This is a genomic window from Rhodococcus sp. MEB064 (assembly GCF_000834565.1).
Lineage (GTDB): Bacteria > Actinomycetota > Actinomycetes > Mycobacteriales > Mycobacteriaceae > Rhodococcoides.
This window is the reverse complement of sequence record NZ_JXQS01000016.1, coordinates 1-115343: the sequence shown is the minus strand read 5'-3', so window position 1 is coordinate 115343 and position 115343 is coordinate 1. Positions and strand designations below refer to the sequence as shown.

118 protein-coding genes and 2 riboswitches (1 of these 120 running past the window's edge) are annotated in these 115343 nt (G+C 67.8%); of the genes, 76 read left to right on the top strand and 42 right to left on the bottom strand.

What is annotated here, in order from left to right; translation table 11 throughout:
- Positions 1–3351 carry the 5' portion of a Pls/PosA family non-ribosomal peptide synthetase gene (locus RU01_RS09200; RefSeq protein WP_156148853.1) on the bottom strand. It extends 510 nt beyond the left edge of the window, so only the first 3351 of its 3861 coding nucleotides appear in the window; it begins with the start codon at positions 3349–3351; the stop codon falls past the left edge of the window.
- Between the two features lie 154 nt (positions 3352–3505).
- Positions 3506–3622: riboswitch (SAM riboswitch) on the top strand.
- Between the two features lie 56 nt (positions 3623–3678).
- On the opposite strand from RU01_RS09200, the gene RU01_RS09195 reads away from it, so the two are divergent.
- Complete coding sequence (locus RU01_RS09195; RefSeq protein WP_042574222.1) at positions 3679–4929, top strand: aminotransferase class V-fold PLP-dependent enzyme; 1251 nt, start codon at positions 3679–3681, stop codon at positions 4927–4929.
- Between the two features lie 123 nt (positions 4930–5052).
- Positions 5053–5493 (top strand): hypothetical protein, encoded by a 441-nt coding sequence (locus RU01_RS09190; protein ID WP_052493193.1) that lies wholly within the window; start codon positions 5053–5055, stop codon positions 5491–5493.
- Here RU01_RS09190 and RU01_RS09185 read toward each other — a convergent pair whose 3' ends face one another.
- Positions 5494–5976 (bottom strand): YbaK/EbsC family protein, encoded by a 483-nt coding sequence (locus tag RU01_RS09185; RefSeq protein WP_042574221.1) that lies wholly within the window; start codon positions 5974–5976, stop codon positions 5494–5496. It lies immediately after the preceding gene.
- 72 nt (positions 5977–6048) lie between these two features.
- On the opposite strand from RU01_RS09185, the gene RU01_RS09180 reads away from it, so the two are divergent.
- Positions 6049–6900 (top strand): crotonase/enoyl-CoA hydratase family protein, encoded by an 852-nt coding sequence (locus RU01_RS09180; protein WP_042574220.1) that lies wholly within the window; start codon positions 6049–6051, stop codon positions 6898–6900.
- Positions 6901–6936: 36 nt separating this feature from the next.
- On the opposite strand, the gene RU01_RS09175 is transcribed toward RU01_RS09180, so the two are convergent.
- Both RU01_RS09175 and RU01_RS09170 read right to left on the bottom strand, forming a co-directional pair.
- Positions 6937–7389 carry a histidine kinase gene (locus tag RU01_RS09175; protein ID WP_042574219.1) on the bottom strand — a complete coding sequence of 151 codons (453 nt, stop codon included), beginning with the start codon at positions 7387–7389 and terminating at the stop codon, positions 6937–6939.
- A gap of 163 nt (positions 7390–7552) precedes the next feature.
- Positions 7553–8044: an inorganic diphosphatase gene (locus RU01_RS09170; protein ID WP_042574218.1), complete on the bottom strand. Its 492-nt coding sequence runs from the start codon at positions 8042–8044 to the stop codon at positions 7553–7555.
- Positions 8045–8190: 146 nt separating this feature from the next.
- On the opposite strand from RU01_RS09170, the gene dacB reads away from it, so the two are divergent.
- The 23 genes from dacB (at position 8191) to RU01_RS09055 (ending at position 31143) form a co-directional block, all read left to right on the top strand.
- The gene (dacB, locus tag RU01_RS09165; RefSeq protein WP_042574217.1) at positions 8191–9585 is read left to right on the top strand and encodes a D-alanyl-D-alanine carboxypeptidase/D-alanyl-D-alanine endopeptidase; all 1395 of its coding nucleotides are present in this window, start codon (positions 8191–8193) and stop codon (positions 9583–9585) included.
- A gap of 35 nt (positions 9586–9620) precedes the next feature.
- Complete coding sequence (locus RU01_RS09160; protein WP_042574216.1) at positions 9621–10652, top strand: zinc-dependent metalloprotease; 1032 nt, start codon at positions 9621–9623, stop codon at positions 10650–10652.
- Positions 10649–11647, top strand: a complete 999-nt coding sequence (tilS, locus tag RU01_RS09155; protein ID WP_042574215.1) for a tRNA lysidine(34) synthetase TilS — start codon at positions 10649–10651, stop codon at positions 11645–11647. The genes RU01_RS09160 and tilS overlap by 4 nt, the downstream gene beginning before the upstream one ends.
- A gap of 10 nt (positions 11648–11657) precedes the next feature.
- Positions 11658–12212 (top strand): hypoxanthine phosphoribosyltransferase, encoded by a 555-nt coding sequence (gene hpt / locus RU01_RS09150; RefSeq protein ID WP_042574214.1) that lies wholly within the window; start codon positions 11658–11660, stop codon positions 12210–12212.
- 5 nt (positions 12213–12217) lie between these two features.
- Positions 12218–13564 carry an amidase gene (locus RU01_RS09145; RefSeq protein ID WP_042574213.1) on the top strand — a complete coding sequence of 449 codons (1347 nt, stop codon included), beginning with the start codon at positions 12218–12220 and terminating at the stop codon, positions 13562–13564.
- A 228-nt stretch (positions 13565–13792) separates the two neighbouring features.
- Positions 13793–16411, top strand: a complete 2619-nt coding sequence (gene ftsH / locus RU01_RS09140; RefSeq protein WP_042574212.1) for an ATP-dependent zinc metalloprotease FtsH — start codon at positions 13793–13795, stop codon at positions 16409–16411.
- A 113-nt stretch (positions 16412–16524) separates the two neighbouring features.
- A complete protein-coding gene (gene folE / locus RU01_RS09135) occupies positions 16525–17103 on the top strand; it encodes a GTP cyclohydrolase I FolE (protein WP_042574283.1) in 579 nt (192 codons plus the stop codon).
- 47 nt (positions 17104–17150) lie between these two features.
- Complete coding sequence (folP, locus tag RU01_RS09130) at positions 17151–17978, top strand: dihydropteroate synthase (protein ID WP_042574282.1); 828 nt, start codon at positions 17151–17153, stop codon at positions 17976–17978.
- Entirely contained in the window at positions 17975–18340 is a 366-nt protein-coding gene (gene folB, locus RU01_RS09125; RefSeq protein ID WP_042574211.1) for a dihydroneopterin aldolase, read from the top strand. Before folP ends, folB begins: the two co-directional genes overlap by 4 nt.
- Positions 18337–18825: a 2-amino-4-hydroxy-6-hydroxymethyldihydropteridine diphosphokinase gene (folK, locus tag RU01_RS09120; RefSeq protein WP_042574210.1), complete on the top strand. Its 489-nt coding sequence runs from the start codon at positions 18337–18339 to the stop codon at positions 18823–18825. Before folB ends, folK begins: the two co-directional genes overlap by 4 nt.
- Entirely contained in the window at positions 18822–19289 is a 468-nt protein-coding gene (locus tag RU01_RS09115; RefSeq protein WP_042574209.1) for a DUF3180 domain-containing protein, read from the top strand. Before folK ends, RU01_RS09115 begins: the two co-directional genes overlap by 4 nt.
- A gap of 59 nt (positions 19290–19348) precedes the next feature.
- Positions 19349–20527, top strand: a complete 1179-nt coding sequence (locus RU01_RS09110; protein WP_042574208.1) for a DUF6779 domain-containing protein — start codon at positions 19349–19351, stop codon at positions 20525–20527.
- 114 nt (positions 20528–20641) lie between these two features.
- Positions 20642–21556, top strand: coding sequence for a Rossmann-like and DUF2520 domain-containing protein (locus RU01_RS09105; RefSeq protein ID WP_042574281.1), 915 nt, complete (start codon positions 20642–20644; stop codon positions 21554–21556).
- Complete coding sequence (panC, locus tag RU01_RS09100; protein WP_042574207.1) at positions 21553–22482, top strand: pantoate--beta-alanine ligase; 930 nt, start codon at positions 21553–21555, stop codon at positions 22480–22482. The genes RU01_RS09105 and panC overlap by 4 nt, the downstream gene beginning before the upstream one ends.
- Before the next feature lie 28 nt (positions 22483–22510).
- On the top strand, positions 22511–22951 hold the full coding sequence (gene panD / locus RU01_RS09095) for an aspartate 1-decarboxylase (RefSeq protein WP_042574206.1): 441 nt from the start codon (positions 22511–22513) through the stop codon (positions 22949–22951).
- The gene (locus RU01_RS09090) at positions 22951–23745 is read left to right on the top strand and encodes a type III pantothenate kinase (protein ID WP_042574205.1); all 795 of its coding nucleotides are present in this window, start codon (positions 22951–22953) and stop codon (positions 23743–23745) included. Before panD ends, RU01_RS09090 begins: the two co-directional genes overlap by 1 nt.
- 137 nt (positions 23746–23882) lie before the next feature.
- Positions 23883–24431: a cysteine dioxygenase gene (locus tag RU01_RS09085; protein ID WP_231568649.1), complete on the top strand. Its 549-nt coding sequence runs from the start codon at positions 23883–23885 to the stop codon at positions 24429–24431.
- An 11-nt stretch (positions 24432–24442) separates the two neighbouring features.
- The gene (locus RU01_RS09080; protein ID WP_042574279.1) at positions 24443–24865 is read left to right on the top strand and encodes a rhodanese-like domain-containing protein; all 423 of its coding nucleotides are present in this window, start codon (positions 24443–24445) and stop codon (positions 24863–24865) included.
- A 47-nt stretch (positions 24866–24912) separates the two neighbouring features.
- The gene (gene lysS / locus RU01_RS09075; RefSeq protein WP_042574204.1) at positions 24913–26430 is read left to right on the top strand and encodes a lysine--tRNA ligase; all 1518 of its coding nucleotides are present in this window, start codon (positions 24913–24915) and stop codon (positions 26428–26430) included.
- A 110-nt stretch (positions 26431–26540) separates the two neighbouring features.
- The gene (locus tag RU01_RS09070) at positions 26541–26894 is read left to right on the top strand and encodes a histone-like nucleoid-structuring protein Lsr2 (RefSeq protein ID WP_042574278.1); all 354 of its coding nucleotides are present in this window, start codon (positions 26541–26543) and stop codon (positions 26892–26894) included.
- Between the two features lie 357 nt (positions 26895–27251).
- Positions 27252–29786, top strand: a complete 2535-nt coding sequence (locus RU01_RS09065; RefSeq protein WP_042574203.1) for an ATP-dependent Clp protease ATP-binding subunit — start codon at positions 27252–27254, stop codon at positions 29784–29786.
- Positions 29787–29889: 103 nt separating this feature from the next.
- Entirely contained in the window at positions 29890–30639 is a 750-nt protein-coding gene (locus tag RU01_RS09060) for a VOC family protein (RefSeq protein ID WP_042574202.1), read from the top strand.
- A gap of 66 nt (positions 30640–30705) precedes the next feature.
- Complete coding sequence (locus tag RU01_RS09055; protein ID WP_042574201.1) at positions 30706–31143, top strand: OsmC family protein; 438 nt, start codon at positions 30706–30708, stop codon at positions 31141–31143.
- Here the strand turns inward: RU01_RS09055 and RU01_RS09050 are convergent.
- A complete protein-coding gene (locus RU01_RS09050; RefSeq protein ID WP_156148848.1) occupies positions 31140–32528 on the bottom strand; it encodes a serine hydrolase in 1389 nt (462 codons plus the stop codon). The genes RU01_RS09055 and RU01_RS09050 overlap by 4 nt on opposite strands.
- Before the next feature lie 118 nt (positions 32529–32646).
- Positions 32647–32958 carry an antibiotic biosynthesis monooxygenase family protein gene (locus RU01_RS09045; RefSeq protein ID WP_042574200.1) on the bottom strand — a complete coding sequence of 104 codons (312 nt, stop codon included), beginning with the start codon at positions 32956–32958 and terminating at the stop codon, positions 32647–32649.
- Between the two features lie 40 nt (positions 32959–32998).
- On the opposite strand from RU01_RS09045, the gene RU01_RS09040 reads away from it, so the two are divergent.
- Positions 32999–33790, top strand: a complete 792-nt coding sequence (locus RU01_RS09040; protein ID WP_042574276.1) for an alpha/beta fold hydrolase — start codon at positions 32999–33001, stop codon at positions 33788–33790.
- Here the strand turns inward: RU01_RS09040 and RU01_RS09035 are convergent.
- Positions 33719–34591: an A/G-specific adenine glycosylase gene (locus tag RU01_RS09035; protein ID WP_042574199.1), complete on the bottom strand. Its 873-nt coding sequence runs from the start codon at positions 34589–34591 to the stop codon at positions 33719–33721. The genes RU01_RS09040 and RU01_RS09035 overlap by 72 nt on opposite strands.
- A gap of 70 nt (positions 34592–34661) precedes the next feature.
- Here RU01_RS09035 and RU01_RS09030 point away from each other — a divergent pair, with 70 nt between their 5' ends.
- Positions 34662–35354, top strand: coding sequence for a carbonic anhydrase (locus RU01_RS09030; RefSeq protein ID WP_042574198.1), 693 nt, complete (start codon positions 34662–34664; stop codon positions 35352–35354).
- Positions 35355–35396: 42 nt separating this feature from the next.
- On the top strand, positions 35397–36107 hold the full coding sequence (locus tag RU01_RS09025) for a hypothetical protein (RefSeq protein ID WP_042574197.1): 711 nt from the start codon (positions 35397–35399) through the stop codon (positions 36105–36107).
- A gap of 471 nt (positions 36108–36578) precedes the next feature.
- Here RU01_RS09025 and disA read toward each other — a convergent pair whose 3' ends face one another.
- The 3 genes from disA to RU01_RS09010 all read right to left on the bottom strand — a co-directional run bounded on the left by disA (position 36579) and on the right by RU01_RS09010 (position 39830).
- Positions 36579–37673: a DNA integrity scanning diadenylate cyclase DisA gene (disA, locus tag RU01_RS09020; RefSeq protein WP_042574275.1), complete on the bottom strand. Its 1095-nt coding sequence runs from the start codon at positions 37671–37673 to the stop codon at positions 36579–36581.
- Positions 37674–37749: 76 nt separating this feature from the next.
- On the bottom strand, positions 37750–39192 hold the full coding sequence (radA, locus tag RU01_RS09015; protein ID WP_042574196.1) for a DNA repair protein RadA: 1443 nt from the start codon (positions 39190–39192) through the stop codon (positions 37750–37752).
- 56 nt (positions 39193–39248) lie between these two features.
- Complete coding sequence (locus RU01_RS09010; protein WP_042574274.1) at positions 39249–39830, bottom strand: hypothetical protein; 582 nt, start codon at positions 39828–39830, stop codon at positions 39249–39251.
- Positions 39831–40090: 260 nt separating this feature from the next.
- On the opposite strand from RU01_RS09010, the gene RU01_RS09005 reads away from it, so the two are divergent.
- The 8 genes from RU01_RS09005 to RU01_RS08970 all read left to right on the top strand — a co-directional run bounded on the left by RU01_RS09005 (position 40091) and on the right by RU01_RS08970 (position 46401).
- Positions 40091–40579 carry a CarD family transcriptional regulator gene (locus RU01_RS09005; protein WP_042574195.1) on the top strand — a complete coding sequence of 163 codons (489 nt, stop codon included), beginning with the start codon at positions 40091–40093 and terminating at the stop codon, positions 40577–40579.
- A gap of 45 nt (positions 40580–40624) precedes the next feature.
- Complete coding sequence (ispD, locus tag RU01_RS09000) at positions 40625–41260, top strand: 2-C-methyl-D-erythritol 4-phosphate cytidylyltransferase (protein WP_042574273.1); 636 nt, start codon at positions 40625–40627, stop codon at positions 41258–41260.
- An 11-nt stretch (positions 41261–41271) separates the two neighbouring features.
- Positions 41272–41766, top strand: a complete 495-nt coding sequence (gene ispF / locus RU01_RS08995) for a 2-C-methyl-D-erythritol 2,4-cyclodiphosphate synthase (RefSeq protein WP_042574194.1) — start codon at positions 41272–41274, stop codon at positions 41764–41766.
- Positions 41767–41777: 11 nt separating this feature from the next.
- A complete protein-coding gene (gene cysS, locus RU01_RS08990; protein WP_042574193.1) occupies positions 41778–43184 on the top strand; it encodes a cysteine--tRNA ligase in 1407 nt (468 codons plus the stop codon).
- On the top strand, positions 43184–44167 hold the full coding sequence (gene rlmB, locus RU01_RS08985; protein WP_042574192.1) for a 23S rRNA (guanosine(2251)-2'-O)-methyltransferase RlmB: 984 nt from the start codon (positions 43184–43186) through the stop codon (positions 44165–44167). Before cysS ends, rlmB begins: the two co-directional genes overlap by 1 nt.
- Before the next feature lie 150 nt (positions 44168–44317).
- A complete protein-coding gene (locus tag RU01_RS08980; protein ID WP_042574272.1) occupies positions 44318–44866 on the top strand; it encodes a dihydrofolate reductase family protein in 549 nt (182 codons plus the stop codon).
- Positions 44867–44885: 19 nt separating this feature from the next.
- A complete protein-coding gene (locus RU01_RS08975; RefSeq protein WP_042574191.1) occupies positions 44886–45722 on the top strand; it encodes a DUF4436 family protein in 837 nt (278 codons plus the stop codon).
- Positions 45723–45771: 49 nt separating this feature from the next.
- Positions 45772–46401, top strand: coding sequence for an SOUL family heme-binding protein (locus RU01_RS08970; protein WP_042574190.1), 630 nt, complete (start codon positions 45772–45774; stop codon positions 46399–46401).
- Here RU01_RS08970 and RU01_RS08965 read toward each other — a convergent pair whose 3' ends face one another.
- The 7 genes from RU01_RS08965 to RU01_RS08935 form a co-directional block, all read right to left on the bottom strand.
- Entirely contained in the window at positions 46402–47247 is an 846-nt protein-coding gene (locus RU01_RS08965; protein WP_042574189.1) for a biotin-dependent carboxyltransferase family protein, read from the bottom strand.
- A complete protein-coding gene (locus tag RU01_RS08960) occupies positions 47247–47834 on the bottom strand; it encodes a 5-oxoprolinase subunit B family protein (protein ID WP_442970484.1) in 588 nt (195 codons plus the stop codon). The genes RU01_RS08965 and RU01_RS08960 overlap by 1 nt, the downstream gene beginning before the upstream one ends.
- A 2-nt stretch (positions 47835–47836) precedes the next feature.
- The gene (locus RU01_RS08955; protein WP_042574187.1) at positions 47837–48595 is read right to left on the bottom strand and encodes a LamB/YcsF family protein; all 759 of its coding nucleotides are present in this window, start codon (positions 48593–48595) and stop codon (positions 47837–47839) included.
- A gap of 90 nt (positions 48596–48685) precedes the next feature.
- Complete coding sequence (locus RU01_RS08950) at positions 48686–49780, bottom strand: Fic family protein (protein ID WP_042574186.1); 1095 nt, start codon at positions 49778–49780, stop codon at positions 48686–48688.
- A 104-nt stretch (positions 49781–49884) separates the two neighbouring features.
- The gene (locus RU01_RS08945) at positions 49885–50754 is read right to left on the bottom strand and encodes a metal ABC transporter permease (protein ID WP_042574185.1); all 870 of its coding nucleotides are present in this window, start codon (positions 50752–50754) and stop codon (positions 49885–49887) included.
- A gap of 5 nt (positions 50755–50759) precedes the next feature.
- Entirely contained in the window at positions 50760–51569 is an 810-nt protein-coding gene (locus RU01_RS08940; RefSeq protein WP_042574184.1) for a metal ABC transporter ATP-binding protein, read from the bottom strand.
- A gap of 13 nt (positions 51570–51582) precedes the next feature.
- A complete protein-coding gene (locus tag RU01_RS08935) occupies positions 51583–52497 on the bottom strand; it encodes a metal ABC transporter solute-binding protein, Zn/Mn family (RefSeq protein WP_042574271.1) in 915 nt (304 codons plus the stop codon).
- A gap of 184 nt (positions 52498–52681) precedes the next feature.
- Between RU01_RS08935 and RU01_RS08930 the strand changes: the two genes are divergently transcribed.
- Complete coding sequence (locus RU01_RS08930; RefSeq protein ID WP_042574183.1) at positions 52682–53770, top strand: LacI family DNA-binding transcriptional regulator; 1089 nt, start codon at positions 52682–52684, stop codon at positions 53768–53770.
- Here the strand turns inward: RU01_RS08930 and otsB are convergent.
- Positions 53767–56319 carry a trehalose-phosphatase gene (gene otsB, locus RU01_RS08925; protein WP_042574182.1) on the bottom strand — a complete coding sequence of 851 codons (2553 nt, stop codon included), beginning with the start codon at positions 56317–56319 and terminating at the stop codon, positions 53767–53769. The genes RU01_RS08930 and otsB overlap by 4 nt on opposite strands.
- Positions 56320–56613: 294 nt before the next feature.
- On the opposite strand from otsB, the gene RU01_RS22440 reads away from it, so the two are divergent.
- Positions 56614–56907 carry a WhiB family transcriptional regulator gene (locus RU01_RS22440; protein WP_042574181.1) on the top strand — a complete coding sequence of 98 codons (294 nt, stop codon included), beginning with the start codon at positions 56614–56616 and terminating at the stop codon, positions 56905–56907.
- A 129-nt stretch (positions 56908–57036) separates the two neighbouring features.
- On the top strand, positions 57037–57294 hold the full coding sequence (locus RU01_RS08915; protein WP_042574180.1) for a DUF2277 domain-containing protein: 258 nt from the start codon (positions 57037–57039) through the stop codon (positions 57292–57294).
- 7 nt (positions 57295–57301) lie between these two features.
- Here the strand turns inward: RU01_RS08915 and RU01_RS08910 are convergent, their stop codons facing one another.
- Complete coding sequence (locus RU01_RS08910; protein WP_042574179.1) at positions 57302–58468, bottom strand: globin domain-containing protein; 1167 nt, start codon at positions 58466–58468, stop codon at positions 57302–57304.
- Between the two features lie 193 nt (positions 58469–58661).
- On the opposite strand from RU01_RS08910, the gene clpB reads away from it, so the two are divergent.
- Complete coding sequence (gene clpB / locus RU01_RS08905) at positions 58662–61208, top strand: ATP-dependent chaperone ClpB (protein WP_042574178.1); 2547 nt, start codon at positions 58662–58664, stop codon at positions 61206–61208.
- Position 61209: 1 nt separating this feature from the next.
- Here the strand turns inward: clpB and RU01_RS08900 are convergent, their stop codons facing one another.
- Genes RU01_RS08900 through RU01_RS08890 form a run of 3 tightly spaced genes read right to left on the bottom strand, consistent with a single transcriptional unit; the run spans position 61210 to position 65843 of the window.
- Positions 61210–62382 (bottom strand): GTP-binding protein, encoded by a 1173-nt coding sequence (locus RU01_RS08900; protein ID WP_042574177.1) that lies wholly within the window; start codon positions 62380–62382, stop codon positions 61210–61212.
- Positions 62383–62404: 22 nt separating this feature from the next.
- Complete coding sequence (locus RU01_RS08895) at positions 62405–64192, bottom strand: EAL domain-containing protein (protein WP_052493191.1); 1788 nt, start codon at positions 64190–64192, stop codon at positions 62405–62407.
- A gap of 46 nt (positions 64193–64238) precedes the next feature.
- Positions 64239–65843 carry an MFS transporter gene (locus RU01_RS08890; RefSeq protein ID WP_042574176.1) on the bottom strand — a complete coding sequence of 535 codons (1605 nt, stop codon included), beginning with the start codon at positions 65841–65843 and terminating at the stop codon, positions 64239–64241.
- Between the two features lie 129 nt (positions 65844–65972).
- On the opposite strand from RU01_RS08890, the gene RU01_RS08885 reads away from it, so the two are divergent.
- Positions 65973–66539, top strand: coding sequence for a TetR/AcrR family transcriptional regulator (locus RU01_RS08885; RefSeq protein ID WP_042574175.1), 567 nt, complete (start codon positions 65973–65975; stop codon positions 66537–66539).
- A 752-nt stretch (positions 66540–67291) separates the two neighbouring features.
- Here the strand turns inward: RU01_RS08885 and RU01_RS08880 are convergent.
- Positions 67292–68698: an amino acid permease gene (locus RU01_RS08880; RefSeq protein ID WP_042574174.1), complete on the bottom strand. Its 1407-nt coding sequence runs from the start codon at positions 68696–68698 to the stop codon at positions 67292–67294.
- A 136-nt stretch (positions 68699–68834) separates the two neighbouring features.
- Between RU01_RS08880 and RU01_RS08875 the strand changes: the two genes are divergently transcribed.
- Entirely contained in the window at positions 68835–69683 is an 849-nt protein-coding gene (locus tag RU01_RS08875; RefSeq protein ID WP_052493190.1) for a DUF5666 domain-containing protein, read from the top strand.
- A gap of 48 nt (positions 69684–69731) precedes the next feature.
- Here RU01_RS08875 and RU01_RS08870 read toward each other — a convergent pair whose 3' ends face one another.
- Complete coding sequence (locus RU01_RS08870) at positions 69732–75197, bottom strand: ATP-binding protein (protein WP_042574173.1); 5466 nt, start codon at positions 75195–75197, stop codon at positions 69732–69734.
- A 214-nt stretch (positions 75198–75411) separates the two neighbouring features.
- On the opposite strand from RU01_RS08870, the gene RU01_RS08865 reads away from it, so the two are divergent.
- From RU01_RS08865 to pyrE, 4 genes are all read left to right on the top strand, one after another.
- The gene (locus tag RU01_RS08865) at positions 75412–76041 is read left to right on the top strand and encodes a hypothetical protein (RefSeq protein ID WP_042574268.1); all 630 of its coding nucleotides are present in this window, start codon (positions 75412–75414) and stop codon (positions 76039–76041) included.
- Between the two features lie 55 nt (positions 76042–76096).
- A complete protein-coding gene (locus RU01_RS08860; RefSeq protein WP_042574172.1) occupies positions 76097–76894 on the top strand; it encodes an SDR family NAD(P)-dependent oxidoreductase in 798 nt (265 codons plus the stop codon).
- A 69-nt stretch (positions 76895–76963) separates the two neighbouring features.
- A complete protein-coding gene (locus RU01_RS08855) occupies positions 76964–77548 on the top strand; it encodes a hypothetical protein (protein ID WP_042574171.1) in 585 nt (194 codons plus the stop codon).
- Positions 77549–77558: 10 nt separating this feature from the next.
- Complete coding sequence (gene pyrE, locus RU01_RS08850) at positions 77559–78095, top strand: orotate phosphoribosyltransferase (RefSeq protein ID WP_042574170.1); 537 nt, start codon at positions 77559–77561, stop codon at positions 78093–78095.
- Positions 78096–78098: 3 nt separating this feature from the next.
- Here the strand turns inward: pyrE and thiD are convergent, their stop codons facing one another.
- From thiD to RU01_RS08820, 6 genes are all read right to left on the bottom strand, one after another.
- Positions 78099–78887 carry a bifunctional hydroxymethylpyrimidine kinase/phosphomethylpyrimidine kinase gene (gene thiD, locus RU01_RS08845; RefSeq protein ID WP_042574169.1) on the bottom strand — a complete coding sequence of 263 codons (789 nt, stop codon included), beginning with the start codon at positions 78885–78887 and terminating at the stop codon, positions 78099–78101.
- A 68-nt stretch (positions 78888–78955) separates the two neighbouring features.
- Positions 78956–80410: a hypothetical protein gene (locus RU01_RS08840; protein ID WP_042574168.1), complete on the bottom strand. Its 1455-nt coding sequence runs from the start codon at positions 80408–80410 to the stop codon at positions 78956–78958.
- Between the two features lie 190 nt (positions 80411–80600).
- On the bottom strand, positions 80601–81209 hold the full coding sequence (locus RU01_RS08835) for a class F sortase (RefSeq protein ID WP_042574167.1): 609 nt from the start codon (positions 81207–81209) through the stop codon (positions 80601–80603).
- Entirely contained in the window at positions 81196–83037 is a 1842-nt protein-coding gene (locus tag RU01_RS08830) for a hypothetical protein (protein WP_042574166.1), read from the bottom strand. Before RU01_RS08830 ends, RU01_RS08835 begins: the two co-directional genes overlap by 14 nt.
- Before the next feature lie 154 nt (positions 83038–83191).
- Positions 83192–84439, bottom strand: coding sequence for an MFS transporter (locus tag RU01_RS08825; RefSeq protein ID WP_042574165.1), 1248 nt, complete (start codon positions 84437–84439; stop codon positions 83192–83194).
- Positions 84436–84891, bottom strand: coding sequence for a MarR family winged helix-turn-helix transcriptional regulator (locus tag RU01_RS08820; RefSeq protein WP_042574164.1), 456 nt, complete (start codon positions 84889–84891; stop codon positions 84436–84438). The genes RU01_RS08825 and RU01_RS08820 overlap by 4 nt, the downstream gene beginning before the upstream one ends.
- A gap of 62 nt (positions 84892–84953) precedes the next feature.
- Between RU01_RS08820 and RU01_RS08815 the strand changes: the two genes are divergently transcribed.
- Positions 84954–85580: a lysoplasmalogenase gene (locus tag RU01_RS08815; protein WP_042574163.1), complete on the top strand. Its 627-nt coding sequence runs from the start codon at positions 84954–84956 to the stop codon at positions 85578–85580.
- Here RU01_RS08815 and RU01_RS08810 read toward each other — a convergent pair.
- Together RU01_RS08810 and RU01_RS08805 are read right to left on the bottom strand one after the other, a co-directional pair.
- Complete coding sequence (locus RU01_RS08810; RefSeq protein WP_442970482.1) at positions 85564–86067, bottom strand: methylated-DNA--[protein]-cysteine S-methyltransferase; 504 nt, start codon at positions 86065–86067, stop codon at positions 85564–85566. The genes RU01_RS08815 and RU01_RS08810 overlap by 17 nt on opposite strands.
- Positions 86064–86489 (bottom strand): hypothetical protein, encoded by a 426-nt coding sequence (locus RU01_RS08805; RefSeq protein WP_042574161.1) that lies wholly within the window; start codon positions 86487–86489, stop codon positions 86064–86066. The genes RU01_RS08810 and RU01_RS08805 overlap by 4 nt, the downstream gene beginning before the upstream one ends.
- A 98-nt stretch (positions 86490–86587) precedes the next feature.
- On the opposite strand from RU01_RS08805, the gene RU01_RS08800 reads away from it, so the two are divergent.
- Genes RU01_RS08800 through RU01_RS08790 form a run of 3 tightly spaced genes read left to right on the top strand, consistent with a single transcriptional unit; the run spans position 86588 to position 89194 of the window.
- Positions 86588–87376 (top strand): SDR family oxidoreductase, encoded by a 789-nt coding sequence (locus tag RU01_RS08800; RefSeq protein WP_042574160.1) that lies wholly within the window; start codon positions 86588–86590, stop codon positions 87374–87376.
- Position 87377: 1 nt separating this feature from the next.
- Positions 87378–88052: a TrmH family RNA methyltransferase gene (locus RU01_RS08795; RefSeq protein WP_042574159.1), complete on the top strand. Its 675-nt coding sequence runs from the start codon at positions 87378–87380 to the stop codon at positions 88050–88052.
- 32 nt (positions 88053–88084) lie between these two features.
- Complete coding sequence (locus tag RU01_RS08790) at positions 88085–89194, top strand: glycoside hydrolase family 76 protein (RefSeq protein WP_042574158.1); 1110 nt, start codon at positions 88085–88087, stop codon at positions 89192–89194.
- Here RU01_RS08790 and RU01_RS08785 read toward each other — a convergent pair.
- Together RU01_RS08785 and RU01_RS08780 are read right to left on the bottom strand one after the other, a co-directional pair.
- Entirely contained in the window at positions 89191–89868 is a 678-nt protein-coding gene (locus tag RU01_RS08785; protein WP_082042992.1) for a DedA family protein, read from the bottom strand. The genes RU01_RS08790 and RU01_RS08785 overlap by 4 nt on opposite strands.
- Positions 89869–89882: 14 nt before the next feature.
- Entirely contained in the window at positions 89883–90644 is a 762-nt protein-coding gene (locus tag RU01_RS08780) for a VTT domain-containing protein (RefSeq protein ID WP_231568647.1), read from the bottom strand.
- Between the two features lie 169 nt (positions 90645–90813).
- Between RU01_RS08780 and fbaA the strand changes: the two genes are divergently transcribed.
- Positions 90814–91854, top strand: coding sequence for a class II fructose-bisphosphate aldolase (fbaA, locus tag RU01_RS08775; protein ID WP_042574156.1), 1041 nt, complete (start codon positions 90814–90816; stop codon positions 91852–91854).
- Positions 91855–91863: 9 nt separating this feature from the next.
- Here the strand turns inward: fbaA and RU01_RS08770 are convergent, their stop codons facing one another.
- Positions 91864–92391 (bottom strand): Rv0361 family membrane protein, encoded by a 528-nt coding sequence (locus RU01_RS08770; RefSeq protein ID WP_042574266.1) that lies wholly within the window; start codon positions 92389–92391, stop codon positions 91864–91866.
- A gap of 58 nt (positions 92392–92449) precedes the next feature.
- On the opposite strand from RU01_RS08770, the gene RU01_RS08765 reads away from it, so the two are divergent.
- The 8 genes from RU01_RS08765 to RU01_RS08730 all read left to right on the top strand — a co-directional run bounded on the left by RU01_RS08765 (position 92450) and on the right by RU01_RS08730 (position 98870).
- The gene (locus tag RU01_RS08765) at positions 92450–92866 is read left to right on the top strand and encodes a DUF3151 domain-containing protein (protein ID WP_042574155.1); all 417 of its coding nucleotides are present in this window, start codon (positions 92450–92452) and stop codon (positions 92864–92866) included.
- 15 nt (positions 92867–92881) lie between these two features.
- The gene (locus tag RU01_RS08760) at positions 92882–94054 is read left to right on the top strand and encodes an FUSC family protein (RefSeq protein WP_082042991.1); all 1173 of its coding nucleotides are present in this window, start codon (positions 92882–92884) and stop codon (positions 94052–94054) included.
- A 155-nt stretch (positions 94055–94209) separates the two neighbouring features.
- On the top strand, positions 94210–95082 hold the full coding sequence (locus tag RU01_RS08755) for a hypothetical protein (protein WP_042574154.1): 873 nt from the start codon (positions 94210–94212) through the stop codon (positions 95080–95082).
- A 103-nt stretch (positions 95083–95185) separates the two neighbouring features.
- Positions 95186–96097, top strand: a complete 912-nt coding sequence (locus RU01_RS08750; RefSeq protein ID WP_042574153.1) for a cation diffusion facilitator family transporter — start codon at positions 95186–95188, stop codon at positions 96095–96097.
- Positions 96098–96103: 6 nt separating this feature from the next.
- Positions 96104–96242: riboswitch (cobalamin riboswitch) on the top strand.
- A gap of 30 nt (positions 96243–96272) precedes the next feature.
- The gene (locus tag RU01_RS08745) at positions 96273–96956 is read left to right on the top strand and encodes an energy-coupling factor ABC transporter permease (protein WP_042574152.1); all 684 of its coding nucleotides are present in this window, start codon (positions 96273–96275) and stop codon (positions 96954–96956) included.
- Positions 96949–97275, top strand: a complete 327-nt coding sequence (locus RU01_RS08740; RefSeq protein WP_042574151.1) for an energy-coupling factor ABC transporter substrate-binding protein — start codon at positions 96949–96951, stop codon at positions 97273–97275. The genes RU01_RS08745 and RU01_RS08740 overlap by 8 nt, the downstream gene beginning before the upstream one ends.
- Entirely contained in the window at positions 97276–98028 is a 753-nt protein-coding gene (cbiQ, locus tag RU01_RS08735) for a cobalt ECF transporter T component CbiQ (protein WP_042574150.1), read from the top strand. It abuts the gene before it with no gap.
- Positions 98025–98870 (top strand): energy-coupling factor ABC transporter ATP-binding protein, encoded by an 846-nt coding sequence (locus RU01_RS08730; RefSeq protein ID WP_042574149.1) that lies wholly within the window; start codon positions 98025–98027, stop codon positions 98868–98870. The genes cbiQ and RU01_RS08730 overlap by 4 nt, the downstream gene beginning before the upstream one ends.
- A 1-nt stretch (position 98871) precedes the next feature.
- Here RU01_RS08730 and RU01_RS08725 read toward each other — a convergent pair whose 3' ends face one another.
- On the bottom strand, positions 98872–99534 hold the full coding sequence (locus RU01_RS08725; protein ID WP_042574148.1) for a hypothetical protein: 663 nt from the start codon (positions 99532–99534) through the stop codon (positions 98872–98874).
- 292 nt (positions 99535–99826) lie between these two features.
- On the opposite strand from RU01_RS08725, the gene RU01_RS08720 reads away from it, so the two are divergent.
- The 3 genes from RU01_RS08720 (at position 99827) to yczR (ending at position 103095) form a co-directional block, all read left to right on the top strand.
- Positions 99827–101116, top strand: coding sequence for an adenylosuccinate synthase (locus RU01_RS08720; RefSeq protein ID WP_042574264.1), 1290 nt, complete (start codon positions 99827–99829; stop codon positions 101114–101116).
- A gap of 137 nt (positions 101117–101253) precedes the next feature.
- Positions 101254–101616 (top strand): LGFP repeat-containing protein, encoded by a 363-nt coding sequence (locus RU01_RS08715; protein WP_042574263.1) that lies wholly within the window; start codon positions 101254–101256, stop codon positions 101614–101616.
- A 15-nt stretch (positions 101617–101631) separates the two neighbouring features.
- Complete coding sequence (yczR, locus tag RU01_RS08710) at positions 101632–103095, top strand: MocR-like transcription factor YczR (RefSeq protein WP_042574147.1); 1464 nt, start codon at positions 101632–101634, stop codon at positions 103093–103095.
- 26 nt (positions 103096–103121) lie between these two features.
- Here yczR and RU01_RS22810 read toward each other — a convergent pair whose 3' ends face one another.
- Complete coding sequence (locus RU01_RS22810) at positions 103122–103271, bottom strand: hypothetical protein (protein WP_156148847.1); 150 nt, start codon at positions 103269–103271, stop codon at positions 103122–103124.
- Positions 103272–103460: 189 nt separating this feature from the next.
- Here RU01_RS22810 and RU01_RS08705 point away from each other — a divergent pair, with 189 nt between their 5' ends.
- On the top strand, positions 103461–103688 hold the full coding sequence (locus RU01_RS08705; protein ID WP_042574262.1) for a DUF3072 domain-containing protein: 228 nt from the start codon (positions 103461–103463) through the stop codon (positions 103686–103688).
- On the opposite strand, the gene RU01_RS08700 is transcribed toward RU01_RS08705, so the two are convergent.
- Positions 103685–104074: a winged helix-turn-helix transcriptional regulator gene (locus tag RU01_RS08700; protein WP_042574146.1), complete on the bottom strand. Its 390-nt coding sequence runs from the start codon at positions 104072–104074 to the stop codon at positions 103685–103687. The genes RU01_RS08705 and RU01_RS08700 overlap by 4 nt on opposite strands.
- Before the next feature lie 129 nt (positions 104075–104203).
- Between RU01_RS08700 and RU01_RS08695 the strand changes: the two genes are divergently transcribed.
- Positions 104204–105061 (top strand): SDR family oxidoreductase, encoded by an 858-nt coding sequence (locus RU01_RS08695; RefSeq protein ID WP_042574145.1) that lies wholly within the window; start codon positions 104204–104206, stop codon positions 105059–105061.
- Positions 105062–105260: 199 nt separating this feature from the next.
- Positions 105261–105599: an STAS domain-containing protein gene (locus RU01_RS08690; RefSeq protein ID WP_042574144.1), complete on the top strand. Its 339-nt coding sequence runs from the start codon at positions 105261–105263 to the stop codon at positions 105597–105599.
- On the opposite strand, the gene RU01_RS08685 is transcribed toward RU01_RS08690, so the two are convergent.
- Genes RU01_RS08685 through RU01_RS08675 form a run of 3 tightly spaced genes read right to left on the bottom strand, consistent with a single transcriptional unit; the run spans position 105583 to position 108789 of the window.
- Complete coding sequence (locus RU01_RS08685) at positions 105583–106764, bottom strand: zinc-dependent alcohol dehydrogenase (protein ID WP_042574143.1); 1182 nt, start codon at positions 106762–106764, stop codon at positions 105583–105585. The genes RU01_RS08690 and RU01_RS08685 overlap by 17 nt on opposite strands.
- Before the next feature lie 12 nt (positions 106765–106776).
- Entirely contained in the window at positions 106777–107691 is a 915-nt protein-coding gene (locus RU01_RS08680) for a glucose 1-dehydrogenase (RefSeq protein WP_042574261.1), read from the bottom strand.
- 39 nt (positions 107692–107730) lie between these two features.
- Positions 107731–108789 (bottom strand): NAD(P)H-binding protein, encoded by a 1059-nt coding sequence (locus RU01_RS08675; RefSeq protein WP_052493188.1) that lies wholly within the window; start codon positions 108787–108789, stop codon positions 107731–107733.
- A 136-nt stretch (positions 108790–108925) separates the two neighbouring features.
- Here RU01_RS08675 and RU01_RS08670 point away from each other — a divergent pair, with 136 nt between their 5' ends.
- Entirely contained in the window at positions 108926–109630 is a 705-nt protein-coding gene (locus RU01_RS08670; RefSeq protein WP_052493198.1) for a GAF and ANTAR domain-containing protein, read from the top strand.
- On the opposite strand, the gene RU01_RS08665 is transcribed toward RU01_RS08670, so the two are convergent.
- Entirely contained in the window at positions 109631–110569 is a 939-nt protein-coding gene (locus RU01_RS08665) for a DAPG hydrolase family protein (RefSeq protein ID WP_231568646.1), read from the bottom strand.
- 127 nt (positions 110570–110696) lie between these two features.
- Here RU01_RS08665 and RU01_RS22080 point away from each other — a divergent pair, with 127 nt between their 5' ends.
- The 9 genes from RU01_RS22080 (at position 110697) to RU01_RS08620 (ending at position 115229) form a co-directional block, all read left to right on the top strand.
- Positions 110697–111269 (top strand): TetR/AcrR family transcriptional regulator, encoded by a 573-nt coding sequence (locus tag RU01_RS22080; RefSeq protein WP_162245376.1) that lies wholly within the window; start codon positions 110697–110699, stop codon positions 111267–111269.
- A 132-nt stretch (positions 111270–111401) separates the two neighbouring features.
- Positions 111402–112049 (top strand): methyltransferase, encoded by a 648-nt coding sequence (locus RU01_RS08655; protein ID WP_197074722.1) that lies wholly within the window; start codon positions 111402–111404, stop codon positions 112047–112049.
- A gap of 25 nt (positions 112050–112074) precedes the next feature.
- Positions 112075–112257 carry a CDGSH iron-sulfur domain-containing protein gene (locus tag RU01_RS08650; RefSeq protein ID WP_042574141.1) on the top strand — a complete coding sequence of 61 codons (183 nt, stop codon included), beginning with the start codon at positions 112075–112077 and terminating at the stop codon, positions 112255–112257.
- 47 nt (positions 112258–112304) lie between these two features.
- Entirely contained in the window at positions 112305–112775 is a 471-nt protein-coding gene (locus tag RU01_RS08645; protein WP_042574140.1) for a Fur family transcriptional regulator, read from the top strand.
- Positions 112772–113209 carry a hypothetical protein gene (locus RU01_RS08640; RefSeq protein ID WP_042574139.1) on the top strand — a complete coding sequence of 146 codons (438 nt, stop codon included), beginning with the start codon at positions 112772–112774 and terminating at the stop codon, positions 113207–113209. The genes RU01_RS08645 and RU01_RS08640 overlap by 4 nt, the downstream gene beginning before the upstream one ends.
- A 26-nt stretch (positions 113210–113235) precedes the next feature.
- On the top strand, positions 113236–113460 hold the full coding sequence (locus RU01_RS08635; protein WP_042574138.1) for a hypothetical protein: 225 nt from the start codon (positions 113236–113238) through the stop codon (positions 113458–113460).
- Positions 113461–113559: 99 nt separating this feature from the next.
- Positions 113560–114162: a hypothetical protein gene (locus RU01_RS08630; RefSeq protein ID WP_156148845.1), complete on the top strand. Its 603-nt coding sequence runs from the start codon at positions 113560–113562 to the stop codon at positions 114160–114162.
- A gap of 48 nt (positions 114163–114210) precedes the next feature.
- Positions 114211–114657 (top strand): phage holin family protein, encoded by a 447-nt coding sequence (locus RU01_RS08625; protein ID WP_042574137.1) that lies wholly within the window; start codon positions 114211–114213, stop codon positions 114655–114657.
- Entirely contained in the window at positions 114654–115229 is a 576-nt protein-coding gene (locus tag RU01_RS08620; protein WP_042574136.1) for a DUF3618 domain-containing protein, read from the top strand. The genes RU01_RS08625 and RU01_RS08620 overlap by 4 nt, the downstream gene beginning before the upstream one ends.
- The last annotated feature ends 114 nt before the right edge of the window (positions 115230–115343 follow it).

Below are 115343 nucleotides of genomic sequence, written 5' to 3'. Positions count from 1 at the left end.
AGCTCCCGCCACCAGTAGGACAACGCCGCTGAGGAGCGCGGCCGCCCAGTAACCGATCTCGCCGGCAATGGCGGTGAGGGCCGCGAGGACGCCGAAGCCGACGGCGAACGACACGACGACCGGGACGAGGCGACATGTCTCGACGACGGCGCGCGCGATCTTCAGCTTCCGCGGCGGATCGAAGGTGCGCGTGGTGTCCGACGAGTTGGGGGCGCGGCGCAGGCGTACGGGCGGGCTGCCCAGCCACGACGAACCGGACTTCGCCTTGGCCGGCGCCGCGGACAGCACCGCGACCAGACCGTTCTTGGGCACTCGACGTCCGGCGGCCGCCATCCCCGAGTTGCCGAGGAACGCACGCTTGCCCACCTTGGCTTCACCGAGGTGCATCCATCCGCCACCGAGTTCGTAGCTGGCGATCATCGTGTCGTCGGCAAGGAAGGCGCCGTCTCCGACGGTGGTGAACTTGGGAACCATCAGCACCGTCGACGCTTCGACGTCCTTGCCGATGTCGGCACCCAGCAGTCGCAGCCATCCCGGTGTCAGCAGGCTCGCATACAGCGGGAACAGGAACGTCCGAGCGGAGTCCATCAGGCGTTCCGTCGCCCACACCTGCCACCCGATCCGGCTGCGGACCGCGTGGTGCCCCGGTACGAGTCCGATGGACAGCAACCGGACCGATGCCAGAGTGATCGCCGCGAACACGATCAGCGAGATCAGGGCCGCCGGAGCGACGAGCGCGAATCCGAGACCGACGGCCCCGAGTCCCGTTCTGGCGTCCGAAATCCCGACGACGACGAGCAACAGACCCACAGCGATCGACACCAGAGGCAGTCCCGACAGCAGCAGCGAGGTCAGTCCGTAGACCGGCACCCATCCCCGTCCGCGCGGGGGCGCCGCGTCGGGCCACGGATGGGTGGCCTTGCCGACCTTCGCGGCCGGGGATCCCGACCACTGCTGACCGGCCTTGACCTTGCCCGAGACGGCGGACCCGGCGGTGATCTCGGCGTTGCGGCCGATGCGCGCCCCGGGCAGAAGTGTCGAACGCGCCCCGACCGTCGCGCCGGCTCCGACCTCGATCGAGCCGATGTGGACGACGTCGCCGTCGATCCAGTACCCCGACAGGTCGACCTCCGGTTCGAGCGCGCACCCGTCACCGAGAGTGAGCATGCCCGTCACCGGGGGCAACGTGTGCAGGTCGACGTCGCGCCCGACCGTCGCACCGAGAGCCCTTGCGTAGTAGACCATCCACGGTGCCCCGGACAGGTTCGATGCGCCGCTGGCGTCGGTGAGGCGATTGGCCGCCCACAACCTGAGGTGGACGCTCCCGCCGCGCGGGTGCGAACCCTCGGTCACGCCGCGCATGAGCGCGCGAGATCCGACGACGGACACAGCCATGCGTCCGACCGGGGTGACGAACAGCAGGAAGCCGAGTGCCAGCCACCACCACGACAGGGTGGGCAACCACGCGTGCGGGGAGACAGCCGACGCGAGGTTGGCCACGACGCCGAGCCAGGTGACCCATTGCAGCCCGGTCAGCGTCGTCAACGGCAGGGTGGCCAGTACCTGCGCGAGTTGCGCCGACCGCGGGGTCGGCGTCACGATCCGCTTCTCCGTCACGGGTGGCGGAACCAGTGAGTCGAGCAGCGCCACCAGCGAACCCAGCCGCGGGTGGTCGTAGAGTTGGGCCACGGTGATCTCGGGGAACCGCTCGCGCAGGCGAGTCACGAGCAGAGCCGCGGACAGCGAGCCGCCACCTGCTGCGAAGAAGTCGGCGTCCAGTGACCCGATCTCGGAGCCGAGCACGTCGCTCCACAACTCGGCCACCCATCCGGCCGTTCCGGCGAGAGCCGAGTCCTCGACGGGACCTCCGCGTCGGGGTAGCGGCCAGGGGAGCGCGGCGCGGTCCACCTTGCCGGACGTCCGCGTCGGCAGCTCGTCCACCAGTGCCAGTCGCGGAACCATCGCGGCCGGAAGTTGCTCTGCCAGAAGCTCTCGCGCGCGGACGGTGTCGAAGTCGGGGTCCGTGCTGACGAGGTACCCGACCAGGACAGGCGTGCCCGATCCGGTGGTGCGTACCGCTGCCGCCGCGCCGCTCACGCCGGGCAGGGACTGCAGCGCGTTGTCCACCTCACCCAACTCGATGCGTCGTCCGCCGACCTTCACCTGGTCGTCGGCACGGCCTTGGAACAGCAGCCCCTCCAGCTCGAGGCGCACGAGATCGCCACTGCGGTAGGCGCGTTCCCAGCCGAGGGACTCCATGGGTGCATACTTCTCGGCATCCTTCACCGGATCGAGGTAGCGGGCGAGCCCGACACCTCCGATCACGAGTTCGCCGACATCGCCGATCTGCACGGGTCGATCGTCGGGACCGACGACCGCCAGATCCCAACCGTCGAGGGGCAGGCCGATGCGGACCGGGCCGACGCCGTCCATCAGGGCGGCGCACGCGACGACGGTCGCCTCGGTGGGGCCGTACGTGTTCCACACTTCACGACCCGGAACAGCAAGGCGCTCAGCAAGATCGGGTGGGCAGGCCTCACCGCCGAAGATCAGCAGTCGAACGTCCTCCAATGCCTCGCGTGGCCACAGTGCGGCCAGCGTGGGCACCGTCGACACGACGCTGATGTCGCGGGCGACCAGCCACGGGCCGAGGTCCATGCCGCTGCGCACGAGCGAGCGGGGCGCGGGCACCAGGCAGGCGCCACTACGCCACGCCAGCCACATCTCTTCGCACGACGCATCGAAGGCCACCGAGAGCCCGGCCAGGACGCGGTCACCCGGACCCATCGGTCGATCCTGGAGGAACAGCCGTGCCTCGGCGTCGACGAAGGCAGCGGCATTGCGGTTGCTCACCGCGACGCCCTTGGGCTTACCCGTCGACCCCGAGGTGAAGATGACCCACGCATCGTCGTCGGGAGTGGGACGACCGACGTCGCGACCGGTACTCGGCGCGCCGGTGCTGGTGACTCCACCGGCGGAGATGATGGCCGTGACGCCCGCCTCGGAGAACACCATCTCGGCGCGCTCGTCCGGATCGTCGACATCGACGGGCACGTACGCGGCACCGGCGGCGATCACCGACAGGATCGCCGCGTACAGGGAGTAGCTACCCGACGGCATCCGCACGCCGACGCGGTCCCCGGCGCAGACGCCGTGCCGAGACAGCCAGCCCGCACCCTCGTCGATGTTGTCCATGAGTTCGGCGTAGCTGACCGTGGTCGTGCCGTCGTCGAGTGCAGGCGCATCGGGCCAGGAACGCGCGGTGGCCTCCAGGATGTCCACGAGGGTGCGCTCCGGCGCGGCCAGATGGGAGCGGACGTACTCCTCGGGAATGCTGATCTGCAGGGACAAGTCGGGCGGCCTCTCGGGGTGAACAGCACTTCTCACATTCGTGACGACACGTTATTGCACGGCTAGTTTGCGGGTTGGTGAACAACTCCGCTGTACGGCCGACACGACGAGAAGGAGTTGACAACTCTCGCTCCGCTTTGCCATTCTGCTTTCAGGTCACGAGTACCAGCATCAAGCCCCGGCTAGCTGGTCGGCAACCCTCCTCCGCGGTGGGGTGCTCCGGGTGACGACCAGGCTGCGTTCCGAGCACGGAACGCCGCAAGCGCGGATCGACGCTCACCTACTCGGCTATCGCCGTGCGTCGATCCCTCGACGGAGGGATTTCTCATGACCAGCACCCTGCAACGCCCGATCGCGTCGATCCACGGCAGCGAGCACGAGGTCACATGCACCGACGGACGTGTCGTCCGCTGTGCGGACTTCGATTACGCGGCGAGCGCGCCCGCACTGGACAGCGTCGTCGATCGAGTGCGAGAAGTGTTGCCCTACTGCGCAAGTGTGCATCGAGGTGCCGGATACAAGTCGCGTGTCTGCACCGCGGAGTACGAGGCCGCTCGGAACACCGTGCACGCGTTCTGCGGAGCGGACGACGACGATGTCGTGGTGTTCACCCGCAACACGACCGACGCCCTGAACTTGTTGGCGCGCTGTGTCCCCGGTGACACGGTGGTGCTGGACATCGAGCACCACGCGAACCTTCTTCCCTGGCGCAATCGCCGTGTCGTGCGGTCCGCGACCACGGTCCGCGAAACCCTCGACCGGTTGCGAGTCGAGTTGGCAACGAAACCCGCTGCGCTGCTGGCGATCACCGGCGCGTCCAACGTGACCGGAGAAGTGCTCCCGCTGGCGGAACTGGCGTCGCTCGCGCATTCGTTCGGCGCACGGATTCTCGTCGACGGTGCTCAGTTGGTTCCGCACCGTCCGGTCGACCTCACCGCGACCGGAATCGACTACCTCGCCTTCAGCGGCCACAAGCTGTACGCACCGTTCGGTGCCGGAGTGCTTGTGGGCCGCCGTGATTGGCTCGACCGTGCCGAGCCCTACCTGGCGGGTGGGGGAGCGACGCAGCACGTCGGAATCGACGACGGCCGCGAGAGCGTCGACATCCGGTGGGCCCCGTCGCCGGCGCGACACGAGGGCGGCACGCCGAATCTGCTGGGAGCGGTAGCGCTCGCCGCAGCGTGCGACGAGATCGTGCGCCTCGGTTTCGACGCCGTCGCCGACCACGATCACGAGTGCACCGAGGCGCTGATCCGCGGCTTGAGCGCGGTGGACGGGGTGCAGGTTCTGCGTGTCTGGTCCGACTCGGAGGACATCGTCGGCATCGTCTCCTTCGCAGTGGCCGGTGTCGATCCATCCGTTCTGGCCACGGCGCTCGCCGACGATCACGGCATCGCGGTGCGAGCCGGCAAGTTCTGCGCGCATCCGTTGCTGGATCGTCTCGGTGTCTCCGGCGGCGCCGTCCGCGCGAGCATCGGCCTGGGTACGACGCAGGGAGACGTCGACCGGCTCGTCGAGGCGGTCGCTGTGACGTGCCTCTCACTGCGGCGCCGCGTCACCACGGGCTCGTTAGCATGAGCAGCGTGATGAGAGGTGGGTTGTGGCATCGGCGACACGTCGACTACTGCCGCGCCACATCGAGTGCGTGTCCGGTCCGCTGACCACCCGACACGCTCGCCTCATCGACTGACTGGATCTCTCATGACCACCGTTCCACTCGACGCCCTCGTCGCCCTCGACCCGTCCGTAGCCGCGCAGGGCGCCGACATCGCTCCGCTGCAGTCGGACATCGTGCGCTTCTCGGCGGCGGACCTGTCCGAGGCACAGAACAAGTACGCCCGTCTGAAGGCGGACCACCCCGACTCGCGCGTGTTCGTCGATCTCGACGTCCACATCGCACCCGACGCCCGTACGGCCCGTCGAGACGTACTCGCGTCGGAGACGAAGCCCCGCGACGGCGTGCTGCAGTACGTCGGAACCGCGTCCGGGCTCGCAGGTCTCATCGCGGACATCGTGGCGGTCGACGTCGCGGACGGCGTGATCCTGCGGCCGATCGTCGATCGGTCGGCCGATGATGTCTTGCGGTCCATCGACACCGATGTCGTTCCCGCACTGGCGATCCGGCGCGTCCGAGCGTCCTGATCAGACGTCCGGGCCGACGTCCACGGCCAGCCCGGCGGTGATGCGCAGCAACTCCGAGTACGTCGTACGGAACGTCGTGTTCGGGTGGCCCGCTGCCGCCCACAACTGAGGGAACGCCGCGAGGGCCGTGTCGACGTAGGTGGGCAGATTGGTGGGGTGACCCACCGGAGCGATACCGCCGACGGGTTGACCGGTGGCGTCCTCGGCCACATCGCGAGGTGCGCGGGTGAGGATGCCCTCGACTCGTCGGCCCGTGGCGTCGAGGTCGACGTTGTGGGCGCCGGACACCAGGAACAGCACCGGATCGTCGTCGAGAAGCATCACCAGTGACTTGGTCACGGCACCCAGCTCGATCCCGCTCGCCGCAGCCGCCTGACGTGCGGTGTGCATCGGTTCCGGCCGGGTCACGACGACGCCGTGGTGACCGCGCGATATCAGAACGTCCGCGACGTGGGCCGCGCCGGGATGAGGAATCCGGGTCATGGTCGAAGGATATCGGCCGCGGCGGCTCGTCACCGGGTACTGGCTGTCCTGTGTGCTGACTATCCTTCGAGGATGACTACTGCCTATTCGACAGCCCCGTCCGGTGACGCGTGGAAAGCCTTCACCGTGACGGCCGAGAACCACGTCGCGACGGTGACACTCGTCGGTCCCGGCAAGGGCAACGCGATGGGGCCCGACTTCTGGTCCGAGCTACCGCTGATCTTCTCCGCGATCGATGCCGATCCGGAGGTTCGTGCAGTCGTACTCGCGGGATCGGGACGCAACTTCAGCTACGGCCTCGACCTGCCCGCCATGGCCGGCGACTTCGGAGCCGTCATGGGTGACAAGGCTCAGGCCGGTCCGCGCAGCACGTTCCACGACATGATCAAGCGGATGCAGGCGTCGATCAACGCTGTCGCCGATTGCCGCAAGCCCGTCGTCGCCGCCGTGCAGGGTTGGTGCATCGGAGGTGGCATCGACCTGATCTCGGCAGCCGACATCCGATACGCCAGTGCAGATGCGAAGTTCAGTGTCCGCGAGGTCAAGGTGGCCATCGTCGCCGACATGGGGTCCTTCGCGCGGCTGCCCGCCATCATCGGCGACGGTCATCTGCGGGAGCTGGCACTGACGGGCCGCGACATCGATGCGGCGCGCGCACTGCACATCGGCCTGGTCAACGACGTCTTCGACGACGCCGACGCGATGCTGGAGTATGCTCGTCGCACCGCTGCCGAGATCGCCGCGAACCCGCCCCTGGTCGTGCACGGGATCAAGTCGGTATTGGACCACAATCGCGTTGCGGCCGTGGATGATTCGTTGCGATACGTCGCAGCGTGGAACGCCGCGTTCCTGCCGTCCGAGGACCTGGCCGAAGCGATCACGTCCGTCTTCGAGAAGCGCCCCCCGACGTTCCAGGGCAAATAGAGCGGCCAGGGCAAGTAGACGGCCGGAACGGCCCGATCAGCGGAAGGCGCTCTTCGGGTCGTTCCACAGCTGGTCGGTGAAGTCCTCGAGAACGACCAGCACGACGGAATCCTCCGCGCGACGCAGGATCGACTTGCTGGCGCGCACCTGCAGGATGTCGCCCTTCGAATCGCTCATGCGCCACAGCGAATCCGCGCGGGTAGCGACGGTGGTCAGAAAGGTCTCGGCGATGTTGACGCCGAGCGGCTCGCTCGCCGGGAAGATGTCCTGGAGCGACAGTGCGTCGTCCGAGCGAGGGTTCTCCTCGTCGAAGCCCATGAGCTCGTCGAAGGCCTCGTTGGCGAACACCACGGAACCGCCGGGCTCAACTGCCAGCACCGGGACGGGAATGCGGTCCAGCACCACGGTGACCGGCAGTGACGGGAACTGAGTAGGGGTGGAGATAGCCTCCGAAGTGGAGTTTCTCCGGTCGCTGACAGCGTCACTCATCGCTCGTACCGCACCCTATCGTCGTCGATCGCGTCGTCGGTGTATCCGTCGATGTCTCTCGTGCACATCTCCACCGGAGACGTCCGGGAGCGATGCTATCAGCGGAGCATGCAACCCGGACCGAAGAACAGCCAGGGTCCGGGTTGCCTGCGCGAACGGTGGATCAGTGGGCGCCGTTGTTCTTCAGACGCTCGATCGACGCGGTGACTTCGGCTTCGGCTTCCGCGCGGCCGACCCAGTCGGATCCGGTGACGTGCTTGTTGGGCTCGAGGTCCTTGTAGTGCACGAAGAAGTGCTCGATGGCGTCGAGTTCGAACTTCGAGACGTCCGACAGATCCTGGATGTGATCCCACCGCGGGTCTCCCGCGGGAACGCACAGCACCTTGTCGTCGCCGCCGGCTTCGTCCACCATCTTGAACATCGCGACCGGGCGGGCCTCGACCAGGACACCGGGGAAGACCGACTCGGGCAGCAGGACGAAGGCGTCCAGCGGATCGCCGTCCTCACCCAGGGTGTTCTCGATGAATCCGTAGTCCGCGGGATATCCCATCGCCGTGTAGAGGTAGCGGTCCAGGCGCAGGCGCCCGGATTCGTGATCGACCTCGTACTTGTTGCGCTGACCCTTGGGGATCTCGATGGTCACGTCGAACTTCACGTGCTCTGTCCTTTGCTCGGTGGCCACGTTCGTCTGGCGGCGCCCTGTTCACAGGCACCGGTGGTCAGACAGTAACCGTCCGCCCAGTCTCGGTTCGAGTGAAGGGTCGATAGGCTGCAGCGAGTGACCGACGAGCGAGGAGTGACGTGAGTTCAGGTAAGCGTCCCACCGGGCCGAGGCTCCGCACGCGGATCGGACTGGTCGTCGCGGCGCTCGCGATCCTCGTCGCGGCCGTGGTGGGCGTCGCTCTGATCACCCCGACGTTCATCGACGACACCGGTACCGACGTGGCGCTCGCGCCGGAACCGGCGCCGATCCTCCCCGCTCCCGCGGTGGTTCCCGTGTCGCCGGACGCTCCCGCGCCGAGTCCTGCGGGACTGCAAGCCGTGCTGACGCCGGCATTGCAGAATCCGGACCTCGGCCGCTTCACCGGCACCGTGGCCGACGCCGCCACCGGGCAGGTGCTGTGGAGCGTCGATGCGGACTCCCCGATGACTCCGGCGTCGACGACGAAGATCCTGACCGCCGCCGCAGCGATGATGGCCCTACCCGCCGATCACCGTGTCACCACCAAAGTCGTTGCCGGAGAAGCGCCCGGTCAGGTCGTCCTCACCGGCGAAGGAGATCCGACACTCACCGCGGAGCCTGTCGGCCGACCCGGTTTCTACGACGGCGGTGCGCGTATCGACGATCTGGCCGAGCAGATTCGCAAGACCGGGACGGCGGTCACCTCGATCGCCGTCGACGGCAGCGCGTACAGCGGGCCGTCGTCCGCACAGGGCTGGTTCCCGGCAGACGTCGCTGCGGGATACATCGCTCCCATCGAGCCCGTCACGCTCGACGGCGGACGCAGCGTTCCCACCGTGGACGAATCGCCGCGCAGCGCGACTCCCGGTCTCGATGCGGGCCGAGCGCTCGCGCGCGCCCTGGGCCTCGACCCCGCGATCGTGACGGACGGGCGGGCTCAGCAGGGGGCCGGATCGCTCGCGACCGTGCAGTCGGCGCCGCTGCGGCAGCGGCTCTCCCAGATGCTCGGGTTCTCCGACAACGTCCTCGCCGAGGCCGTCGGCCGCGAGGTGGCGGAGTCGCAGGGCGGCCCGGCCTCGTTCGACGGCGCGACGGCAGCCGTGCTGAGCGTGCTGACGAAGAACGGCGTGGACGTGTCGGGTGTGGTCCTCGAGGACACCAGCGGTCTGTCCGTCGACAATCTGATCCCCTCGCGCGTCCTCGGGCAGATCGTCACGACGGCAGCCGGCGGCGGCGGCGAGCAGACTCTGCGTCCGATGCTCGACTACCTCCCCGTGGCCGGCGCCACCGGCACTCTCGCCGCCCGGTACGCCTCCGGCGACCGCACCGCGGCCGGCTGGTTGCGGGCCAAGACGGGAACGCTCTCGACCGCCAGTGCGTTGGCCGGATACGTCGTCGATCAGAGTGGTCGCGTCCTGACCTTCGCTCTCATGTCCAACGATCGGCCACCCGAGGTCGGTCGACCCGCGCTCGACGCGCTCGCGTCGACGCTCAGGTCGTGTGGATGTACGTGAGCGAGCAGGCGATCCGAAGAGGGTAGGTACGCGGTATGGGTGATTCCGGTGTGATCGATTGGGGTTTCGCCGCGCGGTCGGGAGCCCGGTTGGCTCCGAGCGGTCCGAAGATGACGCGGTACACCGAGGACGCCGCGCTGGCCGAGTTGGCCGACGCGTCCGTTCGAGCGGAGGGCCCTGTCCGTGAGGTCACCGGACTGGCCGACGGCCTGCCCGTTCCCGCTGCTCGGGTCATCGACCGGCCGGAGTGGATCGAGGCGGCGTCGGAGTCGATGAGGCACCTGGTGAGCGTCTCCGACGATGGGTCCGACGAGGGCTCGTCCTTCCTCGGTGGCAAGCCCGGCGGACTTCAGGCAGGTGCGATGCTGGCCTTCCTGTCGACGGCGATCCTGGGGCAGTACGACCCGTTCACCGGTCCCGACGGCACGCTGCTGCTGGTGGCGCCGAACATCGTCGCGGTCGAACGATCCCTGCGACTGCGACCCAGCGACTTCCGCCTGTGGGTGTGCCTGCACGAGGTGACGCACCGCGTCCAGTTCTCGTCCTCGCCCTGGTTGGCGACGTACATGAAGGACACCGTCGGAGTGCTCCAGGACGGTGCCGACGAGCCCATGTCCGATGTCGTCGCACGGTTGACCGAGGCGGTGCGCGCCCGAGGTCGCAGCGGCGATGACGGCGGCATCATCGGGCTGCTCCGCGCGACGCAGGCACCGGCGCAGCAGGAGGCTCTCGACCGGCTTCTGGTGCTCGGAACGTTGCTCGAGGGCCATGCCGACCACGTCATGGATGCTGTCGGTCCCGCCGTCGTGCCGTCGGTGACGGCGATCCGGCAGGCCTTCGACCGCCGGCGGACCCGCAAGCAGAACCCGGTGCAGCGCATCCTTCGCGCCCTCCTGGGTATGGACGCCAAGATGGCGCAGTACGTGCGCGGCAAGGCGTTCGTGGACGCCGTGGTCGAGCAGGTCGGCATGGAGCAGTTCAACACGATCTGGACCGATGCCGACACGCTGCCGTTGATGTCGGAGATCGAGTCTCCCGAGCGGTGGACGGCGCGCGTACTGGGATGACAGGGCAGCCGCCGCACTTCCCGGAGGGGCCGAATCTGCTGCTCGTGCGGCACGCAGTCCGGTCGTGGATCACTGATCGATCCGTGAACGACACTGTGTGCGTGGGTCTCTCGGGAGGGGCGGATTCTCTGGCGCTGACTGCCGCGTGCGTCGCGGAGGCTCTTCGAGTGCGCGCCGTGGTGGTGGATCACGCTCTGCAACCCGGGTCGGCCGACGTCGCGGAGGCCGCCGCGGAGCGAGCGCGCGACCTGGGATGCGACTCCGCGGAGGTCGTGACCGTCGTCGTCGACGGTCCCGGCGGACCCGAGGCCGCCGCGCGACGGGCGCGGTATGCGGCGCTGGACTCCGTTCGCGGCGAGTTGCCGGTCCTTCTAGGACACACGCTCGACGACCAGGCCGAAACGGTTCTCCTCGGTCTCGCCCGCGGATCCGGTCCGCGCTCTCTGCGCGGGATGGCCCCGTGGGACGCGCCCTACGGCCGCCCCCTGCTCGGAGTGCGGCGGAGTGCCACGGTCGGTGCGTGCGCGGAGCTGGGACTCGACCCGTGGCAGGACCCGCAGAACACCGACCCCTCGTTCACCAGGGTCCGGCTGCGTCACGAGGTGCTCCCGTTGCTGGAGGACGTGCTCCGTGGCGGGGTCGCCGACGCGCTGGCCAGAACCGCCGAGCAGCTGCGGGAGGACGGTGACGTGCTCGACGCGCGAGCTGCCGAGCTGCTGGACCTGACCGTCGACCACGGGGCGCTGGAACTGGCGCCGTTGTCCGACGTTCCGGCCGCGATACGCCGTCGTGTCGTACGCGAGTGGTTGGGTACTCATGGAGTGCCGGTGCGCAGCGACGGACAGCTGCGAGCGGTGGACGATCTGATCGGGCGGTGGCGCGGGCAGGGCGGCGTCGCGGTGGCCGGCGGCACTCACGGCGAGAGGTTGGTTGCGGTGAGGCGACGTGGCAAGCTCCACCTTGTCCGGCAGACAGACCGAACCAGGCTCGAATGAAGGGACACCCGTGTACGAGGGCGACATCGCATCGATCCTGATCTCCGAAGAGGAGATCGAAACGCGTATCGCCGAGCTGGCCGAGGAGATCGCCCAGCGCTATCCCGTCGGTGGGCCCGAAGGCGATCTGTTGCTCGTCGGAGTCCTCAAGGGCGCCATCATGTTCATGACGGATTTCGCACGCGCCCTTCCCATTCCGAGCCAGCTCGAATTCATGGCGGTCAGCTCGTACGGGTCGTCGACGTCGTCGTCGGGCGTCGTGCGGATCCTCAAGGATCTCGACCGCGACATCCACGGACGCAACGTGCTCATCGTCGAGGACATCATCGACTCCGGGCTCACGCTGTCCTGGCTGATGAAGAACCTCACCACCCGGCAGCCCGCCTCCCTCGAGGTGGTCACCCTGCTGCGCAAGCCCGACGCGGTCAAGGTCGACGTCGAGGTCGCCAACGTCGGCTTCGACATTCCCAACGAGTTCGTCGTCGGCTACGGCCTCGACTACGACGAGCGGTATCGCGACCTTCCCTACATCGGACTACTGGAACCGCGGGTCTACGGAGGCTGACTGCCATGGTGGCGACAGGTGGAGCACGGACGGCGACCGAGATCGCGGGGGACGTCAGGTCCGGCCGCGTCCAACCGGCTGCCGTCGCGCAGCAGGCGCTCGACGCCATCGCCTCTCGCGACGGCGCGATCGGAGCGTTCGTCGAGGTCCGGCCCGACGAGGTTCTCCGTGAGGCCGACGCCGTCGCGGTCCGGGCCGATCTGCAGTCGCTCCCGTTGGCCGGTGTGCCCGTCGCGATCAAGGACAACGTCTCCGTCACCGGCTACCCGATGCGCAACGGATCCGTTGCCACCTCACCGGATGCCGCGACGTCGGACCACCCCGTCGTGGCACGCCTGCGCGCGGCCGGCGCCGTCGTCGTCGGACTGACGTCGGTCCCGGAACTCTGCCTCTGGGGCGCGACGGACGCCGCGGGCCGTATCACCCGGAACCCGTGGAACCTCGACCTCACACCCGGCGGATCGTCCGGTGGTGCCGGCGCCGCGGTGGCGTCGGGAATGGTGCCGATCGCGCACGGGAACGACGGTATGGGCTCCGTCCGCATCCCCGCCGCGAACTGCGGCCTCGTCGGTATCAAGCCCGGGCGCGGGGTGGTCCCGTCGCAGCTGGGGCGCAACTCGTGGTTCGGGATGTCCGAGAACGGTCCGCTGACCACGACGGTCGCCGACGCGGCCCTGATGCTGTCGGTGATGGCCGACGATCCGTCGTTGGCCTACGTGGACCGGCCGGAGTCCGTCCGGATCGGTGTCGCGGCCGGCTCACCGTCCCCGGTGGTCCGGGTCGACGAACACTTCCGCCGGGCAACCCTGGACACCGCACGACTCCTCGACGGCGACGGTCACCGCACGACGACCGCGGAGCTCCCGTATCCGGCGAGCCCGCTCGGTCAGATCGCGAGATGGACCGCCGGCGGCGCCGACGACGCGACAGGACTCGACCGCTCGGCCCTGCAGAAGCGGACGCGTCGTCACATCGCGGTGGGGCGCCGGTTGGAACGGTTCGTGAAGCCGTCGCAGATCGCATCTCTGGAACGGCACATGCGGACGTACTTCACGGACGTCGACGTGGTCCTGACGCCCGCGCTGGCGACACCGCCCATCCGTGCGATCGATTGGAGCACCCGCGGCTGGCTCGCCAACATGGCGGCCAACATCCGGTACGCGCCGTTCGCCGCTCCCTGGAACCTGCTCGGGTGGCCGGCGATCAGCGTTCCTGCCGGTATCCACCCGGAGTCGGGCACTCCTCTCGCCGTGCAACTCGCGGGGCCGCCGGGGTCGGAGCGCCTGTTGCTGGCGTTGGCCGCGCAGATCGAGCTGGCCCGTCCGTGGCCACGGACCGCCCCTGTGAGGTAGCAGTCACAACGCCTGCGACATGGTCGCGGCGGGAACCGAGGGGGCTCCCCGGTCGTTGTCCGCATATCGCGCTCCGCCGAGCCGTCCGCATCCGCGGTAACCTGGCTTGTCCGGTGCGCAGTCGGCGTGCGGCTCTGCCGCGTTCGTCGACGTCCACAGTTCGATCCGAATATTCGACTACGACTAACACCTGTTCGTGAGTCCTACTGCCATCGAGGGCGACGCTGTATGAATCGCAAGACTTTGTTCCGCAACCTGGCGATAGTCGCCGGCATCCTGCTGGTGATCTTCGCCTTCAGTTACTTCGGCGACGACACCCGTGGCTGGAAGGGCGTCGACACCTCTGTCGCGATCGCGCAGCTCGACGACCAGAACGTGTCGTCGGCGCAAATCGACGACCGTGAGCAGCAGGTCCGCCTGACGCTGAAGAGCGGCAACGCGGCCACGGACAACTCGACGCAGATCATCGCGCAGTACCCCGATGCGGTGTCCCAGCAGGTCTTCGACAAGGTCGCTCAGTCCGGTGCCGAGAGCTACGACACCCAGGTCACCCAGGAGAGCTGGTTCACCTCGATCCTGGTGTTCCTGCTGCCGATGATCATCCTGCTCGGCATCTTCGTGTTCGTCATGTCCCGCATGCAGGGCGGCGGTCGAGGCGGTGTCATGGGCTTCGGCAAGTCCAAGGCCAAGCAGCTCACCAAGGACATGCCCAAGACGACGTTCGCCGACGTGGCAGGGGCGAACGAGGCCGTCGAGGAGCTCTACGAGATCAAGGACTTCCTGCAGAACCCGGCTCGCTACCAGGCTCTCGGTGCCAAGATCCCGCGCGGCGTGCTGCTCTACGGCCCTCCCGGAACCGGTAAGACGCTGCTCGCCCGCGCTGTCGCCGGTGAGGCCGGTGTCCCCTTCTTCACCATCTCCGGCTCCGACTTCGTCGAGATGTTCGTCGGTGTCGGTGCGTCGCGTGTGCGTGACCTCTTCGAGCAGGCCAAGCAGAACAGCCCGTGCATCATCTTCGTCGACGAGATCGACGCCGTCGGACGTCAGCGTGGCGCCGGTCTCGGTGGTGGCCACGACGAGCGTGAGCAGACCCTCAACCAGCTGCTCGTCGAGATGGACGGGTTCGGTGAGCGCACCGGCGTCATCCTGATCGCCGCGACCAACCGTCCCGATATCCTCGACCCCGCGCTGCTGCGCCCCGGCCGCTTCGACCGACAGATTCCCGTCGGCGCTCCCGACCTCGCAGGACGCCGCGCGATCCTCGCGGTGCACTCGAAGGGCAAGCCGATCGCGCAGGACGCCGACCTCGAAGGTCTGGCGAAGCGCACCGTCGGTATGTCGGGCGCGGACCTCGCGAACGTCATCAACGAGGCCGCACTGCTGACCGCTCGCGAGAACGGCACCGTGGTCACCGAGGCTGCTCTCGAGGAGTCGGTGGATCGCGTCATCGGCGGACCTCGCCGCAAGAGCCGCATCATCAGCGAGCACGAGCGCAAGATCACCGCGTACCACGAGGGTGGTCACACCCTCGCTGCGTGGGCGATGCCCGACATCGAGCCGATCTACAAGGTCACCATCCTCGCCCGCGGCCGCACGGGTGGACACGCGATGACGGTGCCGGAGGACGACAAGGGCCTGATGACGCGATCCGAGATGATCGCTCGACTCGTCATGGCGATGGGTGGCCGCGCCGCCGAGGAGCTCGTCTTCCACGAGCCCACCACGGGAGCATCGTCCGACATCGATCAGGCGACGAAGATCGCTCGCGCGATGGTCACCGAGTACGGCATGAGCAGCAAGCTCGGCGCCGTCCGCTACGGCCAAGAGCAGGGCGATCCTTTCCTGGGCCGGTCGATGGGCGTGCAGTCCGACTACTCGCACGAGGTCGCTCGCGAGATCGACGGCGAGGTGCGCAACCTCATCGAAGCCGCGCACACCGAGGCGTGGGCCATCCTGAACGACTACCGCGACGTCCTCGACATCCTGGCCACCGAGCTGCTCGAGCGCGAGACACTCACCCGCAAGGACCTCGAGAAGATCTTCACCGGCGTCGAGAAGCGTCCCCGCATCACCGCGTTCAACGACTTCGGTGATCGAGTTCCGTCGTCCAAGCCGCCGGTGAAGACGCCGCGTGAGCTCGCGACCGAACGCGGCGAGCCGTGGCCGCCCGTCTCGACGGTGAAGCAGCCCAGCTACGCCGGCAACGGTCAGGGCAGCTCGGAGCCCGACGCGCACGCGCGCAACGGGTCCAACGGTCACGGACAGAACGGCCATGGCCAGAACGGACACGGTCAGAACGGTCAGGGTCAGAACGGTCAGGGCGGTGCTCACCGCGGTGGGCGTCCGGGCCCGTCGCTCCCCGACTACGGCGCACCCGCAGGGTGGTCCGCACCCGGTTGGCCTCCGCGTGAGAACGACGCTCCGCACTACCCCGAGCCGCAGGGCTACGGCCAGCCCCAGCCCTACGGGCAGCCGCAGGGGTACGGGCAGCCGCAAGGCTATGGCCAGCCGCAGGGCTACGGGGAACCGCAGGGGTACGGGCAGCCGCAGGGCTACTCGGAGCCGCGCTACCCGGAGCCGAGGCCGTACCAGGAGCCGGAGCCGCAGCCCTATCAGGAGCCGTTCGGCCAGCAGCCCGATCAGGGCTACGACAATCCGGGCTACGACAACCAGGGTTACGGGAACCAGGGATACGGAACCCCGGCCCAGCCCGAGCCCCGGTACCGCAACCCTCAGAATCCCGAGGGCCAGTACCAGCCTCCGCGTGGAGAGTCCGAGGATCCTCAGCCTCCGCAGGAGAACCGACCTCCCGAGACCCAGCGGTGGGAAGGGCCCGACGCGCGCTAAGGTCTGCGCTCGTTCCTTCCCGACAACCATCGCGCCTCCCCGAAGGGACCCCCGTGTCCGTCAACCATGCCGATCAGACCGATGCACCCACGAATTCCGAGCCGCTGTCGGTCATGTCGGGTCGAGCATTCGACCAGGCGCGCGCCGAAGCAGCCGTGCGTGAGTTGCTGCTCGCGGTAGGTGAAGACCCCGAGCGCGAGGGACTGCGCGACACACCCGCTCGTGTCGCCCGCGCGTACAAGGAAGTCTTCGGCGGATTGTTCGTGGATCCGGACGAGGTCCTCGGCACCACGTTCGACGAGTCGCACCGTGAACTCGTCCTCGTCCGCGACATCCCCATGTACTCGACGTGCGAACACCACCTGGTGTCGTTCCACGGCGTCGCGCACGTGGGCTACATCCCCGGCAAGTCCGGCCGGGTGACGGGCCTGTCCAAGCTGGCGCGCGTCGTCGACCTGTACGCCAAGCGTCCCCAGGTTCAGGAGCGACTCACCTCCCAGGTCGCGGACGCGATGATGCGCAAATTGGAGCCACGAGGTGTCATCGTCGTGATGGAGGCCGAGCACCTGTGCATGGCCATGCGAGGCATCCGGAAGCCGGGCGCCAGCACCACCACGTCCGCGGTGCGCGGTGTGTTCCAGTCCAGCGCGGTCTCACGGTCCGAAGCGCTGGATCTCATCCTCCGTAAGTAGGACGTCGGCACGTGTTCACGCTTCCGCGTCGCGACGGCCCCGTCGTCATGGGCGTCGTCAACGTCACCGCTGATTCCTTCTCCGACGGTGGCCGCTACCTCGACGTACACGCAGCGGTGCAGCACGGCCTCGACCTGCATGCCGCCGGTGTCGACATCGTCGATGTGGGCGGCGAGTCGACAAGGCCCGGCGCGGATCGCGTCGACCCGGTCGTCGAAGCGCGACGTGTCGCACCGGTGATCGCGGAACTCGCGGCACAGGGCGTGTGCGTGAGCGTCGACACGATGCGAGCGTCGGTCGCGAAGTCCGCGATCGAGGCCGGGGTGTCCATCGTGAACGACGTGTCCGGTGGGCGGGCCGATCCGAACATGGCGGGAACTGTCGCCGACGGCGGTGTCGCGTGGGTGCTGATGCACTGGCGGTCGAACGTCGACTGGACTCACCGGCCCGGTGCGGCCGAGGAACACGACTACGGCGACATCGTCGAGGACGTGCGGGCCGGTCTGCTGCACCAAGTCGACGCAGCCGTCGCGGCAGGAGTCGACAGTGAGCGCATCGTGCTCGACCCGGGCCTGGGATTCGCGAAGAACGCCCATCACAACTGGGCTCTGCTCGGTCGGCTCGACAGGCTGATCGACACCGGGATACCGGTCCTCGTCGGGGCGTCGCGGAAGAGATTCCTGGGCACCCTGCTGCAGGAGGACGGGGTACCGAGACCTCCGCACGAACGAGATGCCGCGACCGCCGCCATCTCCCTGCTCTCGGCCGAGGCCGGCGCGTGGGGAGTCCGGGTGCACGATGCGCGGAGCACACTGGACGCACTGGCCGTCCATCGCCGGTGGCACACCGCGACCAGGAAGGAAGGCACGACATGACGGATCGGATAGAGCTGCGCGGCTTGACAGTTCGCGGCAATCACGGTGTCTTCGATCATGAGAAGCGCGACGGACAGGACTTCGTCGTGGACCTGGTGGTGCACATGGATCTGGCGCCCGCCGCGTCCTCGGACGACCTCGCCGACACGGCGCACTACGGCGAATTGGCGGAGGCTGCTGCCGCTGTCATCGCGGGACCGACGCGCGATCTCATCGAGACCGTGGCGGGTGAGATCGCCGACGGTGTCCTGAAGGATCCACGCGTCGAACGCGTCGAGGTCACGCTCCACAAGCCGTCCGCGCCGATCCCGTTGACGTTCGCGGACGTCGCGGTGGTGCTGACGCGGTCGAGGCCGGCGTGAGTCGGGCAGTGCTGTCGATCGGCAGCAACATCGGCGATCGTGAAAGTCACCTCCGCGGCGTGGTCGACTCGCTCGGCGACGCCGTCGTCGGTGTGTCGTCCCTGTACTCCACCGCGCCGTGGGGTGGTATCGATCAGCAGGACTTCCTCAACGCGGTCGTCGTCGTCGACGATCCGGACCTGGACTGCTGGGGCTGGCTGCTGGCCGGCCAGGAACTCGAGCGCATCGCCCACCGCGAGCGGATCGTGCGGTGGGGTCCGCGGACCGTGGATGTCGATGTGATCGTGTGCGACGACGTGTGCAGCGACGATCCCGAGTTGATACTTCCGCATCCCCGCGCTCACGAACGGGCCTTCGTCCTGGTTCCCTGGCTCGACGTCGAACCCGATGCGACTCTCGGTGACACGCCCGTCCGCGAGCTGCTGGAGAAGTTGCCGGAGTCCGAACGCGTCGGCGTTCATCCGACGGACCTGCGCCTGACGTGACGGCTACACGCGTGCGAGACCTGCTGGCTCTCGCGGTCCTCGCCGGGGTGGCGACCTGGATCCTCGTCTCGACCTTCTACGGGTCGGTCCCGCCGGTGTCACCGTTCGCGGGGGCGTCGCTGTATCCCGTCGCCGCGCTGCTGGTCGGAGTCGGACTCCTGGTCCGATCGCGCGTTCGCGGTCGACGGGTCGGCCCCGGCCCCGGTCAGCTGCATCCGATCACGGTGGCGCGTGCCGCTGCCCTCGCGAAAGCCGCAGCACTGGTCGGCGCTGCTGCCGCCGGAGTGTGGGCCGGTTTCCTCGTCCACCTGCTGCCGCTGCGGTCGACATTGCGCGCTGCGAGCGAGGACACACCGGGTGCGGTCGTCGGTTTGGTGGCCGGTATCGCGGCCGTCGCCGCCGCGCTCTGGCTCGAACACAGCTGCCGGACACCCGACGACACACCCGACGAACCTGCACAGTGAGACACCCCGGTCATGCTTGGTGAAGTGCGACAGCACGTCGAGCCGTTACCCTGGGAATCATGACGGACACAGGGCGACCCAAGGCCAACCGTCGCACGAAGCGCGGCGAGAACCACACAGCGCTCGCCGGTCTGGTGCTTCTCGGTGTCATCGCCAGCGTCCTGCTCATTCTCAGTGACAGTGTTCCGCTTCTGCGAGTAGGTATCGTCGCCGCCCTCTGGGCCGCGATCCTCGGTGCGTTCGCGATGACCAAGTACCGACGCGACGCCGCCGTCGACCAGATGAAGGCCCGCGATCTCCAGACCGTGTACGAACTCCAGCTCGAGCGCGAGATCGCCGCCCGCCGCGAGTACGAGCTGGGTGTCGAATCACGCGTGCGCGGTGAGATCGGTGCGGATGCGGACGAGATGCGCGCTCTCCGTGCGGAATTGGCGTCGTTGCGGCGCAGCCTCGAGATGCTGTTCGACGGGGAGCTGCCCGACGACCGCGCCGCCATCGCCGGTGAGGCGCTGCGCATGCGCGAGTTGGCGGACCGCTCCTACAGTGGGTACGAGCCCGCTCCGTCCGGTCTGTACGTGCCGGGCTCACGCGGGCGCCCCCCGAGTTTCGCGCCGGATCCCTCGTACGGACCGGCCGGCTTCGCGACGCCGTTCGACGACCCGGTCACCGCGGAGACCTCGGTCATCGGTGGCGAGTTCGACCACGACGGAACGTTCCACCCCATGCCGCAGGCCGGCCGAGTACCTCAGAACGCGCAGACGGAGGCTCGCACCCAGCAGGCGCCCGTTCCGCAGTGGATCCCGTCGAACCATCGCGCCGACAGCGTTCCCGCCGCCCCCGAGCCGGAACCCCTACCCGAGCCCGAACCTCTGCCCGAACCGGAACCCACGCCCGAACCGGAGTCCACGCCCGAACCTTTGCCGGAACCCGAGCCCACGCCCGAGGTGACGCCGCCGGTCGAGCTTCCCGCCGACGAGGAGCCGGCTGAGGTCGTCCCGGTGGACGACACCCCTGTACTCGACAACCCTGTGGACGACACGCCTGTGGCCGAGCCCGCGAACGACGCGCCGGCGGCAGGTGGCCGACGCCGCCGCGCGGAGCCGGACGAGGACTCCGACGCTGCGGACCCCGGTTCGGGTGCCCATTCGAGCGGTCGGTCGGTCGCCGACATTCTTGCCGGCATGGGAAGCGGCGACGCGTCCCCGTCGGCCGGACGCCGTCGTCGTCGAGCGGACTAGTCACCTGCCGGTGTGACCGGCGTCGCATGGCGACAGCTCGGGTTCGGCCGCTACTGTTGGCCCCGTTGGTCCGGTACCCGCCGAGCGGGACTGGAACGAACCCCCGAGAGGACGATCTTGACCTCCGATCCTGCTCCCGCGCGCCTGTCCGTGGGTGTCGTGTCCGCGGGCCGCGTCGGTACCGCCATGGGCGAAGCGCTCGAGCGCGTCGGCCACGTGGTGTTCGGATGTGCGGCCGTCTCCGACGCGTCCTTGCGCCGTGCCGAGTCCCGACTGCCCGACGCCGTGGTGATGCCCGCCGTCGATGTCGCTCGCCGCAGCGAACTGCTGCTTCTCGCCGTTCCGGACCAGGAACTCGACGCCCTGGTGCGGGGGCTCGCGAGCACCGATGCGGTCTCGCCCGGAACTCTGGTGATGCACACGTCGGGCGCCAACGGGGTCGACATTCTCGCGCCGCTCGCCGGACGCGGTGTCGTCACGATGGCCGTGCATCCGGCGATGACGTTCAGCGGACAGCCCGAGGACACCGACCGGTTGTCGTCGGCCTGCTTCGGTATCACCGCCGGTGACGAGATCGGTCAGGCCATCGCGCAGGCGTTGGTGCTCGAGATCGGCGGCGAACCCGTCGGGGTGCGGGAGGACGAGCGGACGCTGTACCACGCTGCCCTCGCGCACGGTTCGAATCATCTGGTCACCTTGGTCGCCGACGCGCTCGATGCTTTGCGCAGTGCGTTGTCGGCCACGGAACTGACCGGGCAGCAGCCGATCGAGCAACGTCCCGGAGGCGTCGCGGAGCGCGTCATGGCTCCACTTCTGTCCGCAGCTCTGGACAACGTGCTGCGCAGTGGGCAGAGCGCGCTCACCGGCCCGGTGGCGCGAGGGGACGGAGCCACCGTCGAGAAGCACCTGGACGTCCTGACGGCTCTGGACCCGAGGATCGCCGCCGGGTATCGAGCTCTGGCACTCCGGACCGCCGAGCGCGCCGGGGCGGATCAGTCCATCGTGAACATCCTGAGGAGGAACTCGTGAGCACACTCGACGGCGCCTATGTGCCGGGGGAGACGACGGTGCACCACTCGCCGGCCGTCGTCGGCGCCGTGACGCGTGCGCTGCGGTCCGCTGGTCGCCGCGTCGCCTTGGTGCCCACGATGGGCGCGCTGCACGCGGGACACGTGCAGTTGATGGAGATGGCGAAGCGCAGTGGCGCCGTGGTGGTGGTCTCGATCTTCGTCAATCCGTTGCAGTTCGGTGCGGGCGAGGACCTGGACGCGTATCCGCGCACCCTCGACGCCGATCTCGACATCCTCCGCCGGGCAGGTGTCGAGCTGGTCTTCGCTCCCAGCGTCTCGGACATGTACCCGAACGGCCCGCGCACCACCGTTCATCCCGGACCCCTGGGCTCCGAGCTCGAAGGTGCTTCGCGCCCCGGCCATTTCGCGGGCATGCTGACAGTGGTGGCCAAGTTGCTCAACATCGTGCGTCCGACGGCGGCCTACTTCGGCGAGAAGGACTACCAGCAGTTGGTGCTCATCCACCAAATGGTCCGTGACCTGGACATGGACGTCGACATTCTCGGTGTTCCGATCGTACGGGAGTCGGACGGGCTCGCACTGTCCTCGCGCAACCGGTACCTCGACGAGAACCAACGCTCGATCGCCGTGGCGTTGTCGGCCGCGCTGGTCGCGGGCACGCACGCTGCGGAGGGCGGGTCCGATGCCGTTCTCGCTGCGGCGCAGTCGGTTCTGGACTCGGTGCCGGAGATCGACGTCGACTACCTCGAGGTGCGAGGCGCGGACCTGCGTGACGCGCCGGAGGAGGGCGACGGACGACTGCTCGTCGCTGCGCGTGTGGGCAGCACCCGACTCCTGGACAACGTCGGCGTGGCCCTGGGAACCGGCTTCCAGGGCCGCGATCCCGAATCAGCCGATGCCCAGCGCCACCTCGGCCATTCCTGACCACCCGACTCGAACAGGACCCACACCCATGCTCCGCACCATGATGACGTCGAAGATCCACCGCGCCACCGTCACGCACGCCGATCTGCACTACGTCGGGTCCGTCACCATCGACCAGGACCTTCTCGACGCGGCCGCGTTGCTCGAAGGCGAGCAGGTGACCATCGTCGACATCGACAACGGCGCCCGCCTCGAGACGTACGCGATCGCCGGACAGCGCGGCTCCGGTGTCATCGGGATCAACGGTGCCGCAGCGCATCTGGTGAAGCCGGGGGACCTGGTCATCATCATCGCCTACGGCATCCTCGATCCTGTCGAACTCGAGTCGTACGCACCGAACGTCGTGTTCGTCGATGCGGACAACCGGCCTGTCCATCTGGGGTCCGACCCGGCGGACTGCCCCGCCGGATCCGGGCTGATCTCACCCCGCACTCTCGGACCCGCGACGCGTGACACGGTCACCGTCTGATGTTGCTCACCGTCGACGTCCGCAACACCAACATCGTGCTGGGGGTGTTCACGGGTAGTGGGGACCACGCGCGTCTGACGCGTCAGCGGCGGATGCGGACGGACGCATCGATGACCGCGGACGAGTTGGCGTTGACGTTCGGCGGATTGCTGGGAACCGACGTCGAGACCATCACCGGGGTGGCCGCGCTGTCGACTGTTCCGTCGGTGCTGCGCGAGATCCGCACGATGCTCACCCGGTACTGGTCGCATGTTCCGCACGTGGTCGTCGAGCCGGGTGTCCGCACGGGTGTGCCTCTGCTGGTGGACAATCCGAAGGATGTCGGCGCGGATCGCATCGTCAACAGCCTTGCCGCCCACCACCTCTTCGGTGCGCCGTGCATCGTCGTCGATTTCGGGACGTCCGTGTGTGTCGACGTCGTCTCCGCGAAGGGCGAGTTCCTCGGGGGTTCCATCGCTCCCGGCCTCGAGATCTCCATGGACGCCCTCGCGTCGCGGTCCGCCGCTCTTCGGAAGGTCGAATTGCTCAGGCCCCGTGGTGTTCTGGGTAAGAACACGGTCGAGGCCATGCAGTCGGGTGCGGTGTTCGGCTTCGCGGGTCTGGTGGACGGCATCGTGGACCGCATCTGCCGCGAGGTGCCGGGGTTCGACGGGGACGACGTCGTCGTCGTGGCCACGGGGGACAGTGCCGCGTTGATCATGGACGACTCGTCGTCCATCGACCGCCTGGAACCCGACCTCACGCTCGAGGGTCTGCGTCTGGTCTACGAGCGCAACCAGGCACGCAGGCGCTGAGGGTCGGATCGGTGGAGGTGGCGCGTCGTCACGAGGTGTGCCACACTTTCCTCGTGACTCATCGCACGGGAACTCGGGAGTGTTGTCGGGGCTGACGCCTGCCCTGATTCGTCACCACACCTCCCTGGAGTTCTGCCGTGCTGTCCCCTTCTGTTGCTGTACCCGTCTCTCTCGTGTCCCCGACGCCTCTGCGTCCGGCGGACCTCCTGCGCCTCACCGATCAGGGTGCGGCCGACGTCCTCGACGGTCGCCACGATGCTCTGCTGCCTCCGGGCGGAGTGTTCCCGACATCCGAACGATGGTGCGTGCGTCTGCATTCGGACGATCTGGTCGATCTCTGGCTGATCAGCTGGGTTCCCGACAAGTCGACCGAACTGCATGATCACGCCGGCTCCCTCGGCGCCCTGACCGTGCTCAGCGGGTCCCTGAGCGAATACCGATGGAACGGTGACGGGTTGCATCACCGTCGTCTCGACGCGGGGGACCAGGCGTCGTTCCCGCTGGGCTGGGTCCACGACGTCACCCACGCTCCCGCCGGCGATCCGATCACGGTTACCGGTCCGACGCTGAGCGTGCACGCCTACTCGCCGCCGCTCACGGCCATGTCCTACTACGGCATCTCCGACGACGGCGGTCTGCGTCGTGTCCGCTCCGTTCTGACCGATCTTCCCGAGGGAGACGCCTGATGAGTACCGCGATCACCATCGACGACATGCTCGCCCGCGCTCGATCGACCTACCGCCGCACCGAGGTGTCCGAACTTGCCGACGCGGTCGCCCGCGGCGCGGTCCTGGTCGACATCCGTCCGCAGGCCCAGCGGGCCGTCGAAGGCACGATGCCGGGTGCCTTGGCCATCGAGCGCAACGTCCTGGAATGGCGCTGCGACCCGACCAGCAGTGCCCGCCTGGCCACCGCTGTCGACCACGACGTCGAGTGGATCATCCTGTGCTCCGAGGGATACACGTCCTCGCTGGCGGCCGCCGCGCTCCAGGAACTGGGCCTGTGGAAGTCGTCCGACGTCGTCGGGGGATACCGAGCCATCGTCGCTGCCGGCCTGACCGGCGTCGTGAGCAGTGCTCGGCATTGCCTCCGTGAGGGTCGCGCGCTCGTCTCGCACTGACGCCGTGAAGTTTGTCGCCTATCGCGGTTTCTATAGGCTGACCATTCGTGACCGACGCCCAGCCTGCACATGATCAGCACGACGACATCCCCGAACAGGTCCGCATCCGTCGCGAGAAGCGCGCGCGGCTGATCGAGTCCGGGCGCGAGGCCTACCCGGTGTCGGTGGGGCGGACACACTCGCTCGCCGAGGTCCGGGCCGCCCACCCGGCACTCGAGCCGGACACGCACACCGGCGACCAGGTCGGCGTCGCCGGGCGCGTGATCTTCCTGCGCAACACCGGCAAGCTGTGCTTCGCGACGCTGCAGGACGGTGACGGAACCCAGCTGCAGGCCATGATCTCCCTGGCGGGTGTCGGTGAGGATGCGCTGGCCCGGTGGAAGTCGGACGTGGACCTCGGCGACATGATCTTCGTCCGCGGTGAGGTGATCAGCTCCCGTCGCGGTGAGCTGAGCGTGATGGCGGACGACTGGGCGATGGCGGCGAAGTCGCTGCGGCCGCTGCCGGTCGCCCACAAGGAGATGAACGAGGAATCGCGGGTCCGTCAGCGCTACGTCGATCTGATCGTCCGCCCCGAAGCGCGGGAGAACGCCCGTCGACGCGTCGCGGCCCTGCGCGCGCTGCGCGACGGACTCGAACGGCGCGGGTTCCTCGAGATCGAGACGCCGATGCTGCAGACGTTGCACGGCGGCGCCGCGGCTCGGCCGTTCACGACGCACTCGAACGCGCTGGACATCGACCTGTTCCTGCGGATCGCACCGGAGCTGTTCCTCAAGCGTGCCGTCGTGGGCGGGATCGATCGCGTCTTCGAGATCAACCGCAACTTCCGTAACGAGGGCGTCGACTCCACGCACTCGCCGGAGTTCGCGATGCTCGAGACGTACGAGGCCTACGGAACGTACGACGACTCGGCCGTGATGACGCGCGAGCTCATCCAGGAGGTCGTGCAGTCCGTGTACGGGACTCTCGAGGTGACCTTGGCCGACGGATCGTCCTACGACTTCTCCGGCGAGTGGACCACCATCGAGATGTATCCGTCGCTGTCGGCGGCCATCGAGACCGAGGTGACCCCGCAGACGTCGCTCGACGACCTGCTGGCGTTGGCCGACCGCGTCGGCCTGGCGGTGCCGTCGGGCAAGGGCTGGGGCCACGGCAAGCTCGTCGAGGAGTTGTGGGAGCACAGCTGCGGCGACCAGTTGCACACTCCGACCTTCGTGCGGAACTTCCCGGTGGAGACGTCCCCGCTGGTGCGTGCGCATCGCAGCATCCCCGGTGTGGTCGAGAAGTGGGACCTCTACGTTCGCGGTTTCGAGCTGGCGACGGGGTACTCCGAGCTGATCGACCCCGTCGTTCAGCGGGAACGGTTCGTCGACCAGGCCAGGTTGGCGTCCGCCGGCGACGACGAGGCGATGGTTCTGGACGAGGACTTCCTGACGGCGATGGAGTACGCGATGCCGCCGACAACGGGTACCGGAATGGGCATCGATCGGCTCCTGATGGCTCTGACCGGCCTCGGTATTCGCGAGACCATCCTCTTTCCAATGGTGCGTCCGGACCGAAGTTGACCTTCCGCATTTAACATTCCGGACCGCGGGTGGTCGACTTGCCGGAATGCGCGCTATATTTAGGTCTCGGCGAATCGGGTCGCCGTGTCCTGAGGGGGGGAATGCGTCGAATGGTCAAAAAAGTGACGGTCACGCTGGTCGACGATGTGGACAACGTGCCGGCCGACGAGACGGTGTCCATCGGTCTGGACGGCACGTGGTTCGAGTTGGACCTGTCCAATTCCAATGCCAATGAGCTGCGGAAAGTCATGGACCAGTGGATCCAGCACGCGCGGCGTGTGTCGACCAGGTCCACCGGGGGCGGCGCCGCGTCCGCCACGGCGAGCGGCGCGCGTACACGCGGGGCGGCGGACCGCGCACGCAGTGCGGCGATCCGCGAATGGGCGCGCACGCAGGGATTCGAGATCAGTGCTCGCGGCCGCATTTCTTCGGAGATCGTGCGGGCCTGGGAACTGTCTTCCTGATTGCAATCGGTCATCACTGGCGTCATTGTCATTCAGACGAATGACAATGACCCCAATGAAACGGACAAATGTGCATGACATCTCATGGTCGACAGCCATTGCGCGCGAGTCTCCACGGATGTAGAGGACTCTCGATCGCGGCTCCCGAGCGCTGTTCTGCCGTCTGGTAACGAATCCGCGCTCCGGCGCGTTGACTCCACATGACACCGGTGCCGGACTTTCCGAGTCCGTTCGCCGTCGGATGAACTTCCCCGGCGGAGCGGCACTCGGCAGTCACGGCAACTAGAGTGGGACTCGGGCTCGAGGTTCGGACTAGAGGGTCCGACGCCTGCCCCGTCATCAGTGTGAGGGAGAGCGATGTTCGAGAGGTTCACCGACCGCGCACGGCGCGTCGTCGTCCTGGCCCAAGAAGAGGCCCGGATGCTCAACCACAATTACATCGGCACGGAGCACATCCTGCTGGGCCTCATCCACGAGGGTGAAGGCGTAGCGGCGAAGTCTCTGGAGTCGCTCGGGATCTCCCTCGAGGGTGTTCGCAGCCAGGTCGAGGAAATCATCGGCCAGGGCCAGCAGGCACCGTCCGGGCACATCCCGTTCACTCCGCGCGCCAAGAAGGTCCTCGAGCTCAGCCTGCGTGAGGCGCTGCAGCTCGGACACAACTACATCGGCACCGAGCACATCCTGCTCGGCCTCATCCGCGAGGGTGAGGGCGTGGCGGCCCAGGTGCTGGTCAAGCTCGGCGCCGACCTCAACCGCGTGCGCCAGCAGGTCATCCAGCTGCTGTCGGGCTACCAGGGCAAGGAGCCCAGCGAGTCCGGTAGTGGACGCGGCGAGGCGGGCACCCCGTCCACGTCGCTGGTCCTCGACCAGTTCGGCCGCAACCTCACGCAGGCCGCACTCGAAGGCAAGCTCGACCCGGTCATCGGTCGTGCGAAGGAAATCGAGCGCGTCATGCAGGTGCTCAGCCGCCGCACCAAGAACAACCCGGTGCTCATCGGGGAGCCCGGCGTCGGCAAGACCGCCGTCGTCGAAGGTCTCGCGCAGGCCATCGTCAACGGCGAGGTCCCCGAGACACTCAAGGACAAGCAGCTCTACACCCTGGACCTCGGTTCACTGGTGGCCGGCAGCCGGTACCGCGGTGATTTCGAGGAGCGCCTGAAGAAGGTGCTCAAGGAGATCAACACCCGCGGCGACATCATCCTGTTCATCGACGAGCTGCACACGCTCGTCGGCGCAGGTGCTGCCGAGGGCGCCATCGACGCTGCGTCGATCCTCAAGCCGAAGTTGGCTCGTGGTGAGCTGCAGACCATCGGTGCGACCACGCTCGACGAGTACCGCAAGTACATCGAGAAGGACGCCGCACTCGAGCGTCGTTTCCAGCCCGTCCAGGTGGGCGAGCCGTCCGTCGATCACACCATCGAGATCCTCAAGGGTCTGCGTGACCGGTACGAGGCGCATCACCGCGTCTCGATCACCGACAGCGCGCTCGTCGCCGCGGCGACGCTGGCCGACCGGTACATCAACGACCGGTTCCTGCCCGACAAGGCGATCGACCTCATCGACGAGGCAGGTGCGCGCATGCGCATCCGCCGGATGACTGCGCCGCCGGACCTGCGCGAGTTCGACGACAAGATCGCCGATGCCCGTCGTGAGAAGGAATCCGCGATCGACGCGCAGGACTTCGAGAAGGCCGCGAACCTGCGCGACAAGGAGAAGCAGCTCGTCGCCCAGCGTGCCGAGCGCGAGAAGCAGTGGCGCAGTGGTGACCTCGACGTCATCGCCGAGGTGGACGACAACGAGATCGCCGAGGTTCTGGGCAACTGGACCGGCATCCCCGTCTTCAAGCTGACCGAGGAGGAGACCACCCGTCTCCTGCGCATGGAGGACGAACTCCACAAGCGCATCATCGGCCAGGTCGAAGCGGTCAAGGCCGTCTCCAAGGCGATCCGTCGTACCCGCGCCGGTCTGAAGGACCCCAAGCGTCCGTCGGGCTCGTTCATCTTCGCCGGCCCGTCCGGTGTGGGTAAGACCGAGCTGTCGAAGGCGCTGGCGAACTTCCTGTTCGGCGAGGACGACGCGCTCATCCAGATCGACATGGGCGAGTTCCACGACCGGTTCACCGCATCGCGTCTGTTCGGTGCGCCCCCCGGATACGTGGGCTACGAAGAGGGTGGCCAGCTCACCGAGAAGGTGCGCCGCAAGCCGTTCTCCGTGGTGCTGTTCGACGAGATCGAGAAGGCTCACCAGGAGATCTACAACACGCTCCTGCAGGTCCTCGAGGACGGCCGTCTCACCGACGGTCAGGGTCGTACGGTCGACTTCAAGAACACCGTGCTGATCTTCACCTCGAACCTCGGTACCTCGGACATCTCCAAGGCCGTCGGCCTCGGCTTCTCCTCGGGTGAGGGCAGTGGTTCGAACTACGAGCGCATGAAGCTCAAGGTGCACGACGAGCTGAAGAAGCACTTCCGCCCCGAGTTCCTGAACCGCATCGACGACATCGTCGTCTTCCACCAGCTCACCAAGGACGAGATCATCCAGATGGTCGATCTCATGCTGGCGCGAGTGGAAGTTGCGCTCAAGAACAAGGACATGGCCATCGAGGTCACGGACAAGGGCAAGTCGCTTCTGGCCAAGCGTGGATTCGACCCGGTGTTGGGTGCGCGGCCGCTGCGTCGCACCATCCAGCGCGAGATCGAGGATCAGCTGTCCGAGAAGATCCTGTTCGGCGAGATCGAGCCGGGTCAGATCGTGCTGGTCGACGTCGACAACTGGGACGGCGAAGGACAGGGCGAAGACGCAGTCTTCACCTTCCGCGGCGAGAAGAAGCCGATCAGCCTTCCCGACGACTTGACCGTCGACTTGGCGAAGTCGGGCGAGAGCTCCGAGTAGTACGTACGCACAGCAACGGGCGGGACCTTCACGGGTCCCGCCCGTTCTGCGTTCGCGGTGCCTCTGGCGATGACTTCGGAGGCCGGCCGGAGTCGGTACCGGTATGGCTACAGCAAGCGTGAACAGCATCCTGCTCTCCAGCGACGACCCCGCGGCGCTCGCGCGGTGGTACGGGGAGGTCTTCGAGGCGCCCGTGAGCGACGACACGGGCCCCTACCCGGTCGTCGACCTCGATGGCTTCTTCATCATGTTCGACCGACGCGACGACGTGTCGGGGCCGAACCGCGACGGCGCCCGCACGATCCTGAACGTCGAACCCGACGATCCCGCCGCGGTGGCCGAACGCATCGACGCTCTCGGCGGCGAGTGGGTCAGCCCCCTCGAGAACCGGGACGGCCACCTCTTCGCGACGGCGAAGGACCCCGACGGGAACTGGATCCAGTTGGTTCGCCTCAGCGACGAGGCGGAGGTCGAGATGGGTCAGCCGACGACGCCCTTCCCGGGGTTCGCGGTCCGCGACATCGACGAGACCGCCGAGTTCTACTCGACCGTCCTGGGGATGCGGGTGATGCGCAACAGCATGGGCATCCTCATGATCCGCATCGACCGTCGCACGACGGCGATCGCGTACCCGAAGCCCGATCACGAGCCCGCGGCATTCACCATTCTGAACATCCCGGTGACCGACATCGATACGGCCGTCGCGGAGCTCGCGGCGAAGGGCGTCGCCTTCCTGCGATACGACGGTTTCCCGCAGGAGGAGAACGGAGTCATGAAGAACAACGGCCCGTCGATCGCCTGGTTCACCGACCCGTCGGGGAACGTGATCTCGGTGATCTCTCGCGAAGGCTGACCCCCTGTCGGGTCGAGCTGTCTACGCTGGTGATCGACAGTGATCCGACTCGATACAAGGACGGCAATGCCTACACGCACAGCACGGACAGCATGGAACGGTTCGCTCGAGGAGGGCTCGGGACAGGTCGAGCTCTCCAGCTCCAAGGTCGGCACGTACGACGTGTCGTTCCCCAAGCGTGCGGCGGACGACGCCGGCGGCACGACCAGCCCCGAAGAGCTCATCGCCGCAGCGCACTCGTCCTGCTACGCCATGCAGCTCTCGGCCGTCATCGCCGAGGCCGGTGGCACCCCGCAGAGCCTCGACGTCACCGCCGAGGTGTCGCTCGGACCGGACGAGGTCGGCTTCAAGCTGACCGGCATCAAGATCACGGTGCGCGGTGAAGTCGACGGTCTGGACGCCGACGGTTTCGCCAAGGCTGCCCAGAACGCCAAGGAGACCTGCCCGGTGAGCAAGGCGCTGACGGGTGTCGAGATCACGCTCGACGCCGCTCTCGAGAGCTAACGCAACAGCTCGAACGTCCCCTGGACGACGGCGAACGCATAGGCGTTGTCCAGGGGGCCGACGGTCTCGTCCGAAGCCAGCTGCGTCGCCACGACCCAGTCCTGACCCGATGCGTCCGTCAGCAACCACGACCCGGACACGTCGCCCGCGGCGTTGCCGTTCTTGTAGCCGACGTACGGCCAGCGAGCGGGATCGACCTCGGCGCCAGGGTTCAGCGCGAGAATCTGTCGCACCACGTCGCTCTGCGGGCCCACGGTCAGCGCTGCGTATGCCCGGCAGATGTCGTTCGCGCTGCCGAACCATTCGACTCCGTCGGGAGTGCCGGGCCGAGTGACGATGCCCTCGTAGTCCAGATCCGCCGTTGCAGCGTCGACCGGCTGACTGTCGATCGTGCGAGACTCGATGCTCGCGAGGATGTCGCGCCGTGTCTGTGTATCGGCCCCGCGCCACTGCTCGCGCAGATCCGGGAGACCCCACCCGAGCAGGAAGAACTCGCGGGTGGTGGGGAACGGCGTCAGCGCCGCCGGATCCGCGTGACCCATGGTGCTCACCTCGGCTTCCACCGCGTCCCGCCCGATGCGGTCGATGATCAGGTCGGTGGCGGTGTTGTCGCTGATCGCGATCATCGCCTCTGCCGCCTCGCGGACGGTGACCGGAGTTCCCTCGGGCGCGAACTGCAACTGTCCCGACGGGGCGGACTTGCGCGCGTCGGTGACGGTGAGTTGCTCGTCCCACGACACCGACCCGTTGCCGACGGCCCGTGCGAGTGCTCCCAGGACGTACAGCTTGGACACCGACGCCAACGGCAGACTCTCGTCGGCGTTCAATTCGTGAACGGGTGTGCAGCGTCCGTCCGTCACGCGTGAGGCGACGTAGGATGTCCGGGCGCCGAGAGAGCCGAGGGCGGTGTCGGCGGCGGCGAACGAGGTGACGGTCGACGCGTCGGGAAGCGCCTGGATGCCGGACAGTAATCCGGTCTCGGTGGCGCGCAGGCGCAGCGTCAGCGGTGCCCCGCGGCCCGTGGTGAGGGCGACCGTCGACTCGAGTCCGTTCTCGGACCGTTCGCCGACGGTGATGGGTCCGCTGGAGATGATCTGCGCGACGGGCCCGACCAGGCCGCCCACCTGGGCGAGTGCCTCCGCCAACTCGGGCGCGGCCAGCGCGTCGATGGCGGCCGGATCGAGCGCAGTGGGATCCGGAGCCGTGATCCACCCGAGCATCGTGTCGGTGACCGTGGTGATCGGAGATGCCGCGTCGGAACCGTCGGCGGGCGCGGTGCTCGCCTCGGTAGTCGGCGCACTGTCGCGTGCCGCGCCGGACTCGAGAAGGGGATCGACTCCGCCGCAGCCGGCGAGAGACAGAGTTACTGCGACGGCAGCGGCCACGATGGCGTACCTGCGTGGCGTGTGCTGCAAAGCCGTGCCTCGTTTCGGGTCGGATGCCGGTATCGCGACCCTACCGGGCACCTGTGGTCGGTTTGCCGGGGCGTCGAACTGGGGTCGGTCAGTCGCGACGAGCGGGCACGTCGAGAACGACGTCGAACTCGAGCAGGGACGCACCCGAGGACACGGGCTTCGCGCGCTCGCCCGAATGAGCGGCGCGCGCCGGTCCGGCAGCCCACGCCTGGAAGGACTCCTCGTCCTCCCACTGCGTGACGACGAAATACCGGCTCTCACCCTTGACGGGGCGGAGCAGCTGGAACCCCAGGAAACCGGGCGAGCCGTCGACGGACTGCGCGCGGGCGGCGAACCGCTTCTCGAGTTCTGCACCGGCGCCCTCGGGCACCTCGATGGCGTTGATCTTGACCACTGGCATGGCTCGAGGCTACCTGCGTGGCTCGCGATACGGTGGCGGCGTGCTGCGCGACGAAGGCGGTTCCGGTGTTCCCGTGATACTTCTGCACGGGCTCATGGGCGGGCCCGACACGTGGCGACGACAGATTCCGTGGCTGCGAGATCACGGCCGCGTGTTCACCGTCCGAGCCGCGGGACACGGTCGCCCGGCTCCGGCGGACCTGTCGACCGAGGCGTTCGTCGACGAGTTGTCCACGGCACTGGCCGGATTCGACTCGCTGGTGCTCGTCGGTCATTCGATGGGCGCACTCCACGCCTGGTGCTACGCGGCCCGCGAGCCCGGTCGTGTGCGCGGACTCGTGGTGGAGGACATGGCGCCCGACTTCCGCGGGCGCACCTCCGACGCGTGGGCCGCCGTCATCAGGGCGTGGCCGCACCCGTTCGCCGACGAGGATGCCGTGCGGGCCTACTTCGGAGACGTTGCAGGACAATACTTCCTGGACTCGTTCGAGCGCGGTGACGACGGGTGGAGGCTGCACGGCGACGTCGATACGTTCCAGGCGATCTCCGACGAGTGGGGACGGCGGGAGTTCTGGCAGCAGTGGCGCGACGTGCGCGCCCCGACTCTGGTGCTGGAGGCCGAGCACACGGTGACTCCCACCGGTCAGATGCGGGAGATGGCCGTGGTGGCAGCAGATTCGAGGTACGAGCTGATCGACGGCGCCGGTCACCTGATCCACGACGAGCGTCCCGTGGAGTACCGGCTCGCGGTGGAGAACTTCCTACGAGCCCTCCCCGGCGAGCGTGAACTCGCCACCGGCCGTCTGCTCGACCAACCCGTCCGTGAGCAGTGAGGCCAGGGCCCGCTCGCGCTGTCCCGGATCGGTGAGCCACACCAGGTCCAGGGTCTGCTTCGGCACGGGGACCGTCGTCGACCGCAGTACGTCCATCAACTTCCCACGCACCTGACGGTCGGTGCCGGCGAACTTCTGCACCTTCTTCGCAGGTCCCTCGTGCGCCGGACGACCGGCATCGACCCAGGCGCACGACGGGAGGGGGCACAGCGCGCAGGCAGGCTTGCGAGCCGTGCAGATGACCGCGCCCAGTTCCATCAGCGCCGCACTCAGCGTCGCCGCCGTCGCGACGTCGTCCGGTAGTAGAGCCTCCACGTCCGCGAGATCCTGTGTGATCCGGGGGTTTCCGGGTTCCGCGAGGCCGTGCACCGCGCGCGCGACGACGCGTCGCACATTGGTGTCCACGACGGGAACCCGTTGGCCGTAGGCGAAGCAGGCGACGGCCCTCGCCGTGTAGGCGCCGACGCCGGGAAGGGTCAGCAGGGTGTCGACGTCACGCGGCGTCTCGTCACCGTGGTGTTCGGCGAGGACGGCCGCGCACTCGTGCAACCTCGCTGCACGGCGCGGGTACCCCAACTTCCCCCAGGCGCGGATGACGTCGGCGCGTGACGACGCGGCCATCGCCGACGGCACCGGCCACCGCTGCACCCACTCGCGCCAGATCGGCGCCACCCGCACGACGGGCGTCTGCTGGAGCATGACCTCGCTCATCAGGATCTGCCAGCCGCTGACGTCCGGGCGTCGCCACGGCAGGTCGCGGGCATCGCGCGTGAACCAGTCGACCAAGACGTAGGTGTCCACTGTCTGTGATTCCTCCCGGAAGTCGGGGCCGCCACCGGCGGGTGACTCATGTTTCGGTAACAATGACTACATGCCTAACTCGAGTCCCCGCTCAGCATGGAACGCGCTCGTCGAGGGTAATCGCCGGTTCGTCGACGGCCGCCCGGAGCATCCCAGCCAGGGGGTGGATCACCGCGCGTCGCTCGTCGACGGCCAACACCCCACCGCGATCGTCTTCGGGTGCTCCGATTCCCGCGTTGCGGCCGAGATCATCTTCGACCAGGGCCTCGGCGACATGTTCGTCGTCCGTACAGCCGGCCAGGTCGTCGACTCGGCCGTCCTCGGTTCCCTGGAGTTCGGCGCCGAGGTCCTCGACGCGCCCCTGATCGTCATTCTCGGTCACGACAGCTGCGGCGCCGTCAAGGCGACCATCAACGCGCTGGACGAGGGCACCGTCCCCGGTGGCTTCATCCGCGACATCGTCGAGCGGGTCACGCCGTCCGTCCTCAACGCCCATCGCCTGGGGTACACGCGCGCCGACGACGTCGAGGCGCGCCACGTCCTCGAGACCGGGAAGCTGCTGATCGATCGGTCGTCGATCCTCGAGAAGCGCGTCGCCGCGGGCAAGCTCGCCATCGTCGGCCTGACGTACAAACTGGCCGACGGCAAGGTCGAATTCCAGGGCGCGCTGGGCGACATCGGACACGTCGAGATGGGGTCGACCGACCGGACCGACGCGAGTGATCTGCTGACCTCGTCGGCGACGGCGAGCGACACGCCGTAGTAGGTGCCGCTCGGTCACCGCGTCGGCACATACGGTTGATCTGTGCTCGAGCCGAACGGACCCCTGCCTCCCGAGATCTACTGGCGACGCCGCGCGCTCGCGATCGGTGGCGCAGTCGTGGTCATCGGGCTGGTCGTGTGGCTCATCGTCTCTCTGACCGGCGGGGGATCCCAGGATTCCCAGTCCGCCGCAGCATCGGCGTCCCTCGCGCCGTCCGCAGCCACCACGTACCGCCCCGATGCTTCTGCCACGGGCGGTTCGGCTCCGGCCGGCGGCTCGGGTGGCGGCGGGGGTGGCGGTGCGGCAGCACCGTCGGGATCCACCACTCCAGCCACGACGACATCTGCTGCTCCGGTCGCCCCCGGCCAGTGCGCCGACCAGTCACTTGCCGTGAAGGCCTCGCCCGACCAGCCGACCTACCCTGCGGGTCAGGAACCGGCCTTCACCGTCGTCGTCACCAACATCGGCACCTCCGCCTGCGAGCGCGATCTGGGATCGGGCCTGCAGCAGGTGCTGGTGTACACCCTCGAGGGTCAGCGTCTGTGGTCCAACGTCGACTGCTTCCCCACCACGACACCCGACCTCCGCACCCTGCAGCCCGGTGAGCAGGCTCCCTTCTCGGTCAAGTGGTCCGCCACCACCTCCGAGCCCGGTTGCGCCGCACCGCGTAACCCGGTCGGCCCGGGCGGGTACAGCGTCGTCGGTCAGCTGGGTCAGCTCCGCAGCTCCCCGGAGACGTTCAACATCACCTGAGGCTGAGCACCGTCGCTGTATTCGCGAGCGAGTTCTGTTCCCGCGGGAGTTTCCCTTTCCCGCAGGTGCTGCAGTCGCCGCGGGACCACGAAACGCCCGCGGGAAAGGGCAGCGCCGCATTCGCTGACCGTTGCTGTCTCCGCTGACGTTGCAACATCCGCGAAGCCGTCCAACGTCAGCGAATGCCGTTCCCGCGGGAGTTTCCATTTCCCGCGGGTGCTGCAGTCGTCGCGGGACCACGAAACGCCCGCGGTAACCGGGTAGCGCTGGCACTGCAACGTCCGCAGAACTGCTCGAGGTCACCCGTAGTAGCGAACTGTTCCCTGAATCGGGTCGAACACCGGCGGCTCATCGAAGTCGGCTTGTGACGTCTCGGTCTTCACTCCGTCATCGGTCGGCTTCACGACCTCAGGCAGCACTCTCCACCGAGCGCGTGGATCGTCGTCACCGACGCCTGTCTCCGGCATCAGCTCAGTCGAACGGGCCGGAGATGCTGGCTTCTGCCATGCGGGACAGGCCTTCTCGGATGTGCCGCGCCCACAGGCCGCCGATGCCGTCGACCGACTGCAGGTCCGCGGCAGTCGCGGCGAGCAGTGTCTGCAGCGTGCCGAAATGCCCGACCAGTTTGTGGACCTGATGGAACTGCAGCCGAGGAACCCGCGTCAACAGTCGGTAGCCGCGGGGGCTCATCGGTGCGTCGAGGGCTTCGATGGTGGCCGGGTAGCCGAAGGCGCGCGCGAGGACGGTGAGGTCGAGCAGGTCGACGTCCGTGAGCCGGTCGAGCGCCGCGAGTGATCGTTCGACGGCAGCGGTGGTGGGTGTCTCGTTGCCGGCGAGATAGTCGCGGACGACGAGCTGCCGGGCAGAGTCGTTGTCGCCCACCAACTCTTCGAGCTGGAGCGCCAACTGCCTTCCGTCGGTACCGAGTTCGAGGACGTTCTGCTCGATCTCCACCGACACCCGGCGCACCATCTCGAGACGCTGGGCAACGGTCAGCGCGTCGCGCAGCGTCACCGAATCCTCGATCTCCGTCAGCGACAGTTGACGGGTGACCTCGTCGAGTCGGGCGCTGTACCGCTCCAGTGTCGCGACGGCCTGATTGGCGCGCGAGAGGATCGTCGCCGACCCCTCGATCACGTGGCGGGTTCCGCCGACGTAGACGCTGAGAATGCTCATGGACTGGCTGACGGAGATCACCGGGTACCCCGTGTGGATGGCCGTACGTTCGGCTGCGCGGTGCCGAGTTCCCGACTCGACGGTGGGGATGGTGTGGTCCGGCACCAGTTGGACGTTGGCTCGCACGATGCGCGATCCGTCGGTGGACAGCACGACGGCGCCGTCCATCTTCGACAGTTCGCGCAGGCGGGTGGGTGCGAACTCGACGTCGAGCACGAAGCCGCCGTCGCAGATTGCTTCCACGTGCTCGTCGTATCCGAGGACGATGAGTCCACCGGTGCGTCCACGCAGGATCCGTTCCAGCCCGTCGCGCAACGTGGTGCCCGGCGCGAGATCGGCGATGGCGTCACGGAGCGAGGTCAGCGGAGCCGCTGCCGCGGAACGCGGGATCGTGTCGGGGGTGGAAACGGTATCGGTCACCGAGTCGAACCCCCCTGCCGTCGTTCCGGATTTCACGCGTGCAGAGTCAGGGTACCGGCACGTCGGCCGACTTTCTCCTGCGGTCGAATGCGCCCTGCATGGCACCGAAGACATCGGTGACCCGCGTGACCCGCATCCCGGGCGGATCACCGGCCGTGTCGTCGCGGGCGCCGCGGCGCTGGTCGGCGGGAACGATGGCCGATGTGAAGCCCAGGCGCGCGGCCTCTGCCAGCCGGCGATCGACGCCGACGACGCGGCGCACCTCCCCGGCGAGGCCGACTTCTCCCAGGACGACCATGCCGGTGGGTAGGGCCGTGTCCTTCGCGGCGGATGCGACGGCCAGGGCCAGCGCCAGGTCGACCGTCGGCTCGGTGGTTCTCATTCCGCCGATGGTGGCGGCGTAGACCTCTTTGCTGCTCAGCTGCACCGAGCATCGTCGTTCGAGCACGGCCAGGATCATCGACACCCGAGCCGCGTCGAGACCGCTGACGGCCCGCCGTGGCGTCGGCATGTGCGACGGGGCGACCAGGGCCTGGACCTCGGCGAGCAAGGCGCGCTTGCCGTCCATCGTGACCGTGACAGCGGTGCCGGGCACCGAATCGGCGCGGTGATGGAGGAAGAGGCCGGACGGGTCGCTGACTCCGTGGATGCCCCCTTCGCGCAGTTCGAAGCAGCCCACCTCGTCGGCGGCGCCGAACCGGTTCTTGACTCCTCGGACCATCCGCAGGGTCGAGTGCTTGTCACCCTCGAAGTGCAGGACCACGTCGACGAGGTGTTCGAGCGAGCGCGGACCGGCGACTGCGCCGTCCTTGGTGACGTGCCCGACGAGGATCACGGCCGTGCCGCTGCCTTTGGCGAGCGAGGTCAACGCGGACGTGATGGCTCGGACCTGGGTGACACCGCCGATGACGCCGTCGACGTCGGACGCCTGCATGGTCTGCACCGAGTCGACCACGACGAGGGTGGGAGCGACCTGTTCGACGTGGCCGAAGATGGTGGCCAGGTCGTTCTCGGCGGCGAGATAGACGCGTTCGTGTACGGCGCCCGTACGGTCCGCACGCAGACGCACCTGACCCGCTGATTCCTCACCGGTGACATAGAGGGCGATGTCCTGCGGACTGCGCTCGGCCCATTGCTTGACCACCTCGAGCAGCAGCGTCGACTTGCCGACGCCGGGTTCACCGGCCAGCAGGACGACCGAACCGGGAACGATGCCGCCGCCGAGTACGCGGTCGAGCTCGTCGACCCCGGTGGGGCGAGCGACCGACGCGGTGCTGGAGACCTGCGTGAGCGGGAGCGCGGGGGACGTCGGCACCATCGACGAGGAGCCGGCCCTGACACCGCTCGAACCGGGGCGGGCGGTGACGGGTGCGAGAAGGGTGACCTCGTCCATCGAGCCCCACGTCTCGCACTCGGGGCAACGGCCCACCCACTTGGCGACGGTGTGCTTACACGCCGAACAGCGATAACTCGTACGAGGTCTGGCCACGATTCGAGAGACTAGAGGGAGCTACCGACAGGTCGCGTCGTGCGACCCGAGCGGACTCAGCCTTCCGCTTCGCCTTCCATCCGCGGGGTGGTGCCCGGATCGACCGGAACGTTGACGACGACGTCGCCCGCCTCGGCGAAGGTGAAGGTGACCGGCACCGTCAGGCCGGGGCGCACGTTCTCGGACAGGTCCTCGAGCACGGCGGTGACCGACTGCGAGCCTTCCTCGGCGGTGGGGTCCTGCTCGGCGGAGACACCGGAGGCGACCGATGCCTGCGCGGGGATCTCGATGGAGGTACCTCCGGTGGCGCCGGTGATGGTCACCTCGGACGCGCCTTCGGTCTCGATGCCCGTCAGGCGGTCCGCCGTGGTCTCGCTGGTGTTGATCGCGGTGAAGATCAGTTCCGCGCGGCCACCGGGCTCGAGGGAGAACTCACCCGAGCTGGGGTAGGCGACGTGCACGTTGCGCATGGAGATCGTGCCCTGGTCCGTACCGTTGCCGTTGACAGCGGCGACCTGCATCGCGGTCTGCGAGACCTTGCCGGCGCTGCAGGCGGACAGGCCGATCACTGCGCCGAGGGCGAGAGCGACCGCCGTCGCGACTCTGGCAGGCCGAAACGGGGCGTTGGTTGCGGTCACTGGGTCGTCCTCCACTGGTCGTTCACGTCGGTTGTGCCGGCGGGCGGCTACCACTACAGCAGCGTAGTAGTTCGATGCCGGGGGTCGTAGGTCGGGTGACGAGTGTCGCGGCCGGGGGCACCTAAACCCCTGCTCGATACATGTATCGCGGCCGCTGTCAAGTACGCGCCGAAGTGCCCTGTGCCCCTGACCTGCACCGTTGGAGCGACCCTCCCGGGGGAGCGTGTTAAACTGGCCATATCGAAAGGGGCACCGAACACATGATTTTCAAGGTCGGAGACACCGTCGTTTACCCGCACCACGGAGCGGCGCTGATCGAAGCTATCGAGACGCGAACCATCAAGGGCGAGGCCAAGGAATATCTCGTTCTGAAGGTTGCGCAGGGTGATCTCACCGTTCGAGTTCCTGCCGACAATGCCGAGTACGTGGGCGTCCGGGACGTCGTCGGCCAGGAGGGTCTGGACAAGGTGTTCCAGGTTCTCCGCGCGCCGCACACGGAGGAGCCCACCAACTGGTCGCGTCGGTACAAGGCCAATCTGGAGAAGCTCGCATCCGGTGACGTGAACAAGGTCGCCGAGGTCGTTCGTGACCTCTGGCGTCGTGAGCAGGACCGCGGACTCTCCGCGGGCGAGAAGCGCATGCTGGCGAAGGCTCGTCAGATACTGGTCGGGGAGCTCGCACTGGCCGAGGGAACCGACGAGGTCCGCGCGGACAACATGCTCGACGAGGTCCTGGCCGCGGCTTCCTGACGGCCGCGCGTGACTGACGTCGTCGCGCTCGTTCCGGCTGCCGGAATGGGCGTGCGCCTCGGTGAGAACATGCCGAAGGCGTTCGTGGAACTCGCGGGACGCACACTGCTCGAGTGGGCGCTGGACGGTCTCACGACCTCCGGCGCCCTTTCTCGTGTGATCGTGATCGTCCCGGAGGTGTTGCGCGAGCGCACGATCGAGCTCTGCGCCTCCTTCGCGGTGGACGTCGACGTGGTCGTCGGCGGCGCCGAACGTACCGATTCCGTGCGCGCCGGACTGGTCGCCGCAGGTCACGCCGACATCGTGCTGGTGCACGACGCGGCGCGATGCCTCACGCCACCGTCATTGATCCTCCGGGTGGTGGACGCCGTCGCGTCGGGCGCTCGGGCGGTCGTCCCGGTTCTTCCCGTCGTCGACACCATGAAGTCCGTCGATTCCGCGGGCGTTGTCACCGGGACCGTCGATCGAGCGACGTTGCGCTCGGTGCAGACACCGCAAGGGTTCGACGGCGCCACTCTGCGCCGGGCCTACGCGGAGTTCCCCGAATCGGCGACCGATGATGCCGGGCTGGTCGAACGACTGGGTGTCGACGTGCTCACCGTGCGTGGCGACGCCGATGCTTTCAAGATCACCACCCCCATGGACCTGATTCTGGCGCGGGCGCTCATCGCTCGCCCGTGAGAGGACGAGCAATGCGAGTCGGCATCGGATCCGACGTCCACCCCGTCGAAGCAGGACGGGACTGCTGGATGGCCGGACTGCTGTTCGAGGACGCCGACGGCTGCGCCGGTCACTCCGACGGAGATGTCGCCGCGCACGCGTTGTGCGATGCGCTGCTGTCCGCGGCCGGCATCGGCGATCTGGGATCGGTCTTCGGAACCGGCAGGCCCGAGTGGGACGGCGTCAGCGGAGCCACCATGTTGATGCACGTGCGCCAACTTCTCGCCGAGAACTCTCTCCGCGTCGGCAACGCTGCCGTGCAGGTCATCGGCAACCGTCCGCGGATCGGCCCCCGCCGCCTCGAGGCGCAGACGCTGTTGTCGAACATCCTCGGCGGACCGGTGTCGGTGTCCGCCACCACGACCGACGGCCTGGGACTGACAGGGCGCGGTGAGGGCGTCGCGGCCATCGCGACGGCCCTGGTGCTGGACCAGCACGTGGTGCTCGATCAGCAGAATCCCCGGTAGGATCGGCCGTCGTGACCCTGCGCTTCTACGACACCGCGACCAGGGCCGTGCGTGAGTTCACTCCGCTGGCCCCCGGACAAGCATCGGTGTATCTGTGTGGCGCCACGGTCCAGGGCCACCCCCACATCGGTCACGTCCGCAGTGGTGTGGCGTTCGACGTGCTGCGACGGTGGCTCACCGCGTCGGGATACGACGTCGCCTTCGTCCGCAACGTCACCGACATCGACGACAAGATCTTGAACAAGGCAGCCGACGCCGGCCGGCCGTGGTGGGAATGGGCGGCGACGTACGAGCGCTCCTTCACCGCCGCCTACGACGCGCTGGGTGTCCTTCCTCCGTCGGCGGAGCCGCGGGCGACGGGACACATCACGCAGATGGTCGAGCTCATCGGCCGCCTGATCGACGCGGGTCACGCCTACGCCGCTGCCGGCGACGTCTACTTCGACGTCCGCAGCTACGACGCCTACGGAGCACTGTCCGGGCACAAGCTCGACGACGTGCATCAAGGCGAGAGCATCGGTGCGGGCAAGCGGGATCCGCGCGACTTCACGCTGTGGAAGACGGCCAAGCCCGGCGAGCCGTCGTGGCCGACGCCGTGGGGGCCGGGCCGACCGGGGTGGCACATCGAGTGCTCCGCCATGGCCGAGGCGTACCTGGGTTCCGCGTTCGACATCCACTGCGGCGGACTCGACCTGGTGTTCCCGCACCACGAGAACGAGCTTGCCCAATCACGTGCTGCCGGTGACGGTTTCGCCCAGTACTGGTTGCACAACGGCTGGGTCACGATGAGCGGCGAGAAGATGTCGAAGTCGCTCGGCAACGTCGTGTCCATCCCGACCATGCTCGAGACGGTGCGCCCGCAGGAGCTGCGCTACTACCTCGGCAGCGCGCACTACCGGTCGATGCTCGAGTACTCCGCGGAGGCACTGCAGGAAGCCGCCGCTGGATACCGCAGCATCGAGTCGTTCGTGACCAAGACTGCCGAGCGAGCAGGCGAGGTCCCCGTCGGCACGTGGACCCAGGCGTTCGCAGAGGCACTCGACGAGGATCTGTCGGTGCCCAAGGCGCTCGCCGAGATCCACGGTCTCCGTCGCGAGGGCAACAGCGCCCTGGCCGCGGGGGAGCTGGACAAGGCCGTCGAGGCCGCGTCGTCGATACGCGCGATGACCGCGATCCTCGGCGTCGATCCTCTCGATCCGCACTGGGCGGCCGGTTCCGCGGACGCGTCGGCGGAACGCGCGGCACTGGACCTGCTGATCGCGGACGATCTGGAATTGCGCAGCGCGGCGAAGGCCGGCAAGGACTGGCCGACGGCCGATCGTATTCGTGACCGCCTCGCCCGCGCGGGCGTGGAGGTCACCGACACCCCGAACGGCCCGGAATGGTCGATCGCACAGCCGGAAGGCACGGAGAAGTAATGGCAGGCAATTCGAGTCGGCGTGGCGCAGTGCGCAAGTCCGGCACCAAGAAGGGTCAGGTCGTCGGATCCGGCGGCAAGCGTTCCAAGGGACTCGAGGGTCGCGGCGCCACCCCGGCCGCAGCGGACCGCACCAAGGCCGCGCGCCGTGGACGCACCACGACTCGCGACACGACCTCCGGTGGTGGGCGCGGTCAGTCCGCCGGCGGTGGACGCGGTCGTCCGCCGGTGCGCAAGCCCGAGGACGGTCCCGAGAACGTGCTGGGCCGTAACCCCGTGCTCGAATGCCTGCGCGCGGGAGTGCCGGCGACGGCGCTGTACGTCGCATCCGGCACCGAGGCCGACGACCGGCTGAAGGAGAGCGTGCAGATCGCCGCGGACAACGGCATCTCGATCCTCGAGGTGTCCCGCATCGACCTGGACCGGATGAGCGCCAACGGTATGCACCAGGGCATTGCGCTGCAGGTGCCGCCGTACCGCTACGCGCACCCCGACGATCTCCTCTCGCAGGCGCGTCAGCGTCAGGAGCCGGCTCTGCTGGTCGCTCTCGACAACATCACCGACCCCCGCAACCTCGGCGCCGTCGTCCGGTCCGTCGCAGCGTTCGGTGGACACGGCGTGGTCATCCCTCAGCGGCGCAGTGCGTCCGTCACGGCCGTCGCCTGGCGCACCAGCGCCGGCGCGGCAGCGCGTCTCCCCGTCGCCCGCGCGACCAATCTGACTCGCACGCTGAAGGATTGGGCCGACAAGGGTGTCATGGTCGTCGGTCTCGACGCCGACGGCGATACCTCGCTGGACGACTTCGACGGCACCGGGCCGATCGTGGTGGTCGTCGGTTCCGAGGGCAAGGGTCTGTCCCGCCTGGTCCGCGACAACTGCGACAGCATCCTGTCCATCCCGATGGCCGGGCCGGTGGAGTCGCTCAACGCATCCGTCGCAGCGGGAGTCGTACTCGCAGGGATCGCACGCCAGCGCCGAGGCTGATCCGACTCAGCGGACGCGGATGGGGGGCGCACACCCCTTGCCTGAACCGCACACCCTCTGCAGTCGGCGGTGAGGGGTGTGCGCTCACCGGAGAGGGTGTGCACACTCCGCAGCGCGATCGGTGTCGGTGGGCGGGTGCAGAATGGCCCCGTGACCAGGACCACCTACTTCACCGCCAGCACCCTCGACGGTTACCTCGCCGACGAGAACGACTCTCTCGAATGGCTCTTCCGCCAGGACATCGACAGCGCCGGCCCGATGAACTACGACGACTTCATCGCCGGCATCGGCGCGATCGTCATGGGTGCCACGACGTACGCGTGGATCCTCGAGCACAACGCGTCGACCGGTGAGGCGTGGACGTACGACATGCCGGCCTGGGTGGTGACCCATCGAGACTTCGAGGCCTCCGAGCACGACGTCCGGTTCGTACAGGGTGACGCGGCCGACCTGTGGCCGGCGATAGAGGAGTCCGCCGGCGGCAAGGACGTCTGGATCGTGGGTGGCGGTGATCTGGCCGCACAGTTCGCCGAGGCCGGCCACCTGGACCGGATCGTCGTCTCGATCGCACCGGTCACTCTCGGTGCGGGCAGGCCGCTGTTCCCGCGTCGGTTCGATCTCCGACTCGTGGACTTCGCGCGCAACGGCGCGTTCCTCTGCGCGGAGTACGACGTGCTGGAACCGCACGCGCAGACCTGAGTCCTGTCATCATCTGTCCATGACGACGGTGGGTCGCAGAGCGCGCGGTGTGGTCCTGGCAGTGGTCGTGGTCGCCGCCTACGTCGCGGTGATCCTGACCTACGCGCTCGGGAGTTCGACGGGAGCGCCGGACCTCCGCGAGCCCGCCCCCGGTAAGGCCCTCGTCTACCTCGACGTCGACACGGTCTCCGGTGAGAAGTTCTCGCTCGACGCGCGGGTGTCAGTCTATCCGGGTGAGGGATTGACCGACGACGACGGCAACCTGGTCGACGACTTGATCGTCGACGTCACCCCGACGGCGAGTGCCGGGACACTCACCTTTCCGAGCGGGACCAGGGTGGGCCCGCTGCCGGTCTCCCTGTACGCCGACGGCGACATCCGGCACTGGCCGTTCGACACCTACGACGCGTCGTCGATCCAGGTGCGAGTGTTCTCGAACGCAGCCACCGGACGGGTGGCCGTGCCGTCGGAAATCGTGGTGACGGACTCCCTCACATCGTGGAGTGTCGAGGCCGTCGATATCGACGCGTCGTCGGCGCAGGCCTTCGATATCCGGGTGTCCCGCACGGTCGGAACCACGATCTTCGACATCGCGATCTGCGTTGTCCTGGTGGTGCTTCCGATGTGCACGCTGTTCGTGTCGATCCAGACTCTGCGCCGCCGCAAACAGTTCCTGCCGCCGATCATGACGTGGTTCGCGGTGACGCTGTTCGCGGTGCTCCCCATCCGGAATCTGTTCCCCGGCGCTCCGCCGATCGGGTCGTGGGTGGATTACACGGTGGTCCTGTGGGTGGTGGCGGGCCTGGCGACGGCAATGGTGCTGTACGTCGTCGCGTGGTGGCGGCAGGGGCCCTAGGGGTGGGCGGCGACCGGGAGTCGGGCCGGTCCGCGCGTACCGTCGAGTCATGATCGAACGGCTGAGGACGACGGTGACGCAGGTGGCCGATGCCGCACTGGGGACCGTGGGGATTCGTGTGGGTACCGAGGAGCCACCGCACACCACCGAGACGCTCACGGGTGCTGTCGAGATCCGCCGATACGAACCCCGCATCGCCGCGGAAACCGTCGTGGACGCCGACGAGGAGCGTGCGCGCAACGAGGGTTTCCGCCGACTCGCGGGATACATCTTCGGAGGAAATCGGGGTGCCGACAGCATCGCGATGACGGCGCCCGTGGCCCAGTCGGCCTCGCGCGGACAGAGCATCGCGATGACCGCACCTGTGTCGCGCGAGGCGAGCGACGAGGGGTGGGTGGTCCGCTTCTTCATGCCGTCGCGATGGACGATGGACACTCTTCCGGCGCCGAAGGACGATCGGGTGCGCCTGGTGGAGGTGCCGGCCGAGACGGTGGCGGTGCTGCGATTCAGCGGTGACCGCGGTGCGCAGGCCGTGGCGGCACGCACCACGGAGCTGCTGGACACCCTGAAGTCCCGCGGCATCGACACGACCGGGGAGCCGATGTCGTGGTTCTACGATCCGCCCTGGACGGTGTCGTTCCGCCGCCGCAACGAGGTGGCCGTTCCCGTCGCCCGGTGATCAGACGCTGAAGCGGATCGTTCGTCCCGGAGCGCACTGCGCCGCGGATCCGAGATCTGCCGACGCCACGACGGCGATCACCGGGTAACCACCGGTCACCGGATGATCGGCGAGGAACAGCACGGGCTGTCCCGACGGCGGTACCTGCAGCGCGCCGGTCACCATGCCCTCGCTCGGGAGCTCGTCGTTCCGCGACCGTGGCAGCGGCTCGGCGCCCTCGAGCCTCATGCCGACACGGTCGGAGTCGGTCCCGACCGTCCACGGCTGGGTCGTCAGCAATTCGAGAGCGTGGTCGGTGAACCAGTCCGCCCGCGGGCCGGGGATCACCCGCAGGGTGGTGCGGTGCTCGAACGGGTACGGATTCACGTCCGCTCGAGGCCAGTCCTCGGCGTCGTGACCGACCGGCAGCACGGCGCCGGCCGTCACTCGCTCGGGTCCGATGCCGGACAGCGAGTCCGTGGACCGGCTGCCCAGCACGGGGGTTACGTCTATCCCGCCGCGGACGGCAACGTACGAGCGCAGTCCCACCGGCGACCAGTCGAGGCGGATCTCGGCGCCCGACGGCACCACGACGACGGCGCCGTGCCCCTGCGGTGCGCCGTCCACCGTGAACGGGGCCGGAGCCCCCGTCACCGCCAGAACCACCTCGACGCGTGCGCGCAGCACCAGTCCACCGAGCGTCACCTCGAGCGTCGCGGCGTCGATCATGTTCCCCACCAACCGATTCGCCGCGTCGTGCGAGCGTCGATCGGCCGCGCCGGACGTGCCGACACCGAGCGAGGACCACCCGGTGCGTCCTCGGTCCTGCACGGTCGTCAGCGGCCCGGTTGCCAGTACCTCGAGCATCACATCACCGCGCGGAACTGCACCCGTGTGCCGGGCGCGAGCAGCGCGGGGTCGTCGCGGTTCACGTCCCACAGCGCCGCATCGGTGCTGCCGATGATCTGCCATCCGCCGGGCGACGACGTCGGGTACACCCCGGTGTACTCGCCGGCCAACGCCACGGATCCCGCCGGCACCGAGGTGCGCGGATCGGCGCGGCGCGGGATCGACAGTGGCTCGGATCCGACCAGGTACGCGAAGCCGGGGGAGAAGCCACAGAACGCGGCAGTCCATACTTGGCCGGTGTGCACGGCGACGATGTCCAGTCCCGTTGTCGCGCAGACATCGTCGAGGTCGGGGCCGTCGTACCGCACGTCGATCGTGATCGTGTCACCGGAGCCGCCGAGCACCTCCGCCGGCGGCGTCTCACGGAGCCACGACGCCACCCGCGACGGCTCCGCATCCTCGGTCATCGTCACCAACACGGTGCTCGCGGCAGGAATCAGTTCGACGACACCGGGGTGCCCGCTCGCCCAGCCGGCATGGTGAGCGGCGACGGCGCGGACGTCATCGAGGTCGACCAGCAAGGCGCGATCACCGGCCGGTGAGATCTTCACGACACGAAGGGGATCAGGGTGATGTCGTTGCGCGACAACACGTCACGTACTGCCAGCGCCATGTCGACCGCAGCGGGAGTGTCGCCGTGCAGGCACACCGAGTCGGCCGACACCGGGAAGTCCACCCCGTCGACCGACGCCATCACGCCCTCGGTGACCATGCGGAGGACGCGTCGGGCCACATCGTCGACATCGGACAGGACCGCACCGTTTTCCCGTCGTGATACCAGCGTTCCCTCCGCGGTGTAGCCGCGGTCGGCGAACGCCTCGGTGACGGTGCGCAGGCCGGCGTCGGCGGCGATGTCGAGGAACACCGATCCGGGTAATCCGAGCACGGGGAGCGAGGCGTCGTACGCCAGTACGGCGTCGACGACGGCACGGGCCTGCACCTCGTGACGGACGATCGTGTTGTACAGCGCGCCATGCGGTTTGACGTAGCGCACGGACCCGCCGACGCTGCGTGCCAGGCCGTCGAGCGCACCGATCTGGTAGATGACGTCGGCGCGGAGATCCTCCGCGGTCACGTCGACGAAGCGCCGTCCGAATCCCACGAGGTCGTGATACCCCACCTGCGCGCCGATACGCACGTCGGCGGCGACAGCGTCGGAGCAGGTTCGCAGCAGCGTGGACGGATCGCCGGCGTGGAACCCGCACGCGATGTTGGCGCTGGTGACGATGCGCAGCATGGCGGCGTCGTCGCCGAGTGTCCAGGCGCCGAAGCCTTCGCCGAGATCGGAGTTGAGGTCGATACCCACTCGTCCACACTAGGCGAGACCAGGGCGTGTCTCATGTGTAAAAAAAGGTCGGGTTTTTTGACACGTTTCGTCGACGTGTGAAGTTTCTTGCTACTGGCGGTCGTGGGGTCGCACGAGCAGTCGGAGAAACTCTCGGTTGATGAACAGTCGGTCCCGCCCGACCTTGCTCTCTTGCAACATCCCTGCGCCGACAAGTGCTGAGAGCCAACTTGTCGCTGTCGGTCGGGACACGCCACATCTCGAGACGACCGTGCTGATTCGGCAGTACGGCTGCTCGAAGAGAACTGACTGGAATTCGGAATCTGCACCGCCCTTGGAGACTGCGCGCGCCCGGTGGCTGAAGTCTTCCTGGAGTGCGCGGATGGCGTGCACCGTGTGAAGCGTGTCGTTGGACGTCCGTTCGACACCGGCGAGAACGTACAGAACCCACGCTTCCCACGCCGCGTCCGACGTGACCTCGAGCAGCAATCGGTAGTAGTCGTTCTTGGTGTCGATGATGTACCGCGAGAGGTAAAGCACCGGCATTCTGAGGAGCCCGGCTTCGATCAAGAGCATGACGTTGAGGATTCGTCCGGTTCGACCGTTGCCGTCGGCGAAGGGGTGAATTGCCTCGAACTGATAGTGGGCGACGGCCATCCGGACCAACGGGTCCATGCCGTCGTCATCGTGTATGAATCGTTCCCACGCGCTGAGCTTCTCCTCGATCAGCGCACGCCCTTCGGGTGGGCTGTACACGACCTCGCCGGTGGTCGGGTTGCCGATACGCGTGCCGGGAATTGTCCGGACCTGCATCTCTCGGCCCTTGATGATGCTGCATACATCGATCGCAGTGGACGTCGTCAAGCCTCGCTCGGTGGTTCGATCGAAACCGATTTTCAGAGCAGTCCGATATCTGAGGGTCTCACGGGTGGCGGGGTCGGCACCGGCATCGTCGTCCAGGTGCCGGAAGAGTTCGTCCGTCGTGGTGACGATGTTCTCGATCTCCGAGCTGGCTTGAGCTTCGAGGATCGGAATGGAGTTGATGAGCACCGTCGGATTCGGTATCGATACGACCGCCTGATCCAGCTTCGCGAGTGCAGTGTTTGCCGCGATGGCAGCCTTGAGGACTGCGCGGGTCTCGAGCTCGTCGGCGCCGGGAGGTGGAGGAAGCTCGTTGAACGGGATGTCGGGTTGCCACGCTGCCATGCGGAGACGATGACACGCTGACTGATATATGTAAAGAAAGTGCTCAATTTTTTACATATCAGCCAGAAGTGCAAACTTTCTTCCTCGGTCTCCCCACTCGTCTGTCAGGCGACGATGGTCTTGCGTGCCGGGGTGCGACGACCCACCGCCCGGCAGACGAGGTAGATCACGAACGAGATGGTGGTGACGAACGTCGAGACGGGGACGCCCGGCGCGAGGGAGAGCAGGATGCCGCCCACCGCGGCGGTCTCGGCGAACAGGATCGACAGCCAGGTGGCGGTGACCGGGTTGGCCGTCACCCGCGACGCCGCGGCGGCGGGGGTGATCAGGAGCGAGAGCACCAGGAGGGCGCCGACGATCTGCACTCCCAGCGCGCAGGCGACGCCGACGAGAACGGCGAAGACGATGGACAGCAGTCGCATCGGGACACCACGTGCCTCGGCGCCCTCGGGATCGGTGCTGGCGAACAGCAGCGGCCGGTAGACCACGAACAGCACCACGATGACGACGAGGGCGACGGCAAGCAACAGCGTGAGACCGGTGCTGCCGACGCCGACGATCTGGCCGACGAGCAACGAGAAGCTGGTGCCGGTGCGGCCGGGATAGGCCCACAGGAACAGCACCGACAGGCCGAGTCCGAAGCTCATGATGACGCCGATGACGGAGTCGCGCTCACGGGCTCTGCGTCCGAGCAGCGCGAACAGCACGGCGGCGATGACAGATCCCAGGATGGCACCGACGCCGACCGCGAGGCCGACGAGCAGGGCTGCCGAGGCGCCGGTCAGGGACAGCTCGGACGAGCCGTGCACGGCGAAGGACCACTGACGGCTGACGATCAGCGGACCCAGTGCGCCCGCCAGGACACCGAGGATGGCGGCGGCGATCAGTGCTTGCTGCACGAAGTCGTAGCCGAGGAGGTCGGCGGTGGTGCCGAAGTCGAGAGCTTTGCTCAGTGCGTCGATGACCTTGTCCACTGGCCTCAGATTTCGTTGTCGAGATGGTGTGCGCAGTCGCCGCCCGCGGCACCGAGAGCGTCCATGGCGTCGCCGGTTCCGACCACGACGAGACGGCCGCGCACGCGAAGCACCTCGACGTCGGTGTCGTACAGCTCCGAGAGCACCTCGGACGTCATGACGTCCTCGGTGGTGCCGATGCGGAACTTGCCGTCGACGAGGTAGACGATGCGGTCGACGATCGGCAGGATCGGATTGATCTCGTGCGTCACGAAGACGACGGACGTGCTGTGCGAGCGTCGGCGTTGATCGATCAGGTGCGCGACGACCTGCTGGTTGGCCAGGTCGAGGCTCAGGAGCGGCTCGTCGCAGAGCAGCACGTCCGGGTCGCCGACCAGTGCCTGTGCGACGCGCAGACGTTGCTGTTCTCCACCGCTCATCTGCCCCAGGGGCGCATCGGCGAAGGCCTGTGCGCCGACCGAGGCGATGGCGGCGTCGACGGCCTCGCGGCGGGCGTGACGCCCACGGAACCCGATGCCCCAGCGGTGGCCGTCCCACCCGAGTCCGACGAAGTCGCGGCCGCGCAGCGGCACTCCCTCGTCGATCGCCTTCTGCTGGGGGATGTAGCCGATGGACGAGCGTCCGCCGGCGATGCTGGCGGTTCCGGAGGTGAGGGACGTCTGCCCGAGAAGCACCTTGAGCAGGGACGTCTTTCCCGACCCGTTGGGGCCGAGGACGGCGACGAATTCTCCCGGTGCGACGGTCAGGTCGAGATCGGACCACAGGACACGCTCGCCGTACGCGAGCGTCGCCCCGGTCAATTGGACGGACGTCATCGCCGCACTCGCGTCACGAGGTGACACCCAGCGCGTCCGCGAGGTCCTGCGCGGCGGTGCGCTGCCACGAGACGTAGTCCTGCCCGGCGGGCAGGGTCTCGGTGACCTCGACGACGGTGATGCCGTTCTCCTCGGCGATGCGGCGGACATCGGCCGTCACGGCGTCCTCGGTCTGGATGTTGTAGACCAGGACGTCGACACCCTTGCTGCTGAACAGGTCGCGCGTGGCAGCGACAGCGGCGGGCGAGGGATCGTTGCCCTCCTCGATGGCGTCCTCGAAGTCCTCGGGGGTCTTGTCGTCCACCCCGGCTCCTTCCAGCAGGTAGTGCGCGATCGGCTCCGTCTGCGCGACGGGTGCGCCCGGCTTCTGCTGGGCGATGCGATCCGTGATGTCGGTGATCTCGTGGATGTCGTCGTGGAACGCCGCGGCGTTCTCGGTGTAGTACGCCGCGTTGTCGGGGTCGACCTTACCGAGTTCCTCGGCGATCGCCTCCGCGGTGGCCGCGGCGATCTCGGGGTCGTACCAGACGTGCTCGTTGGTCTCGCCCGAATGGTCGTGGGCACCCGCCTCGTCGGCATGGTCGGCGTCGTCCGCGTGCCCCTCGAGCAGCGAGTACGCGTCGACGGAGGGCACGTCTCCCGCGGAGGCGAGAACGTCGTCGACGAACTCGTCGTAACCGCCGCCGTTGTAGACGACGAGGGATGCCTCCGACAGCGCAGCGGCGTCGCCCGGGCTGGCCTCGTAGGAATGTGGGTCGGCCGACGGGTCGGCGATGATCGCGGTGACGTCGGCGCGGTCGCCCGCGACGGACTCGGCGACGGAGCCCCACACGTTCGTCGACGCGACGACGGTCGGTCGCCCACCTTCGGCACTGCCACCGTCCGAGGAACTGCATCCGACCAGCGCCGTCGCCGTGAGGGCTGTCATGCCGAGCGCGGCGACAGCGGTGCGAAGGGGGATTCGGGCGGGTGCGTACACGGCGGGTGCTCCTGGGTTGTTGGTCTGTTATCGCTAATGGAAACCGTTGTCACGACCATACCGGCCGACCTGCCCGAAGACGAAACCGTCCCGTAGGCGACGTCGACGACTCGGAGCGGATACCGTCTCCTGCATGGCGAGGTCCACGGAACCGCGACGGATGGCCACGCTCGCCTCGCTGGCCGCCGAGCTCAACATCTCGCGTACCACCGTGTCCAACGCCTACAACCGCCCCGACCAGCTCTCGCCCGAGATGCGTCTACGGATCCTGGACGCGGCGCGCGCCCGCGGATACCCCGGCCCGGACCCCGTGGCCAGGTCGTTGCGGACCCGGCGCGCCGGCGCCGTGGGCCTGGTGCTCACCGAGGCGCTCAGCTATTCGTTCTCCGACCCGGCGGCCGTGCAGTTCCTGACGGGTCTCGCGGAGTCCTGCGAGCAGGCGGGCCGCGGCCTCCTTCTGATTCCCGCCGGTCCGGCCTCCACTCCCGAGGATGCTGCCGCCGTCGTCCAGCAGGCGGGTGTCGACGCGTTCGTCGTGTACTCGGTGTCGGACGACGATCCGCACCTGACCGCCGTGCGCGAGCGTCATCTGCCCACGGTCGTCTGCGATCAGCCGCGCGACGCCGCCGAGACGTCACTGGTCGGCATCGACGACAGGGCTGCGATGCGCGAGATCGCGGAACAGGTTCTTGCACAGGGACATACGCGCATCGCCGTGCTGTGTATGCGACTGCGTCGTGATCGACACGACGGTCCCGTAGACCGGGACCGGCGGGGCGCCATCACCTTCCACGTGCAGCGTGAGCGCATCGCCGGGATCGCGGATGCGATGACGGCGGCAGGCGTCGACCCCGACGTGGTCGTGGTGGAGCGCTTCGAGCACAGCCGCGCGGCGGGTCGCTCCGCCGCCGCCGAGGCGTTGAGGGCCGCGCCCGGCGCCACAGCGTTGATCTGTACGTCCGACGTCCTCGCGCTGGGAGCGCTCGATCACCTCGACTCCCTCGGCATCGACGTCCCGGGGCGGATGTCCGTCACCGGTTTCGACGGTGTCGACGAGGCCGTCCGCGTGGGGCTGACGACCGTCCGTCAGCCCGTGTTGGAGAAGGGGCGTCTGGTCGGCGAGATCGTGCTGGGCGTCAGCCACTCAGGGGTGGACCGGACCGAGCACCTCCCGACGCATCTGCTCGCCGGGGTGACGCTCGGCCCGGTGCGGACCGGCTAGCGGGCCAGCAGCTGGGCGCACCGCAGCAGCCCGAGGTGGCTGTAGGCCTGCGGGTGGTTGCCGAGCGAGCGTTCGGCGACAGGGTCGTATTCCTCGCTCAACAATCCCGTCGGACCTGCCGCGGCGACGAGCTGGGTGAACAGAGCTTCCGCCGGAAGTCGTTGCCCGATCAGCAGATACGCTTCCACCAGCCATGCCGCGCACAGGTGGAAACCGCCCTCGCCGCCGGGAAGGCCGTCGTCGTGGTGGTACCGGTACACCGTGGCGCCGCTGCGGAGTTCCGCCTCGGTGGCGACCACCGTGGCGGCGAAACGCGGATCACTGGGATCGATCAGACCGGACAGGCCGATGTGCAGGGTCGCGGCGTCGAGATCGGTGCCGCCGTACGCAGCGGTGAAGGACTGCGCCTCCTCGCTCCATCCCTTGTCCAGCACCTGTCGACGGATGACGTCGCGTAGCGTGCTCCACCCGAGTTGGGCGTCGCGGCTGTAGGTATCGGCGAGCCTGATGGCGCGATCGACCGTCAACCAGCACATCACCTTGGAGTAGACGTGGTGGCGCGGATTGCCGCGGATCTCCCAGATGCCGTTGTCGGGTTCGGACCATCTCCGTTCGACGGCGTCGACCATGGCGCACACGAGGTCCCAGTCCTGATCGGTCAGGATCTCGGTGTGTTCGGTGATGCCGCTCGCGGTGCGCGAGTCGGCCAGCGTCGTGATCAGGTCCACGATCGGACCGAACACATCGAGCTGCACCTGCTGATTCGCCGCGTTGCCGACGCGCACCGGACGCGACCCCGCGTAGCCGGGGAGCGCGTCGATGACGGCCTCGGGCGGCAGCGACTGGCCCCACAGCGTGTAGAGCGGATGCAACCGCTCGGGTCCGGTGACCGTCTGCAGGACGTCGTGCACCCACAGCAGGTAGTTCTCGGCTTCGGATCGCGAGCCGAGCGACACCAGTGCCGATGCGGTCAGGGCGGCGTCGCGCAGCCAGCAGTAGCGGTAGTCCCAGTTGCGGACGCCACCGATCTCCTCGGGAAGCGACGTGGTGGCGGCGGCCATGATGGCGCCCGAGTCGGCGTGCACCAGACCGCGCAGCGTCAGTGCGGACCGCTTCATCAGGTCGGGCTTGAGCTGCGGCAGGGTGAGTCCGGCCGCCCAGTCGTGCCAGTACGACTCGGCCTGCGCGCGGCGCTCGGGCTCCGGAACTTCCGACGGTCCCAGATCCGATGTACCGCAACGCAGTTCGAGCACGACCGGTCCGCCCGACGGATCGATCTCGGCGCGGGCGGTTTCCTGCCCGTGCTCGGTGGTCACGGTCCAGGAGATACCGGGTGCGCGCAGCACCATCGGATCGTTGGTGCCGAACACTCGGAGGCCGTCGTCCTCGGCCTGGAGCCGCACGCGTGCCTGGCCGAACTCGGGGCGGGGAGCGAACGTGACCACTGCCTTCGCCTTGCCCGTGATTACGCGCGTGAAGTCGGTGCGGTCCCGCGGGACGTCGTGCGCGAGGTAGTCGTCGACCTGCAGGCTCGCCCACCGTGTCTGCACCGTCATGGTGCTGTCGAGGTACTGCTGACTGAGCGGCAGCGACGCACGCGCCGGTCCGACGGTGAAGTGGCCGGCCTCGTCGCCTCCGAGAAGGTGCGCGAACGCGGCTGCGGAATCGGGCTCCGGGTGACACAGCCAGGTCAGTCCGGCCTCCGGAGTCAACAGCGCGACCGATCGTGGGCTGGCGAGCATCGTCAGCCGCTCGATGCGGGGAGCGTCCGCACCCGACAGCCAACGGCGGCGCTCCTCGTAGAGGAAGGCGAGCGCGGCGGCGACCTCCTCGGTGCTCTCGACGCGGTACTTGGCCAGCGATTCGCCGTCACCGACCTTGACACCCACGTCGGGACCGTGGAGGCGTCGGAAAGCCTTCTCGTCGGTGACGTCGTCGCCGAAGAAGACCGCGGCGGACGCCCCGTCCTGATGGCGCAGGATGTCCAGTGCCTGGCCCTTGTCGGTGACGATCACGGCGAGCTCGATGACGGACTTGCCCTCGGTGACCTGCACGCCGTCCCAGGTGGCGGCGCCGGCGCGAACCTCGTCGAGCGCTCGCGCGCCCGCCTCCGGGTCGGCGTTGCGCACATGGAGGGCCGCGCTGGCGGGTTTGGTCTCGACCGAGATGTGCTCGGCGCGGGAGGCGATCGACCTCAGTTCGGAGACGACTCGTTCGAGAAGAGCCGTGGCCTCGCTACCGAGTTCGGTGACGAAGCCGGCGTCGAACTCGGAGCCGTGGCTTCCGACGAGCTGCACCTCGACGGGCAGGCGGGAGAGGATCGCCAGATCCCGCAGTGCGCGCCCGGAGATGACCGCTGCCTGTGTGCCGTCCAGGCCGGCGAGTGCACGCAGCGCTCGAACCGACTCCGGGAGCGGGAACGCCTTCTGCGGGTCCGACACGAACGGCGCCATGGTGCCGTCGTAGTCCGACGCGACCAGCAGTCTCGGGACCCGCGCGACACCGACGAGTGCGCGGCGGAGATCGAGTGGGAGGTCCACTGCACTCACAGCGCACACCCGTGACGGCGGCGACCTGTACGGCAGCGAGCGGGACGACAACCAGGGCTTCTCACGAGGTCAAACTTAAGGGAGAGCGGGCCGTCGCGCCGCATCGGGGATCGAGGCTCAGCAGTTGTGCACCCGGGGGTCCGGCGATGTCGGCGGGTTCGGCGATTATCTGTAACTCGTCGATACGTCCTGGAGGTGTCTCCCGAATATGCGGCATTAACTTTTTGGACGATTGTTCGTAATGTAATACTGACAGCGTGACGTCGCATACGAGGCGAACTAACGAGGAGCGTCATGTCCAAGCCTGTCGAGTTACCCGAACCTATAGCCACGACCTGGGAGTGGCAACTGCACGGACTGTGCCGCGGGATGGATTCCGCAGTGTTCTTCCATCCGGAAGGTGAACGGGGACATAAGAGAACGGCCCGTGAGGAGCAGGCGAAGCGCGTCTGCCAACAATGCCCGGTGATGCAGCGGTGCCGCGAGTACGCGGTGGCTGCGGGGGAACCGTACGGCGTCTGGGGCGGATTGTCGGCTCCCGAGCGTTCGCTGATCGAAGGACTCCAGGATGTCCGCGCAATCGGTTGAACGAATGAATTCACGGTGATCGAAAACGGCGTAAAGCTTGGAATGTCAGAATATTCGAGCTAAACACCTGTACGTCGTAAACCCGATGGTCGTTGTCCGGGTCTGGCTGCAGGTCTACGCTCGCCTGGCATGTGCAGAAACATCACCGAGCTGCGCGGCCTCGAGCCCGCGGCGACGGACGAGGAGATCGAAGCGGCTGCCCGGCAGTTCGTGCGCAAGGTCAGCGGGCTGCGGACCGTCTCGGATGCCAACCGTGCCGCGTTCGAGTCGGCGGTCGCCGAGGTGACGGAGACGACGACCCGACTGTTGGGTGTCCTGCCGCCCCGGAAGCAACCGCCACAGACAGTGCCGCCGCTACGGCGACTGGCACACGCGCATCCGCACTGACCCGGATTCAGCCCAGGGGATCGTGCTGGACGTTCTGCATCGGGGTTCCCACCCGCCGCAGCGCGTACAGCGTCGTGCGGACCATCGACGGTGACCCGCACACCTGGATCTGCCGGTCCGCCCACGATCCGAACCGTGTGACCACCTGACCGAGCTTGCCCACCATCGTGTGGTTGAGGCCGGGCGGGAACTCCCGCGCCGGGCCGGGACGCCACCACGGCTCTTCCGGGTGCTCGACGACGGGGACGACGGTGAGCCACGGGTTGGTCCGCGCCAGATCCCACAGGGTGTCCAGGTCGTAGAGGTCGCTCGGATACTCGCCGCCGACGAACAGGTGGACCCGCGGAGTGCGACTGCGCATCGCCATCGCCATGAGCTGGGCACGCAGCGGCGCGATCCCGGTTCCCCCGGCGACCATCAGCACGTCCGGGCTGCCGGGCGCGGTGTCCAGGCTGAGACCGCCCAGGGGTGGGCCGAGCAACCATCGGTCGCCGACCACCGTCTCGGACACGATGGCGGGACTGACCCACCCGGCGGAGACCCGGCGGACGTGGAACTCGATGCCGCGGTAGTCGTTCGGCGCGATCGCGGGGGACAGGTATCGCCACATGCGCGGCCGCTGCGGGATCTGGACGCTGAGGTACTGGCCGGCCTCGAACGGGATGTCGTCGTCGGTCTGCAACCGGACGACGGCGAGATCCTCGAGAAGCCGATGATGTTCGACGACGGTGGCACCCCAGTAGGGCGGCAGGTCCTCGGTGTCCGCGCCCACGGCCATCGAATTGCAGATGATCGACACGACGCGAGCCCACGCATCGTCCGTGTCCGACGTCCACGTCGACTCGTCACCCGAGATGCGGAACGCCTCCACCAGCGCGTTCCGGGCGGCGAGGAAGTGCGCTCCGGTGAGTCCGTGCTTGCGGTGATCGCGACCCAGCTGGTGTAGGAACGGCAGGAACTCGCTGTCGTCGAGGTGTGTGACCACGTAGTCGACGGCACGGACGAGGCGGTGCCTCTGCTGGTCCATCGCCGCCGGGAAGTAGCCGCGGAAGTCGGGATGTTCGGCGAAGAGGCGCGCGTAGAAGGCCTTGGCGACGGACTCGGCGCCGTCGTCCGCCGACAGCACGGCAGCTACTCCGGCACGCACGTGCGCGAGGGCCTGTGCGTCGAGCAATGGGCACCTTCATCGTGTTCGAGTGACGGGTGGGGTTCGCCCTCGAGACTACTGGTCCTCACCGACGTGCGGCGAGCCTCCCGCTGTCCTGCGTGTTGGACCGTCAACTAACTTGAGCGGAATAGACTCAAGTCCGGTATGGTTGATCCCGGCGACACCAGGTTCGACATGCACGACAGAAGGAAGGTGACCGGTGGACTCGTTCACACCCACAACGAAGACCCAGGCAGCGCTCACCGCTGCACTGCAATCAGCATCGGCAGCGGGAAACCCGGACATCCGGCCGGCTCATCTGCTCGTCGCTCTGCTCGACCAGACCGACGGCATCGCAGGTCCCCTCCTGAAAGCTGTCGGCGTCGATCCCGCCGTCGTGCGCAAGGACGCTCAGTCCCTGGTCGACCGCATGCCGTCGGCGACCGGGTCGACCACGCAACCCCAACTGGGGCGCGAGGCTCTGGCCGCCATCACCGCGGCCCAGCATCTGGCCACCGAACTCGACGACGAGTACGTCTCCACCGAACACATGGTGGTCGGACTCGCGACGGGTGACTCCGACGTCGCCCGCATCCTGCAGGGCCACGGCGCGACGTCCGCAGCACTGCGCGATGCGTTCACCACGGTCCGCGGCAGTGCGCGTGTGACCAGTCCCGATCCGGAGGGCACCTACCAGGCTCTCGAGAAGTATTCGACCGATCTGACCGATGCCGCGCGCAGCGGCAAGCTCGACCCGGTCATCGGGCGCGACACCGAGATCCGTCGCGTCGTGCAGGTCCTGTCCCGTCGCACCAAGAACAACCCGGTGCTGATCGGTGAACCCGGCGTCGGCAAGACCGCCATCGTCGAAGGCCTCGCCCAGCGCATCATCGCCGGCGACGTGCCGGAGAGTCTGCGCGGAAAGACCGTCGTGTCCCTCGACCTCGGATCGATGGTCGCCGGCGCGAAGTATCGCGGAGAGTTCGAGGAGCGGCTCAAGGCCGTCCTGGACGACATCAAGAACTCGGCCGGACAGGTCATCACGTTCATCGACGAGCTGCACACCATCGTCGGCGCCGGCGCGACCGGTGAATCCGCGATGGATGCGGGCAACATGATCAAGCCGATGCTCGCCCGCGGTGAGCTGCGGCTCGTCGGCGCGACCACTCTCGACGAGTACCGGAAGTACATCGAGAAGGACGCGGCCCTCGAGCGCCGGTTCCAGCAGGTGATGGTCGGGGAGCCGTCCGTCGACGACGCCGTCGGCATCCTCCGCGGACTCAAGGAGCGGTACGAGGTGCACCACGGTGTGCGCATCACCGACTCCGCGTTGGTCGCCGCCGCGACGTTGTCCGACCGCTACATCACGTCGAGGTTCCTGCCCGACAAGGCGATCGACCTCGTGGACGAGGCCGCGTCGCGTCTGCGCATGGAGATCGATTCGCGGCCTGTCGAGATCGACGAGATCGAACGCGTCGTGCGTCGGCTCGAGATCGAGGAGATGGCGCTGGCCAAGGAGACCGACGACGCGTCGAAGGCTCGCCTCGAGAAGCTGCGCGGAGAACTGGCCGACAGCAAGGAGAAGCTCGCCGAGCTCAGCACACGGTGGCAGAACGAGAAGAACGCCATCGATTCCGTCCGAGATCTCAAGGAGCAGTTGGAGTCTCTGCGCGGAGAGTCCGAGCGCGCCGAGCGCGACGGTGATCTGGGCAAGGCCGCCGAACTGCGATACGGACGCATTCCCTCGCTCGAGAAGGAGCTCGCGGAGAAGACCGCGGCCACCGTCCCGCAAGGCGACGTGATGCTCAAGGAGGAGGTCGGGCCGGACGACGTCGCCGACGTCGTCGCCGCATGGACCGGCATCCCCGCCGGGCGCATGCTCGAAGGCGAGACCGCCAAGCTCCTGCGCATGGAGGACGAGCTGGGCAAGCGCGTGGTCGGCCAGGCCGACGCCGTGCAGGCAGTGTCCGATGCGGTCCGCCGGGCTCGTGCCGGCGTCTCCGACCCCAACCGTCCGACCGGATCGTTCCTCTTCCTGGGCCCGACGGGTGTGGGCAAGACGGAACTCGCGAAGACGTTGGCGGACTTCCTGTTCGACGACGAGCGCGCGATGATCCGCATCGACATGAGCGAGTACAGCGAGAAGCACTCGGTGGCCCGTCTGGTCGGTGCTCCTCCGGGATACGTCGGGTACGAGGCCGGTGGCCAGCTGACCGAAGCGGTGCGGCGTCGCCCCTACACGGTGGTGCTGTTCGACGAGGTCGAGAAGGCTCACCCGGACGTCTTCGACATTCTGCTCGCCGTCCTCGACGAAGGCCGTCTGACCGACGGTCAGGGTCGGACCGTCGACTTCCGCAACACGATCCTGATCCTCACCTCGAACCTCGGTGCGGGTGGCGACAGGGAGCACGTGATGGCGGCGGTGCGCAGCGCGTTCAAGCCCGAATTCGTCAACAGGCTCGACGATGTCGTGGTCTTCGACCCGCTGAGCGAGGAGCAGTTGGAGTCGATCGTCGACATCCAGCTCGAACAGCTGCAGCGTCGGTTGTCGACACGCAGGCTCACACTCGACGTCACCCCGTCCGCTCGGTTCTGGCTGGCCGTCCGCGGATACGACGCGCAGTACGGCGCACGTCCGTTGCGTCGATTGATCCAGCAGGCGATCGGCGATCAGCTGGCCAAGCTGTTGCTCGCCGGCACGATCGTCGACGGAGACACCGTCGTGGTGGGTGTCTCCGAGGGCGGAGATGCGCTCGAACTGAGCTGATCTACAGCGCGTGAGCGTGCATATCGACAGTCCACGTGGGCAGCGGGTCCGGATAGCCTCTCCAGGCGTCCGGGCCCGCTGCTATTTCGTCGTCCGTCAGAACTGCCGCGCGGAGAATCGACTCGACGTCCGTGTCCTGCAACCGGATACCGATGACGACGATCTCCTGGCCCGCCGGCACGTCGATCTCGCTCCACGGCTGTGCGCCGTCGATCGTCAGGGCCGGTCCCGCCTGTGACCACACCGCCGCTCGGTCCGGCCTGCTCGCGATCCAGCAGAAACCCTTGCTGCGCAACACACCCTGTAGTCCGTCGAGTGCGGACGCGAGCCGGGTCGGATGGAAGGGACGATCGGAAACGAAGACGGTGCTCGAGATCCCGAACTCCTGCGTCTCCGGAAGGTGGGTGCCGGCGATCTCGTCGTCCCAGCCCGGTGCGTGCAGGGCTGCCTCCGGGTCGTAGAGGCCCGTGTTCAGCACGCGCAGGGGGTCCACCGCTCCACGCGTCGTCACGACGACGTCGGCACGCGGATTCAGTCGTCGCACAGCAGCTTCGGTGGCACCCGCCAGCGCCTCGGAGACGAGGTCGGTTTTCGTCAACAGAACGATGTCCGCGAACTCGACCTGGTCGACCAGCAGATCCGAGATCGATCGTTCGTCACCGTCGGCCACGTCGAGGTCGCGAGTGTCGAGGGTGTCGCCTCGGGAGATCTCGGCCAGGAAGGTCGACGCGTCGACGACGGTCACCATGGTGTCCAACCTGGCCAGCGTGCCGAGGCTGACGGGGGAGTCGCCGTCGGCACCGTCGAAAGTCCAGTCGAACGATGCGGCGACGGGCATGGGTTCGGATACTCCCGTCGATTCGATCAGCAGATAGTCGATGTCACCTGCCGATGCCAACTCGCCGACAGCCTCGATCAGGTCCTCTCTGAGCGTGCAGCAGATGCAGCCGTTGGTGAGTTCGACGAGACGTTCCTCCGTGCGGTGAACGCTGGTCGTACCGGTGACGGAACCGTCGAGAAGTCGCGCGTCGATGTTGATCTCACTCATGTCGTTGACGATCACCGCGACTCGTAGACCGTCGCGGTTCGCCAGGATGTGCTCCATCACGGTCGTCTTCCCCGCACCGAGGAATCCGGACAGGACGGTGACGGGCAGCAGGGATCGTGAGGTCATGCCTTAATGATAATCGTTGTCATCAACGGCGGATGGGCGGGGTGGTCGTCCTCAGCGCCGATGCCGCGGGCAGCGGCCTGCCCAGCAGATATCCCTGCACCATGTCCGCGCCCACCTCACGGGCCGTCGCCAGTTCCTCGGGAGTCTCCACGCCCTCGAAGATGCAGATCGCGCCGATCTCACGGCTGAAGGTCGAGACGGAGATCGCCGCCGCCCGGCGCATCGGGTCGGAATCGATCCCGCGCACGATCGAGGCGTCGAGCTTGACCACGTCCGGACGCAGCTCGACCAGCTGCCGGAGCCCCGAATATCCCGATCCGACGTCGTCGACGGAGATGAGAACCCCTGCGCGTCTGAGCATGTCGACCGCGACGCCCATGCCGTCGTAGTCCTCGATGCGGTCACGCTCGGTGACCTCGACGACCCACTGTCGGCGGACCATGTGGTCGACGAGACTGCCGGCGAGGTCGGTGGACAGAATCGTGTCGGCGGATGCATTGACCGCGACGAACGCCCCGTCGGGCAAGGGTGCCGACGCCGTGATGGCGGCGTCGATGGCGCAGACCTCGAGCTCGACCCGCAGTCCGACGGTGTTCGCGTCGATGAACCACGTCTGCGGAGATCCGTGCCCGTCGGGGAAGCGGGACAACGCCTCGTATCCGACGACGTCGCCGGTGCCGGCGGTACAGACCGGCTGGAACACGATGTCCGGCCCGCCGTCGGCGATCAGCGCCGAGATGCGGTCGTGGATGGACTGATCGGCGGTCGAACCCTGCAGCCGCGCCGCATGACGCCGATGCATCGTGGCTTCCGCTCGGGTCATCAGACGGTGCAAGGTCGACCCGGCGTCCGCGTGTGGATCCACGGCTTCGGTGATCGATCCCGTCGTCAGGGTGACCGGTGCGCTGCGCAACGTCGTCGATTCGAGCGCGGCGCCGAGTGCTCGGCTCTCCTCGCGGCCCGACTCCTCGCTCCGTGCGCGATGTACGCACAGGAACTCGGACGTGGACAGCCGGGCCAGAAGTGCCTCGGTCGGCGACGCATCGACGAGTCGCTCGGCGATCTCCACGAGCACCTCGACGGAACTGTCGCGGCCGAAACGCTGATCGACGTCGGCGAAATCCGCGACATCTACGACGGTGGCGGCCATCGTCCACGGTCCGTGCGAGCCCTGGGCGCTCTGCGACATCGACGACATCCGGTTGTAGAGACCGCGTCGGGTCAGCAGGCCCGTCAGCGGATCGCGTTGCGCCGCATCGACCTGTCGCCGGAGGAAGGCGACATACATGCGGATGGCGAACGGCGTCGCGAACATGCTGCCCAGTGCCAGGGTGCGCGAGAGCGTCACCCACACCTCCGTGCCGTCCCGCAGGGACAGAACCGTCAACACTCCCAGGACGCACAAGGAGTACGCCACGTGCAGGACCAAGGTCCTGGTGCCGGTGAACGCCGCCGCGAACAAGGACACCAGGACCAGGACGGCGATGGACGGCATCGACAGGAAGGCCGACTGGAACATCGCCATGACGGCGACGACTCCGATGTCCGCGTAGATCACGTACGCCGTCTCGAAGTGCGGCAGACGTTTCTCGGTGAGCCAACCCAGCGCCACCGGGATGGTGGTGAGCGAGAAGATCAGGATGAGTATCGCGCCGCCGGGACGGAGGTAGTCGGACGGCATGAGAACCAATCCGCACACCCCGACGATCAACGTGCTGACGGCGATGACCGCTCGTGAGCGCTCCGCCGGCCTGGGTGTCAGCGCGAGGAAGGACAGCGCGGGATCGGGGCTGATCCGCTGTGATCTCACGAGGCTCGTTTCCGCGGTCGGCACTGTCGACGGGTCGAGCCAGACCTTACCGCCGGGAAACCCGCGCTGCGGCCAGAACCGAGTCGGCGGCGGGCTTCCACGGCATGAAGATCGCCACTGCCACAGCGCACGCCAGGCACGCGGACACCGTGACGTACGACGCGAACTGGAATCCTTCGAGGCTCGCGGACTTCATCGCAAGTATCAGGTCGGCCTTCTGCTGCTCGAACAGCGACGGTGTGGGCCGTTTCGCCATCTCGATCACGGCGATGACGGTTTCCCGAGCAAAACCCTTCTCGCCGTCCGTCATCAGCGTCGACGGCACCGCGTCGACCAAGGGAGAGACACGGGACGTGTAGATCGACGCCACGATCGAACCGAGAACCGCCACGCCGAGGGTGCCGCCGATCTCGCGCGTCGTGTCGTTGACGGCCGATCCCGCTCCCGCACCGTCGAGGTCGACGGCCGACATGATCGAATCCGTCGCCGGTCCTTGGACTATCGCGAGTCCGAGGCCCATCAGCACCATCGAGAGCAGCACGGGACCGAAGTACGGAGTGTCCACCGTGGTCTGTCCGGCGATGAACATTCCGGCGCTGACGATCATCAGGCCGACGACGATGACGGCGGTCGTTCCGATGCGCTGGGCGATGAGAGTCGCCACGGGAGCACCGACGGCGACGGCCACGGCGAACGGGAGCGAGTGCAGACCGAATTCGAGCGGCGAGTATTCGCGGACGCCCTGGAAGTACTGCGTGATCATGAACAGGAACCCGAACATCGAGAAGTATCCGACGGCGATGGACAAGGCCGGGAGCGAGAAGCGTCTGTTCGAGAACAGCGATAGATCGAGAACGGGAGCGCCGGTTCGCTTCTCCCAGAGGATGAATCCGGCGATCGCGACGGCCGACAGCAGGTATCCCGCGAGGGAGTAGGCCGAGAGCCACCCGCGGTGCGGAGCTTCGATGATGGTCCACACCAGGGCGGTGATGGCCACGAGAGACGAGATCAGCCCGATGGTGTCGAATCGTCCGACATGTTCGGCGCGTGATTCCGGGATGAACGCACGTGCGGCGGCGGCCACCAGCAGCGCGACGGGGACGTTGATCCAGAACACCGAGTGCCACGAGAAGTGCTCCAGCAGATAGCCTCCCGCTGTCGGGCCGATGGCGATGGCGAAGCCGGCCATCGCGGTCCAGGCGGCGATGGCAAGGGCTTTCTCACGAGGATCGGTGAAGATCGTGATGATCATGGCCAACGTCGCAGGGAAAACGGCAGCGGCGAACACGCCCATGACGGCCCGTGCTGCGACGACCTGTCCGAGGTCGGACGAGAGCGCGCCGACGATGGACAGTGCGGCGACACCCAGCAGGCCGATGATCATGACGCGGCGACGGCCGTAGCGGTCCCCGAGGTGACCGAGTGCGAGGAGGAAGCCGGCGAAGGTCAGCGTGTACGCGTCGACCACCCACTGCAGTCCGCTCATCGATGTCTGCAGTTGCACGCCGATCGACGGCAGCGCGACGTTGACGATGGTGTTGTCGAGCACGACGAGAAGTTCTGCCGCGCAGATGACGAGGAGTGCCACGGCGCGACCTCGTCCCGACAGTCCCAGTCGTACAGGTTCGAGTGATGCGTGATGACGTGCCATGGGCCCTCGCTCCGAGTAGAGTTATGCGAACTGGCATAGAAGTGGAACGAAAGCTAGCCGTGTCGGGAAGTAACGGTCAACGACATGTGACGGCACGCACAAACGAGTAATCGAGGGGTCCCACACCACATGGCACGGACGTCGACGCGGCAGAAGATGATCACCAGCGCGGTGGAACTGCTCCGTGAGAGGGGCGCATCGGTGACTGTGGACGCGGTGCTCGAACGGAGCGGAGCGCCCAGAGGCTCTGTCTACCATCACTTCCCCGGCGGACGCGCCCAGATTCTCACCGAGGCGCTGGACGCGGCGGGCTCCGTGATCACCGGGTTCATCGAGTACTCCGCCGTGGACGGTCCGGTCGTGGCTCTGCACCGATTCGCCAACTTCTGGAAGACCACACTGGTGGACAGCGACTACATCGCCGGGTGCCCGGTAGCTGGAGCGACCCTCGGCGGCGGTGACGACAGCGACGCGATGCGCACAGGATCCGCCGCGATATTCGGCCGGTGGATCGACGCCATGACGGCAGCCCTCGAACGCGAGGGCGTGGACTCCGACAGGGCCCGAAGGCTGGCATCGATGTCCATCTCGGCCTTCGAGGGCGCCATAATCCTGGCCAGGACCTTGCGGAGTGTCGAACCGATCGACGATGTCGTCGAAGAACTGAACTTGATGCTGGAGTCGTTGGCGCGGTAAGGGGCGCTGCAGGGGGTGTGCACACCCTTTCTGGTGAGCGCACACCCTGTACGGCTGACTGCAGAGGGTGTGCGGTTGATGGTGGGGGTGTGCGCACCTCTGTCATGGGTGCTCAGCGGTGCCGGGACGTGTCCGCCGCGGGCGCACTGCAGGGGTTGTGAACACCCTTTCTGGTGAGCGCACACCCTGTACCGCTGACTGCGGCAGGTGTGCGGTTGACGGAGGGGGTGTGCACTCGGTTGCCGTGGGTGCGCAGGGATGTCGGAGCCACACCGTCGCCGCCGGGTGCGCTGCCAATGGCGTGCGCCTTGCCCGTGAGTGCTCAGCGATGCCGAGACGTGGGCCTCCGCGTTGCCGGGTGTGTTGCTGGTGGTGTGCACACGGTTTCGGTGAAGCGCACACCCTCTACCGCTGACTGCAACAGGTGTGCGGTTCACGCAGCAGGTGTGCACTTGGGTGCGCAGCGGTGCCAGGAGCCCACACCCTTCGCCGTCGGGTGCGTTGCAGAGGGTGTGCACACCCACTCCCCGAAGCGCACACCCTCTACAGCTGACTGCAACAGGTGTGCGGTTCACGCAGCAGGTGTACGCACACGTTCGGTGCGGCGCAGTCCGGCGCCGGCCACCCCTCCGCAAAGCGCACACCCCCTCCGCAAAGCGCACACCCTCTACCGCCGGCTGCAAATGGTGTGCAGTTCACGCTGCAGGTGTGCACACCCCCTGCGGGGCCGCGACGACGCCCACCGATCCGACTCAGACGCGCACTGCCTCCCGCGAGGTCACGCGTCGCTGGCGCAGGATGCCGGCGACGACGGTGACGGCTGCCAGCACTGCGGACAGGCCTATCGCCGTGCGCTGCTCCGGCATGATCACCATCATCACCAGGACGAACACGATGAAGCCGATGGCGAGGTACGTCAGCCACGGGTACAGCCACATGCGCACCGGAGGCCGTCGATTCTCGCGATCGAGGGTGCGGCGCAACACGAGCTGGCTTGCCGCGATGGCCAGGTAGACGAACAGGGCGACGGCGCCCGTGGTCGCCAGCAGGTAGCCAAACAACTTCTCCGGCAACGCGTAGTTGCCCACCACGGCAACGAAACCCAGTGCGGTCGACGCCAATACGGACACGTACGGAACGCCGCGACCGGAGACCTTGCGCACCACTGCCGGGGCATCGCCGCGCTCGGACAGCGAGAACAGCATGCGGCTCGCCGTGTAGAGCGCAGAGTTCAGGCACGACGCCACCGCGGTGAGGATGACGACGTCCATGATGCGATCCGCGTGCGGGATGTTCATCTGGCCCAGAACGAACTGGTACGAACCGGTTTCGGCGTCGAGCTCCATGGACGGAACCAGCGCGACGACGATGAAGATCGAGCCGAGATAGAAGATCATGATGCGCCAGATGACGGAGTTGACCGCCCGCGTGATGCCCTTCTTCGGGTCCGGCGACTCGGCCGCGGCGATGGTGACGATCTCGGTGCCCATGAAGGAGAACATCGTCGTCAACATGGCGGCGATGACCGCTCCGAAGCCGTACGGCATGAAGCCGCCGTTGGCCCACAGGTTCGAGATGCCGCTGACGTCGCTCCCGGGCAGCAGTCCGAGAATCGCGAGCACACCCAGAACGATGAATCCGATGATCGCGACGACCTTGATCAGCGCGAACCAGAACTCGAACTCGCCGTAATTGCCGACGCTCAGAAGATTGGTGACGGTGAGAACCAGCGTGATGGCCAACGCCCAGATCCACTGGTCGCCGCCGATCCACGACGACATGATGAGCGCGCCGGCGGTGGCCTCGACGGGAATGACCAGCACCCAGAACCACCAGTACAGCCATCCGACGGAGAATCCGGCCCAATGTCCCAGTGCCCTCGTGGCATACGTGGAGAACGAGCCGGTGTCCGGATTCGCGGTGGCCATCTCGCCGAGCATCCGCATCACGAGGACGACGAGTATTCCGGCGAACAGATAGGACAGCAGCACCGCAGGGCCGGCGAGGTTGATCGCCGTGGCGGAGCCGACGAACAGTCCGGCCCCGATCACTCCGGCGATGGAGATCATCGTGATGTGCCGTGGTTTCAGGCTGGTGCCCAGTGAACCGGGTTGACCGGTCGAGGCGACTGGGTCCGCGTCCTTGTTGTCAATCGACATGGGAAGTCTCCTTGTGAGAAGCGAACCTTCCGAGTCGATCACATCGGACCGGTCGTCGCATGGTCACGGGACATCTCGTCCGGTATGCCCGAATAGGACCCGATTCGCCCACGCGCGGCGGGTCTACCCTGGTCGCATGACCACGCCGCGTGACAACGACGATTCGGCTCGTGACCGCGATCAGCCGACCGAGTACCTCGAGACAGGTCATCCGGGCTACACCTCGGACCCGACTCAGGCGTACGGCCGGCAGGAATACCGTCCGACCGAGGCATTGCCGACCGGCGACTACTTCGGCAACCAGCAGGGCTACCCGCAGCAGAACTACACCGGCCAACAGAACTACACCGGCCAGCAGGGCTATCCGCAGCAGAACTACACCGGCCAGCAGGGCTATCCGCAGCAGAACTACACCGGCCAGCAGGGCTATCCCCAGCAGGGCTATCCGCAACAGCCTCAGCAGTACGGCGAGGCACCCTTCCTCGACGACGGCAACGGCAAGGACCCGAAGTCACCGAAGACCGCGCTGATCGTCCTCGCGGCTCTGGTCGTCCTCGCGGTGGTGGGATTCGGGGCGTACCTGGTCTTCGACTCGCAGTCGTCCTCCCGCACTGCCGCGCCGGCCATCACGCCGCGCTCCGCGGCTCCTACGACGACGCCGCCGACCACGACACTTCCCGCGCCGACGTCCGGGTCACTGCCGGGACTGGACAGCATTCCCGGCGGTCTGGGGGAGGCGTTGGGATCGCAGGGCGCCTCCATCGGCACGATCACCTCCAACGACGGCACGACGATCGTCATGGACGGCATCGGCGGATCGTCGGTGACGGTGGTGACCGACGCGAACACCCAGATCGTGGCGCTGGGGGCGTCGACGGTCGCGGATCTGCAGCCGGGAACGTCGATCGTCGTGCAGGGCACACCGCTTGCCGACGGCCGCATCACCGCCGAGGTCATCGTCAGTACCGGTATCGGCTTCAACTGAAACAGCCGCGCCCTCCGATGAGCGGAGGGCGCGGCTGTTCGCGTGCTTCTACTGGCGTGCCATTCCGCGTTCGATGGCCGCGACGATCTGCGGGCGCAGTTCGGCGGCGGCGACGATGTGGTGCACCGACCCGACGGTGCGGGCGCGCTCGATGTTGTGCACCGCCTCGAACTCCGACGCCACCTCTCCGAGCTTCTCCGAGCGGACCGCGGTGCGCGTGGCCGACAATTCGACCTGCAGGCGGGCGCGCTCGGTGTCGTCCTCGGAGGAGTTCATGCGTGCCTCGAGGTCGCGGACCGACGGGTCCGCCGCGGTGCGCTTGTTGACGTCGCGGGTGAACACGACGGCTGCGGCCGGGGCGCCGCCGAGAACGGAGGCGAAGGAACCCTCGACGGCGAGCACCTCCATGTTCTCGTTCAGCGCACCGGAGAACACGACGAAGGCGCCGCCGTGGTAGCGGGAGACGACGCAGAACACGATCGGGCCGTCGAAATTGACGATGGCACGGCCGATTTCGGCGCCGTACTCCAACTGGAGGTTGCGCAGCGACTCGGGTGACCCGTCGAAGCCGGACAGGTTCGCCAGCACCACCAGGGGTCGGTTGCCGCTGGCCGCGTTGATCGCGCGAGCCGTCTTCTTCGACGAGCGCGGGAACAGCGTTCCCGACGTCCACTGGTCCGGGCCGTCGGCCGGGAACCATCCCTTGCGGGGGATGGCCCTGGACTCGATGCCGATGACGGACACCGGGTATCCGGCGAGGTGCGCGTCGAAGACCACCGAGGTGTCGGCGTCGGCCATGTCGGCCCAGCGCTCGAGCACCGCGTGATCCTGGTCGACGACGGCGCGCATGACGGTGCGGATGTCGAACGGCTTCTTGCGCTCCGGGTTGGTGGCGGAGGAGAAGATGTCGCCGACGGTCTTGAAGTCGCTGGACGGGTGCACGTGCGGGTAGGTCCGGACGTCGCGGTCCACGGGGTCGACCGTCGTGGTGCGACGCGGGAAGCGTTCTCCCGGTGCGCGATACGCGTGGTCGTAGTGCGCGAACAGGACGTCGCACGCGGCACCGAGGTTGGGCGCCCAGTACTGCGCCTGGCCGTTGGGGCCCATGACGCGGTCGTAGCCGCCGATGCCGAAGTTGTCCTCCGCCGACACGCCACCCGAGTAGTCCAGTGACTGCTTGCCGGTGAGCACCATGGCGCTCTCCGGGGTCATCACCAGGATGCCCTTGGTGTGCATGAGCATCGTCGCCTCGGCGTTCCAGTACGGCTGAGCGCCGACGTTGATACCGGCGACGATCACGTTGATCTCGTGGCCTGCCTGCGTGAAGGTGATGATGCGGCGCAGTGCCCGCGACACCCAGTCCATGTTCTCGGTGCCGCTGCCCATCGAGATGGTGGCACCGGAGGACAGTGCGAACCACTCGACCGGGACGTTCATCTCCTCGGCCAGGTCGATCGCAGCGACGACGCGAGCGCACTCGGCCTCCGCCACCGTGCCCAGGGCCTTCGTCGGATCACCGAACAGGGCGACGCGGGTGATGCCCTCGGGGTACAGCGCGGTCGGCGTCGAGACCAGGCCGACGATGATGCCCGCGGTGTTCTGACCGTACGGCCGCGAGATGGGTTGCAGCGCACCGCTCTCGTCGAGGTCGTACTCGACGAAGGATCCGTCGCGCTTGGTCAGCACCGGGATCAGTTCGTACGGGTAGACGGTGCCGCGGGCCTGCGAACGCTGCACGTTCTGGGTGTACGTGTCCAGCGGACGCATGGGCTCGGTCGGCGGATCGGTGATCTTGGTGACGACGCCGGTGCCCGGACGGTACGAGAAGCGCAGAGCCTGCGGGGTCGGCTCCGCACCGGGACGCACCGGGACGCGGGCAAGCATCGTGATCTCCTCGAGGCCGGCGGCCACGGTGAGGGGCGCGAGATGCCGTGCGACGGTACGCAACTTGTCCAGCGGCAGGTCGAGCACGGGCCACACGTAGAGGACCACGCGGTTGTGGTCGAGTCGCCGGTTGCCGCGTCGGGCCTGCGCCCGGCGGATACCGTCGAGGCACGCGGAGATCGTGCGCTCGAACGCCGGGACCGAGACGACGTTGCCCTGGGCGTCGAACTGCACTGCGGCATCGCGGATCTCGGCCAACGCGACCAGGCGCTCGTCCTTCGGGTTGTCCTTGGACACCAGATCGAACAGGTACGTGCCGGGTGCCGACGGGATGCGGGTGCCGTCGAAGTTCTTCAGGCGCCACAGATCGAGTCGCTGTCCGGTGAGGGGATGCAGGTCGCGCAGGGACATGTCCTCGGTGAGGACGCCCCCCTGCGGACGGAACGTCACCTGTCGCGAGATGCCGGTGCCCTTCCCGAACACCGTGACGGTGACGCGTCGCCACGTGGTGGTCACGTCGTGCGCGGCGATCTCTGCGCGCAGCTCCTCGACGACCTGGTCGCCGTTCTCCGGGGCCGTCGGCCACGCGAGGTAGACGTCGACGGCGAGGTTCTCCGGGGCCGGTCCCGCGGTCTCCGCCAACGCGGACAGGGTGGCGGACAGTCCGTCGCGGTCGGTCATCGTCGAGAGCAGGTTGACCTTGCCCCCGACGAGGGTGAAGGTTCCCGACACATAGTGCCGCCCTTCGCGATCGAACGCCTTCACGTCCTCGAAGTTGCGGATCTCGTAGTACTGGCGCGTGATCACCTCGAGCAGCGCGCCGGGATCGGACATGCGCTGCGAAAGCAGCTCGACCAACGGCTCGCCCGTGGCGACGAGGGCGTCGATACGCTCCTGATGGTCGTCCGCGTCGGGGTTCTCGGACAGGTACTGCAGGCTGCCGCGGACACCGTCGTAGACCTGCTCGCGGGCCTTGCGGATCTGCGGCTCGTCGAACAACTGGAAGCGCAGGTTGCGGGCGACGTCTCCGATGACCGGGTACCGCACCTGCGTGGCGACGACGAGGCGGTCGAGCACCTCGCCGACGGCGCCGTCGGCATCCGGGGCGACCGACGGGTCCGCGATCCAGCGCTCGAGGAGCGCGGCGATGGCCGGGACCTGGTTCTCGATGCGCTGCTGCGCCAGAAACAGTCGGTAGACGGCTTCCTCGAGATCCGTGCCACGTTCGAGGTCGTTCTTGTCGTAGTGGCGCAGAACGCGAGTCAGCTTGTCGCGGAACTCGTCCGGCAACCCCTGCACGTCGGCGTCGAGAGACTGCAGGAACGAGTGGAAGTGCTCCCGCGGGCTGTGGACGCGCTCGTCGGTGTCCTCCTCGTCCATGGTCGGACGGTTACGGGTCAGCTCGCACATGTCGGCGAACGTCGTCAGCAGATCCAGCTCTGCCTTGACCAGCTCTCCGTCGCCGCGGGGGAGTGCGCCGCGCAGGGCGTCGTACTCGGCGATGGTGTCCAGAGCGCGCGAGGCACTGACGTCGTAGCCGCTGAGGAGAGCGCGCAGTTCGTCCAGACGAGCGAGCGCGTCGACCCGGTCGTCGCGGACGGCGTCGGCACACGGTGAGCGGAACTCGACGCGTGCCGTGGTCGACGCGGCGGCCTGCTCGCCGATGGGATCGACGCGCAGCAGCGCAGCACCGTTGTCGACCTGAGCGTTGACGATGGCGAGAACTTCGCTGACCCGACCGGCGGTGGTGGCCCGGACTGCGGTCTCCATCTTCATCGCCTCGAGGACGACCAGCGTGGCGCCGGCCTCGACGACGTCACCGACGGCGACGGGTACGGCGACGACGACGGCGGGAGCCGGTGCGCGGACCAACCCGGCCTCGTCCTGGGAGATCTGGTGGCTGATGCCGTCGACCTCGACGAGATACCCGGCCGGGCCGGGAACGGTGACGACGGAGTAGCGGGTGCCGTCGATGTCCGCGCGGCGCTCGAAGGTGCCCAGGCGCTCGACGTCGATGGTGATCTCGCGGTCGTCGACGGACACCAGGTAGCGGTGCGGACCGACCTGGCCGACGGTGATGCGGTAGCCCTGGCCCTGGTAGTTGAGCTCTACGGTCCGGCCGATGTCGTGGCTGGCGCGGGGACGTCCACCGCGTGCGGAATGCAGGAACTTGATGCGCTCTCGGGCCTCGTCCGCGTCGTAGGCGTCGACGGCCGCGGCGACGAGCGCGACGTCGGAGACGCGTGTCGGGCCCTCGGCGGTACCGGCGCCCGTGCGATCGAGCCAGCCGGTGTCGGCCGTGGCGTCGATCAGTTCCTCGCGGTCGAGGAGGTCGAGCAGGAAGGATTTCGTGGTGGTGCCGCCGTCGATGACGACGGTGGTCTCGCGGAGTGCGGTTCGCAAGCGCGCCAACGCTTCCGAGCGGTCGCGTCCCCACGCGATGATCTTCGCGACCATCGAGTCGTAGTCGGGCGGGATGACGTCGCCCTGGGCGATGCCGGTGTCGACGCGCAGGCCGGATCCGAGGGGGAACTTGAGCAGACGGACGGTGCCGGGGGCGGGAGCGAAGCCGTTGTCCGCATCCTCCGCGTTGAGGCGGGCCTCGACGGCGTGGCCGAACTCGGACGGGCACTCACCCTCGAGCGCATGGCCGCCGGCGACGAGAATCTGCAGCTTGACCAGGTCGAGGCCCGTCGTCACCTCGGTGATGGGGTGCTCGACCTGCAGACGGGTGTTGACCTCGAGGAAGGTGAAGATCTTCTGCTCGGGCTGGTACAGGTACTCGACGGTGCCGGCGCCGTGGTAGCCGGCGGCGCGGACCAGTTCGGCCGACGCGGTCCGCAACTCGTCTGCCTGCTCCTTGGTCAGGACGGCGGAGCTGGACTCCTCGATCACCTTCTGGTTGCGACGCTGGATGGAGCAGTCGCGGACGCCGGGGGCCCACACGTTGCCATGGGTGTCGGCGATGACCTGGACCTCGACGTGGCGTGCCTCGGTGACCAGACGCTCGAGGAAGACGACGGGATCGCCGAAGGAGCGCTCGGCTTCACCCTGCGTGCGCTCGAGAGCGAGTTCGAGCTCGTCCTCGGCGAAGACCTTGCGGATACCGCGGCCGCCGCCGCCGCTGCGCGCCTTGATGATGAGGGGGTAGCCGATGGCCGCGGCGTGACGACGCGCATCGGCTCGGGTCTCGACGGGACCACCACTCCACGGCGCGACCGGCACGCCGACCTTCTCGGCGAGGATCTTCGCCTCGACCTTGTCGCCCAGCAGACGCATCGATGCCGCGGACGGTCCGATGAACGTGATGCCCAGGCGTGAGCAGACGTCGGCGAAGGTCGGGTCCTCGGCCACGAAGCCCCAGCCGACCCACACGGCGTCGGCGCGCGCCTCGACGAGCGCACGTTCGAGTTCGGCGTAGTCGAGGTACGGGTTCTGCACGCCGGTCTTGTGCAGCGTGACGGCCTCGTCGGCCTGGCGTACGAACATCGCCTTGCGCTCGGCCTCGGTGTGGAGTGCGATGACACGCAGGGGTTCGGTGGAGCGAGATTCGCTGTTCAGTTCGCGTACTGCTCGGATGAGGCGCACTGCTGCTTCGCCTCGGTTGACTACTGCTATGCGTGTGAACATGCGCTCCGCCGTCTCGAATGGAATGTGTCGTCCGGCCCAGTGTGACGTCCTCACGGCGTACTGGCGAGTACATCCGAATATGGTGGCGTGAGGTAGTGATCGGTCACTGACCTCGGCAGATGCGTTACCAGTCGGTATACCGACGGGTAATGCAGCGGCGGGGCGGATCCTTGTGCCGCGCGCGGGAAAAGTACAGTGGAGGGCGATGACAGCGATGTGGTTCGGCCTTGCTCTGATCGCACTTCTGGGTGCGGTGGCTCTGCTGTACATCGATCGTGCCCGTCGCGGGCAGCAGGGACGCGTGCGTCAGATCTGGGCGAAAGCCCAGGGCTACCACTACGTCGCGGCCGATCGCGACCTCCCGGCGACCTTCGGTCGTGCCGTGATGGCGAACCAGGAATTCCTCGGTGCCGTGGACGTGGTCGAGGGTGTCCGGCGCGGCGAGGAGTTCGTTCTCTTCGACCTCGAGGACGCGGCGACGGTCATCGCGGTCCGACGCGAGGTGGGGTCGGACGTGGACATCGATCTGCGGTCCAGGACGACACCGCCTCCCAAGGACGCCGACATGCAGTTGCTCGGTTCGTTGGGGCCGCGCATCATCTTCGCGACCGACCTCGATGTGGCTCGCCGGGTCTGTGACCAGAGGATGGTCGCCTTCACGCACTCGGTTCCCGACGTGGTCCAGCTGCTGTGGAGCGAAGGTGAATGGACGCTGGGGACGGTGCCCATGGGGAGTACGGGACGCGAATGGGACGCCGCCATCGACACGGTCACCCGGTTGTCCGGCCTTCTCCACGTCCTGCCGCCGTCCCGCCGGCGGACAACGCCGCGCGCCGAGAACTGACGAATTCGTCAGCCACCCTGCCGGGTGAGGAAGCTCACCGGCTAGTCTCGTCCGCATGTCGTCTCCGACGCCGCGCACGACGCGGCCCATCGCCCTCGTCACTGGCCCCACGTCCGGAATCGGCGGGGGATACGCCCGCAGACTCGCCGCCCGTGGCCACGATCTCGTCCTGGTCGCCCGGGACACCGAGCGCCTCGAGGCGCTGGCGCAGGAACTGACCGACGCCTACGGCACGTCGTCGGAAATTCTCTCGGCCGACCTGTCCACCGACAGCGGACGTGCGATGGTCGTCGAGCGTCTGGAACAGGGCGTCGAGGTACTGGTGAACAACGCCGGGTTCGGAACGTCCGGCGAGTTCTGGACGGCGGATCCGGCGGCACTCCAGCGCCAGCTCGACGTCAACGTCACGGCCGTCATGCAGTTCACGCGCGCCGCGCTGCCGTCGATGATCGCCGCGGCCTCGGGCACCGTCGTCAACGTCGCGAGCGTGGCCGGCCTCCTGTCCGGCCGCGGATCCACCTACTCGGCGTCCAAGGCGTACGTGGTGTCGTTCAGTGAGGGCCTCGCCGGTGGCCTGGCAGGAACGGGCGTGCGCATCCAGGCTCTGTGCCCGGGCTTCGTGCGGACCGAATTCCACGAGCGCGCGGGCATCGAGATGTCGACGATTCCGAAGTTCATGTACCTGTCCGTGGATCAGGTGGTGGATGCGTCGTTGAAGGACCTCGACAAGAACACGGTCCTGAGCATTCCGGGGCTTCAGTACAAATCACTGACTTCGGTGACGCGTCTGGTGCCTCGTTCCATCGCTCGTCGTGCAGCGTCGCTGGTAGGCAGCGCTCGCGGTCGAACATAGGCCTGTCGGCGGCGCGCCAACCCTCGACCTCGGGTCGACGGTGAGGCATGACATCGCTATGTTTCCAGTGTGACTGTTGTGGCCCTGGTGGCGTTCCTGATGATCATCGGCATCGTGTGGATCATGTCCGTCGTGCGTCGGACACGTCGATCCGCCGACACCGTGGCGGCCGGATTGCACTTGCTCGAGATCGAGCTGGATCGCCGCCGCGCGGTGATCCCCGACCTGGTGCGCGCCGCTGTCGACGCCGAGATCGACAGGGCTGCGGTCAACCAACTGGTCGGAGCGCGGTCCTGGTCCGCGATGATGCGGGACCGTCGTTCCGAGCTCGGTGATCGCGCCGCCGCCGAGAACGGACTGTCCGTCGCGCTGCACGACGTGGTGTTCGAGGGGCGCGCGAGTGGACCGACCGGCTGGGACTTCGCGGCTCCCGCAACGGAACTCGATCACATCGAGCACCGGATCGCCGGCGCGGTCCGCGTCTACAACACGCAGGCGTCGATTCTCCGGTCCCTCGCGGGGTCGCCTCTCTCGCGTCCGATCGTGCGCACTCTCGGCGTCCGTGCGCCCGACCTGTTCGCCGAGACCGTGGACATGTCCGGCGAGGGACCGCACGTGCCCGCCGTGAGGACACCGCAGCGAGCGACCCGCTAAGTTCTTCTGCGTGAGCGCTACCGAGAAGTCCGAACTGGCCGAGCTCGTCCGCGATCTGGCCGTGGTGCACGGCAAGGTGACCCTGTCGTCCGGCAAGGAAGCCGACTACTACGTCGATCTCCGCCGCGCAACGCTCCACCACCGCGCCGGGGCCCTGATCGGTCGACTCATGCGAGAACTCGTCCAGGACTGGGACTTCGACGCGGTCGGCGGACTCACCATGGGCGCCGACCCCGTGGCGATGGCCGTGATGCACGCGCCCGGTCGTGAGATCGACGCCTTCGTCGTCCGCAAGGCCGCCAAGGCGCACGGGATGCAGCGGCAGATCGAGGGCCCCGACATCGTCGGCAAGCGTGTGCTGGTCGTCGAGGACACCACCACGACCGGCAACTCACCGCTCACGGCCGTCGCAGCACTCCGTGACGCCGGCGCGACCGTGGTCGGCGTCGCCACGGTGGTCGACCGCGCCACCGGAGCCGACGCCGTCATCGCCGCCGAGGGTCTCGAATACCGCTCGCTGCTCGGGCTCGCCGACCTCGGCCTCTGACGGTTACTGCCAGCCGACCGCGGTGAAGGGTGCGGCGGTGGTGATCCGGCCGACGATGCCGGCGTGCGCGAAGTCCTTCGCCGTCGCCACGGCGTCGTGGACCGACGCACCCTTGGCCAGCTCCGCGGTGATAGCCGCCGCGAATGTGCACCCGGCTCCCGACACGCGCTCGTCGCCGATTTTCGGTGCTCGGAAGACGGTGACGGACTCACCGTCGAACAGCACGTCGACGGCCTCGTCGCCGGGCAAGCCCGCGCCACCCTTGACCACCACGTATCGGGGGCCGAGATCGGCGATACGGCGCGCCGCCTCGCCCAGGTCCTCGACCGTCTCGAGGGACTCCATGCCCGAGAGGGTCTGCGCCTCGAACAGGTTCGGGGTGACCACGGTGGCCAGCGGCAGGATGTCGGCGCGCAGGGCGTTGTCGGTGTCCAGTGCAGCGCCGGGCTCCTGGCCCTTGCAGATCAGAACCGGGTCGACCACGATGTGGCGCCACGGCTGCTGTCGCAGCGAATCGGCAACGGTCGCAACGGTACCCGGTGTCCCGAGCATCCCGATCTTGACCACGTCGAGCGAGTGGGCGGCCGTGGCCGCCTCGATCTGATCGGCGATGACGGCACCGTCGACAGGGACGAAACGGTGGCCCCAGCCGGCTTTCGGGTCGAACGAGACGATGCACGTGATGGTGCCGACCCCGTAGACACCGAGACGTTCGAAGGTCTTCAGGTCGGCCTGGATTCCGGCGCCTCCGGTGGCTTCCGATCCAGCGATCACGTAGGCGAGTGTCGGCATGATGGGGGCTCCTGAGGTGAGATGGTTCCACCAGTATCTCAGGAGCCCCCGCCGCTACTCGGGGTGTGTCAGGAGTTCGACTTCTTGCGACGCGACAGCGCGACCGCACCGCCGACGCCTGCTGCCGCGACCAGGGCGACGCCGGCGCCGATCGCGACGGTCGATGTTCCGCCGTCCTCCTCGCTCGCGGGTGCGGCGAGGCTGGTCTCGGACGACACCAGCGAGATCTCGGGCAGCTCGCCCGCGACGATGACGTTGCCCTTCTCGTCATCGGTGAAGTAGTCGACGACCTTGAACGTGCGGGTCGGTCCGTCGACGTAGAAGCCGATCAGACGGACGCCCGACGCGGTCACCTCGACGGTGGTGCTGTCGATGGCCGCAACCTCGACGTCCTCCTTCGTCTCGTCGCCGACCTCGAGCGTGACGGTCTCCTTGGCGGCGTTCTCCGCGGCAGCCTCGTCGGCGGCCTTCTTGTCCGCGGCATCCTTCGCAGCTGCCTCGGCCTCGGCCTTCGCTGCTGCGGCGGCCGCTGCTGCTGCTGCCGCCTCGGCGTCACCGGCTGCTTCGAGCCGCTTCGCGTTCTCCTCGGCGACCGTGGCGGCCACCTGCGTCGTCGCAGCCTTCACGACGGCGGCGAAGAGCGTCGAGGCGCGGGCGTACGCGGACTGGATGGCGGTGGTGACCTTGGCGGCGTCGAGAGTCGCGACAGCGTCGCCGACGGCCTTCAGGGAGTCCTCGGCGGCCTTGGCTGCTTCTTCTGCAGCGGTGCGCGCTGCGGCTGCAGCCTCTGCCTTCGCGACGGCGTCCGCACGAGCTGCCTCGGCTTCGGTCGGGTCGGCGGCGGTGTCGCCCTCGGTCTCGTCGGCCTTGTCCTCGGCGGCGTCCGCCTCGGCCTGTGCCGTGTCGGCGTCCGCCTTCGTCTGTGCCGCTGCAGCTTCCGCAGCGTCGGCGTCTTCCTTGGCCTTGGCGGCGACGCCCGCGGCGACGATGCTCTCCTGCTCGGCGACCGACGCGGATTCCTCGGCCTTCGATGCCTCGAGCTCGGCCTTCGCCTCGTCGACCTCGGCCTCGGCAGCGGCGTCGCCGCCCTGCGCTGCGGCGATGGCGTCGTCGAGGAATGCCTGCGCCTTCTTGATGGCGTCGACGGCGGCCTTGGTGGCGTCCTTGGCTACCTGCAGTGCCTTCTTCTCGTCCTCGGTCAGCTTCGCGTCGATGTCGATCTTGATGGACGAGTTGCCCTCGTCGTCGACGACGACGGATCCGGTCACCTGCGGCAGCGGACGGGCGGGCGGAGCCGTGGTCGGCACGGTGGTCGAGTCCCCGGCTGCCGGAGCTTCCTCGGTGCTCGACGGCGCAGGAGCCTCGGTGGTGGTCGTCGCCGATTCGCTGCTCTCGGAGCTGTCACCCGGTGTGTCCTGGGCGAGTGCGACGGACGGTGCGGCAACGGCGAGAGATACCGCGAGCACGGCGCCGGCCGCGGCGAGGCGGGTCTTCCGAGCGCGAACGATGGACTTTTCCGACATGAATGGCCTTTCGATCACAGGAATCGACAGTGAATGCCGAACCCGAGAAGCGTGAGAATGGTGTGCGCGTCCCCCGACGAACAGAACGTACCTTCCGGTCCGCCCATCTCTTTACTCGGATTTTGCTTCGTCATCGAAGTGTGACCTTTGGTGCAGCCGATGTTCATGTGGTGTATGTGACTGTTGTGACTCACTTTCCGCTGGTGAGCTGCGCAACCACCACGTAGTTGTCCGCGGTCGGCTCGCCGTTCCGGACGTCGCAGTTGGCCAGGATCAGTCGGCCCGGGACCTGCGCCCGGAGCTCGTCGTCACCCAGCAGCGACCCTTTAGGCAATGGCCCGACCGTCTGCACGCGATAGGACAGCACGCCGTTCGGAGTCCTGAGGAGAACCGTGTCGTCGGGTGCGACGGCTTCCAGCGCGCGGAAGGGAGCGACGCGCGTCGAGTAGTTGTGACCGGCCACGACCACCGTCTCGGCCGTCTCGGTGCCGGGCATTCCGCTCTCGCCCCACCACGCCGGACGCTCGTCCGCGGGATTGAGCTCCTGACCGGTCGAGCCGCCCCGGACGATCGGATCGGGATACATCTCCGCGCTCAGGTACGTGGCGCCGTCGGGAGTGCGCAACTCGACCAGATTCGGTGGAGCCGGCGCGATGACGGACGACGGCTCGGCGGCCAGCTGGGAAGACACGGCAGACCGGGCGGGGGCGGACACCGACGTGTCCGCCCCGCACCCGGTCAGTGCGGCGCCGACCACCAGGGCCGACGCCAGGAGCGCAGTGTGTCTACTCCGACGCATCGTCGGACGCGCGGCGACGCATGAACACCACACCGCCGACCGCGGCCGCACCGAGAACGGCGGCGCCGCCCAGAAGCGCGGGAACTGCTGCGGATCCACCGGAGCCCTCACCGCTGCCCGAGTCGCCCAGTGCCAGATCGACAGCGGGCAACGAGCCGGCGACGACCGTGTTGCCCGCGTCGTCGGTGGTGAAGTAGTCGACGGTCTCGAAGGTGGCACCGTCGGCCGCGTCTCCGTCGAAGACACCGATCAGCTCGGTCCCGGTCTCGTCGACCGACACCGTGGTGTCGTCCACCTCGGTCACGGGCACATCGGTGGCGACGGTGTCACCGAGCTTGATCGTGATGGTGAACTTCGGGCCGCTCGCGGCGAGCTCGGCTGCCTTCGCCTTCAGGTCGGCGTCCGCCTTCGCTGCCGTATCGGCGGCAGTCTTGGCAGCGTCCGCGGCGGTCTTCGCCTCGGCCGCCGCGGTCTTCGCGGCCGCCAGATCGGTCTTCGCCTTCTCGGCTGCCGCAGCCGCCTGAGTCGACGCTTCCGCTGCCTTGGTAGCGGCCGCCTCGGCGTCCAGCGCCTTCTTCTCGGCGGCATCGGCCGCGGCCTGAGCACTGGTCTGATCGGTTGCCGCGGTGGCTGCTGCCGCAGCTGCCTTCTCGGACTCGGCCCGAGCTGCATCCGCGGTCGCCTTCAGTGCATCGGCGTCGGACCTGGCCTTCGCGGCGGCGGCGACAGCGGCGTCGTCGGCCGTCGTGGCATCCGCGGCGATCGCTTCCAGTTGCGTCGCCAGTTCGGCTGCGCGGGTGGCCGCCACCTGCGCCGACGCTGCCTTCACGACGCTGGCAGCGAGGTCGGCCGCCTTCTGGCGCGCAGCCGACAGAGCCTTCGCGATGTCGGCGGCCTTGCGTGTCTCGATGGCGGTGGCAACGGCTGCCGCCGCGTCCCGTGCCTGTACGGCGGCGGTCTCGGCGTCGGCACGAGCTTTGTCGGCGGCGGCCTGCTTCGTCGTCGCGTCCAGGCGTGCGGCCGCGGCGGCGGCATTGTCCTCGGCGGACCCGGACGCTGCGGCCTTCGCTTCGAGATCCTTGGCGGCGGTATCGGCCTTCTCGAAGTCGGCGGCCGCGGTTGCAGCCTTGTCGGCTGCGGCCTTCTCCGCATCCTGCGCGGCCTTCGCGTCGGCATCGGCCTTCTTGGCCAGACCGGAGGCGATGACGGCTTCCGCCCGCGCCTTCGCGGCGTTCTCCGCAGACGTCGACGCGTCGAGTGCGGCCTTCTTGGCGTCGACATCGGCCTTGGTGGCCGCGTCGGTCGCATCGACGACGTTCGCCAGCGCCTCGTCGTACTCCGCCCGTGCGATCGCGGACGCCTCGGCAGCCGCCTTGGATGCCGTGGCGGCGTCCTCGAGGGCCTTCTTCTCGGCGTCGGACAGCTGCGGAATGACGTCGACGGTGATGGTGGTGTTGCCCTGCTCGTCGACGACGACGGCCCCGGTGATCTGGGGGAGGGGTCGCACGGTCGAGGGGGCCTCGGGGACTACCGCCGGGGCGATTCCCTGAACGGGAGGGGCCGGGTCGACCACAACGGGTGCGGGAGCGACGGGTGCGGGGTCGACCGGAACTTCGCCGGCGGGCGCCTGCTGCTCCGGCGCGGTCTCGGTGCCCTCCTCGCCGACGGGGGGAGCGGGCGCATCGGAGGATTCCGAGGACTCGCCCGAACCCGTCCCGGGCTGCGCGACCGCTACGGCCGGCGCAGCGAGGGCGAGGGAGACGGCGAGGGCTGCACTCGCGGCGACGAGGCGTTTCCGACGAAACCTGACGATCGACTTTTCCGACATGCGAACCATCCTGGGGTCGTGGATATTCGGCGGTTCACCGCCGAACGAGAGAACACTGGTGCGGTGTTCGGTCCCCCGACCCGGTAGGAAACCTACCCGACGGTTCGCTCTGCATGTGGCAATTCGATTACTTCCCCATCGGAAACAGTTGCTGTCAGTCGCCGACGGTGAGCGCTGTCGCCTCGTCGACGCTGTGCGGTGCAGGGTCATGATCGTCGACGTGAGCAAGCACCTTCCGGCCGGTCGCCAGGACGCCGATGGCCACGAACGTGCAGGCAGCACCCACCCAGAACGGGACGTGAACGTTGGATTCGCCGAGCTTGCCGGCAAGGTAGGGCGCTGCCGCACCACCGGCGAATCGGACGAAGCTGTACGCCGCGGACGCAGTGGACCGCTCGACCGGTGCGGAGATCATGACGGTCTCGGTGATGAGCGTGTTGTTGACTCCGAGGAACAATCCGGCGAGCACGACGCACACGATCAGCACTGTCTTGTTCTCGGTGAAAAGTGCCATTGCGGCGAGGTCCACGGCGAACAGCAGGAGCGCCAGCATCATCATGTTCAGCGTGCCGAACCGGCGCTGCAGACGGGGTGCGACGAACACCGATGCCACTGCGAGGGCGAGTCCCCAGCCGAAGAAGATGAAGCCGATGGCGTAGGTCCCCAGGTCGAGAGGGAACGGGGTGTACGCGAGAAGCGTGAAGAAGCCGTAGTTGTAGAGCAGCGCGGTGATGCCGACGGTGAGCAGTCCGCGGTGGCGCAGTGCGCGGAACGGATCCGCGAGAGAGGTTCGATGCGTGGGCTTCTCGCCCTCGGGCAGCATGACGACGAGCAACACCACGGCCACGGCCATGAGCACGGCGACGCCGAAGAACGGTCCACGCCAGCTGATGCTGCCGAGAACTCCGCCTACCAGCGGCCCGGTCGCGATGCCGATACCCAGTGCGGCCTCGTACAGGATGATCGCGCGGGCGACTCCGCCGCTGGCGGCACCGACGATGGTGGCGAGGGCGGTGGCGATGAACAGGGCATTGCCCAGTCCCCAGCCGGCGCGGAATCCGACGATCTGGGCGATCGTGCTGGACGAGCCGGCGAGTGCGGCGAAGACGATGATGATCGCCAATCCGGCCAGCAACGTCTTCTTCGGCCCGAAGCGCGACGACACGACGCCGGTGACCAGCATCGCGACACCGGTGACCAACATGTAGGAGGTGAAGAGCAGCGACACCTGCGACGGTGTGGCGTCGAGCTGCTCACCGATGGGCTTGAGGATGGGATCGACCAGGCCGATACCCATGAACGCGATGACGCTCGCGAAGGCGACTGCCCAGACGGCCTTCGGCTGCTGCAGAAGGCTGGGCTGCTCGGTGGACTCGGCGGTCCTGTCTGTCGTCGATGTCACGACTGTTCCTCTCGTGCTGTGTTCTTGAGTACCGATCGCAAGTCGTCGAGACCGTCGACGATCCTGCGGAGCTGGGCTGGATCGGGTCGGTGCAGGTGCTGCAGCAGTCCGTCGCCGATGGCGCGTCGCGACTCGGCGAGCCACGTCCGACCCGACTCCGAGATCGCGACGACCACCGCGCGAGAATCCGTCGGATCGGAGGTGCGCGTGAGGAGGCCGTGGTCGCCCAGCGTGCGCAGCAATGCTGTCGCGGACGGCTGCGAGCACCGGTCGAGACGGGCGAACTCGCTCACGCGGATGGCGCCGTACTCGTCGAGCAGTGAGAGGGCGCGTGACCACGTCCGGGGGTGATCGGTCGGCGACACCGAGGCGGCGAGCCGGGTGAAGCGGGACGTCGACGTGACCAGCTCGGAGAGCAAGGTTCGGAGTTCGTCGGTAGCAACTGTCTGCACGATCGATAACGTTACATTGGCTAACTATCGAATTCCAGCGGTCGAGTGGTTACGGTGTCGTGATGCGCCTCACCGATGCGTCCTACACCGATGCCGCCTACGCCGCTGCTGCCGTCGCCACCGTGGTCGGTGCCGCCACTCACCGGTCGCGTCTGCACGCCGTCGCCAAGCCGTTGTTGATGCCGCTCCTGGCCGCGCGGTCCGGGGCGCACCGGCAACCGCTGCTCGCTCTCGGCCTCGGAGCCGCGACCCTCGGCGACATCGCGATGATCGATCCCGACGACGATCGACGGTTCACCCTCGGCGCGTCGTCGTTCGCGGTGATGCAGGGCTGCTGGTCGATCCTGCTGTACCGCAACGGCTCCCGGCCACGACGTGCCGACGTCGTACCGCGCGTACTCGGATGGGCTGTGGGCGCGGTCGTCGCCACGAGACGCTCGCCGACCGTCGCGCCGGTGTCGATGGCCTACGGGATCGCGCTGGGCACGATGTCGGTATTGGGCGCCGACGGGGATACGCGCGCCGTCGTCGGGTCGACGCTCTTCACCGTCTCCGATGCGCTGGTCCTGGCCCGGCGCGTGATCTCCGACGATCGCGCCCGGACGGCGCTGGAAGCGGTGGTGCTGACGACCTACATCGCCGCGCAGTACGCGCTCGTCGACTCGCTGACCGTCAGCCGAAGAGAGTAGGGGAACCGGACTCGAGGTCGAGGAGCAGACGTTTGCGCTCCACACCACCGGCGAAACCGGTGAGGCTGCCCGACATTCCGATCACGCGGTGACACGGGACGACGATCGACAGCGGGTTGCGGGCATTCGCGGACGCGACCGCCCGCACCGACGTCGGCCGCCCGATCGCCCGTGCCAGGTCGGAGTACGTCCAGGTCTCGCCGTACGGGATGGTGCGCAGCGCGGCCCACACCGACTGCTGGAACTCCGTTCCCACGGGGTCGAGGGTCAGCTCGAACCGACGTCGGTCACCGGCGAAGTACTCCGACAGCTGGGTCGTGATCTCCTCGAAGCCCTCACTGGATCCGAGTCCCAACCGTCCGACCGCCGGAGCGGGCTTGTGCGCGGGAAAGTAGACGCCCGCGAGCGCCGACCCGGCTCGGACCAGCGTCAGGTCGCCGACGGGTGTCGCCACGACGGTATGGACTCTGTCGAGAGCGCCGGTCACATCCATATCCTCGTGCGGTCGGCCGGATCGACCTTCACCGGGATCGTCGCACCCACCTCGAACGTGGACGACGGTTCGCGTCGACGCACCAGTCCGGGATAGCTGTCGGAACCCGGAACCGTGATGACGACGTCCACCTCGGTCATCGGAGCGGTCGCGGTACCCACCGTGCGCACGTCCTCGATGACAGCCCACCCCTCGACCCCGTCGCGGAGGAGTCGACGGTCCTCGGCGGTGGGACGGCCGGCGACCATCATTGCGAGTCCCAGCGCTGCGCCGAATCCGGCGACCAGACCGGCGATCTGGTACGGCACGGTTCCGTCCGGAGATCGGGGGAGCAGGACGAACACCCAGACCGCCAGGACGACGATGTAGGCGGCGGTGACGATCAGCAGCGCCCTACCGATGCGTTCGTGATTCATCAGTGGTTCCTTCCGGGCGACCGCTCGATCCTACTCGGCAGTAAGTTTTCTGCTCACCGCTCTGTTGCTGCTCAGCCCGACCCTTTACTGTTCATCTCATGTCTCAACCTACTGTCTTCATCACCGGCGCAGCAGCCGGCATCGGACGCGCTACCGCCCTGACGTTCGCCGCGGCCGGCTACCACGTCGGTGCATACGACATCGACGAGACCGGGCTCGCCTCGCTGGCCAAGGAGATCGCCGCCAAGGGGTCGACCTCCACCACCGGAATCCTCGACGTCACCGACACCGCGCAGTTCACCGAGCGGCTGAAGGAGTTCGACGAGGCAGCGGGCGGACGACTGGACGTGTTGATCAACAACGCCGGCATCCTGATCGCCGGGCAGTTCGCCGAGCAGGCCATCGAGACGCACCGCAAGCAGTTCGACATCAACGTCGGAGGCGTGCTCAACGGTCTTCTCGAAGCGTTCCCGTACCTGAAGAAGACCCGCGGCGCCCAGGTGGTGAACCTGTGCTCGGCGTCGGCGATCTACGGCCAGCCCGAGCTCGCGACGTACGGCGCGACGAAGTTCGCCGTCCGCGGACTCACCGAGGCACTCGATCTCGAGTGGCACCGGCACGACATCGCGGTCAAGGCGATGTGGCCGCTGTTCGTCCAGACCGCCATGACCAAGGGCATCGAGACGGGCACCACCGGATCGCTGGGCGTCAAGCTCACCGCTCAGGACGTCGCCGACGCCATCTTCAAGTCGGTCCAGCCCTCGAAGCGGCTCTACCACAAGGTGCACTTCCCGGTCGGGATCCCGTCCAAGGCACTGTCCATGGGCTCGCGTTTCTCCCCCGTGTGGCTGACCCGCGAGGTCAACCGCCGCCTGTCCCACACCTGAGTTGACCGAGAACGACCGGACCGACGAAGCGGGTGCCACCGAGTGGGGTGAGCACCCGCGCGGAGCACCCGCCTGGGACGTCGAGCGCGACGGACCCCGGCCCACCGATCCGCGCTACGACCCCGAACTTCTCGACGAGGGGGACCGGCGCAACGTCGTCGACGCGTATCGGTACTGGACACGCGAGGCTATCGTCGCGGACCTGGACACGCGTCGGCACCCGATGCACGTGGCCATCGAGAACTTCGCGCACGACGCCAACATCGGCACCGTGGTCCGCACGGCCAATGCGTTCGGAGCAGCCGTCGTGCACATCGTCGGACGCCGGCGGTGGAACCGCCGCGGTGCGATGGTCACCGACCGCTACCAACACATCGAGCACCACGCCGACGTCGGCGAACTTATGGCCTACGCCGCCGAGGCCGGTCTGACCGTCGTCGCCGTCGACAACGTGCCGGGATCCGTGCCGCTCGAAACCGCCGTACTCCCGCGCGAGTGTCTGCTGCTGTTCGGGCAGGAAGGTCCCGGAGTGACACCGGACGCCCGCGCCGCCGCGTCGATGACGGTGTCCATCGCCCAGTTCGGATCGACACGCAGCATCAACGCCGGCGTCGCCGCGGGCATCACGATGCACACCTGGGTCAGGCAGCACGCCGATCCCGGCCTGGCCTGGTGAAGCCGCCAGGGTCGTACTGGCAAGATCGAACCATGCACGACACGTGGGCCTCCAGGGCGGACGCCGCAGAGGAGGCCGTCACGTCGCGGCACGTCCGACGACTGTGGGGTCTCCCCGGTACCGCACTGGGAGTGGTCGCGTGGCCACCGGTCCGCCGCGAACGGCTCTTCTTCCGCTGGCACTACTGGTGGCAGGCGCACCTCATCGACTGCGTCGTCGACGCCGAGCAGCGTGCGCCCACCGCGAAGCGTCGACGCCGGCTCGGTCGCATCGCGCGCACGCACCGCCTGCGCAACATCACGGGCTGGACCAACTCCTACTACGACGACATGGCGTGGCTGGGACTGTCCCTCGAACGAGCGCAGCGACTCCACCTCATCGACAACCGCGGCGCGATCTCCGCTCTCGAGGGTGCGCTCTTCGACGCGTGGGACCCGGCGCACGGCGGCGGAATCCGCTGGTCGACCAAGTCCGACTTCTTCAACGTCCCCGCCAACGGACCGGCAGCCGTCCTGCTGGCCCGCACCGGCAAGCTCTGGCGCGCCCAGGCCATGGCCGACTGGATCGACGCGACGCTGGTGGATCCGGCCACGAACCTCGTCTTCGACGGAATTCACACCGACGGTCGCGTCGAGAAGCCGTTCTACTCCTACTGCCAGGGCGTCGTCCTGGGCGCGGAGACGGAACTCGCGATCCATCTGGGCGACGACAAGCACCGTGAACGGGTGCACCGACTCGTCGCGGCGGTCCGCGACCACATGACCGAGGACGGCGTCATCGCCGGCGGTGGTGGAGGCGACGGCGGACTCTTCAACGGAGTGCTGGCCCGCTACCTGGCCGTCGTGGCCACTCAGCTGCCCGGCGACACCGACGAAGATCGTGAAGCCCGTTCGATCGCGGCGGACATCGTCCTGGACTCGGCCGACGCCGCGTGGGACAACTGCCTGTCCATCGAAGGCCTGCCACTGTTCGGCAGCAACTGGTCGGCCATCGCGACTCTGCCGTCGTTCGGGGCGTCGATCGCCCGGTTCGCCGGGGGAACGGTGACGTCGTCGTCCGTCCCCGAGCGCGATTTCTCCGTGCAGCTCGGCGGCTGGATGCTCATGGAAGCAGCGCACGCCGTCGCCGCACACGAGCTCTAGAGGTCGTGGACCTCGACGGTCTCGATCGGTCGCTTCATCTCCTTGCGGTACTGGTACAGACCGAAGGCGGTCCCCAGCACGATCGACACGATCATCAGCGTGAGCACGGTCGGGAACAGCCACGACACCTTGTCCAGGACCGCACCGAAGTAGAAGCCCACCAGCAGCAGCACCGGTGCCCAGATGAGGGCTCCCAGCGTGCTGGCGATGGTGTAGCGGCGGTGATTCATGCCGCCGGCGCCCGCGACCATCGGGCACAGCGTGCGCACCCAGGGGATCCAGCGCGCGATGAGCACAGCCCAGAAGCCGTGCTTCTCCAGTAACCGGCTGACCTTGTCCAGGTTCTCGGTGTTGAAGTACTTGCCGTTCTTGCGCGCGACGACGCGATGGCCCGTGCGCTTGCCGATCATGAAGCCGACCTGGTTGCCGGCGATCGCGGCGACGAACGCCCCCGCGGACAGTGCCCAGACGTGGGAGGTGCCGGACGAGTGCGCGGCCAGACCGATGCCCGCCGTGATGAGAAGGGAATCACCGGGCAGGAAGAGTCCGACGATGACGGCGCACTCGAGGAAGACGAACGAGACGACGATCAGCCAGACCAGCGCGGGTCCGGCGGATTCGACGAAGTGCATCGCCCCGCCCTCGGCGAGCACGCTGCTACCAGCAAGAAACATATCGAGGTGACCGATCAGGAGGACGTGTCACGAGGCGCGCGCTCGGACCACTTGGAGGGTTCGACCTTGCCGTCGATCTTTCCGTCGAACGCGTCGACGGCTTCACCGAGCGGGGTGCGGCGTGAGGAGAAGATCCTCTTGCCCACCTCCCAGGCGATCGGGAGCACGGAGACCGCGACGATGATCAGGAAGATGATGTCGACGTTGTCGCGGATGACCGCGATCTGGCCCAGCAGGTAGCCGAGCAGGGTGACGCCGGCGCCCCAGACGATGCCGCCGACCACGTTGTAGATGAAGAAGGTGCGGTACCGCATGCCCGATGCGCCAGCCACGACCGGCGCGAACGTCCGCACGATGGGGACGAAGCGAGCCAGGAAGATGGTGATCGGGCCGTGCTTCTCGAAGAATGCGTGCGACTCGTCGATGTACCGCTTCTTGAGGAAGCGCGCGTCGTCGGAGAACAGGCCCGTCCCGGCCTTCTTGCCGATGATGTAGCCGACCTGGTCGCCGAGCACCGCGGCGATGGGAATGGTGACCATCAGGACCCACAGGGGTGCGAACGGCTTGATCTCCTCGCTCTTCGACGCGGCGATCAGACCGGCCGTGAACAGCAGGGAATCACCGGGGAGCAGCGGGAACAGCAGACCGGACTCGATGAAGACCACCAGCAGCAGGCCGACCAGTACCCAGGTGCCGAAGGAGTTCAGCAGGTTCACGGGATCGAGGAACCCCGGGAGCAGGGCGAGGTCGGTCACGGAGGCGGCCACGGTAGTCACAAGCGCCCACAGTACCGGCGCCTCCGAGTACTTCTTCCGATGTAGTGCAACTCACCACGGCTACTCGCGAGTACGGCGGGCGGGGCACGGAGACCGGGTGAGAGTTGACATACTGCTAGGTGACCGCGCCCAGACGGGCGCCCCGTTCGCTCACCGTGGAGGTTTCTTCGTGCCGATCGCAACTCCCGAGGTGTACGCCGAGATGCTCGGCCGCGCCAAGGAACACAAGTTCGCATTCCCCGCCATCAACTGCGTGGGCTCCGAGTCCATCAACGCCGCGATCAAGGGATTCGCCGACGCGGGAAGTGACGGCATCATCCAGTTCTCCACCGGCGGTGCCGAGTTCGGTTCCGGCCTCGGTGTGAAGGACATGGTCACCGGCGCAGTCGCCCTGGCCGAGTTCGCGCACGTCGTCGCCGCGAAGTACGACGTCACCATCGCGCTGCACACCGATCACTGCCCCAAGGACAAGCTCGACACCTACGTGCGTCCGCTCCTCGCGATCTCCCAGGAGCGTGTCGACGCCGGTCGCAACCCGCTCTTCCAGTCGCACATGTGGGACGGCTCGGCGGTGCCGATCGACGAGAACCTCGAGATCGCCAAGGATCTGCTGGCCAAGGCTGCCGCGGCGCGCATCATCCTCGAGATCGAGATCGGTGTGGTCGGCGGCGAGGAAGACGGCGTCGAGGCCGAGATCAACGACAAGCTGTACACCTCGAACGAGGACTTCCTCAAGACCGTCGAGGCGCTCGGCGCCGGCGATGCGGGTTCGCGTTACCTGCTGGCCGCCACCTTCGGCAACGTCCACGGCGTCTACAAGCCGGGCAACGTCAAGCTCAAGCCCTCCGTCCTCGCGGACGGCCAGAAGGTCGCCTCCGACAAGCTCGGTCTGGCAGCCGGATCCAAGCCGTTCGACTTCGTCTTCCACGGCGGATCGGGCTCGGCCAAGAGCGAGATCGAAGAGGCGCTCGAGTACGGCGTCGTCAAGATGAATGTCGACACCGACACCCAGTACGCCTTCACGCGTCCGATGGTCGGTCACTTCTTCTCCAACTACGACGGCGTCCTCAAGGTCGACGGCGAAGTCGGCAACAAGAAGGTCTACGACCCCCGCAGCTACCTCAAGAAGGCCGAGGCCGGCATGTCGGCTCGCGTCGTCGAGGCGTGCAACGACCTGAAGTCGGCCGGACGCAGCGTCTCCGCAGGCTGACGATCACTCTCAGGCGCAGACCTTCCAGGTCTCGCCGTCGAGCGCGAGATCGAACGTGCGCGCCGAGGGCTCCGCGCCCTCGGTGCGCGCGGTCACCTGAGCGATCGCCGTGGTCTGATCCGGCGGCTGCGCCTCGGTGATCTGCACGGTGTCGACGCTCTCCACCACCGGTACCGTCCCGGCGGCGACGGCCGCGTCGTGCGTCGCGGCGAAATCGGCGTCGGAAATTCCCCCGTAGAACGACGCCAGCGGCCCGCACGTCGCGGTGCGCAGTGTGGCCAGGTCGCCGTCGCGCAATGCCGTCGTGAAGGTGTCGATCGAGGTGCGGATCTTCTCGTCGTCGCTCGGCCCCGACGCCGACGCGCCGCCGCGAGTCAGCGCGAACGCCACGACACCGGCGATGGCCAGCAGCGCGACGAGTGCCGCGGCGATCCACGGCCCGCGTCGGCGACCCCCGGAGCGCGTCGACACCTTCTTAGGCGCGGTGCTGGGTTCGATGCGGCGCGGTGCGGCGGGGCGCGAGTTATCCGGGGACACGCGAGCACTGTATCCAGCGCCCGACGTCTCCCGCGCGCTCCGTGGGAGACTGTCGTACATGACTTCCTTCGGTGATCTGCTCGGTCCCCAGCCCACGTTGCTGCCCGGTGACGACGAGGCCGAGTCCGCTCTGCTGAACCACACCGCCCCCGAAGAGGTGGCGGCCGCACATCCCACCGCCTCCGTGGCGTGGGCCTACCTCGCCGAGGCCGCCCTCGAGGACGGCCGCACCATCACCGCATACGCCTACGCGCGAACGGGCTACCACCGCGGTCTGGACCAGTTGCGTCGTAACGGGTGGAAGGGCTTCGGGCCGGTTCCGTACAGCCACGAGCCCAACCGCGGATTCCTGCGCTGCGTCGCCGTCCTGGCGCGCGCCGCACAGTCCATCGGCGAGACCGACGAGTACGCCCGCTGCCTCGATCTGCTCGAGGATTGTGACCCGCGCGCCGCGGAACAGTTGGGCGTCGGCTAGAGCGTCCCGGCGTTCATGGCCCGTTTCCGGGACTACCCGCAGTTCACGAGGCCGCAGCTCGGCCTCCGCCAGCGCGGCCGCGCCCGTGTCGCGGCGTCGTCACGCCGGTTGAGGGTGTCGGGCCTGCCCGTCATCCAGTGCGCGCTGGCCGCCGGCCTGGCGTGGTTCGTGGCCACCGACATCGTCGGTCACCTCACCCCGTTCTTCGCTCCCATCGCCGCCGTCGTCTCGCTCGGTGTGTCGCTCGGTGCGCGCATGCGCCGCTCGGCCGAGCTGGTGGTCGGCGTGACGGTCGGTATCGGTGTGGGCGATGCGATCATCGCCGGTATCGGCAGTGGTCCATGGCAGATCGCGCTGGTCGTCGCCCTGGCGATGTCCACCGCGGTGTTCCTCGACGGTGGCGCGATCATCCCGATGCAGGCCGGTTCGTCGGCCGTGCTCGTGGCGACGCTGATTCCGCCCGGCAACTCCGGTGGCGTCGACCGCATGGTGGACGCACTGGTCGGCGGGCTCGTGGGTCTGGCCGTCGTCGCCGTCGTACCTACCCACCCGGTGCGCCGGGCGCGCAAGGATGCCGGCGCCGTCATCGCGACGGCCGGTCGGGTGCTGCAGTTGGTCGCCGACGGACTGATGGCCAACGACGCCGGCCCGATCGAGCAGGCGCTGAAGGCGGCGCGCGCGACCCAGCCCGCCATCGACACGATGCGCACCGACCTCAAGGGCGGGCGCGAGATCAGCCGGATCTCTCCTCTGTACTGGAGCAGCAAGCAACGGCTCGCGGAACTGGCCGCGACGGCCGATCCGCTGGACAACGCGGTCCGCAACATCCGGGTGCTCGCCCGCCGGTCGCTGTCCCTGGTGCGCGACGACGAAATCCTCGACCCGCGCCTGGTCGACCTGGTGGAGAAGCTCGCGCAGGCCACCGACGTCGTGCGGCACATGATGCTGGCCGACCCCGGCGAGCAACCCGACCGCGCCGAGGCCGCCAGGGTGCTGCGACACGTCGCGGTCGGTGCCAAGGCGGAACTCATGCGCGACGCCGGTCTGTCCGCAGTCGTGGTGCTGGCGCAGATCCGTTCCATCGTCGTCGATCTGCTGCAGGTCGCCGGGTTGTCACGCATCTCGGCCCTGGCGACGCTGCCTCCGACCGTCGAGCACCCCGCGGTGCCGCCGGAACTGTTCGACTGAACCTTCCCGCTGACCTTCCGTCTTCCCGCGGTCACTGCAATCACTGAGGGAAGCCGGAAGTCCAGCGGGAACTCCCTGTGGACGAATTCTGATTGCTCCACAGGCAGCAACCAGCACCACGGCGTGGCCGGCGGCGAGTCGCTCACACTCGTGCCATGACACTGCTGCACCGTTCGACGAGCGAGGTTACCGACGCGACGCTCCGGGGCCTCGTGAGCAGGGGTGAGCTGGTCAGAGTCAGCCGCGGCACGTACATCACTCGTCAGGAGTGGGCGGCGGCGTCGGCTGACGAGCGCTATCGGATGAGAGTGCTGAGCACACTGTCGCGGCGATCGTCCGACGCCGTCGCCAGCCACGAATCGGCCGCAGTGCTGCACCGACTACCGATCCTCGCGCCCGACAGGACACGCGTTCACATCAGCATGGACGGGCGCGGCGGGGGATCGACCAGTTCGACGGTCGCCGAGCATCGAGTGCCGCTCACGGCATCGGACATCATGCTCGTCGACGGTCTGGCGGTGACCACACCTGCACGGACCGCGCTCGACATTGCGTGCACGGTCCCGTTCGAGGCGGCGCTCTGTGCCGTCGAGTCAGCGCTGAGGTGTCACCGAGCCGACCTGCCCGGCACCCTCGAGCGCATGGGTCGTCGACGAGGTGTCGGGACAGCGCGGCGAGCTGTCGACATGGCGAGTCCGCTGACCGAGAGCATCGGGGAGTCCTGGAGCAGAGCTTTGATGATGCGGTGGCCCGAGGTTCCGGCGCCGAGGCTGCAACATGTCTTCCGTGACGTCGACGGTCGCGTCGTCGCACGGACGGACTTCGACTGGGACGGCACCCTGGTCGGCGAGTTCGACGGCATGGTGAAGTACGAGGGCGGGGCGTCGTCCGTCGTCCAGGAGAAGTTGCGCGAGGATGCTCTACGAGCGCTCGGATGCCACGTGGTGCGGTGGACGTGGGCGGATCTGCGCGAACCCGAGAGGCTGCGACGTCTGCTGGCGGCAGCGATGGAACGGGCTTCCCGCTGACCTTTCGTCTTCCCGCGGTCACTGCAACCACGGAGGGAAGTCAGAACTCCCGCCGGAACAGGTGGCTCCCCATATGCACGATCCTGCATGTATCGTCACGGGCATGGGAGCGGGGCACGGACACGCGCACACACCGGCACAGGGGGCCGGCGAGGGGCGGCTGCGGCGGATGGGGATCGCCTGGTTCGTCCTCGTTGCATTCTTCGCGCTGGAGCTGACGGTCGGCCTGGTGATCGGGTCCCTCGGGCTGCTTGCCGACGCGGGCCACATGCTCACCGACATCATCGGGATGACGATGGGCCTCATCGCACTGAGCCTCGCGCGCCGCGGAAGCAATTCTGCTGCACGGACATTCGGCTGGCACCGCGCGGAGGTGCTGACGGCCGTGGCCAATGCGGTGCTGCTGCTCGGTGTCGCGGTATTCATCTTCGTCGAGGCGATCCGGCGTATCGGCGACCAGCCCGACATCCCCGGCCTCGCGATGGTGCTGACGGCCGCGGCGGGTCTGGTCGCGAACCTCGTGGTCATGCTGCTCATCCGCGCCGACGCGAAGGATTCGATCGCGGTACGCGGTGCCTATCTCGAAGTGCTGGCGGACACGGTGGGCAGCGTCGGAGTGCTGATCGCGGGCGTTCTCCTGCTCGTCTTCGACTGGACGTGGGCGGACATCGTCGTCGGTATCGCCATCTCGCTGTGGGTGGTGCCGCGCGCGCTGTCGCTGGCGGGCCAGTCGCTGCGCATCCTCACCCAGGCGAGCCCGTCGAACGTGGACATCGCCGCCCTCGAAGCAGATCTCCGCGCGCTGCCCGGCGTCGTGGACGTGCACGACCTGCACGTGTGGACTCTGACCACCGGCATGGACGTGGCCACCGTGCACATCACCTCCGACGGCTCGGCGTCCGTGATGCTCGCCAGGGGAAAGACGGTGTTGTCCTCGTACGGTCTCGATCACGCGACCGTGCAGGTCGAACCTGCTGTCCACGGACCGACATGCAGGGACGAACTCACCTGGTGACGGTGTGCGAGTATGACCGGAGCGGGTCACCAGCACTCGCTCCGTGCTGGTGAGGGGAACCCGGTGAGATTCCGGGACGGTCGCGCCACTGTGAACGGACTAGCAGTCCGTGAGTCAGATCGCCGAGCCGTGCACGGTAACTCGAATCGGACGCGCAATCTGAGGAGTTCCACTCGTGCATATCGCCGAGGGTTTTCTGCCACCCGTTCACGCGGCAGTCTGGACGTGCGTCGCGGCGCCGTTCGTCGTTCACGGTGCTCGCGCCGTCGTCATCCAGGTCAGGGAGAACCCGAGCAGCAGGCTGCTTCTGGGCGCGGCGGGGGCGTTCACGTTCGTCCTGTCCGCGATCAAACTCCCGTCGGTGACCGGCAGCTCGAGCCACCCCACCGGAACCGGGTTGGGGGCGGTGCTGTTCAAGCCCCCGGTCATGGCGTTCCTCGGCACGGTGGTGCTGCTGTTCCAGGCATTGCTGTTGGCCCACGGAGGATTGACGACGCTCGGAGCCAACGCGTTCTCGATGGCCGTCGTCGGTCCGTGGGTGGGGTACGCCGCGTTCCGCCTCACCGGAATGCTGGGCGGAGGTCTGTCGCTCTCGGTGTTCTTCGCGATGATGCTGGCGGATCTGTCCACGTACTGCACGACGTCCGTGCAGATCGCGTTGGCGTTCCCCGATCCGCAGAGCGGCGTGCTCGGTGCCGTCACGAAGTTCCTGTCGATCTTCGCCGTCACCCAGATTCCTCTCGCCATCGCCGAGGGTCTGCTGGGTGTCCTGGTGTTCCGCGTCCTGCGCACCGTCGCGACGCCGGAACTGCTATCTCTGGGTGTGCTCCGACGGGAGAAGGGCGCCGTCGATGCGTAGGAACGTGTGGATCAACCTGCTGCTCGCGGGCGGGGTCGTGCTCATCGTCGGTGCAGCGCTGCTGCTCGACGCCGGCCGCAGCGGTGACCAGGAACGGTTCGTCGGATCCGATTCGGCGGCCACTGCACGGATCGAGGAGGACCACCCGGACTACGTCCCGTGGTTCACCTCGGTCTTCTCCCCGACGTCCAGTGAGGTCGAGTCGGGCCTGTTCGCGCTGCAGGCGGCGGTCGGCGGCGTGATCCTCGGATACGTGGTGGCGGCGCTGCGTGGACGTCGGAAGTTGGAAGCGTTGCGCGCCGAACTCGAGCGGACCTAGATGCAGGGTCTCGCGACCGACGACGCGGCGTGGGCCAGTGCGTGGCGCACGCGATCCGTCGCCGACAAGGCACTGCTGTCGCTCGGTCTCGTGGTGTGCGCGTTGCTGCTGCCGCCGTGGCCGGGGGCCGTCGTCGTCACCGCGGTCTCTCTGGGCGCTGTGACGGTCATGGCTCGAACGCCGCTGCGGCCGGTGCTGCGCGCACTCGCTGCCCCTGCGGTGTTCATCGCGCTGGGTGCCGTCTCGGTCGCGATCACCGTCACGGCGACGCCCGACTGGAGCATCGGTGTGACGCAGGACAGCGTCGGGCGCGCCCTCGAGGTGTCCGGGCACGCGGTCGCCGGGACGTCGGCGGTTCTCCTGCTCGCCATGACGACTCCGATGATCGACATCCTGTCGGGACTGCGACGACTCCGGGTCCCGCAGGCGTGCATCGACGTCGCCGCCGTGATGTACCGGTTCCTGTTCGTGCTGCTGGTGTCGGTCCACACCATCCGTCAGTCGCAGTCCTCGCGGCTGGGCTACTCCTCGCCGCGGCGCTCGATGCAGTCGGCGGGTCTGCTGACGGCTGCCGTCCTGGTGAAATCCTGGGATCGGGCGTCCCGACTCGAAGCGGGGCTGGCCGGGCGCGAGTTCGGTGACGCCGTGTCCGCCGATCCGATCGACGTGCAGCGCAGTTCACCGGCTTTCCTGTCGGTCACGGTGCTGGTTCTCGCCGCGGTGGTCGCGGTGTCGCTCGGAGGTGCGCGATGAGCCATCGCACGATGACTGCTCGCGACATCGTCGTCCGCTATCAGGGCGGTCCGCCGGTCCTGCGGGGTGCGACGATCGACGTACCCGCGGCGCGACGGGTGTCGCTGTTGGGAGCCAACGGGTCGGGAAAGACAACTCTGCTGCGCTGTCTGTCGGGAGCTGTCGAGCCCGACGCCGGCCGTGTGGAGATCGACGACGTTCCGCTGCGGTATTCGCGGTCCGGCCTGCGCGCGCACCGACAGGAAGTGCAGTTGGTGCTGCAGGACCCCGACGATCAACTGTTCTCGGTCGACGTCTATCGCGACGTCGCGTACGGCCCGGTCAATTTGGGCCTCACCGCCGGGGAGATCCGCGACCGGACGGACGCCGCGCTCGACGTGATGGGTATCGACCATCTGCGGTCCCGCCCGACGCATCAGCTCTCCTACGGCGAGCGCAAGCGTGTGGCGACGGCAGGAGCCGTGGCTATGCGTCCCTGCATCCTGCTTCTCGACGAGCCCACTGCCGGCCTGGATCCGCAGGGTGTCGACGAGATGTTCGCCGCGCTGTCCCGCCTCGAGAACGCACACACGACGGTGGTGTTGTCGACGCACGACGTCGCGCTCGCGCTCGAGTGGTCTCACTCGGTTGCCGTCGTCGTCGACGGCGTCGTGGTGCAGGGGGACCCGGTGACATTGTTGTCGGACGAGGACCTGGTGAGGCAGGCCCGTCTGCGGACTCCGTGGACGCTGGCGTTGGCGGCGGAGCTGGCGGCCGACGGGTTGCTGGATCCGAACGCGCGGCCGCGCAATGCTGCCGAACTGCGTGAGTCGTTGGCGGCCTCGCGGAACGCCGGCGTCTAGGTCAGCGGACGAGCAACCACTGCTTGTCGTGGCGGTAGATCGTCGACCGCGTGGTCTCGCGGGGAATGTCGACACCGTCCTTGGTGAGCCGAGCGGCGGTGGCGCCCAGCTGCATCGCCCGGCCGGTGATCCAGCGCTTGCGGAACAGGCCACGCTTGCCCTGGACGCGTGCCCGCAGGCCGGGCATCTCCAGGGTGGGGGAGACCTCGATGCCGGGGACCTCGCCGGAGAAGAGTCGGGTGTCGTCGACGTATGCCTCGCCGACCAGGTGGCCTCGCGGACCGGAGACGGTGGCGAGCCCGACGACGGCGGAGCCGGCATCGTCCCGGATCAACGGGGTGGGGGACGCCTTGCCCGACAGCGCGACCTTCGCCGCGCGGGACCCGGTGCCGACGCGGAACAGATGGCTGGCCTCGCTGGCCGATTCCGCGACGTACGCGAGTTCGATGTCGAGACGGTCGCGTCGCATGAGTCGGGTGAGGACGGCGGCGAGGGAGGCGTCGGTGCCCAGCACGATCAGACGCGGGTCGTGCAGTCCGTCGAGTTCCGCGAGCACCGCATCGCATTCTTCCCTCGACGGCACCTCGGGCACCGCGGTCAGCGGTAGCGAGGACAGCGCGATGGGCACCAGGGGCCTGCCGCACTGCAAGACGAACGGAGTCACGCGAAAGGGTCCTTTGTCATCGCTCGGGAGGGTCGTTGTCCACCATAATCAGGACTTCGGGGACGTGGACTCCGGAGTGAGCGTCGCCGGGTCTCGATTACGCGTCGCTTTGACCGGGCGACCGCGACAGAAGACCAGGCAGTACGGTGTGCGGTCGGCTGCGAGCGGTGCCGTTCGGCCCGGGCGGTACACTGTGTCACCGGTCATGGTCGATGCACGACGTTCGTCGTGTCATCCTCACGAGCCGCAGCCCGGGACGGTCCGGCTGCTCATTCGAGTGATGGAGCAACACATGCCGGCAATCGTCCTCATCGGCGCCCAGTGGGGCGACGAGGGCAAGGGCAAGGCCACCGATCTCTTCGGCGAGCGGCTGCAGTGGGTGGTGCGCTACCAGGGTGGCAACAACGCCGGTCACACCGTCGTCCTGCCCAACGGTGACAAGTTCGCGCTGCACCTCATCCCGTCGGGAATCCTGTCCCCGGGCGTCAACAACGTGATCGGCAACGGCGTCGTGGTGGATCCGGGTGTGCTGCTCACCGAGCTCGACGGCCTCGAGAAGCGTGACGTCGATACGACGAAACTGCTGCTCAGCGCCGATGCGCACCTGATCATGCCGTACCACGTGGCCATCGACAAGGTCACCGAGCGGTTCCTCGGAGCTCGCAAGATCGGCACCACGGGCCGCGGCATCGGCCCGTGCTACCAGGACAAGATCGCCCGCGTGGGAGTGCGCGCCGCGGATGTCCTGGACGAGAAGATCCTCACGCAGAAGGTCGAGGCGGCACTGGAGTTCAAGAACCAGGTGCTGGCCAAGATCTACAACCGTCGTGCGCTGGATCCCGCAGCCGTGGTCGAGGAAGTCCTGGGCCAGGCCGAAGGCTTCAAGCACCGCATCTCCGACACCAGGCTCGCGCTGAACCAGGCGCTCGAGCGCGGGGAGACCGTGCTGCTCGAGGGTTCGCAGGGCACGTTGCTCGACGTCGACCACGGGACCTATCCGTTCGTGACGTCGTCCAACCCGACCGCGGGTGGCGCATCCGTCGGCTCCGGTGTGGGTCCCGGCCGCATCACCACGGTCCTCGGCATCCTGAAGGCGTACACGACGCGTGTCGGCTCGGGCCCGTTCCCCACGGAGCTGTTCGACGAGTCGGGGGAGTACCTGGCCAAGCAGGGCGGCGAGGTGGGTGTCACCACCGGCCGCGCACGCCGCACCGGATGGTTCGACGCCGTCATCGCCCGCTATGCGACGCGGGTCAACGGCATCACGGACTACTTCCTCACCAAGCTGGACGTGCTGTCGTCACTCGACACCATCCCGATCTGCGTCGCGTACGACGTGGACGGCGTCCGCCACGACGACATGCCGATGACGCAGACCGGTTTCCACCACGCGAAGCCGATCTACGAGGAGATGCCGGGGTGGTGGGAAGACATCTCGGGCGCGCGCTCGTTCGAGGAGTTGCCCGTCAACGCCCAGAAGTACGTGTTGCGACTCGAGGAGCTGTCCGGGTCCCACATGTCGTACATCGGCGTCGGGCCGGGTCGGGATCAGACCATCGTGCGTCGAGACATCCTGGGCTGATCGGTCGGTTTTTCCGGCTTGTCACAAATGTGATGACGAAAGTGCCTGCATAGCTCATACTGTGGCTCAGGCTCGCTATGAGACGGAACAGTTGGATCCGTTTCTCGGCGGGACCGAGTCACTGGAGGGTGGCCGCCATGGACAGCACGTACGTCGGACTCGAGGTCTTCGAGTGCCAGTTCGAGCGGTTCGCCCTGGAGCATTCGTGGATCGGCACCCGTGTCGGTGAACTGATGCTCGGTCCGCGCGGCGGCGGCATGCTCGAGTTCCAGCACGCGGTCGTGTTCGCGCTCCCCGAGGGTGGTGCGTTCGAGGTGCACGGCGAGATCCTCGCCTGGTATCTCGACCACGGCGGAGCCGGCGGCACGCTCGGGTATCCGGTGACCAATCAGAAGCGCACGCCTACCGGCCACGGCCGGTACAACGTGTTCGAGGGTGGCACCGTCGGGTGGCTACCGGGCACGGGCGCCTTCCTGATGGGATCCGCCCGCACGGCCTGAGCGATACTGGCTCTCATGGTGAGTCGAGTGATCGGTGCGGCGACGCTGGTGCGCGACCTCGGTCACTGGCGCCCGTCCGGCAAGCATCGGCCCGTGTACCGGGCGCTGGCCGACGGGATCCGCCTCCTGGTGCACGACGGCCGTATCCCGCTCGGGGTGGCGCTGCCCAGCGAACGCGACCTGGCCGGTGCGCTGACCCTGTCCCGGACGACCGTCACCAATACCTATGCGGCACTGCGCGACGAGGGCTACCTGCTCAGCCGGCAGGGCTCACGCAGCACGGTCGCACTTCCGCCGGCGACCCGCCGTCCGAGTTCCGGTCGCGTCGTGAACGCCGGGCAGCCCGGGCCGGCATCGGTGATCGACATGACCCATGCTGCGGTGACCGCACCCTCCGAGGAGGTCACGCGCGCGTATACCGCTGCGCTGGAAGCGCTTCCGGCGTACTACACCGGCCACGGTATCGAGCCCGTCGGGATCGTCGCCCTACGTCGCGCGATCGCTCGACGCTACGACGAGCGTGGTCTCCCGACGTCGCCGGATCAGATCATGGTGACCTCCGGCGCGCAGCAGGCGTGGCGACTCCTGCTCGAGGTGTTGGTCTCGCCCGGTGATCGGGTCGTGGTCGATCATCCGACGTATCCCAATGCGCTGGAGGCCATCCGACGTACGGCAGCCCGCGCGGTACCGGTGCCGCTGCGCCCGTCCGGTGACTCCGCGCGACGGTGGGATCTGGACGCGATACGCGACGCGGCGTCGCAGACCGGGGCCCGGATGGCCTACGTTCTCCCCGACTTCCACAATCCGACGGGCGCACTGCTCGACGCGGACGGTCGAGCCGAACTGGCGTCGAATGCGCGTCGTACCGGCACGACCCTCGTGGTCGACGAGTCCATGGCCGATCTGTGGCTCGACGAGGCGCCCCCGCCGCCGGTGGCGTCGGTCGGGCATCCGTCGACGGTCGTGACCGTCGGGTCGGCCTCGAAGTCGTACTGGGGTGGACTGCGGGTGGGATGGATCCGGGCGGCACCGTCGCTGATCTCGCGCCTGGCGACGTCACGGGCGGCCGTCGACATCGGCACACCGATCATGGACCAGCTGGCGTGCGCGGCCCTCATCGAGAGGCACGACGAGGTGGTCGTCCCCCGCCGCGCCGAACTACGACGCAATCGCGATGCCCTGACTGCCGCGTTGGCGGACCGTCTTCCCGACTGGACCTACGACCGCGCGCCGGGCGGCCTGTCGCTGTGGTTGCAGATGCCGACGGCGACCTCCACGGCGTTGGCGGCCGTCGCACCGTCGCACGGGGTGGCGGTGGCCGCGGGTCCCCGTTTCGGCGTCGAGGGGGCTTTCGAGCGCTATGTCCGATTGCCCTATGCCGAGAACGGTGACCGCTTGTCGGCTGCGGTGCAGCGATTGGAAACGGCGTACATGTCGCTGGAACCGACCGCGGAGAATTCTTCGTCCGTCGTCCTGTAGAGATCGGACCGTTATCGGCAGAACGGTCAGCGAGAACCGTGGAATTCCTGATCGATCTCGGCGATGTCCCAGGCGTTCTGCGAGCCCAGCTCCTCGCGATCGGCACGAGATGCCGCGCGTCCGAGGAGCACAGCAATGGCCAGTGCGGCTCCGAACCAGAGCACTGCTATTGCCACGAAGACGATCACAACGCCGTTTGTAGCACCCCGGGCTGAAGATTTGCTGGGAAACGAGTGTGTTGCGCGGGTTTGTACGAAGTAAAGCGGCACGAATACGGCTCGGCGAGCCAATGGACCGCACCGTTGCCGTTTGTGGCGCACGTCGAGACGGTTTGCGAGGACGGCGCGATGGGTACAGTCGAACGTATGAGCGATGACAACACACCAGAGAACACCGGCGCTGTCGACCAGAGTGCCGAGAAGGATCCGTCCGACTGGGTGACCGGCGACGAGCCGCCCACCGGTCCCCAGCTGAGCTACCTGGAGACGCTCGCCCGTGAGGCCAAGGAAGATGTTCCGTCCGACCTGAACAAGGCGCAGGCGTCCGAGATGATCGACCGGCTGCAGTCCGAGACCGGTCGCGGCACCAGCTAGATCGTGGCCGTGCTGCGCGCGTCGTACTCGGCGCGCGCAGCCGTCACGGTCGCGATGTTCGACTGGACGAGGTCGATCAGACCCACCAGGTGGTCGGCGGCCGCACGCCCCAGATCCGTCAGGGTGTACTCCACCTTGGGCGGGATCTGCTCCAGCACCGTCCTGGTGACCAGACCGTCGCGCTCGAGACGCTGAAGAGTCTGGGACAGCATCCGCTCACTCACGCCGTCCACGCGCCGTCGCAGTGCCCCGAATCGGTACGGGCCCTCCGCCAGCGCAGCGAGCGCCAGCACGCCCCATCGACCGGTGATGTCCTGCATCGTGTCGCGGGACGAGCAGTTGCGCGAGAACACGTCTGCTTCGAGTGTGGGATCGATGTCGGGCACACTCCCAGAGTACCAGCCGAACAGTCACCGGTTACTGATGATGTTGCACTGTACGAAAAGTAAGCGCATAGTGGTCGACGAGCGGTTCGGACCGAGCCGCGTCCGCCTTTTCGACCCAGGAGACATGTCATGACCACATATGCGGTGACCGGAGCTACGGGCCAGTTCGGTTCGGCAGCCGTCCACGCACTTCTCGACCACGGTGTCGCGGCGAGCGACATCGTCGCCGTCGTCCGCAACGAGGCCAAGGCTGCCGATCTTGCCGCTCGCGGCGTGACCATCCGCGTCGCCGACTACGGCGATCCGGCGAGTTTGCGTGCCGCGTTCGACGGCGTCGACAAGCTGCTGCTCGTCTCGGGTTCGGAGGTCGGCAAGCGAGTTGCGCAGCACACCAACGTGATCGAGGCGGCCGAGGCCGCGGGTGTCTCGTTGATCGCGTACACCAGCGTGCTGAAGGCTGACACGAGCACGATCAGTCTTGCTCCCGAGCATGTCGCGACCGAGGAGCGCCTGGCCTCGTCGTCGGTGCCGTCCGTCCTGCTCCGTAACGGGTGGTACTGGGAGAACTACGCCGCGTCGGTCGACCAGGCTGCGGCGACCGGAGCCATCATCGGCAGCGGTGGCCAGGGTGTCCTCGCGGGTGCGGCACGTGCCGACTACGCCACCGCTGCGGTGGCCGTCCTACTTTCCGACGACCAGGCCGGCAAGGTCTACGAGCTGGGTGGCGAGCGTCTGACCTACGACGGCGTGGCCGATGCGATCGCCGCGGTCATCGGCTCCGGCGTCACCTACAAGGATCTGTCCACCGACGAGCACGTCGGTGCGCTCGAAGGTGCAGGTCTGCCCACCCCGGTCGCGCAGATGCTCGCGAGCGCCGACGCGGGCATCGCACGCGGGGATCTGGACACCGAGTCCGGTGTTCTGGCGAGGCTCCTCGGCCGCGAGCCCGTGTCGGCCGCCGACGCGTTGCGAGCTACCCGGAGCTGACACGGGAGCGGTACCGGCAGCTCGGTCGGGGTGCCGGTAGCGCCGTGACCCTTCTGTTACTTACCGTGATCTATTCGTGATCTTGCCGTCTGTGGGAACGTCACCCGGGTCCGGCAACATCATCGACACGGTGGTCCAGAGTCGGGCCCTTCGCTGAACACACCCGGTCGCGGCCGGGAAGCGCCGAAAAGGTACATCGATGACGTCACACACCCCGTCCACCGATCAACTCCCGATCTCCTTCACCATCGATGCCCCCGTCACCGGCTCGCCGACGCTCACCGTTCACGGCGACGTCGACCTGGTCACGGCTTTCGAGTTCGAAACCGCGCTACGGCATCGGCTGGCGGTCTCCGCCCTCGTCCTCGATCTCGGCGGCGTCGAATTCTTCAGTTCAGCCGGCGTGACGGCCATCGAGAACGCGCTGGCGGAGTCGCCGCACGCCATCGACCGCGTCATCGCGCCGTCGATGCGCGTACGGCGAACCCTCGGCGTTCTCGAGCTCGACCGACTGGTCCCGATCACGGTCGGAGAATGATCTTCACCGCGCCGTCCTGCTTCTTCTGAAAGATGTCGTAGGCGTGCGGTGCGTCGGTCAACGGCAGTGTATGCGTCGCGAAGTCGTCGACACCCAGCGGATCCGCATCGGTCAGCAGCGGCATGATGTCGTCGACCCACCGCTTCACGTTCGCCTGTCCCATGTGGAGGCGGATCTGCTTGTCGAACATCGTCATCATCGGCATGGGGTCCGCCGCGCCGCCGTAGACACCCGACAGTGAGATGGTTCCGCCGCGGCGCACGATGTCGACGGCGGAGTACACGGCGTCGAGTCGGTCTACTCCCGCTTTCTCCATCATCGGCTTCGCCAGTGCATCGGGAAGTAGACCGGCGAGCTGCTGCGCCGCCTTGGCCACCGGGGAACCGTGCGCCTCCATGCCGACGGCGTCGACGACGGAATCCGTTCCGCGGCCGTCGGTGAGGTCACGGATGGCATCCCCGACCTGTCCGCCGTGGGCGCGCAGATCGACGGTCTCGACACCGCGGGCGCGCGCACGCTCGAGGCGCTCCGGCACCCTGTCGACGCCGATGACCCGATAGCCCAGATGGATGCCGATGCGTGCGGCCATGTCGCCGATGGGGCCGAGTCCGAGAACCGTGAGTGTGCCGCCCTCGGGAACATCGGCGTACTGCACGGCCTGCCATGCTGTCGGCAGGACATCGGACAGGTAGACGAACCGGGAGTCGTCGGGACCCTCCGGCACCGCGATGTGAGTGAAGTCGGCGTGCGGGACCCGGAGGTACTCGGCCTGTCCGCCGGGCACGGATCCGTACAGCTCGGAGTAGCCGAACAACGCTGCGCCCATGCCGGATTCGCGAACCTGCGTCGTCTCGCACTGTGTGTAGAGCAGCTTGTCGCACATGTAGCACGAGCCACAGGAAATCTGGAACGGGATGACCACACGATCGCCGACCGACAGGTTCGACACCGCGCTTCCCACCTCACGCACGATGCCCATGGGCTCGTGGCCCAGGATGTCGCCCGCATTCATGAACGGGCCGAGCACCTCGTAGAGGTGCAGATCGGATCCGCAGATGTTGGTCGATGTCACTTCGATGATGGCGTCGGTGGGCTCCTGGATCACCGGATCCGGGACGGTATCGACTCGAACGTCACGCTTGCCGTGCCATGTCACTGCTTTCATGAGTGTTGCCTCTCAGAGAATGGGTGCGCCACCGGTGACACCGATGACCTGACCTGTGATGTAGCTGGATTCGCCCGACGCGAGGAACACGTAGGCGGGTGCGAGTTCGGCGGGTTGACCGGCGCGGCCCAGCGGTACCTGGTCACCGAAGCCGTCGACACTGTCCGACGGCATTGTCGCGGGAATCAATGGGGTCCAGATCGGCCCCGGCGCAACGACATTGATGCGGATTCCGCGAGGTGCCACCTCGGACGCCAGTCCTTTCGAGAAGTTGATGATGCCGGCCTTGGTGGTGGCGTAGTCGAGCAGCTCCGGTGACGGGGACACCCCTTGCACCGAGGCGGTGTTGACGATGGTCGCGCCCGGCTCCATCACCGACACGGCCTTTTTCGACAACCAGAACAGTGCGTACAGATTCGTCTTGAGAACTCGGTCGAACTGCTCGGTGCTGATGTCGGCGATGCCGCCGCTCTGCGCCATCTGGAACGCGGCGTTGTTCACCAGGATGTCCAGACCGCCGAGTTCGCGGAACGCCGTGTCGATCAGATCGTTGCAGTGCTCTTCGCTGCGGATGTCGCCCGGAGCCTTCACCGCCCGCCGGCCGGCCTCCTCGACGAGGCGCGCCGTCTGCGTCGCGTCCTCCTCCTCGGCGTCGAGATAGGACAGGACGACGTCCGCGCCTTCGCGCGCGAAGGCCAGCGCGACGGCCCGGCCGATGCCGCTGTCGGCGCCGGTGATCAGCGCTTTGCGGCCCGTGAGTCGGCCCGATCCCCGGTAGGTGCTCTCCCCGTGGTCGGGTGTGGTCCGGAGGTCGCCGGTCAGTCCCGGATGCGAGATCGGTTCCTGCCCTTCGCGATCCGGTACTCCGTACGCAGTCGTCGGGTCACGTTTGGTGTACTGGTCGACTGTCTCTTCGGTATTCGTCATCTTCGGCGGGTACCCGAAGGACGACGCCGGAACCACCCGTCAGGACTTGGGATGCAGCATTGCCCGCGAGATCTTCCCGGTCGGGGAGTGGACGACGTCGCCGTCCTGCAGGCTGACCACGCCACCGGCCCACGAGGGGTCGGTGTCGGCAGCGGACTGGGGATCGGTCGTTCCCTCCGCGTCCGTGCCGTCGTGGGTGCTGGTTTCAAGGGAGCGCCTGATCGACTCGTCGATCCCGACCAGCTCGCCCACCGCGTCGGCGAAGGTGTCCGTCGCCGCGTTGCCCCGTCGGACGACCATGTCGTGATGGAGACTGTCAACCAGGGATATCACGGTGCCCGGGGGCATGCCGGTGATGGTGGCGACCGCCCGCCCGACGACCGGTGTGGGGACCAGCGGGACGCGGAACTGCGGCCGCGCCAAGCCCGCGATGTCCGCGTAGCGCGAGAGCAGCTCGGGGTAGGTGAGCACTTCGGTTCCGCCGATGTCGAAGGATCCGGCGATCGGGTCGGCCTTCAGCGCGGCGGCGATGATCTGCAGGACATCGGTCGTGGCGATGGGCTGCACCTTGTTCACCATCCAACTGGGAACCGGGGTGACGGGCAGCCGCTCGACCATCTTGCGGACCAACTCGAACGACGTCGATCCCGCGCCCAGGATGATTGCCGCGCGCAGCACGGTGGCCGGCACCGACGAGTTGAGGAAGACTTCCTCGACCTGCAGGCGGGAGCGGATGTGGTCGGACAGCTCGATGTCGTCGTCGGGAACGTGCCCGGAAAGATAGACGATGCGGCCGACGCCGTGCTTCTCCGCGGCCGCGGCGACAGCCTGAGCTGCCTCGCGGTCTTTTTTGACGAAGTCGCCGTCGTCCATCGAATGCACCAGGTAGACCACCGCGTCGGCGCCGCTCACCGCGCTGTCGATGGAGTCGTGGTCGGTGATGTCGAAGTGCACCGGCGTCACGTCCTCGTTCCAGGCGAACGACGACGCTTTGCTGTCGTCGCGCATGGCCGCGAGGACGACGTGGCCGTCGCCGAGGAGGAAAGGAATGAGTCGGGAACCGATGTAGCCGGTGGACCCGGTGACGAGAATGCGCAACGACGTGCCTTTCGGTGGGTCGTCCTTGTTTACCCGAGGGGCCGTGCGGTCAATCCATAGGTGCCGACGGACACATATGTCCGGTCGGCACAGTGGGGTGTTCCGTTCAGCCCGCCCGACATGGATGGAGCAGCGTATGAGCGAGCGAGACATCACGTCGGCGTTGGCGCTGTTCGCCCGAGACCTGACGGCGCACGGCGACCTCGACACCAAGCTCAGAGAGATCACGCGAGCGGCATTGGACCTGGTCCCGGGCGCCGACGCGGCGGACATCGTGGAGATCGCCGGACGCAAGTCGACATTCACCTCGCACGGACCGACATCCGATCTCCCTCCCCGCCTCGACGCGCTGCAGATCGAGTTCGGCGAGGGTCCGTGTCTCGACGCGGCGACGTCGGTGGAAGTCGTGCGAGCGGACGATCTCACTCTCGAGATGCGGTGGCCGAAGTATGCGCCCGCAGCCGTCGAGGCCGGTGTGCGTAGTTCGCTGTCGTTCCAGCTGTTCACCCACAGGGACACGTTCGGCGCCCTCAACCTGTTCGCTCACGAACCGTCCGCCTTCAGCGACGAGGCGATCGCTGTGGGGGAGGCGCTGGCGACCCACGCGGCGATCGCTCTGACCTCCAGCCGGGTCGAGGACCAGCTCCACTCGGCCCTGGCGTCGCGCGACATCATCGGACAGGCCAAGGGAATGATCATGGAGCGGTTCGGTGTGGACGCCGAGCACGCGTTCTCCCTGCTGACCCGCCTGTCCCAGGATTCCAACACCGCGATCAGTCGGTTGTCGGCCGAGCTGGTGTCGAAGGGTTCCGAGTCGAAGAGCTCGGGGTCGACGGGCTGATCAGCGCGAGAATTCCGCGTACAGCTCCGGCAGGAACTGCGCGAGGTGGTTCATCTCCTGCCCGCAGTGCAGCATCAGGTCCCGACCGAGGTCCAGGCCCAGTTGCAGGTCCGTCGGGTCCACCGAGGCGCCTCGGGCGACGGCATTGGCTGCCTGCGTCAGATCGGGGACGTGCAGCCCCCGCAGGTTGAGGTGGAAACGGCTGCGCATCTCGGCGCCGCCGTCGATCGGCCGGACCTGATGGGCGAGCCACCCCAGGTCGACCGGTGCGATGCTGCTGCCGACGCGTCCGAAGATGATCGTCTGATCGGTCGGCACGGTGAATCCGTGAGCGACGGGGTCCCGGAAGTTGATCCCCAGCTGCTGCAGCTTGGGTCCCACGTACTCGTCGACGTATGTCGTGTTGCCGATGTACTTCTGCTTGTCCGGCAGCGACGTGCCCGTCAGATCGGTCGCCAATGACGCGTATTGGTGGGCGTCGGGATGCCACAACTTGTAGCGCGCGGCCTCGGTGGAATGCCATCCGAACCACCAGTCCCACATCGCCGCGGTGACGCCCGGCATCTCCGTCCGCGCCGCCACGAACACCACACCGTCGGCGCCCTGCCCGTATCCGGTTTCGACGGCCGATGTTCCGGTGGCGGCGAGGTCGTGGGTGATGTCGTCGAAGCGGGGCACCGCTGCCGCGGGCAGTGGGGGAGCAGCGACGGCGTCGAGCACGTGCTGCTGAGCGGGGGCGGTGCGCGGTTGCATGTACCTCGCGTAGGGCAGATCGACGTCGGCGCCCCGGTACCCCGGATAACGGTGCGTGTCGGCAGGCGCTCCGAGAGCGACGGGAGCGGCGGAACTTCGTGGTGCGACGGCGAGCGTGACAGCCCCGGCGGCGACAGCGGCAGCAGCGAAGAAGCCGCGGCGACCCATGGTTCGATTCCTCAACATCTGTATAGAAAACGGGTCGGTGGCTCCGGTGTCAAGAGCTTCTCCCCGGACCGGACATCGATGCGACGGCGGGCACGGATGTCCGATTGATTATCTTTCCGCACGTCAGGGCCGTAATATGCTCGACGTGGATCCAGCGAACAAGCCCAGTAGGCGGCTGCTCATCGCCGAAGCTGCCGTTCGTGTCCTGGCCGAACGCGGGCCGCGGGGGTTCACCCATCGCGCTGTCGACGAGGCCACCGGCCTCGGTGCCGGGGCCGTCAACTACCACGCGCCGAACCGCGCGACCTTGCTCGCGTTGGCCCTCGACGAGGTGTTCCGCCGCGATCTCGAGGTGGCCGCGCGGCACTTCGCCCTGCAGTCGTGGGAGCACGAAGCAGTCGTCGGTGCCCTCGTGGGGTTCGTCCGCGAGATGTGCAGCGACGCGCATCGCGGCCGGGTCATGGCGCGCCACCACCTCCTCGGCGAAGGCCTGGTGCGTCCCGAACTGAAGGCAGCGTTCGACTCGCAACTCGGGGCGTTCGTGGCCTTGGTGGCGTCCAAGATGGCCGAGGCGGGATACCCGGCCACCGTCGCATCCGCGGAGTTGTTCGCGATGTCGGTGGACGGTCTGCTGAGCAGACAGGTCGTGATCGGGTCGGAACCATTGCCGGACGACGAGATTCCGCGCATCGCGGAGATCATCGCGCGACGATGGTGACCATTCTTCGCGGCGTTTGAGTAACCGGTGAGCGGGAATGCATAGGTAACTGATGGCGGCAATTGTCGCCAGCGCACCGCTGCGCCGACGGAAGGTACTCGTGTGACGACGGTTCACCGCGACACGATCGATATGATTCGCGCTCACCCCGGTGTGTATGCCCCGCAGGACGACTCCCGACTGATGTGCGACGTCATGCCTGTAGCAGCATCGCCGCTCGATGCCCGAGTCCTGGACCTGTGCACCGGAACCGGCGTCCTCGCCCTGGAGGCGGCATGTCTCGGGGCTCGCGAGGTGCTCGCCTACGACCTCGACTCCCGTGCCGTCGCGTGCGCACTGGACAACGCCGATCGGATCGGCGTGACCGTCGATGCTCGGCAGGGAACTCTCGAGGACGCGCTTCTCGCGGCGCCCTTCGATCTGGTGGTGTCCAATCCTCCCTACGTTCCGTCGCCCGCCGCGCCCACCGGACGTGGAGTGCATCGCGCGTGGGATGCGGGTTCCGACGGCCGGATCGTCCTGGATCCGCTGTGTGACAACGCGTCCGATCTCCTCGTCCCGGGCGGCACGATGCTGATCGTGCAGTCCGAGTTCGCCGGGGAGGCGCGCACGGTCGAGCGCTTGCGTCGCTCCGGAACCACGGTGGACGTCGTCGCGCGTCGCCGCATCGCGTTCGGTCCGGTGATGCACGCACGTGCCGAGTGGCTCGAGTCGACGGGTGCGCTGCAGCCGGGCCGTCGTTCCGAGGAACTGGTGGTCATCCGTGCCCGACGCCCCTGACCCGCGGGCCGCCCGAGCCGTCCGGATGGTGCCCGGCGGCCCCGTCATGGTGGAGGGTCCCGTCGTCGTCGAACTCGACGACGGCACGAGCGTGCGTTCCGATCGGTTCATGGTGGCGCTGTGCGCGTGCCGCCGCAGCAAGAATTATCCCTTCTGCGACACCAGTCACCGTCGCAAGATCAGGGCGGCGGCGCCGACCACGGACTGACCGGGACGAAGTGGTTTCGCACGTCCGTCCGAGGGCACACCGGCGTCGTGCAAACAGACGAAGTCGCGACGGTCGCACCGTCGGAAACGCACTGGAAGCGGGTGCTGCGCGATCGAGGCCTGCGGGTGACGCGGCCCCGCATGCGAGTGCTTCGCGTGGTGGCCGAGCACCCGCACGTCGACGCCGGTTTCGTGGCGCGCACACTGTCGCCGCAGGGGATGTCCCGCCAGACCGTGTACGGGAACCTGGACGCCCTGGTGTCGGCGCGGTTGCTCCGCCGGATCGAGCCGGCCAACTCCCCCGCGCTGTACGAACTACGGGTGGACGGAGACGACCACCATCACCTGATGTGTCGGCAATGCCGGCAGGTGTTCGACACGTCGCTGACCACCGACGTCCGCCGCTCGACGGGCGACCCGGACGACTTCGCGGTCGACGGTATCGACGTCTTCTTCTGGGGGGTGTGCGGACGCTGTCGCGGTTCGCACGGATACGGCGAGGGTAACCACTCGACATGAGTGAAGACCGCGAGAAGATGCTGGCCGACCACCGCCGTCCCACCGACGCGGACGACGCCACGGTGTCCGCTGTGGGTTCGGTGTCCGAGGCCCTGGAGTGGGTGGAACGTGCACGCGGACAGCTGTATTCGTTCCATCAGATGATGGGGCACGCAGATCTGCAACTGGGTAAGGCTGCCGACGAGCTGCGGGAGGCCGGCCACACTGCTGCAGCCGACGCGCTCGAGGCAGAGGTCGTCGGACGCAACGTGATCGAGGGCCGATGGACCTTTCAGATCGTCGAGGATTTCGACGACGGGTACTGGTCCACGGTGCGCGAGCACGAGCGTCGGATCCGCGACGATCTGATGGGCGGCCGCAGACACGTCTTCGAGGCGGAGATGAAAGAGGACCGTCGCACCCACGGCCAACGAGGGCACGAAGCCACGCCCTGACCTTTCGAGACACGAGGAGAACGACGATGACAGTGACAGCAGACATGCTCGAGCACCTGCTGGAGGCACCCGACGGAACGTCGTTGGTGCTGCGTGACGGTCGGCCCGTCGTGACCGACGACGAGTCCGACTCCGTGTTGATCACCACGAAAGCGGCGATCGTGGAGCAACTGGGCGACGACCGTTCCCCGGAACGTCTGGCGACCGCGGCGGCCGCCCTGGACGACATGGTGGACAAACTCGGAGCCTGACCATTCCTTCCGGTTTTCTCGGTGAGAACGGTTTCTCCGTTCTTCGCGGGATATCTCAGCCGGGTCCGAGTACGACTCGCGAACCTGTTGGGACATACCATGACTCACTCCACCGGAAATATTCCTGCACCTCCGCCTCCGGTGTCCGCGGGCCCCCCGCCCGGCCGACACGCGGAGTACGAGCCGCAGTCGACGGCGTCCACGGCCAAGGATCAGGCCGCGGACGTCGCCGGTACTGCTGCCGACAAGACGAAGCACGTGGTATCCGTCGCGCAGGATCAGGCTGCGTCCGTCGCCGGCGAGGCGACCGACCGCGCGAAGGAACTCGCGCACCAGACTCGACGCGAACTGACGGATCAGGCAGGTGCGCAACAGAAGCGGGTCGCGTCCGGCCTGCGGTCCCTGGCCGACGAACTGGGTTCGATGGCCGACGGCTCGCAGAACCCGGGCGTGGCGACCGATCTGGCACGGCAGGCCGCCGAGCGCTCGCACACCATCGCATCGTGGTTGGACGACCGTGAACCGGGCCACGTCCTGGACGAGGTCACGGGCTTCGCACGCCGACGGCGGCGTCGAACCTCTCGCCACCACGACGACGGTCGGATACGCCGATCCGGGTGCGGGCGTCACCCCCGGTGGCGACATGCCACCCACCGGCGGCATTCCACCCGCCGGGGGTGTGCAGCCGTCGGGCTTCGGTGAGGCGATGGGTCCCCCCGACTTCGGCACCGATCCCACCGGGCGGCTGCCGTGACCGCACCGAACACCCGGTCGGACGGAAACCCGTCGATCGGTGAACTGCTCTCCAACGTCAGTGAGGATCTCTCGGTGCTGATGCGCCAGGAGCTCGCGCTGGCCAAGGCGGAGGCCCGTCAGACCGCCACCCGCGCCGGTAAAGGGGCCGGAATGCTCGCCGGTGCAGCAGTTGCCGGGTATTTCGTGCTGCTGTTCCTGTCGGTCGCTCTGTGGTGGAGCCTCGGCAACGCCATCGGGCGCGGATGGTCGGCACTGGTGGTGACCGTGATCTGGGCCGTCATCGCGGCCGTTCTCGCCGTGGTCGGGCGCTCGTCGCTGAAGTCGGCACCCGGGATGCCCCGCACCACCGACACCGTGAAGGACATCCCCGGGGCGCTCACACCCCACCCGGACACCGTCGCTCGAGACACGAGCGCACATCATGAGGAGAGGCGACCATGACCGAACCCGATGCGATCCGCGCGGACATCGAACGTACGCGGCGGACACTGAGCAACGACGTCGATACCCTTGCCTACGAGGCGAATCCAGCCACCATGGCGAAGCGCAAGGTCAGCAGTGTCACCGGAGCCGTGTCCGGTGTCCGGGACCGTGTGATGGGGTCCGCCCACGACACGACGTCGAGCGCGCAGTCGTCGCTGTCGTCGGCGGGGGACAAGGTCAAGGGTGCTCCGAGCGGTGTCGCGGGCGCCGCACGTGGCAACCCGTTGGCGGCCGGTCTGGTGGCATTCGGAGCGGGACTTATTGCCGCGTCGCTGCTCCCGGCGAGTTCGAAGGAGCAGCAGGCAGCGGAAACGCTGAAGGACAAGGCTTCCCCGTTGGTCGACGAGGCCAGGGATGTCGCGCAGAGCACGGCGGCCAACCTGAAGGAGCCGGCGAAGGACGCAGCGATGTCCGTCAAGGAGACCGCCACCGACGCCGTCGGCACCGTCAAGGACGAGGGCACGTCCGCGGCGCAGGATGTCGGCAACCAGGCCAAGGACGCGAAAGATACTGTTCAGCAGCAGAGCTGAGGCTCAGCCGACCTTCCTGCCGAAGAACGCACGACCCGTCGAGACCGTGAGGCCGAGCAGTCCGCGCATACCCCCGAGGGTCAGCGCGGTCGACCACACGGTCTCGGTGGTCGC

Bases quoted from the DNA above. Each gene is read 5' to 3' on its own strand.
- RU01_RS09195 (WP_042574222.1), top strand. From the start codon at position 3,679: ATGACCAGCACCCTGCAACGCCCGATCGCGTCGATCCACGGCAGCGAG.
- RU01_RS09190 (WP_052493193.1), top strand. From the start codon at position 5,053: ATGACCACCGTTCCACTCGACGCCCTCGTCGCCCTCGACCCGTCCGTA.
- RU01_RS09185 (WP_042574221.1), bottom strand. From the start codon at position 5,976: ATGACCCGGATTCCTCATCCCGGCGCGGCCCACGTCGCGGACGTTCTG.
- RU01_RS09180 (WP_042574220.1), top strand. From the start codon at position 6,049: ATGACTACTGCCTATTCGACAGCCCCGTCCGGTGACGCGTGGAAAGCC.
- RU01_RS09175 (WP_042574219.1), bottom strand. From the start codon at position 7,389: ATGAGTGACGCTGTCAGCGACCGGAGAAACTCCACTTCGGAGGCTATC.
- RU01_RS09160 (WP_042574216.1), top strand. From the start codon at position 9,621: ATGGGTGATTCCGGTGTGATCGATTGGGGTTTCGCCGCGCGGTCGGGA.
- tilS (WP_042574215.1), top strand. From the start codon at position 10,649: ATGACAGGGCAGCCGCCGCACTTCCCGGAGGGGCCGAATCTGCTGCTC.
- RU01_RS09145 (WP_042574213.1), top strand. From the start codon at position 12,218: ATGGTGGCGACAGGTGGAGCACGGACGGCGACCGAGATCGCGGGGGAC.
- ftsH (WP_042574212.1), top strand. From the start codon at position 13,793: ATGAATCGCAAGACTTTGTTCCGCAACCTGGCGATAGTCGCCGGCATC.
- folE (WP_042574283.1), top strand. From the start codon at position 16,525: ATGTCGGGTCGAGCATTCGACCAGGCGCGCGCCGAAGCAGCCGTGCGT.
- folP (WP_042574282.1), top strand. From the start codon at position 17,151: ATGGGCGTCGTCAACGTCACCGCTGATTCCTTCTCCGACGGTGGCCGC.
- folB (WP_042574211.1), top strand. From the start codon at position 17,975: ATGACGGATCGGATAGAGCTGCGCGGCTTGACAGTTCGCGGCAATCAC.
- RU01_RS09110 (WP_042574208.1), top strand. From the start codon at position 19,349: ATGACGGACACAGGGCGACCCAAGGCCAACCGTCGCACGAAGCGCGGC.
- panD (WP_042574206.1), top strand. From the start codon at position 22,511: ATGCTCCGCACCATGATGACGTCGAAGATCCACCGCGCCACCGTCACG.
- RU01_RS09090 (WP_042574205.1), top strand. From the start codon at position 22,951: ATGTTGCTCACCGTCGACGTCCGCAACACCAACATCGTGCTGGGGGTG.
- RU01_RS09070 (WP_042574278.1), top strand. From the start codon at position 26,541: ATGGTCAAAAAAGTGACGGTCACGCTGGTCGACGATGTGGACAACGTG.
- RU01_RS09065 (WP_042574203.1), top strand. From the start codon at position 27,252: ATGTTCGAGAGGTTCACCGACCGCGCACGGCGCGTCGTCGTCCTGGCC.
- RU01_RS09060 (WP_042574202.1), top strand. From the start codon at position 29,890: ATGGCTACAGCAAGCGTGAACAGCATCCTGCTCTCCAGCGACGACCCC.
- RU01_RS09055 (WP_042574201.1), top strand. From the start codon at position 30,706: ATGCCTACACGCACAGCACGGACAGCATGGAACGGTTCGCTCGAGGAG.
- RU01_RS09045 (WP_042574200.1), bottom strand. From the start codon at position 32,958: ATGCCAGTGGTCAAGATCAACGCCATCGAGGTGCCCGAGGGCGCCGGT.
- RU01_RS09030 (WP_042574198.1), top strand. From the start codon at position 34,662: ATGCCTAACTCGAGTCCCCGCTCAGCATGGAACGCGCTCGTCGAGGGT.
- RU01_RS09005 (WP_042574195.1), top strand. From the start codon at position 40,091: ATGATTTTCAAGGTCGGAGACACCGTCGTTTACCCGCACCACGGAGCG.
- ispD (WP_042574273.1), top strand. From the start codon at position 40,625: ATGGGCGTGCGCCTCGGTGAGAACATGCCGAAGGCGTTCGTGGAACTC.
- ispF (WP_042574194.1), top strand. From the start codon at position 41,272: ATGCGAGTCGGCATCGGATCCGACGTCCACCCCGTCGAAGCAGGACGG.
- rlmB (WP_042574192.1), top strand. From the start codon at position 43,184: ATGGCAGGCAATTCGAGTCGGCGTGGCGCAGTGCGCAAGTCCGGCACC.
- RU01_RS08975 (WP_042574191.1), top strand. From the start codon at position 44,886: ATGACGACGGTGGGTCGCAGAGCGCGCGGTGTGGTCCTGGCAGTGGTC.
- RU01_RS08970 (WP_042574190.1), top strand. From the start codon at position 45,772: ATGATCGAACGGCTGAGGACGACGGTGACGCAGGTGGCCGATGCCGCA.
- RU01_RS08965 (WP_042574189.1), bottom strand. From the start codon at position 47,247: ATGCTCGAGGTACTGGCAACCGGGCCGCTGACGACCGTGCAGGACCGA.
- RU01_RS08950 (WP_042574186.1), bottom strand. From the start codon at position 49,780: ATGGCAGCGTGGCAACCCGACATCCCGTTCAACGAGCTTCCTCCACCT.
- RU01_RS08940 (WP_042574184.1), bottom strand. From the start codon at position 51,569: ATGACGTCCGTCCAATTGACCGGGGCGACGCTCGCGTACGGCGAGCGT.
- RU01_RS08935 (WP_042574271.1), bottom strand. From the start codon at position 52,497: ATGACAGCCCTCACGGCGACGGCGCTGGTCGGATGCAGTTCCTCGGAC.
- RU01_RS08930 (WP_042574183.1), top strand. From the start codon at position 52,682: ATGGCGAGGTCCACGGAACCGCGACGGATGGCCACGCTCGCCTCGCTG.
- RU01_RS22440 (WP_042574181.1), top strand. From the start codon at position 56,614: ATGTCCAAGCCTGTCGAGTTACCCGAACCTATAGCCACGACCTGGGAG.
- RU01_RS08915 (WP_042574180.1), top strand. From the start codon at position 57,037: ATGTGCAGAAACATCACCGAGCTGCGCGGCCTCGAGCCCGCGGCGACG.
- RU01_RS08900 (WP_042574177.1), bottom strand. From the start codon at position 62,382: ATGACCTCACGATCCCTGCTGCCCGTCACCGTCCTGTCCGGATTCCTC.
- RU01_RS08890 (WP_042574176.1), bottom strand. From the start codon at position 65,843: ATGGCACGTCATCACGCATCACTCGAACCTGTACGACTGGGACTGTCG.
- RU01_RS08885 (WP_042574175.1), top strand. From the start codon at position 65,973: ATGGCACGGACGTCGACGCGGCAGAAGATGATCACCAGCGCGGTGGAA.
- RU01_RS08880 (WP_042574174.1), bottom strand. From the start codon at position 68,698: ATGTCGATTGACAACAAGGACGCGGACCCAGTCGCCTCGACCGGTCAA.
- RU01_RS08875 (WP_052493190.1), top strand. From the start codon at position 68,835: ATGACCACGCCGCGTGACAACGACGATTCGGCTCGTGACCGCGATCAG.
- RU01_RS08870 (WP_042574173.1), bottom strand. From the start codon at position 75,197: ATGTTCACACGCATAGCAGTAGTCAACCGAGGCGAAGCAGCAGTGCGC.
- RU01_RS08865 (WP_042574268.1), top strand. From the start codon at position 75,412: ATGTGGTTCGGCCTTGCTCTGATCGCACTTCTGGGTGCGGTGGCTCTG.
- RU01_RS08860 (WP_042574172.1), top strand. From the start codon at position 76,097: ATGTCGTCTCCGACGCCGCGCACGACGCGGCCCATCGCCCTCGTCACT.
- thiD (WP_042574169.1), bottom strand. From the start codon at position 78,887: ATGCCGACACTCGCCTACGTGATCGCTGGATCGGAAGCCACCGGAGGC.
- RU01_RS08840 (WP_042574168.1), bottom strand. From the start codon at position 80,410: ATGTCGGAAAAGTCCATCGTTCGCGCTCGGAAGACCCGCCTCGCCGCG.
- RU01_RS08835 (WP_042574167.1), bottom strand. From the start codon at position 81,209: ATGCGTCGGAGTAGACACACTGCGCTCCTGGCGTCGGCCCTGGTGGTC.
- RU01_RS08830 (WP_042574166.1), bottom strand. From the start codon at position 83,037: ATGTCGGAAAAGTCGATCGTCAGGTTTCGTCGGAAACGCCTCGTCGCC.
- RU01_RS08815 (WP_042574163.1), top strand. From the start codon at position 84,954: ATGCGCCTCACCGATGCGTCCTACACCGATGCCGCCTACGCCGCTGCT.
- RU01_RS08805 (WP_042574161.1), bottom strand. From the start codon at position 86,489: ATGAATCACGAACGCATCGGTAGGGCGCTGCTGATCGTCACCGCCGCC.
- RU01_RS08800 (WP_042574160.1), top strand. From the start codon at position 86,588: ATGTCTCAACCTACTGTCTTCATCACCGGCGCAGCAGCCGGCATCGGA.
- RU01_RS08790 (WP_042574158.1), top strand. From the start codon at position 88,085: ATGCACGACACGTGGGCCTCCAGGGCGGACGCCGCAGAGGAGGCCGTC.
- RU01_RS08785 (WP_082042992.1), bottom strand. From the start codon at position 89,868: ATGTTTCTTGCTGGTAGCAGCGTGCTCGCCGAGGGCGGGGCGATGCAC.
- RU01_RS08765 (WP_042574155.1), top strand. From the start codon at position 92,450: ATGACTTCCTTCGGTGATCTGCTCGGTCCCCAGCCCACGTTGCTGCCC.
- RU01_RS08760 (WP_082042991.1), top strand. From the start codon at position 92,882: ATGGCCCGTTTCCGGGACTACCCGCAGTTCACGAGGCCGCAGCTCGGC.
- RU01_RS08755 (WP_042574154.1), top strand. From the start codon at position 94,210: ATGACACTGCTGCACCGTTCGACGAGCGAGGTTACCGACGCGACGCTC.
- RU01_RS08750 (WP_042574153.1), top strand. From the start codon at position 95,186: ATGGGAGCGGGGCACGGACACGCGCACACACCGGCACAGGGGGCCGGC.
- RU01_RS08740 (WP_042574151.1), top strand. From the start codon at position 96,949: ATGCGTAGGAACGTGTGGATCAACCTGCTGCTCGCGGGCGGGGTCGTG.
- cbiQ (WP_042574150.1), top strand. From the start codon at position 97,276: ATGCAGGGTCTCGCGACCGACGACGCGGCGTGGGCCAGTGCGTGGCGC.
- RU01_RS08730 (WP_042574149.1), top strand. From the start codon at position 98,025: ATGAGCCATCGCACGATGACTGCTCGCGACATCGTCGTCCGCTATCAG.
- RU01_RS08720 (WP_042574264.1), top strand. From the start codon at position 99,827: ATGCCGGCAATCGTCCTCATCGGCGCCCAGTGGGGCGACGAGGGCAAG.
- RU01_RS08715 (WP_042574263.1), top strand. From the start codon at position 101,254: ATGGACAGCACGTACGTCGGACTCGAGGTCTTCGAGTGCCAGTTCGAG.
- yczR (WP_042574147.1), top strand. From the start codon at position 101,632: ATGGTGAGTCGAGTGATCGGTGCGGCGACGCTGGTGCGCGACCTCGGT.
- RU01_RS08705 (WP_042574262.1), top strand. From the start codon at position 103,461: ATGAGCGATGACAACACACCAGAGAACACCGGCGCTGTCGACCAGAGT.
- RU01_RS08695 (WP_042574145.1), top strand. From the start codon at position 104,204: ATGACCACATATGCGGTGACCGGAGCTACGGGCCAGTTCGGTTCGGCA.
- RU01_RS08690 (WP_042574144.1), top strand. From the start codon at position 105,261: ATGACGTCACACACCCCGTCCACCGATCAACTCCCGATCTCCTTCACC.
- RU01_RS08685 (WP_042574143.1), bottom strand. From the start codon at position 106,764: ATGAAAGCAGTGACATGGCACGGCAAGCGTGACGTTCGAGTCGATACC.
- RU01_RS08680 (WP_042574261.1), bottom strand. From the start codon at position 107,691: ATGACGAATACCGAAGAGACAGTCGACCAGTACACCAAACGTGACCCG.
- RU01_RS08670 (WP_052493198.1), top strand. From the start codon at position 108,926: ATGAGCGAGCGAGACATCACGTCGGCGTTGGCGCTGTTCGCCCGAGAC.
- RU01_RS08665 (WP_231568646.1), bottom strand. From the start codon at position 110,569: ATGTTGAGGAATCGAACCATGGGTCGCCGCGGCTTCTTCGCTGCTGCC.
- RU01_RS08655 (WP_197074722.1), top strand. From the start codon at position 111,402: ATGATTCGCGCTCACCCCGGTGTGTATGCCCCGCAGGACGACTCCCGA.
- RU01_RS08650 (WP_042574141.1), top strand. From the start codon at position 112,075: ATGGTGCCCGGCGGCCCCGTCATGGTGGAGGGTCCCGTCGTCGTCGAA.
- RU01_RS08640 (WP_042574139.1), top strand. From the start codon at position 112,772: ATGAGTGAAGACCGCGAGAAGATGCTGGCCGACCACCGCCGTCCCACC.
- RU01_RS08635 (WP_042574138.1), top strand. From the start codon at position 113,236: ATGACAGTGACAGCAGACATGCTCGAGCACCTGCTGGAGGCACCCGAC.
- RU01_RS08630 (WP_156148845.1), top strand. From the start codon at position 113,560: ATGACTCACTCCACCGGAAATATTCCTGCACCTCCGCCTCCGGTGTCC.
- RU01_RS08620 (WP_042574136.1), top strand. From the start codon at position 114,654: ATGACCGAACCCGATGCGATCCGCGCGGACATCGAACGTACGCGGCGG.